The following is a 115,343-nucleotide window of genomic DNA, read 5'->3' as shown; positions in this document are numbered from 1 at the left end:
ATAATGTGCGCGCATGATAATACTTTTTATAGTAGGGGGGAATGATCAGTATCAGCTTTTGCTTATTCAATCACATGTTTTGTAAATTCAGTTAGATGAATCAATTTCATCATCGTGAGTGAGCCTTTGATTATTGAAATTTATCATTTGTGACCTTGATGCTTTTTTAGCGTTGTAAGTGACTTATTAGATAGTTATTGAGTTTTATTTGATCAGTTGTCGCTGTAAGTGATTGTAATCGAGATATTTTTAAGTTCCCGTCAATTAGCCTTACGTTAACGTAAAGTGTTACCTTGGGCGTTATAAGCTTGTTATTTTTGTATAAAATATAGGGTTTAGTTCATTTCGGTGCTAATTTAGATTGATGTGGAATATACATGCTCAAATAAAGCTATGTTGAGGGGTTGACAACAGGCAGGTAAAAAAGCAATTCTATTATTAATTCAAAACAAATACATAAAAATTAATCGAGTGTCATGATGAAAATCCAGTTCCACGTTGTAGCTACCATTATTACAACCACCACAATTAACATTGTGGGGGCGGGCTGAGTACACCCTAAAGATTTTTACAACAAGCCCGCTTCCCACAAAGAAGCGGGCTTTTTGTTTTCAGACTTAAAAATAATGATTTCAGGAATTAAATTTAACTTAGCGCTAGCGAGTCAAGGGAGTAGAAAATGAAAGTAATGAAATTTGGTGGGACTTCGTTAGCCAATTGGCAGCGTTTTTTGATGGCTGCGGATATCATAGAGCAATCTGCGCAGACAGAGTCAATTGCAACTGTGTTATCTGCTCCTGCGACTGTCACGAATGGATTGCTTGAGCTAGTTGATTTAGCTCAACGTGGTGAAGATTATTCAGCGGTATTGACGCATATTGAAACCGTGTTTAATGGTTTGTTTGAACAAGCTGCTGCTGAGTTAATTTCTCATGAACAAAAACATTTACTAGAAAATAAGTTAGCGAACCAGCTTGATGACTGGAATGACAAGCTAACAGGGATTAAGCTGCTTAATGAGTGTCCAGATCATGTGCAAGCGCAAGTGGTTGTTTCTGGTGAGCGTTTGTCTGCTGCGCTAATGGAACAAGTGATGTTGGCTAAGTCGTTAACCGCAGCACAATTTGATCCAACAAAGCTATTTTTAGCACACGGTAAAGCGTTAGAGTCAGTAGTCGATATCAGTGTCAGTAAGCCACGCTTTGCTGCGCTTCAGCTAGCTGATGCAAGAGTGTGGATCATGCCAGGGTTTACTGCAGCAAATGAACAGGGGAAAACGGTAACTTTAGGCCGCAATGGCTCTGACTATTCTGCTGCTGTGTTAGCTGCCTGTTTAGATGCATCAAGCTGTGAAATTTGGACCGATGTTGATGGCGTATACAATACAGATCCTCGTGTGGTGACGGACGCAAAACTACTTGAACAATTGAGTTATCAAGAAGCGATGGAGTTGTCATATTTTGGCGCTAAAGTACTTCACCCTAAGACTATCGCCCCCATTGCTCAATATCATATACCTTGTTATATCAAAAACAGTTTTAATCCTTCTGCACCAGGTACTTTGGTATCCAATGAGGTTGATAAAACCGGTTTACAAGTTAAGGCCATATCTAACCTTGATAACCAAACCATGTTTAACATTTCAGGCCCAGGCATGAAAGGCATGGTTGGTATGGCTAGCCGTACGCTTGAAGCCATCTCTCGAAGTGGTATTTCTGTCTCATTAATTACTCAAAGTTCATCTGAATACAGTATTAGCTTTTGTGTTAATACTGATGAAGCTGAAAAGGCTAAGCAAGCACTTGAACTTGAATTTGAATTAGAGATTCAATCTGAGTTATTAGAGCCAATTGAATTAAGACAAGACTTAGCTATTGTGTCATTAATTGGCGATGGCATGAAGACTCATAAGGGCGCTGCAGCGAAATTCTTCAGTGCACTGGCAAAGGCAAGCGTGAACATTGTTGCGATTGCACAGGGCTCTTCAGAGCGCTCAATTTCAACGGTAATTCAACAGCGAAAAACAAAACACGCCATTGCAGCTTGTCATCAAGCATTCTTTGATGTGCAGCAATACCTTGATGTGTTTTTAGTCGGTGCAGGTAATGTTGGCGCTGGTTTGTTAGAACAAATCAAACAACAAGCTGCGATGCTTAAAGAGCAACATATTACTATGCGTGTTTGTGGTATTGCCAACTCACGAAAAATGCTACTCAACAGTGATGGGGTTGATTTAGCTAATTGGCAGGCATTACTTGCAGATTGTGATACCCAATATGATTTAACTGAACTCTTTAATTGGGGCAAAGAGCAACAGTTGTTGAACCCTGTATTGGTTGACTGTACTTCAAGTGAACTGGTGTCAGACAGATATGTCGATGCTATGAATGCTGGTTTTCATGTGGTAACCCCTAACAAGAAAGCCAATACGCGTGATTATCAATATTACCAACAGCTTCGTACTACAGCACTATTACAGCGTCGCCAGTTTTTATATGAAACCACCGTAGGAGCAGGGCTCCCAGTTATCGATAATCTGAAAAAGCTCTTATATGCCGGTGATAAACTGCAACGTTTTAACGGTATTTTATCGGGTTCACTCTCTTACATCTTTGGTATGTTAGATGAAGGGATGAGTCTATCTGCTGCAACCTCAATAGCCCGCGAGAAATGCTTTACTGAGCCGGATCCTCGTGAAGATTTAAGCGGTATGGATGTCGCACGTAAAGTGCTGATCTTAGCTCGTGAAGTTGGCATGGAGTTAGAGCTTGAAGACATTAACGTAGAGTCCGTTTTACCTAGCTCATTCGATGATTCAGGTGATATTGACACCTTTATGAGCAACCTACCGAAATTGGACGCTGAAGTGAGCGCCCGTGTAGAAACGGCCAAAGCTGAAGGTAAGGTACTGCGTTATGTTGGTCAGATTGAGTCAGGAAAATGCTATGTCCGTATTGCAGAAGTCGATGCGACAGATCCCCTATACAGCGTCAAAGGTGGCGAGAATGCATTGGCATTTTACAGTCGTTATTATCAACCTATTCCATTTGTACTAAGAGGTTATGGCGCAGGAACAGATGTTACTGCTGCAGGTGCTTTTGCTGACGTGCTTAGAACACTCAACTGGACGCGTGAGGTGGGCTTATGAGCATAACGGTTTATGCGCCAGCCTCTATGGGCAATGTCGGGGTAGGTTATGACTTACTCGGCGCAGCACTCGCGCCAATTGATGGCAGCTTATTGGGTGACAGAGTGATGATTGAGGCTGCAGATTCTGGTGTTCATTATTCGCAAACAGGGCCATGGGCACATAAGTTACCTGAAGACGGTAAGCAAAATATTGTTTATCAATGTGCTGAATTTTTCCTAGAAAAGCTAAATAGCACTCAAGGTGTTGCTATTGGCTTAGAAAAAAACTTACCGGTTGGCAGTGGCTTAGGTTCGAGCGCAAGCTCAGTTGTCGCTGCGCTTTACGCACTCAACGAACATTTTGAACAACCATTTGATGAACAAGCTTTATTACTTCTAATGGGTGAGTTCGAGGGAATGATTTCTGGTAGTGTGCATTTTGATAATGTCGCGCCATGTTACTTGGGCGGTATGCAGTTAATGTTAAATACCCCTAAGCAAGTGTGCGCAACTATCCCAAGTTTTAAGCAGTGGTATTGGGTTGTCGCTTATCCTGGTATTTCATTATCTACCGCTAAAATGCGTGAACTATTACCAAGTCAATATGACAAATCAGTAGCAATTGATTTTGCACGTCATTTAAGTGCATTTGTGCATGCGAGCTATCAGCAAGATGCTGATTTGGCCATTGCAGTGCTTAAAGATGTCATGGCTGAACCTTATCGAGCAGAAGCTATTCCAGGTTACACAGATGCGCGTAGTGAGCTTGAAAAATTAGGCATGTTAACGACTGGCATCTCGGGTAGTGGCCCGACGTTATTCTCTGTGACTGACTCTCTTGAAACAGCCCAAGCTGCTCAAGTGTGGCTTGAGCAACATTATTTATCTGAGGCTGGTGGTTTTGCCCATGTCTGTAAACTGGATGAGTCTGGAACTCGTCGGGTTTAATACTGAATTATTTTATAAAGGCGTTCAAAATGGAATTATATAATTTAAAGCATCCTTCACAAGTCGTGAATTTCAGTGAAGCAGTACAGTTAGGACTAGGTAAAGAGAGAGGGTTATTTTTTCCTAAGTCTATTCCTGTGCTTGAAAATATGGACGAGTTATTGGCTCTCCCTTTTGCTGCACGAAGTAAGCGTATCCTAGGTGCTTGGCTTGCAAGTGAATTGGGGCAAGAAAGTGTAGATAAATTAGTTGAGCATGCGTTTACCTTTGATGCACCTCTAGTCAAAGCTGACGACAATCGTGCTTGTCTTGAGTTATTTCACGGCCCTACGTTAGCTTTTAAAGATTTCGGTGCCCGTTTTATGGCTCAGTGCGTTAATTTACTCGCAGGCGATAATAAGTTAACTATATTAACGGCAACTTCTGGCGATACTGGCGCTGCAGTTGCTGATGCTTTTTACGGTTTAGATGCCGTTCAAGTTGTTGTGATGTATCCCAAGGGTAAAATTAGTGAACTGCAAGAAAAGATGTTCACGACGTTAGGTAAGAATATCCACACTGTCGCTGTGACTTCTGATTTCGATGATTGCCAGACGTTAGTTAAACAAGCTTTTGATGATAGTGACATTCGTGATGGCTTGCATTTGAATTCTGCCAACTCTATTAATATCAGTCGCTTATTAGCGCAAATTTGTTATTACTTCGAAGCTGTTGCGCAAGCTAAACGTCATAGTGATGATGAAGTTGTTATATCAGTACCCAGTGGTAACTTTGGCAACTTAACCGCAGGTCTATTTGCAAAGGCAATGGGGTTACCGGTTAAGCGCTTTATTGCTGCCACTAACTCTAATGACACAGTACCGCGCTATTTAGCCGCAGGCGATTGGGCGCCAAATTCGACTGTAGCCACGATGTCAAACGCGATGGATGTTTCAGAACCATCAAACTGGCCACGTGTTGAGGCCATTTGTAAAGCAATGAATTGGCCCTTATCTTCAATCACAGGTTTAGCATTAACAGAAGCACAAACCTCTGCCGCGTTAGCTGAGTTATATCAATTAGGTTATCAATCAGAACCGCACGCAGCGATTGCAGCCCAAGCCTTATCAAGTGAACTTAAAGCTGGGGAAACCGGAATATTTTTAGGCACCGCACACCCTGCTAAATTTAAAGATGTGGTCGATGTGCAATTAAATATCAATCTGCCTTTACCCCCAGAGCTTGAAGCTGTGGTTGATAAACCTATTTTATCCGCACAAATAGCGGCTGATTTTGAACAACTTAAAACGCACTTATTTAAAACCTTAACTTAAAAAGGCTAAATTTGTGTGTAACTACAAAAGCACTTTTGGGTGCTTTTTTATTTTTAATATTTCTTTTTCTTTGTTTTAAATGGCTTTTTTGAAAAATTTCTATTTTATGATCTTCGTCATAACATCATCAATACCACTAGTGTAGATTGAATATATTCAATGTTTGCTTAATCTTTATACATGAGGGAATGGTGATAATGGATAAGATGATACTGAAAAGGCTTATGAATGATCATAAGCATATTGCTATCTTACTTGATGTATTAGCGAAGAAAAACATCAAACTTTCTGAAGGAGAAGCGGTTAATTTTGCGCTTATCAGAGATGTTGTCGAATATATGCAAGTTTATGCTGAGCATAGTCATCATCCTTTAGAAGACATTACGTATGATTACTTTGTAAAAAAGTTTTCTAGTCCATGTAATACACAATTACACGAAGAGCATAGCCGCCTCGCAGAGTATTCTGGCGCGTTAATGTATAGTTTGAATTTAATCTTATCAGACGTAGTCATTTCAAGAGAAAAACTGGTGACTGACCTGCAGGCTTATGTAGAAATTCAACAAAAGCATATGCAGTATGAAGAAACAGAGTTATTTCCTTTGTTCGCTAAACAACTGAAAGAAGAAGACTGGCTAAAGATTAAGTCACAATGCGATAAACAATTAGTCGAAGATCCGTTATTTAGTGATAATGACGAGACGATATTTGATGAGCTTAGAGAGCATATCTTTCATGCTGATAAAAGTTAATTTAACAATTTCGATACAAAAAGAGCGCCTAAGGCGCTCTTTTTTTACTTCTATAACTGAATAAATATGCAGTTAGTTGTTTATGCCTAAAGTGGCATAGTTTCAAAGTCAAAATCAAAACTTGTATCAATGTCTTGAAGTTCTTTTAGTAGACGCTGCTTGTCCTTTAACGCTTCTATCTCCCGCCATTTACGTTTTTTGTTCGAGCTTTTTGAGCGAGTTGGTCTTTCAACAACTTGGTCTAGCGCACCACCATAGTCTAATCGATCCATGGTAAACCTCCCTTGTTATTATGATGTCTCTATGCAAATAAGTATCATATTTCTTCGCTATAGTGCAATAGTTATGTTTCATTATTGTTAAGGGGGTCTGACGGTTTAATGAAGCTGGACTGGATAAAATAGTGACATCTGCTACCGACTTGTATGAACCACATACAAAAAAGCCAGCTTGCGCTGGCTTTTTTAGTGTTTATATCTGACCTTGTCGATATAAATTAATTAATGCATTACTGGAAGAATCTAGTTCGGAAGCGTCATTTTCAGCGCCAATCCGATCAAGTACATCATTGCCTAGCAACTTACCGAGCTCTACACCCCATTGGTCAAATGAGTTTATTTGCCATATAGCGCCCTGTACGAAGGTTCTGTGCTCATAAAGTGCGATGAGTGAACCTAAGGTGCTCGGAGTCAATTTATCCATTAATAAGGTGTTACTTGGCTTATTGCCCGTCATCACTTTATGTTTAGAGATAAGTGCTTTTTCACTATCAGGTAAATGCTTACCTGATAACTCAGCCAATGCTTCATCAAATGTGCGTCCTTGCATTAATGCTTGAGTTTGCCCAAAACAATTAGAAGCAAGCTGGTTGTGATGCTCGCCTAATGGATTGTGACTTTGCAAAGGCATAATGAAATCAGCTGGAATTAATGCAGTACCTTGATGCAATAATTGATGATAAGCATGTTGACCATTGGTTCCTTCACCGCCCCAAATTACGGGACCTGTGCTGAAGTCAACTTCAGTGCCATCTAACATGACTGATTTACCGTTACTTTCCATATCAAGTTGCTGGAAGTAAGCTGGTAAGCCACGCAAATAGTGATCGTAAGTGAGTACAACATGAGATTGAGCATGATGAAAGTTACCATATAGCACAGACAGCATGCCCATGATCACTGGCATATTTTGCTCAAATGGGGCGTTGGCAAAGTGGTTATCCATCTGGTGGGCACCATCAAGCAGTTGCTTAAAGTTATCCATACCTACTAGTAGTGCGATGGGTAATCCGATTGCAGACCATAATGAATAGCGACCGCCAACCCAATCCCACATAGGGAAAATGTTACTCGCGTCAATACCAAAGTCAGTTGCTTTAACGACATTTGAAGTGACTGCAACAAAGTGCTTGGCTACATCTGCTTGAGAGCCACCATTTGCAAGGAACCAGTCTTTTGCACTCAGAGTGTTGGTTAAAGTCTCTTGTGTGCCAAACGACTTTGAAGACATCACGAACAAAGTTGTTTCGGCATCTAAAAGTTTAAGCTTTTCACATATAGAGCTTGCATCAACATTGGCGACAAAATGACAATTTAGGCCCTTAACCCAATATGGGCGAAGTGCTTGAGAGACAATTTTGGGCCCTAAAAAAGAACCACCAATACCAATACTGACGATATCAGTAATGGTTTTTCCGGTATGTCCTTTCCAGTGACCTTGTTGAACGGATTCAACAAATTGTGTCATTTTGGCTAAGGTCTGTTGCACTTCAGGAACAATATTACAGCCTTCAGCCATAATGACTTGCTCAGGCTTGCTGCGAAGTGCGGTATGCAATACCGCGCGTCCTTCAGTATTATTAATAATATCGCCGTTAAACATTGCTGTAATTTTATCACTTAAGTTTACTTCTTCAGCTAACTTAAACAGCAAGGTAAGGGTTTCATCATTAACGCGGTTTTTAGAGTAATCTAATAGTAAACCGCAGTCTTTAACACTAAGTTGCTCAAACCTTGAAGGGTTTTGAGCAAACAGTTCGCGCATATGTGGTAATGCTGCTGCATTTTGAGATAACTGCTGCCAGGTATTACTCTGCGTTAAATGTGTCATGCAAATCACTCCATTGAATTTGGATTTAGCCAAGTTTCTCGTTTAACATGACCTCTAGTTTTCCTTGGTCAATAGCAAAGTTACGTATACCTTCAGCAAGTTTATCCACTGCCATAGGGTCTTGGTTATACTCCCAGCGGAACTCAGCTTCAGTCAGCGGTGTTGGCGCTGCTTCAACTGAAGTTGCAGTTGTTAGCTTTTGAGTAATCGCTACGTCGCTGTTAGCTAATTCTTCTAGTAATGCAGGGCCAATCGTTAAACGATCGCAACCTGCAAGCTCAATGATCTCGCCGATATTACGGAAGCTTGCGCCCATAACAACAGTGTTATAACCATGACGTTTGTAGTAGTTGTAGATTTCAGTTACTGATACAACACCAGGGTCTGTTTCTGCAGTGTAATCAAGACCTGTGTCTTTTTTGTACCAATCTAAGATACGACCTACAAACGGTGAAATAAGGTAAACACCGGCTTCAGCACAAGCTCGAGCTTGAGCAAAGCTAAATAATAATGTCAGGTTACAGTTGATACCTTCTTGCTCAAGCTGCTTAGCGGCGCAAATGCCTTCCCAGGTTGAAGCAAGCTTAATCAGAATGCGAGATTTATCGATACCCGCTTCTTTATAAAGCTGGATAAGTTTATGTGCTTTTTCAATTGAGCCCGCTTTATCAAATGAAAGACGTGCATCAACTTCTGTTGAGATACGACCAGGAACAATTTTTAAAATTTCTACGCCGATATTGACTGCTAATTTATCGCCTGCATCTTCTACTTGTTGTGCAACATCATTTGACTGAGCTTTAGCCCAAGCAATTGCATCATCAATGAGCGGTGCGTATTCAGGAATTTGTGCAGCTTTTAAAATCAGAGAAGGGTTGGTGGTTGCATCTTCAGGTTGGTAACGTTTAATTGCTTCGATGTCGCCAGTGTCTGCAACGATGGTTGTCAGTGCTTTAAGTTGAGCTAACGTGTTCGCCATGGAAATTTCCCTCTCAAGTAACAAAGTTATTTTGTTCAATGCGGATATTAGATGCGATTTTACTGTATTTTCCAATACAATTTGTAAAAAAATTACATAAAAAATGCCATTCAGAGCGATTTAAAAGTAAAACATGTCATTTAATACCTGAATTTATTGGTAGTAAAGCCAATTTACTAATGTATAAAGCCAATTTAACTTAGTAAATATAAAGAGTTACCATTTTTTATTTGTATGATGAAAGTTTTAAAATAAAAAAGTCGCTGTAAGCAGCGACTTTTTAATCTAGTACCACAGTTCTGTGATTATTTTAGTACAGGGCGTTTCTCTGCACCACTAACAACAGCGTCAATACGACGGTTTTGCTTGTTAGCTTCTGCAGATGTTCCTTCCATTAATGGATTATCCTCACCAAAACCAACAGCTTTTAAACGGCTTGCATCAATGCCATATTTATTAACTAGTGCATCAACAACAGCTTGAGCACGTTGTTCTGATAAGTTCATATTGTAATCAGCGTTACCTACAAGTGAAGCATGACCTTCAATTACAGCTGTAGTATGTTGATTTTCTTTTAAGTATTTCGCGCCTTTCTCAAGACGATCGTATGATTCAGGTTTCAATACTGCAGAATCGTTGTCGAAATATACACCTTCCATGCGTGAAGAAATTGGGGCATCTTCATAGATAGTACATCCTTGCGCATCGACCTTATGAGTCGACGGCGTATCAGGACACATGTCTTTGTCATCAGTAACACCATCATTATCAGAATCGATTGGTGCAGCAACAACTGCTGCTACAGCAACAGGTGCGACAACAGCCGCTGGCTTTTCAGTGCCAAAGCGGTAGCTAAGCTCAAGTCCCCAGTAGTTACTTTCCATATCTAAGGTATTGTACTTGTCGTCATCAAGGTTTTCATAACGACGGTATTTCGCTTGTAACTTTAAGTTTTCAGTAAAGTTATAACCAACACCGACACCCACGTATGGAGCAATACCACTGTCACTGTAGTACTCTGTGTTGTAGTTCTTTTTATTTGAAATTAGGTAGTTCATTGCACCAGCTTCTGCTGATAAACTCCACTTTTCTGCAATTGGCATAAACGCCGCTAAACCTAATGTCATGCCTCTAGCGCCGACATCATTACGTTTATTACTATAATCAGTCCATTCAGCTCGGCCTAGGTCACGGTAGCCAAGCTCAACACCAAAGTAATCATTGAATAAATAACCACCGAAAACATCCCATGCATATGGGTCATCTTCGCCACAAATTTTCATTGTTTTAAGGTCACAGTTAGGCTCGTAGTTATTGATACCTAAACCACCACCAACGTACCACGGCGTTAACTCTTGCTCTGCAACAGCAGCAAAAGGTAACAGTGAGGTGAGTAATACTACTTTTAATGTGTTCTTCATCATGTATAAGTCCATTGTTATGTTACTTCACCAAAACACATGTAAATGAGTTGTTTATGACATGTGCCGCCGACGCTTATGTGGTGTTCCTATTATGTTTTTGTCAGCAGCGTAATTATCGTCGTAAATTCAATGGTTTTCCATAGTAAAAAAGCATAATGTTGTAATTTGTAGTGAATTATATTGCTTGCTTGTTGTGATTGTTGTGCTATGTCAAAATCGTATTCTCTCATTTTTTACTGATATTTTTATTGATTCACATAAATTTGAGGTCTTTAAAAGCAATCACAAAAAAAAGCGCCCTTAGGCGCTTTCGTGAGTTGTTTAAATAGAAATGGGTAGTTAACGGGTCCAAACCCAGTTTTCAATTTCTTTAGGGTCAACACCGTTAGCTTTGATGTAGTTACGGTGTTCAACTAATCGCTGCAGCATGTCTGTGGTGATAGCCACGTGCTGTGTTTCATCTATTACACCTTGTTGGAACAGCTTATAGGCCATATCAATCACTAAATGGTAGCGTGATGTGCCATTACGAACGCCCATATCAAATGGCGTTGTCGTTGAACCTTCTTCTTCATAACCTTTAATTCTGAAACGGCGGCTACCTTTATAATCAAAGACCAATTTCTTAATTGTATTTGGGTAACCATGGTAGTTAAATACTACGCCTTTATCTTCAGTAAAGATTTCGTCCATCATCCAAGGTTTATTTTGGAATGCTCTACTGCCTAAGCCATTACTATTTAATTCGGTAACGCTAACAAAGCGGATCCGCACTCTTGGTAATAGTTCTCGGATGAGTACCAGTGATGCCATACATTCTTGGGTGACGTAATCACCACAACCAGCAAGCACGACATCCGGGTTTTCATCTGAAGCGAAATCCCAAACCATTACACCATCTTCAGTTTGTTTACGTGACTCATCAAGTGACAACCATTGAGGTAAGTCTTTTTTACCTGCGACTAAAATATTCAATTTATCGCGGTCTTCATAAGCACGTTCTGTATAGGTAAGTGTAGTATTACCATCTGCAGGTAAATAAGCAGAGATAATGTCAGGGTGCTTTTCTAACATTGCCCCTAAGAAAGAAGGGTTTTGATGAGAGTAGCCATTGTGATCTTGACGCTCTAGTAATGAAGACAGTACCACATTACAAGAAGGTACAGGTTTACGGAAGTGCACTCCTTGGCTTGCATATACATATTTACAGTATTGGTCTGCCATTGATGAAACGACTTGTGAGAAAGCTTCATAGGTCGGGAACATTGCATGACGACCTGTGACAGTGTAACCATGCATCATCCCAAAGAGTAAGTTCTCTGAGAGTAGCTCAATCACACGACCGTCGCGAGCCATGTCTTGATCCCAGCTCTTGATTGGCCATTGCCAAGCACGATCTGTTTCTTCGAAGACCGCTTGCAACTGGTTAGAGTATGTTTCATCTGGGCTAAAGATACGTAGGTTACGTTGGTCGCGATTTAATTTGAATGCATCACGCATCCATTCACCCATTTTATACATTGAAACACCGCGAGAACCACGAGGCGTCTCAGGGCCATAGCTGAGCTTTTTAAGATCTGGTTGCGCAAGCGCGCGTACAATTTCGCCGCCGTAGCTCAAATGCTGACGGCCACAACAAAGATGTTTAGGTGGGATCAGAGATTGAATGTCTTTATCAAAGGTAATTTCACCTTCAGCGTTGATGTCACACAACTCGTCAAATTTGTAGCTGTCTAACCACTCGTTTAACGCGGTTAAATGACTAGGGTCAGTTGCACATTTATTAACGATAACTTGATGTGACTCGCAGTTGCCTTCAAGTTTTTTGCCGCCATGTTCAGCGGTACCCGTCCAACCTTTGGCTGTACGCATTAAAATCACTGGCCAGCGGGGTTTACATACATCTTCACCATTTCTAGCACGAGTTTGAATGTCATTGATCATCTCGTAAGAAAGGTCCATGGCTTTGGCCATTTGTTCAAATACGTCTTCTTCAAGTTCATCATCAACAATAATAGGATGGTAACCTAAACCACGAAATTCTAAATCCAGTTCTTCATGATCCATGCGACCCATGCGAGTCGGACCAGAGATCTTATAACCATTAATATGGACAATAGGAAGTACAGCACCATTGGTAGCGGGATCGACTAAACGGTTTGCATACCAAGATGCTGCAAGAGGGCCTGTTTCTGATTCGCCATCACCGACGAGACAAGCAGCAATTAAATTAGGGTTATCAAGCACAGCGCCCCAAGCAACTGACAACGAGTAACCTAATTCACCACCTTCAAGTATTTGACCTGGTGCTTCAGGGTTTGCATGAGAAGGGTAGCCGTAAGCAGCAGAGAACTTTTTACAGATGTCTTCGATCCCAGCTTCATTATATGGAATTGTTTCTGGGTAAAAGTGGCTTAATGAACCTTCTACAAACAAGTTTGCCTGAACTGCTGGAAAACCATGACCTGGACCGACAAGATAAATGAAATCTCTTTGATGTTTTACAATAAGTCGATTGACGTTGGCATAGACAAAGTTGATACCAGGGCATGTGCCCCAATGGCCAAGTAGTCGTGGTTTGATGTCTTCGTGTTTCAAATCTCTTTTAAATAATACATTTTGTTTTAGGTAGATTTGAGAAGTAGCGAGGAAATTTGTAGCTCGAACAAATTTCTTTAGCGACGTGATTTCATTTGCATGCGTCATATTGACCTCAATGTGTAAAGTAAAATTCATTTAACCTTTAATGAGAACACTGTATTCTTTAAATCGTTGCAATAATGTGGTCTTTGTCTAAGTTTTTATTAAATGTTTTTATTAAAAAAATGGGCGCAGGTTGATTTAGTGTTAATTCTTTTAAGCTTCAGGACCTAAGAATGTTATTTGTGATGAGGGGAAAGGTGAGTAATTAGATAAATGTGATAAAGATCACCTGACGGTTCAGATCATCTATGCTAGTTTTTTGCTCCGAAAAAATCGGAGATAATGAATTGAGAAAGTTTGCTAGGCATTCGTGCTTAAAAAAAGTAAAGTTAACTCGATCAAATCCTAAATAATAAATAACTAATATTTTCGCTCACTGAAACTCAATCTAGGCAGCTAGCCTGAAAAGGGCTGTTGACATAGACCTTGAGTGTTTTTATTAAAATAATACGATAATTTTATTTTGTCTGAAGCTATAAGCCATTGGGGTAATTAACTACAGGCTGACTTCCTGCAAAATAAAGTTATTCCAAGGAATAAATAAAGCAATGGCAATGTTAGAAACGATTGTGAATTTCATGAACGATTTACTCTGGGGTAAATTGTTAGTTTACGGGCTAGTTGGTGCAGGTTTATTTTTCACTGTGCGTCTTGGCTTTATCCAAATTGCGCATTTTACACACGGCCTCAAGATCCTCGCGATCAGCCGTCGTCCAGGCCGTCATGGTCTATCTTCTTTCCAAGTCTTTTGTACCAGTATGGCTGCCCGTGTCGGTGCCGGTAACATGGCAGGTGTTGCTGTAGCGATTGGTATGGCAGGCCCTGGTGCAGTGTTCTGGATGTGGGCAATTGCCGTGTTGGGTATGGCAACCGCGATGATCGAATCCACTTTAGCGCAGGTTTATAAAGTGAAAGATTCAGACGGACAATACCGTGGCGGTCCTTCTTACTACATGGAGAAGGGCCTAGGTCAACGTTGGATGGGGATTTTGTTCTCAATCTTGTTGATTATCTGTTTTGGTCTTGTCTTCAATGCGGTACAAGCGAATACAATTACTGGCGCAATGACTGCGGTATTTGGCTTTGAACCTGTCTATGTAGGTATTGCCATTGCGTTATTTAGTGGCGTTGTGATTATGGGCGGCCTTAAGAAGGTTGCTAAAGTTTCTGAAGTTATCGTGCCAATTATGGCTGTAGCTTACATTGCTATCGCATTGGTTGTTGTATTAATGAACATTGAGCAATTACCAGCTGTCTTTACATTAGTGATTAAGAGCGCATTTGGCTGGCAAGAAGCAGCTGGTGGCGCGGTTGCCTACAGTATTGCTCAAGCGATGCAAGCGGGTATTGCACGTGGTTTATTCTCAAATGAAGCGGGTATGGGTAGTGCAGCAAATATTGCAGCGAGTGCTTCACCAAATCCAAATCACCCAGCATCGCAAGGTTATATGCAAATGATGGGTGTTTTCTTTGACACTATCGTGATTTGTACTGCAACTGCGGCGATTATTTTATTGTCTGGCGATGCTGCTGGTAGTGGCGATGGTATTGAGATGACAATTAATGCGTTATCTTCTCATGTTGGTGATTGGGGCGGTGCATTCATTGCTTTTGCTATTTTACTATTCTGTTTCACTTCTATTATTGCTAACTACTCTTACGCTGAAACTAACGTAATGTTCCTTTCAGGTAATAAAAAAGGTGCTTTACCGTTATTCCGTTTAGCAGTTTTAGGTATGGTAATGTTTGGTGCTATTGCGAAAATTAATATCGTATGGAACCTAGCTGATGTATCTATGGGCTTAATGGCATTAGTTAACATGATTGCATTGTTACTATTATCAGGACTTGCTGTGCGAGTGATTAATGATTACCGCCAACAGGTTAAAGCGGGTGAAGAGCCGGTGTTTGATACAGACAAGTTCCCTGAACTTGCTGATCAACTTGAAGATGGTATCTGGAAAAATAAGCCAGTTGAATCTGATAAGTAACTAATATTTTCTGAAGAGGGTGCTTAATTTCTGAGTATTCAGTTAACTAAAGTAAAACTCTATTAGAACAATCTAAAAAACCATGCATATATTGCATGGTTTTTTTTATTGAGCCCAGTATCATAGAGAGCATTAAAGTTAAATACTGTATGGCTTAATAGGATAGTTAACGATGTTAGTATTAGTTTCTCCTGCAAAAACATTAGATTTCGAAACCACGGCTAAAACCACGTCATTTACTCAACCCACTTTATTAGATCATAGTCAGCAATTGATTAAGGTTTGTCGTGAGCTTACACCAATGGATATTGCTTCATTAATGAAAGTAAGCGATAAAATAGCAGGCTTAAATGCGGCTAGATTCAGTGAGTGGCAACCTAATTTCACTCTTGAAAATGCAAAACAAGCCATGTTTGCTTTTAGAGGTGATGTGTATACCGGACTTGATGCCGATTCTATGTCGGAACAACAAGTTGAAAAAGCTCAAAACCATCTGCGAATCCTGTCTGGGCTTTATGGATTATTAAAGCCGCTTGATTTGATGCAAGCTTACCGCTTAGAAATGGGCACAAGTTTAACTAACCCTAAAGGCAAAAACCTCTACGCCTTTTGGGGAGACATCATAACAGATGAAATAAATGCTGCTGTTAATGAGCAAGCTGATGACATTATTGTAAATTTAGCATCGAATGAGTACTTTAAAGCGGTTAAACCAAAGCAACTGAAGGCAAGCTTAATTACTCCAGCTTTTAAAGATTGTAAAAATGGTCAATATAAAGTCATTAGCTTTTACGCTAAAAAAGCCCGTGGTTTAATGGCGAGGTATTTGATTGATAATGACATTAACACATTAGCAGGGATCCAGAAGTTTGATGCTGATGGTTATTACTTTAGTGAAGAATTATCTACACCAGCTGCACCTGTGTTTTTACGTGAAGAAAGAACGTAACTTCAACGATCTTGATTAAGTAAATTTATAATTAGCTATGTGTTTTGGGCTAATGTGGTGTTAAACAAAAAGCAGCTAATTAGCTGCTTTTTGTTTGGATGAAATAAAGCTCAGAAGGACTACTTTTTATCATCTTTTTTGGCAAGTGGACGTAAATCTAATTCTGATTGCGCCATGATATAAGCAAATTGTGCATAAGCTGCAACATTTTGAGCTAGCGCCTTAGGATCAATCTTATCTAAGGTATCATTTGGCGTATGGTGATAATCGAAGTAATCAGTACCATCTTGCCTTAGTGATGCCACTGGCACGCCCAGAGAAGGCATCATTGACACATCTGGACCACCAGTTGCTTTATTGTTACCGAGTTTAACGCCATTGACTGTCATCGCGCTGTGTTCTACTTTTACTTGTTCAAATACAGCTGGGTTAACATTAAAGTCGATTTGATAAATCTCGCCTGCGCCAAAATCAGACTCTGCGGCAATATAGTGTTTTGTCAGTTCGTCAGCATGCTGTTTAGCGTAAGCTTTACCACCAACTAGGCCTACTTCTTCAGCAGCGTATAAAACGACTCTGATGGTTCTTGCTGGCTTGTTTGGCAAGTCTTGAATAAGTTTGGCTGCAGCAGTAACAATCGCAACACCAGCGCCATCATCAATTGCGCCTGTGCCTTCATCCCAAGAATCTAAGTGAGCACCAATTAGCACGACTTCATCAGGCTTACTGCTTCCTGTTACCTCTGCAATGACATTGTAAGAAGTCGCGACGCCTAAGTTCTTTGAAGTGAGATTAAGTGACAGTTGAATATTGTCATCTCGTTTTAGCATGGCATTAATCATGTCGGCATCAGGTGCAGACAACGCAGCTGCAGGTATTTTTGCTACGCCGTCTTTATATCGCATCATTCCAGTATGCGCCATGCGGTCATGATCGGTTCCTATTGAGCGAATGACGACAGCAACAGCTCCTTTTTCGGCAGCTGCAACAGCGCCTCGTGAGCGACCTCCTACTGATTTACCGTAACCTTTGCCTGTAATGTGTCTTTCCGTCTTATGATCAATAAAAGCAATTTTACCTTTTACGCTATCTGAATCGGCAGCTTGTAAGTCGGCGAGGGTATCGAAACGCACTATTTGCGCTTGTATCCCTGAGTCAGGTGTCGAGACGCTACCGCCTAATGCACTAATAACCAGTGGTTGCTCAAAAGGAGCGATAATAGAAGCCTTTGCACTGCCACGATACCAAGCGGGTACTTGAACAGATTCTTTATAAACTTTATCAAAACCTAATGATTCTAGTTTGTTCATAGCCCAGTTAACGGCGATGATATCTTTTTCAGAGCCCGCTAATCTAGGGCCAACTTCTACAGTTAATGACTCAACGATGTCATAACTTAATGAAGACGACAGGGCTTTTGTCGCTAGTTGTTGACTAATTTGGTTATTCTTATTGTTCTCTATTACCGTCTCGTTTGTTACTTGTGTATCACTTTGGTTACTTTGACAGCCTGATAATGCTGTCAAAATCATCGCGGCGCAGAGAGTCTTATTGTAGTTTTTCATGAGTTTCCTTCATTTTTATTAGCTAAGTCTCATTTTTAAAAACAATCTACCAAAAAGTGTGCTTCATGTCGCTGCCCTATTTGTTAGGGAAGGCTATATTAGCCATGGAGATGATTGAGGAGAACCAAGCGCGTGATGAATATTGAATTAATGCAACAGCGTGCAGATCATGCTGTAGTAATGCTGAAAGCACTAGCAAATGAACGTCGTCTGTTTATTTTGTGTCATTTGCTTAATGAAGGTGAAATGTGCGTTGGTGAGATGAACAAAAAGCTAGGTCTAAGCCAGTCTGCGTTATCGCAGCATTTAGCTTGGCTAAGAAAAGATAATCTCGTTTGTACACGTAAAGAAGCCCAAACTGTTTTCTATTCACTGAAAAGTGAAGAAGTACGTGAGTTAATCAAAGTATTGGACAACTTATATTGCCACTAGTGGCTCAGTTTAAAATACTCAGATTGAACATACTCAAAGCGTCTTAATTATACTTACGTGATGTAAGTTATGATTAAGGCGTTTTTTTATGCTTAAAATTTATGATGAATAGAGAAACAAAGAGCTTGAATGCAAGGGATGGTAAATTATAGATATAAAAAAACCGACCTAAGTCGGTTTTTTAAAAACTAAATCACAAAATTAAGCAGCGATTGCTTTGATTCTTGTGTTTAGACGTGCCTTTTGACGAGCAGCTTTATTCTTGTGAATAAGGCCTTTAGTCGCCATACGGTCAACAATTGGTTGTGCTTCTGCGAATGCTTCTGTAGCCGCTTTATGGTCACCGCTCTGGATAGCAGCGATAACACGTTTAACGTATGTACGTAACATTGAACGACGACTAGCATTATGCTGACGACGTTTTTCAGATTGAAGCGCGCGCTTCTTTGCAGACTTGCTATTAGCCAAGGTGCAACTCCTAAAACTGGGATTAATACTTTGAGGGCGAGGAATATGCCTGCTTTTATTCATTTTGTCAATGAATATGGCAGAAATATCCTCAAAAAGACAAATAAAACTACCTTGCTCGGTTATCTTCAACCCAACTCGTGTAAGATGTGGCGCATTCTACCAGTTCTTGTATTGCATAAACAGTATTAGAATTGAAAAATTGAGATATATCCACGTTTAATCATTCGTTAGCAAACTGCTATGGAGGGGTGTTTGAGTAAAAAGCTATTAAAATCAGGTGCAATTGTCAGTGTGATGACATTAGTTTCAAGAGTATTAGGCCTGATAAGAGATGTGGTAATTGCAAACTTAATGGGCGCAGGTAGTAGTGCCGATGTGTTTATCTTTGCTAACAAGATCCCTAACTTTTTACGTCGCCTTTTTGCTGAAGGAGCTTTTGCACAGGCATTTGTGCCGGTTCTGACTGAGTATCAACAAAAGAATACCCCAGAAGAAACACGAGAACTTTTAGCTAAAGTCTCAGGAACACTGGGGGGAATAGTCAGTGTTGTGACATTATTAGGTGTGATTGCTTCGCCAATACTTGCCGCACTATTTGCTGGTGGTTGGTTTTATGATTGGCTAAATGATGGGCCGAATGCTGAAAAATTTGAACTTGCAGCATTAATGCTAAAAATTACCTTTCCTTATTTATGGTTTATTACTTTTACAGCATTAGCTGGCTCTATCCTTAATACCAGAGGTAAGTTCGCAGTCTCAGCTTTTACTCCAGTATTTTTAAATATCACCATTATTGTTGCAGCTCTTTATTTTGCGCCTACGATGGAGCAACCTGAGTTAGCGCTAGCATGGGGGGTATTTACTGGTGGCTTAGTGCAGTTTTTATTTCAACTGCCTTTTTTATTGCGTGAAAATGCATTAGTTAAACCTTCTTGGGGCTGGAACCATCCTGGGGTGGTAAAAATTAGAACCTTGATGATCCCAGCTTTATTTGGCGTTTCGGTTTCTCAAATAAACTTGTTATTTGATACCTTTATAGCCTCATTTTTAATGACGGGATCCATAAGTTGGTTATATTACTCAGACAGATTACTTGAATTTCCACTAGGGTTGTTTGGTATTGCCATTGCGACGGTCATTCTGCCAGCATTATCAAAAAAGCATGTTGATGCCAAAGGAAGCGATTTTAGTGACACCATGGACTGGGGGGTTAGAGCCATTTTATTACTTGGCGCCCCTGCGATGCTTGGGTTAATTATTTTAGCTCAGCCAATGTTAATGGTGTTATTTATGCGAGGCGCATTTTCTGTCACAGATGTAGAGATGGCATCATATAGTTTGGTTGCATACGGTTGTGGTTTGTTGAGCTTTATGATGATTAAGGTTTTAGCGCCAGGTTACTTCTCTCGTCAAGATACGAAAACACCGGTTAAATACGGCATTATCGCCATGATAAGTAATATGATATTCAATATTATTTTTGCCATTCCTTTTGGCTATGTTGGTCTTGCTATTGCCACCTCTATGTCAGCCTTACTTAATGCAAGTCTTCTATATCGTGGATTACATATCGCTGGGGTGTACAAATTTAGCCGCGCGACATTAGTGTTTTTCTTCAAAGTGGTTATCGCTACGGCGATTATGGCACTACTGCTGCTATACACATTACCTGCTCAGTCTATATGGTTAGATATGTCGATGATGGTGAAGGTACTAACCTTAGTTAAATTGATCGCTTCGGGTGCAGGTGTTTATTTATTAAGCTTAGTATTGATGGGGCTGAGACCTTGGAAGATGAAACGTCAATCATGAATGCTGATTATCGAATCTATCTAGTATATAATCAGCCGATTTACAGTAGCAGTTAATTGGCGTAATGGAACTAATTCGCGGTATACACAATATTTTACCTTCGCATCATGGATGCGTGCTCACTATTGGTAACTTTGATGGTGTGCATCGTGGTCATGCGCAAGTGCTTAATAACTTAGTTAATAAAGCAAAACACTTTCAATTACCTGCAGTGGTTATGACGTTTGAACCTCAACCTCAAGAGCTATTTCGTCAACAAGATGCCCCAGCAAGAATTAGTTTATTGCGTGACAAGATTAGTTTGCTTGATGAGCTGAATATTGATCGATTGCTTTGTGTTAATTTTAATAGTCATTTTGCCAATCAACCGGCTGAGCAGTTTATTGAAGATTTGCTGGTTAAAAAGCTTGGGGTGAAATACTTAGTTGTTGGTGATGATTTTTGCTTTGGTAAAAACAGATCTGGCACCTTTGAGATGTTGCTTGAAGCGGGTAAAAAGTTCGGCTTTACGGTTGTGAGTACTCAGAGTTTTATTCTAGGCTCTATTAGAGTAAGTTCTACAGCAGTGAGGGAGCAACTTGCTTTAGGTAATCTAGAGCAAGCAAGACGATTATTAGGTCACCCCTTTGTATTAACTGGCCGTGTTGCACACGGACAAAAGTTAGGCAGAACCATAGGTTTTCCTACTGCAAATATTGCCCTAAAGCGAAAGGTTTCACCTGTTCGTGGTGTGTTTGCGGTGAAAATGTATTGGGATGACAGCGATATTTATGAAGGCGTTGCCAATGTAGGTTTTAGACCTACGGTTGATGGGCAAGTCTGTCAGTTAGAAGTCCACTTATTTGATTTCAACGGCGACTTATATAGTAAGCGTGTTGAAGTTGAACTTGTGGCTAAAATCCGTGATGAACATCCGTTCGAGTCACTGGAAGCACTAAAAAAACAAATTTTGAATGATGCAAATGAAGCAAAAGCTTTGTTTGGCAATGATGCAGGCTGAAATAAATCAGCCCAATTAATGGTATAGGATCAATGACCGACTATAAATCTACGTTGAATTTGCCGGAAACAGATTTTCCGATGCGCGGTAATCTGGCTAATCGTGAGCCAGAAATGTTAAACCGTTGGACTCAAAACGAACTTTATCAAAAGATCCGTGATAGTCGTATTGGACGCAAACCATTCATTTTACATGATGGCCCTCCATACGCGAATGGCAATATCCATATCGGTCACTCAGTAAATAAAATTTTAAAAGACATCATCATTAAATCTAAAACGATGGCAGGTTTTGACGCGCCATATGTTCCAGGTTGGGATTGTCATGGTCTACCTATCGAACTGATGGTAGAAAAGAAAGTCGGCAAACCTGGTCAGAAAATTTCTGCAGCAGAGTTCCGTGCTGAATGTCGTAAGTATGCAGCTAAACAAGTTGATGGTCAGCGAGATGACTTTATTCGTTTAGGTGTCTTAGGAGATTGGCATAATCCATATCTAACAATGGATTACAGCACAGAAGCGAACATTGTTCGTTCATTATCTAAAGTCATCGATAGTGGCCATTTACACAAAGGTGTAAAGCCTGTTCATTGGTGTACTGATTGTGGTTCAGCCCTTGCTGAAGCAGAAGTAGAATACGAAGACAAAACATCGCCAGCGATTGATGTTGCATTCAATGCTGTAGATTCTGCTGCAGTTGCTGCAAAATTTGCTGTTGAAGGTTATACCCCAACAATTTCAGCTGTTATTTGGACCACGACGCCTTGGACTATTCCAGCTAACCGCGCGTTATGTCTAAGCCCTGAGCTTGATTACAGCCTTGTTGAGTTTGTAAAAGAAGGCGTAACTAAAACTCTGATTTTAGCTGAAGTGTTAGTTGAGTCTTGTATGACTCGATTTGAAGCTGAAAGTCATACTGTTATCGGTACAGTTAAAGGCGCAGAACTTGAGCTGCTTCGTTTTAACCATCCTTTATCAGCATTTGATGTGCCAGCTATTTTAGGTGATCACGTAACAACTGAAGCAGGTACTGGTGTTGTTCATACAGCTCCTGGCCATGGTCAAGACGATTACATTGTTGGTCAAAAATACGGTTTGGAAGTTGCCAATCCAGTTGGTGACAACGGTGTATATAAAGCTGATACAGAGTTTTTTGCTGGTCAACATGTATTTAAAGCAAACAAAAGCGTAGTTGAACTTTTAGAAGAAAAAGGTCAACTATTACATCATGTGGCTTACCGTCATAGCTACCCGCATTGCTGGCGCCATAAAACACCAATTATTTTCCGTGCTACGCCGCAGTGGTTTATCTCAATGGATAACCATGGCTTACGTAAGCAAGCATTAGGCGAAATTGAGCAAACTCAATGGATCCCAGATTGGGGTCAAAGCCGTATTGAGAAAATGGTTGAGAACCGTCCTGATTGGTGTATTTCACGCCAACGTACTTGGGGCGTACCGATCACATTATTAGTTAATCGTGAAACGGATGAGTTGCATCCAGACAGCGTGGCTATTATGGAACGTGTTGCACATCGCATTGAACAAGAAGGCATCCAAGCTTGGTGGGATCTTGAAATCAGTGAGTTGATTGGCGATGAAGCTGAGCAATACCGCAAAGTGACTGATACGTTAGACGTTTGGTATGACTCTGGTTCAACGTTCTCATCAGTTGTTGCATCACGTCCTGAATTTAACGGACATGACATTGATTTATACCTTGAAGGTAGCGATCAGCATCGTGGTTGGTTCATGTCATCGTTGATGATTTCAACTGCTATGAATGGTAAAGCCCCCTATAAACAAGTATTAACCCATGGTTTTACTGTTGATGGTAAAGGCCGCAAGATGTCGAAATCAGTTGGTAACGTCATTGCACCTTTGCAAGTTATCAACAAGCTGGGTGCTGATATCTTACGTTTATGGGTCGCTGCTACTGATTACAGTGGTGAGATGACGGTTTCTGATGAAATCCTAAATCGTAGTGCTGATTCATACCGACGTATTCGTAACACTGCTCGTTTCTTATTAGCTAACTTAAATGGCTTTAATCCAGAAACAGACATGATTGCGACTGAAGATATGGTATCGCTTGACCGTTGGGTTGTGCGCCGCGCGGCCGCGCTTCAAAGTGAAATTATTGAAGCGTATGAGCAATATAACTTCCATTCAGTAACGCAGAAATTAATGCAATTCTGTTCAGTTGAGTTAGGCAGCTTCTACTTAGATATCATTAAAGACCGTCAATACACAGCGAAACAAGATGGTCATGCTCGTCGTAGCTGTCAATCAGCGCTTTACCATATTGCCGAGGCGATGGTTCGCTGGATTGCACCAATCTTAAGCTTTACTGCCGATGAAATCTGGAAGTTGTTACCAGGCGAGCGCACTGAGTTTGTGTTCACTGAAGAATGGTATCAAGGTCTTGAGTCTGTCACGTTAGAAGGTGACTTAAGTGATGATTACTGGCAGCAGTTGCTTACAATTCGTAATGAAGTGAACAAAGTACTTGAACAAGCACGTCGTGATAAGCGAATTGGTGGTTCATTAGAAGCTGAAATCACTTTATTTGCTGATGCAGATTTAGTATCGCAACTTGCCAAAGTTGCTGATGAGTTACGCTTTGTATTGCTTACATCTAAAACAGCTGTTGAAACGTTAGACGCCGCGCCAGCTGACGCAATAGAAACCGAACTAAACTCACTGAAATTAATAGTTAATAAAAGTGACGCACAGAAGTGTGCTCGTTGCTGGCACTACAGTGAAGACGTAGGAACAATCGAAGCTCATCCAACGCTATGTGGTCGTTGTGTAACCAACATTGAAGGCGATGGTGAACATCGTGACTTTGCTTAAGGACTAATAATGCCTCTTACTTGGAAAGAAAGTGGCATTCGTTGGTATTGGGTAGCTGTATTGGTATTTTTTGCCGATCAGCTATCTAAGCAATGGGTGTTAGCAAACTTTGAGCTGTCTGAATCCATACAGCTTTTACCATTTTTCAATTTTACCTATGTTCGAAACTATGGTGCTGCATTTAGCTTTTTAAGCGAAGCGGGTGGTTGGCAGCGTTGGTTCTTTGCCATTATTGCAATTGGTTTTAGTACGCTTCTGACTATTTGGTTACGTAAGCAGTCATCTTCGTTATGGCGTACGAATTTAGCCTATACCCTGATCATTGGTGGTGCTATTGGTAATTTGGTTGATCGTTTAATGCATGGTTATGTTGTCGATTTTATTGATTTCTATTGGAACACTAGCCATTACCCAGCGTTCAATATTGCAGATGCAGGTATTTTTATCGGTGCAGTATTGATAATTTGGGAATCGTTTAAGCCAGAAGAGCCAGTAAAAGAAAGTTAGGGAGAATTACTTTGTCAGAACAACAAGCCTCATTTCGTTCAATTTTGTGTCATATGAATATCATTTTAGAAGATGGTTCGACAGCTGACAGCACTAAGTCATCAGGTAAGCCTGCAAGATTTAATGTTGGTGATGGTAGCTTAAGCCCAGCATTTGAAGCAGAGATAAATACTTTGCAACTAGGTGATAAACATAATTTCACCTTGGAGCCAGTAGATGCATTTGGTGAGTCCAACCCTGATGCTATTCATCATATGGATAGAAGCCGTTTCCCTGCGGATATGGAGCTTGAACCAGGTGTAATCGTCAGTTTTGGCGGCCCAGGTGGAAGCGAAATCCCTGGCATGGTCAGAGAGATTGCCGGTGATTCAATTACTGTAGATTTAAATCATCCACTAGCAGGTCAGAAAGTGACTTTCGAACTTGATGTGGTAGAGGTACTTTAAGATGCTTAAAGTTGATCCGACGTCTCCTGAACTTAATATATTGCTTGCTAATCCAAGAGGATTTTGTGCTGGTGTAGACCGTGCAATTAGTATTGTTGAGCGCGCATTAGAGTTATTTGAACCGCCGATTTATGTTCGTCATGAAGTCGTCCATAATCGTTACGTGGTTGAAAACCTCAAAGATCGCGGTGCAATATTTGTCGATGAACTTGATGAAGTACCTGATAACTGTATTGTTATTTTCAGTGCTCATGGTGTTTCTCAAGCTGTTAGGCAAGAAGCCAAAAGTCGTGGACTAAAAGTGTTTGATGCAACTTGTCCTTTAGTGACCAAAGTTCATCTTCAAGTGACTCGTGCAAGTCGTAAAGGGATTGAGTGTATTTTGATTGGTCACGAAGGTCATCCGGAAGTTGAAGGCACCATGGGTCAGTATGACAATGCTGAAGGTGGTGTTTATTTAGTTGAATCGCCTGAAAGTGTTGCTCAGTTAAAAGTTAATAACCCTGATAACTTGTGCTTTGTCACGCAAACCACGCTTTCTGTTGATGACACATTAGATATTATCGAAGCATTAAAGGCTAAGTTCCCGTCAATTGAAGGGCCGCGTAAAGATGATATTTGCTACGCAACACAGAATCGTCAAGATGCTGTGAGAACGATGTCATCTGATGCTGATTTATTCATTGTTGTAGGCTCAAAGAACAGTTCTAACTCAAATCGATTACGAGAATTGGCAGAAAAAACGGGCACTAAAGCCTATTTAGTAGATACCGCTGCTGATGTTGATGAAGCATGGTTTACTGGTGTCGTTAAGGTTGCAGTGACTGCGGGCGCTTCTGCCCCCGAAGTGCTTGTTCAGCAAGTAGTGGATGCTATTGCCAAATTTGAACCTTCAGTTATTACAGAAGTTGAAGGTCGTAAAGAAGACACTGTTTTTGCAGTGCCTGCTGAATTAAGATAATCCTGCAACTTTTTATCTAAATTTCATATCGTTACTAAAGCCGTAAACCCTCTGGGTTTGCGGTTTTTTTATGCCTACAACTATTGGACTATTTCTTAGGCTATACTGTAAAGATCGCTAAAATTAATCATTAACTAATATTTAGTATACAATAAGTGACCTTTTTGTTTACATCTTGCTCGACTATTAATATGCAGTATAGTATTTTGTATCTAAGTTTAGGATTTTAAACAAATATTTTTAATTGTCATGTCAAAGATATGGCAATCGATGGAGGTTTGACACATATGTCAGCTAAAAGGAATGGATTTTCCTTAATTGAAGTCATGGTTTCGTTAGTCATTTTAACTGTAGGGCTGGTGGGTATTTTTAACCTACATATTGTTGCTAAACGTGGTAGTTACGAGTCTTTTCAGCAAACTCAAGCTTCGTATTACGCCAACGATATTATAAATAGAATGAGAATGAACCGTAGCGAGCTTATCAATTATCAAGGTACTTACTCGGGCATTTCATCTGCACCTGCAAAGTCGTGCGATGTCAATGTTGGTGGTAATAGTATTTGCACAAGTGTTGAGACGAGAGTTTGGGATCTCTATCAATGGGAAAGGATGTTTCAAGGGGACAATGAAAAGTCTTCAGGAACCAACGTTGGGGGGCTTGACACTTCTGTCGCTTGTATTGATGTTAGCGGGCGCGATGTAACTGTAGTTGTTACATGGCGTGGAGTAAGAGCATCATCCGATGGTTTGTCAGAAGCTGGTACTTTTGCGAAAAGTTGTGGTTCTTCAAGTGATAGGCGTCGAGCTTTAGTTCTTGAAACGGCAATTATATAGGGAAAAATAATGCCAAAAAAGCTGAAAATACAGGCTGGTTTGTCGCTTGTTGAATTAATGGTAACGATGTTGATCAGTTTATTTCTAACTGTTGGCATTTTTACCATGTTTAACATGTCCTCAAGTAATGTTACTTCTACGAGCCAATTTAATCAATTACAAGAAAATGGGCGGATAGCATTATCCATTATTGAACGAGACATGAGTCAATTAGGTTTTACTGCAGATATAACAGGCACTGATTTAAACTTTGGTGTGAATACAAGAGTTTCTGCAACAGCTGTAGCAAATGATTGTATTGGGGCTGGAGCTAATAACGCTAGTTTCCCAAATAATCAACCAGCTCATTTTAGAAGACTTTGGGGATATGAAGTTGGTGTTAGTGCTGAGAGCTTAGCTTGCATTACACCTAAATCCAATACTGATGTAGTTCAACTTAAGCGATTAGTTGGCCCATCTGTATTAGCCGCAAGCATGAATGCTACTCGTTATTATGCTGCTGCGACTTCAAATGAAATAGAATTCTTCAACGGTAATGTAGCCCCACCATCTTTACTAAATAGTCGAATCTGGGAATATCAACATCATGTGTATTACATAGAAACAGATGGTGATATACCAATATTAAAACGCCGAACACTTTCGATTGCAAATGGTATGAATAACGATGAGCAATTGGTAGAAGGCATTGATAATATGAGAGTTATGTATGGGTTTGATAGTAATGGTGATGATACTGCTGATAGTTACATGCCTGCACAAAATGTTACCACATTAATGTGGGATAACGCTTTCTTTCAAAGGCTTGTATCGTTAAGAGTATATTTGTTAGTTCGTACGGCTAATGAAGACAAGAAATATACTAATGACGTGACATATCAATTAGGTGATAAAACAGTTGGACCTTTAAATGATAATTATCGTCGGAAAGTGGTTTCAACAACTGTAGTTTTAGAAAACCCAGTTCTAATACGCAATTAATTTTCCGTATTAATAACAAAAATTAACTTGATATGAAGGGCTATTGAGGCTGAGTGTCAATTTTTTAGGTGAAAAAATGCAAAACTCAATAAAAAAGCAGCAGGGAGTAGTACTATTTTTTTCATTAATAGTGCTTGTAATCATGACTGTGATTGGTGTTGCTCTAGCTGTCAATTCAACCCAGTCGCTAAGGATGTCTGGCGCTGGTTCTGAGCGAATTGAAGCTATGGTTTCTGCACAAGGGGGTCAAGAGAAAATGATTGCAGATAATAGTGGAGCGACAATGGCTAATATGGTTGCCGAGACAGTTATGAATGATGCAGCTTTGGGGGTTGTCAATACAGTTACTCCTATGACCGTAGGGGTCGGTGATGATGATTGTCAACGTTCACCTAAAGCAAATTCTGCCAATATGATTAAATGTAAAAGGCTTGAAGTGTCTAGCTCAGCAAATTTTGGCCGCAGTAATTTAGGCCGAGTAACCATTGTTTTAGGTTTTGAACAAGAAGTGTTGTCAGGGAGTTAACCATGATGAAATTTATATTAAGTACATTATTTTTCGCTGTAATTTGCATTTGTGCAAATAGCTTTGCTGATGACACAGAGTTATATGTCTTTGAATCTACTGCGCGTTCAGGTTCAAGACCTCAAGTATTAATTATTTTTGATACTTCAGGCAGTATGGGGACCAACTTTACAACAGATGAACCTTATGAGCGAGGTGATGAAAATGTCAGCGATAACGGGTCTTTATTAACTTCGACTAAGCTATTCTTTACCCGAAGCAGTACAGATATTCCCACTGCGTCAAGTGAACAATATTTTTTACATGGGGTAAATGGCTGTGATGTTGGTGAACAATATTTAGAAGATTACGGCATGTTTACTGGATATATTCGTGAACATAAATACATTGGGGAAAATGGAACTTGGTCAGAGTTGCCGCTAACTGATGGCTCAGGGATTCAACAGGTAGATTGTTATGAAGATATCGCAGAAGGGGTTTATTATAACAACAATACTAACTTTTTAGGCTTCCCTGTTGATGGTCTTGGGACTAGTGCAGATCCAATTAGATATACAGCAGCAGACAACAGTTCAAGTGAGACGGAACTAGAGGCGGCTATTGAAAAAGCCAAGTTAACAAATTTTGGTATTGGGCAACCGATTACACTATATACCGAGAAATATATAAATTGGTATCACAGTACTAAAACTCAAAAAAGCTATTCTAGAATGGATATTGCTCAACGCGTTATTGAGGATACGATCGTTACAACGCCAGGAGTTGATTTTGGATTATCAGTTTTTAATAGAAATGACTCTGATGGCACAAGAAGTGGTGGTCGTATTGTTTATGGTATTTCTCAGACAACAGAAGAGAACAAGGGGACATTGCTTTCGACGATTGGTGATTTAAATGCCAATGGGTACACGCCACTTTGTGAAAACCTATATGAGGCATATAGATATTTTGCAGGTAAGAGTGTTTACTATGGTAATGATGACCCTAATAGAACCCCACTTCGGGATACGAGCGAAACAGTCGAAAAAAATGGTAGTTATGTTTCGCCATTTGTTGGAAAACAATGCCAAGACAAAGCTTATGTGATTTATGTAACAGATGGTGAACCAACTCGTGATAACAATGCCGATGATAAAGTTTTAGCACTTAGTGGAGTTACCACTGCTGATAAATATAGTGGTAATTATCTACCTGCGTTAGCTGGTTGGATTAGCGATAATGATGTAAATACCAATTTAGACGGTACGCAAACAATCAATACTTATACTATTGGTTTTAGTTCTGGTGCAGCAAGTGCAGCTCCGATTCTTAAAGAAACAGCATTAAGAGGAAACGGTGCTTATTATTCAGCAGCTGATGCGCAAAAACTTCAAGAAGCTTTACAGGCAATTTTCTCTAATATTCTAGAGACAAATTCTAGTTTTACCTCTCCTTCTATTTCAAGTAACAACTTTGATAGAACGCAAACACTTGACTCTGTTTATTACGCAATGTTTTTACCGAATAAGGGGCCTCGCTGGTTCGGTAATCTAAAAAAATTCAAAGTGACAGGTTCTGGAGATGTAGTTGATCAAGATGGAAACAATGCCATTGGAGAAGATGGGAACCTAAAAGCTTCAGCGTGTTCTTATTGGACTGCTAAATCCGTTTGTGAAGCCACTAGTGGTGGTGGTGATGGTAATGATGTTGCAATAGGTGGTGCGGCTTTAATGCTGCAAAATACATCTAGTAGAACTTTATACGGAAATTTTGGTTCGGGTGGCGGACTTGAAGCATTCTCTAAATCAAACGCGAGTAATAGCCCAGGTATATCAGGTGATAATGAACTTGCATTATTTATGGGAGTTGACGAGTCTGAGCTAACTAAATTATTTGACTGGGCTGCGGGTATTGATGTTGATGATGAAAATACTAATAGCTCTAGTTCTGACATTCGTCCAGATATTATGGGTGATCCATTACACTCTAAACCATTAGCTATTAACTATGGCACAGATGGTTCTCCAGATGTAAGGGTATTGGTTGGTACCAATCAAGGCTTTTTACATATGTTCAAAGATAAAGGTGATGAAGTAGAAGAAACTTGGGCATTTATGCCTCAAGAGTTACTTCCAAACCTAAGAGAGCTCAGAGCAAACGTGCCTACAGGAGTTCATTCTGTTTATGGTATGGATAGTTCTCCTGTTGCTCATGTAAAAAGGACCGCAAGTGGAGCTGTTGAAAAAGCATGGCTATATGTTGGAATGCGTCGAGGAGGAAAATCTTATTATGCCCTTGATATCACGAATCCTGATTCACCGACATTTATGTGGAAAGTAGATCCTGATTCTCAAGGTATGTCTGAAATGGGCCAATCTTGGTCAGAGCCCGTTATTACTTATATCCCAGGTTTCCCTTCAGGGAATACTTCAGCTGATACAGCATCACCTGTTGTTATCATTGGTGGAGGGTACAATCCTTCAACTAAGGATGGCGATGGGGTTGGATCTGATGATACTAATGGTCGTAGTGTTTATGTTTTAAATGCAGAAACAGGAGCATTAGTACATCACTTTGGTAGTGAGGCTGGTACAAATAAAACCAAGCTCGATGGAATCGTTGATAGTATCCCAAATAGCATAGCCGTCCTAGATAGTAATAACGACAGATTAGCCGATAGACTATATGCGACAGATACAGGTGCTAATATTTGGAGAATGGATTTACCAGGTGGCTCACCAGATGATTCTACTACCCCATGGACTGCCCATAAATTTGCCAGTTTAGGTGGGTCTTCACAAAGTAATGATAGACGTTTCTTCGCTGAGCCAGCAGTAGCACAAACAGTGTTTACTAATATTTCAGATGTTACAGTTAGTACTCCTGATGGTTCTAGTACAATTCGTTCTTATCAAAATGTTCCATATGATGCAGTTACAGTTGGAACAGGGCATCGACCTCACCCACTAGATACCTCTCGTGCAGATAAGTTTTTTGTTGTACAAGACAGAAACGTTGTCACTAAATCATTTACTGGCGCTACAGGTAGTGAGATACCTGATGTATTAGATTTGTCTAACTTGTACGATGTAACTAGTGCCGCTCCTTCTACTGAGGATGATAATGTTGCATTTGGTAAAAAACGAGGTTGGTATTACAGTTTTGGTGGAGCTGGTGAAAAAAGCCTTTCTGCATCAACAATTGTCCAAGGGAGAGTATTTTTTACTTCTTACTTACCAGGTGAAGCGACATCGTCTAATCAATGTTTAGTCTCTGGTAAAGGCCGTTTGTACGGCTTTGATCTTCATAAAGGGACTCGCTCTTACACAAAAGAGTATTTAGAGATGGGTGATAGAGTTCCTGATACTCCTCAGCTTGTTGTTCCACCGAATGGCGATGGCGAAAGTTATATGTACCTTATTGGTATCGGCGCTGCGGGAGATGAAATGGAAAAGGCTGATGATCCTAGTGATGATGGCTGTGCACAAGGTGATGATAAATGTATCGGTGGCGGTTTAGGTGTGAATAAAATTTATTACCATATAGATGAGTAGATTGATGAGAAATGAAAATGGTTTTACATTAATAGAACTTATGATTGCTGTGATTATTATTGGCATCTTATCTTCTATTGCTTACCCAAGTTATACCCAGTTTGTGGCTAAAGGAGCTAGGGCCGATGGTTTAGCGGGTTTAATGGATGTTGCCAACAGGCAAGAACAATTCTATTTAGATAACCGTAAATATACGACTGACATGACGAAGCTAGGATTAAATGCAGACCCTTGGGTTGTCGACAATACGTATTATTCGATTGATGCAGTCGTTGTAAACAATACTGATTTCACTTTAACGGCATCTGCAAAAGGTACCCAAGTGACACGTGATCCTAATTGTGTCTCAATAACATTGAATGCTACGGGCATTAAGTTGCCAGAGGAGTGTTGGAAATGATTCGGTTAATTATTGGTATTTTCTTTACTTTATATTGCTTTTCTCTTGTTGCTGAGGAACAAGAACAGACAAGCACTTATAAATGTTTTATAGAGACAAGCTATGGAAATGACATAGCTATGTTTACTTGGTTTGCAAGTCAGAAAGTTGAAGCACAAGCTTCAATATTGACTCTAGAAGTGAGTACTGTTTCAGGCAAGCGTGCAGTAGTTAGAGGCGTTGAACAGTGTGTAATGACTAGTGAAATGTTTAAATCCAAACAAGCTCGTAAAATGGATGAAGAAATAAGTAGTTATTAAAGTTAGTTAGTCTAATTATTGATAAAAAACCTTCCTACATTATAAGGTGGGAAGGTTTTTATTATAAATACGTAGAGTAAAATCTGTATTGGTTTATAAAAAATACATCTGAATTAGAAATAACCCTTTGAATTGTTACTTATTGGCAGGTAACAGCAGTTTCTATATTTGAAATGCGCCCTGAAACACCAATGGTAATTCCCCTAGAATCCGCATGTGTTTTCTTTCCAGGGCAATATATAATATTACCCGTTTGACTAAGGTTCATTAAACCATCCGCATTAAATGTGTATCGGCTTAATGATGAAGAAATAAAGTCATCACTATTAAACCCTTCAACACTTCTAAGCACAGTATCTTGAATTCCATTGGTACTATCTAATGAACCTAATGTACCGTTATCGATGAATATACTGAATCCTTGGGTCCAATCTGAATCGCAACTCGTACCATTAAAAGGGCATACTGACACTCTGCTGCCGTAGCTAACAGCCTGACTGCGAGCAAATTGCATGCTCGAATTGATCTTACTGATATTACTATTAGCACGTTGGCCTTCATAAAGAGAAACTAACGATGGAACACCTACAGTTAACAGAATAGCTGCAACAGCCACAGTTACCATTAATTCAACAAGTGTAAATCCTTTCAAATCATGCTTCATTTTTTATTATCCTTGGTAATGTTATATCAGTATAACCAAGAGAATAAATAAAATCAGCGAATTGTTAACAGATGTGGACGGTTGTAATTACTTGCAGCTGATATTATTTTTAGTCGAATAACGTACTCTACCTGCTTGATTGACAATTATAGCTTTTGAGTACGGGCTATCGATAGTCTCTGGGCAGTATGTCAAGGTTCCGTTTGTGCCTGATGCTAAGCCATCGGGCTGATATCTAACGGCAAGTCTATTATATTGAATGATGTCTTCTTCATGAAACTGACTTACTTCAAGCATGATGACATCATTGGTATTTACTTGGTTAGTTTTACCTGAATCAATAAACACTGAAAACCCGCTATTCCAATCATCTCCGCATTTATTATTAAGTATGGGGCATACCGTCACCCTTGTTCCGTATGTTATGGCAATATTTCTAGCAAATTGCATAGCTTGTTGTATGGTTTGAAGGTTACTTTCAACTCTAAGTTGCTGCTGTAGGGATTTAAAGGAGGGGAGTGCAATAACTGATAGTAAACTGAATATAGTTAATGTGATCATTAGCTCAACTAAGTTAAATCCAAAGCTCTGGCGATTGTTTATCATATTTTCATCCTTGATATATGGAGGTACCGCATCCTGCAGTATCGGGATTAACTATAGTTCGAAATTTGATGTTTAACTGAAAATTATAATCATAAAATAAATCTAATATCCGGCTGTAACTTAGTGTTCTTTCAAGTAGTATTAATAAAATTATAAATTTTGATAAAAACTCTAAAAGTTACATTGTCTTAAATGATTAGCTTTGAGAATAATTAGGAGTGAGTTGATGAAAAAAGTAGAAGCCATTATTAAGCCCTTTAAATTAGATGATGTGCGTGAGTCACTTGCGGAAATAGGCATTACTGGTATGACAGTATCGGAAGTTAAAGGTTTTGGTCGCCAGAAGGGTCATACAGAGCTATACCGTGGTGCGGAATATATGGTCGACTTTCTTCCTAAAGTTAAAATTGAATTAGTGATCCAAGATGAGCAATTAGATCAGGCGATTGAAGTGATTGTCGATACCGCACGAACAGGTAAGATTGGTGATGGTAAGATTTTTGTCACTGATGTTGAGCGTGTTATTCGTATCCGTACTGGTGAAGAGAACGAAGAAGCGGTTTAATTTGCTTTTAGAATTTATTTAACGATAAAAAAAGCCTCTAACAGATAATCTGTAGAGGCTTTTTTAATCTGGATATTACAGCATGATTTAACCAAGCTTAACGCATCGATGATGAATCTCGAATCACAGGCTCTGGTGTAAATACCATCGACTTCTTATCCACTGTTTCTTTACTATTTGCGATCAGAAGTTCGGTGGCAACTTTTGCAATTTTCACGTTAGGTTGATGTACTGTCGTCAATTTAGGCCAGGTTTGACGTGAAAATGGACTGTCCTCAAAACCTACAATTGACAGGTCCTTTGGGATATCTAGCCCGGCTAATCTTGCTGCAAATAATGCTCCTGCCGCGATTTCATCGTTACAAGCAACAAGCGCAGTTGGCCGTTTAGGTAAATTAATAAGCCTGTTTGCACCTTCAACCCCTGATTCAAATGAATATTGCCCATCTAAAACCCAGTCGTTAACTACTGATAACTGATTTAGTCTTAATGCATCTTTAAAACCAGTTAAACGTTCTTTAGTTGATTCATGGTGCTGATCACCACTTAAAAAGCCAATATCAGAATGCCCCATGTCGATAAGGTGTTGAGTAATTTCTAATGCACCATGTTTATCATTGACGAGTACAGTAAGCCCGTTTTCTGCATCAGTGCTTTCGCCTGCAATAATTCTTACATAATTAGCATCTATTTCATCAAGTGCTGCAAGTATCTTCGGGTCTTCAGACATCGGCGGAGTTAGCACTAGTCCAGATAAACGTGAATGTTTAACCATTTTAGTGAGCTCATCACAAATATCTGGAGACTTGGCATCACAAGGGTGGATCAACAACTCGTAGCCTTTATCCTGGCAGGCTGACAGTATGCCATTTTGCATATCAATAACGTAATAAGCATTGGGGTTATCATAAATGAAACCAATAACATATGACTTGGTACTGGCTAAGTTTCTGGCTGCTAAATTAGGTTGATAATTAAGTTCGCTAATTGCTGCGTTAACTTTATCTACAGTAGTTTGTCTCACTGAGGATTCTTTATTGGTCACCCGTGAAACTGTTTTTATCGACACACCAGCATGTTTGGCGACGTCATTGATGGTTACTTTCATTATTATTTTGCTCTTTGATTCAGGCTATTAACTTAGCAGATATTTATCTGTGTTTGATGACATTTATCCCCCAATAATTGTTATCAAAGCATCTATCAGATGAAATAAAGCAAGTTCAATTACCTCTAATAGTGCTTATTTTTATTGAAATTGGCAATCTTCAATTGTCTTGCTGGTTGGATGAGTCCTTGAATTAAAATAAATGTAGCAAAAATGATACAAGATATTACTTCTTGTAAGGTATTGCTTTTGTTGGGTTTGATAGTTAGTGTTGTTTGGTTTTCGATTGTTTTCTGACTAAAAAAAACACGCCAAAGTTATTTTCTTGTGGCAAGCCTGTTAATTATTGTGTAATGTTTGCTCTAGACATGACAGCGTTGTCATTCCGGATGGAATGGTTATGTATCCAAAAACGATAATAAAGTTATGGAAGGGAAATGAAGATGCGACCTATTAATTTTAAGAAAAATGTTTTAGCAACTAACATTGCTATTTTACTTGGCAGTATGGTTTCAGTAGGAGCATTAGCTGCTGATGCTGAAACAGCAGAAGAAAACATTGAGAAAATTGAAGTAAAAGGCATGCGTGCCTCGATGAAGGCTTCAGTTAACGAAAAACGTTTTTCAAACTCTGTAGTTGATGCTGTAACAGCTGAAGATATCGGTAAATTTCCTGATGGTGACGTGGGTGAGTCATTAGGACGTATACCTGGTGTAGCTGTAAGTCGTCAGTTTGGTCAGGGACAAGGTGTTTCGATTCGTGGTGCTTCAAGCAGCCTAACTCGTACATTATTAAACGGCCATTCAGTTGCTTCAACAGGTTGGTTTGACCAACAGTCAATCGACAGAAGCTTTAACTACAGTTTACTACCATCAGAAATGGTTGGTGGAATTGAAGTTTACAAATCGTCTCAGGCTGATTTACCTGAAGGCGGTATCGGTGGCACAGTCATCGTTAAAACACGTAAACCATTAGATTTAGATGCTAACTCAGTATTCTTTAGCGCAAAAGGTGATTACGGGACAATTTCTGAAGAAACTGATCCTGAATTATCAGGCTTATATAGCTGGAAAAACGAGAATGAAAACTTCGGTTTTCTAATCTCAGCAGCGGGTTCAGAAACAACATATCAACGTAACGGTATTGAATCATTAGTTGGTTGGGGTGATATTGTTCCTACTACATTTGAGCAAGACCGTGAACGAACTGCGATTAACGGTGCGCTTCAATATAGTCCGACAGATAACTTAAACTTTGGTCTAGATTTCATGAGTCTGGATATGCAAGCAAATAATGCCAATACCTCGTTATTTGTTATGTTCCCAGATGATAAAGATGAAGCATGTGAACAACGTAATTCGTTAGGAACTTGTACTTTTTATCGCCGTGATGGCAATGGCGCAAACCCAGGTTGGGCACAAACTTGGGCTCGTCAAGCAAGTATGGATTCAAATACTTACGACTTCAATTTCGATTACGAAAATGAAAGTTTTAAAGTTGAAGGCCGTGTGGGTAATACCAAGTCTGAAGGTGGTACTGAATTAACTTCTAACTATGGTTTTTGGTTAGGTACAGCTGCTGATTACGCTGGTACTTACGATGCAACTGGTGAAGTGATTAAAATTGATGTCGCTAATAAAAACTTCACAGCAGATGATTTTGGTGGTCAATTGTCACCTGCAGGTTGGGCGCTTAAGAAGCAACCAAACTCAGATGAAGAAACTTATGCTCAAGTAGATTTTACCATTCCTACTGATTTAGGCGCTATCACTGCAATTAAAACCGGTGTTCGTTACGCAGACCATGATGTCACTCAGGAAACACTACCAGCAATCGTTAATGCTGATATAGCGGCAAAAGATGCTTCAGCTTATTACAGTGGTCAAATTTCATCGGGCGCAGGTTATACTTTACCTAAGCCAGATATGGATGCCATGTTACGTGATGCCAAAGCTGCTATTGGTGGTTTTTCTAAAGAAGGACCAGTTTATAAGTCAGGTTACGGCACGATTAATGAAGAAAACCTTTCTTTATATTTAATGGCTAATTTTGAGTCTGACGGTATCCGCGGTAACTTCGGTTTACGTTATATTTCAACGGACGCAACATCAGATTACTTTGCTCTTCAAGATGATGGTTCATATGCTGATAATTTAAGTACTGCTGATGCAAGCTACAGTGACGTATTACCAAGTGTAAACATTGCTTTTGATGTGGCTCCTGATGTCATTATCCGCTCTTCAGCATCGCAAGTTATCTCACGACCTAATTACGCAGATATGTTTTCTTCGTCAGCGCTTGTAGGTTATGCAGATGGTACTGCAGGAAATGAAGTTGTTAATACTGGTAACATTGCACTTGAGCCATTTAAAGCGACTCAAGCTGATTTAGGTGTTGAATGGTACTTTAGCCCAGATGGTTTAATGGGTGTATCTTACTTTATTAAAGATGTTAGCTCGTTTGTTACTTCTTCACAGACATTAGATGAAAGCATTGGCATTACGGATCCTGATTCAGGTGAAGATAGCTGGACTGTATCGAGTAAGAAAAACGGAACAGGTGGTCAAATCCAAGGTATCGAGTTACAAATCCAAGATGGTTTTGATAACGGCTTTGGTTACTCAGCTAACTACACTTTTGCAGATTCAGATGCAGCAGCTGAAAACTACCCTGATGAAGTTAGCGTATTCTCTGACTCTTCAAAGCATACAGTTAACTTAGTCGGTTACTACGAGATGGAAGACTTTTCAGCTCGTGTTGCTTATAACTGGCGCAGCGAATACATGATGCGTGAATTACCAGGTTTCTACGGTAACCGCGAACATCAAGATTTTGGAACACTTGATTTAAGTGCAAACTACAACATCACTGAATACTTAGGTATATCATTTGAAGTCGTTAACTTACTTGAAGAAGACAGTGTTCAATTAGGTGTTGCACCTGATGATGCTGAAGTTAAACCTGAGCTTAAAGGCGGATACCCAGCTTGGAGTTTCGAAGGCGAAGCTCGTTACAAAGTGGGCTTGAACCTACGTTTCTAAATATTATTTAGTCTCGTAAATTTGATAAAAAGCCTAGCAAATTGCTAGGCTTTTTATTTTAATAACAAAAATAATAATAAAATATGAGGTCGATATGGAAGTACAGCACATTGTCATAATTGGTGGTGGAACAGCTGGATGGCTAGCGGCAAATCATATCGGAAAAGCTGCACAGTTACTTCCAAATGTGAAAGTGACATTAATTGAGTCTCCCGATATTCCAACTATCGGTGTCGGTGAAGGAACAGTACCTGCTATTAAGCAGTCACTACAAAGCTTTGGTATTCGAGAAACGGACTTTATTCGTGATTGTGATGTCAGTTTTAAGCAATCTATTAAGTTTTGTAATTGGTTAGACAAGCATAAACATGGCGTGGGTAACAGCTACCACCACCTATTTGATGTTCCCAGTCCTCTTGGTACTGACTTAACTGATTACTGGCTTAATCAAGCATCAGAGCAAGCCTTTTCTCAAGCTGTATCACCGCAACACTATATTTGCGAGTCACTCAAAGCACCTAAATTAATTACTACGCCAGAATACAGTGGCAAAGTGAGTTATGCCTATCATCTTAATGCTGCCAAGTTCGCCAAATTACTCGCTGGCAATGCGACTACAAAATTTGGTGTAAAACATTTGCATGCAAACGTTCTCGATGCGGATATCGATCAGCAGGGTAACTTAACGCAATTGAAAACTGATAAATTCGGCGATTTGAAATTTGATTTCTATATTGATTGCAGCGGTTTCGAATCGATTCTGTTAGCTAAGAAACTTAAGGTTCCTTTTGTTGATAAATCGAAACAATTATTTGTTAATAAGGCGATAGTGGCACAAGTGCCAATAACAACAGAGGATGCTATTCCGCCTTACACCATCGCCACAGCACATCAGGCGGGTTGGATTTGGGATATTGCATTACCAGAGCGACGTGGAACAGGGTTTGTTTATTCAGATAATCATATGTCATCAGCGGAAGCTGAAAAGAAGTTCGATCGTTATTTAGGTGGCAAGTTAGCCAATCTAGAGTCCCGTGAAATCCCAATGAAAGTAGGTTACCGAGAGCAGTTTTGGTTTAAAAACTGTGTAGCGCTTGGTCTTGCTCAAGGTTTTTTAGAGCCCATTGAAGCGACATCTATTTTACTAACAGACTTTGCAGCAGGTTATTTAGCTAAGCGCTTGCCGCAAACCATGGGGCAAATGCCGAGTTTATCAGCGCGATTTAACGACACCATGACTTATGCATGGGAACGAGTTGTTGAATTTGCCAAACTGCATTATTGCATTTCGGACAGAACTGATTCTGATTTCTGGATTGATAACCGACATCCGGATTCTATCCCTGAAGCGTTGAAGCAAAAAATGATGTTATGGCAAGACTATAGCCCAATAACTGATGATTTGTTTTCTCGCTTTGAAGTGTTCAATATCGATAATTATTTGTATGTACTTTATGGAATGAAATACCAAACTCAATCATCTCAACTCGATCGCCTCTATTGCAACACTGCTAAACAGCAAGTGGCTCGAATTCAGCAGATTGGCCAATCTTTAGCTGCTGAATTACCTGAGCATCGGGCGCTATTAAATAAAATTAATCAGTTTGGCTTGAAAACAATCTAAACAACCCCAATAAATCTATATAGCTGGTGGTACTTTATTTCTCTATACGGTAACGTTAGCAGCAGATTAAATGATAATGAGCTTTATTGCGTATTGACTTACTGAAAGTTGATAAGGCGTCATTTAAAAATTTTGGGATTTATATTTTAATCTACAAGCGAAAGTTAAAGCTAAAATTTTAAACAAAAAGGGACCTGAATCCCGAATTTTTTATGTAAATCATTATTGATTAGAAGCGCCTGAAGGAGCCAAGATGTCTAACCAAATTACGTTACTTGAACACGCAAAACACGGTGATTTAAAAATCACTCCATCAAGCTACAAACATGTTGAAGATCAGCATATTGTTCCAGTAACTTTGCACGAAATTGGTCGTGCAGCCACTGAATACCCAATTGTATTCGTTAAAAATAGTGACAATGGCGAGTTTCAAGCTGTTGCAATGCTAGGTCTTAAACCTGGTCAAAACTTAAGTGTTAAAGATGGTAAGTGGCAAGGTCTTTATATTCCTGCTGTTGTTCGTGACTACCCACTTGGCCTTGTACTTAATCCAGATATCAAAGATAAAGTTTGGATCGGTATCCGTGAAGAAGCTGCTGAAGTCAGTAAAACTGAAGGCCAAGCATTATTCGAAGGCGAGAAAGAAACTGAATACTTAGAAAGCCGTAAAAAAGCGTTAATTGCGCATTTTGAGCAAGACCAAGCTAGCCGTAATATCTTAGGTTTCTTAGCTGAAAAAGAATTACTCACCACACAAACGTTGACAGTAGATGTTGCTGGTGAAAAGCGTAATATCAATGGTTTATACCTAATTGATGAAGCTAAGCTGAATGAGCTTTCTGATGAAGATTATTTAGAACTTAGAAAGCGCGGTTTACTAGGTCCTATCTATGGCCACCTATCATCGCTAAATCAAGTTAATCGTTTAGCTCGCACTGAGATTATGTCTAAGGCTTAATCTTTGCGCATCAAAGAAGGCATTGTGAACTACTTATTAATAGTAGTTAGCAATGCCTTTTTTATTGACTGACTTTTCATCTGCAATATTAAACAACCTTAGCACTCGTAAAGTTTCATACATTTCAGTTTATTTTAATAAATTAACCCCCCTTAAGTCTCTGTTTTAATTTGTATAAAATACTTATTGTTAAATAACTGTAGCTATTTATTAAAAAAGTGTAGAAATCTAAAATTTATTTCTGTAGATTACTAATGACAGCGTTGTCATCGCTTGTGTGATTCGTTGTTTTAAGGTCCACATGGGTAAGGAAGAGGTCTTTTGTCCATGTTTTAATTGTATTTCGGTCGGGCGAGGTACAATTATTTTTATACTTTTAGTCTCTCCCCAGAAACGAGTATAAGCTGGGTTCATCCTATGGTTCCCAGCTATTTTTTTATCTTTTTTATAATAAACAGCCTTATATCAGCCTGTTATTTGATAAAACTAGATATTGATTAAAAGTATTATGTGTAGACCTAATTCAATTGTGCTTAAAATTATTACGCTTAAAGCCACTAGGCTTAATGCTATTAGATTTACGCTTAAAGTTTTAGTATTAAAGCCATTATGCTTAAGGCTCACCGAGCTGTTGGCTTTAGACATAACCAGGGATAACTGAGGAATTTATGAATAAGACTATCATTGCATCAGCTTTATTATTGTCATTAGGGGTGGTTGGTTGTCAGCATTCATCTTCAGATAAATCCTCACAAGTTAAGCCTGATGTGCAAACTGCATCAATAGCAAGTGCTGTTAATCATAGTTGGACTCAAGCAGCACTTAATGAGTTTGCACAAAAGCTTGATGTTACTTATCGCATGGTGAGTAATGTGCCAGATGAAGCTTGTTCAGAAGCGCAAAAAGATCAACGCTGCTTTATCGCTGAAATCGACTTTACTAGCACTGACAATATTAACGATACCAATTGGTCAATATTTTATAGCCAAATGCGTCCCGTTCAGGATGTGTTAACCCCAGAGTTTGCAATTACTCGAGTGCAGGGGGATCTACATCAAATATCCCCTACAGATCAGTTTACTGGCTTCAAAGCTGGGGAGACTAAAACCCTTGGTTTTAGAGGCGAGTTATGGCAATTATCTGAAACGGATCCAATGCCAAACTATTACATTGTGGTTGAGGGGTTAACGCCAGCAATCATAACGAGTACACAAGTTTCAATTGATGCTGAAACAGGCATGGAGCAAAGACCTTACGTTGAAGCTTTTACAGATGCCAAGAGGCAGTATCGCCGCACTGATAAAGATCAATTAGTGTGGGCAAAAGCTGAAGTGTTATTTGAAACAAACCAGCAGGTTTCTCTGAACAATCAAGTGATTGACAACCGTATTATACCAACACCAGCATCTGTAAATGTAACCTCGACAGATAAACCTGTGGATTTAGCCCAAGGCATTAACGTTTTATATAATCAGGTTAAGCCAAGCTCTGTTGCTGCGGCATTAAATCGACTATCGCGCTTAGGTGTTAATGCGAGTGACTCAGGTATTAAGTTATCCTTAAATACGGTCAATGATATCAATGTACCTGAGAGCTATCAGTTAGCTGTCGCAAAAGATGAGATTGTGATTAGCGCATCAGATGAAGCTGGATTCTCATACGGCATCGCATCAATCGCTGCGTTAATCACACCTGATGACTTAAGTCTTAACACCTTAGAAATTAAAGATAGTCCTCGTTATGATTTTCGTGGCATGCACGTAGATGTCGCACGAAACTTCCATAGCAAACAAATGATCTTAGATTTAATCGATCAAATGGCGGCCTATAAACTCAATAAGCTGCATTTGCATATGGCTGATGATGAAGGCTGGAGATTAGAGATTGACGGACTACCAGAACTAACAGATATAGGCAGTAAGCGCTGCCACGATTTAACTGAAACAACATGCTTGATCCCACAGTTAGGCAGTGGCCCATTTGCAGATAGTAAAGTTAACGGCTTTTATTCTAAAGCTGACTATATCGAAATACTCCAATATGCTACGGCTCGTCAGGTAGAAGTGATCCCATCAATGGATATGCCTGGGCATTCACGCGCTGCGATAAAATCAATGGAAGCACGCTATCGTAAATTGATGGCGGCAGGGAACGAAGCTGCGGCAAACGAATATTTACTCTCAGACGCTAACGATAAAACGGTGTATTCATCAGTGCAATATTACAGTGACAACACTTTAAATGTTTGCATGGAGTCAACGTTCCACTTTGTTGATAAAGTGATCCGCGAGATCGCTAAATTGCACCAACAAGCCAATCATCCTTTGCATCGTTATCACATTGGCGCAGATGAAACCGCTGGTGCTTGGAAGCAATCACCCCAGTGCCTTACGTTTGTTGCCAATAACGATAAAGGTGTGACGTCAGTTGATGACTTAGGAGCCTACTTTATCGAACGCTTATCTAATTCATTAGCAGCTAAAGGAATCGAACCAGCGGGCTGGAGTGATGGCATGAGCCATACTAATCCAGCGAACATGCCAGCTAAAAGCCAAAGTAATATCTGGGATGTTATCTCCCATGATGGCTACAGACTAGCGCACAAACAGGCAAATCTCGGTTGGGATGCCGTCCTTTCAACCCCAGAAGTACTGTACTTTGATTTCCCTTATGAAGCGGACCCTAAAGAACACGGTTATTACTGGGCAGGCCGAGCTCAAAATAGTCAAAAGATTTTCAACTTTATGCCAGACAACTTGCCCGCAAATGCTGAACAGTGGCAAGACATTGAAGGTAACCCATTTACTGCAGATGACACCGTTAAGAAAGATGAGACAGGTAAAGTGATATCGGGTCCACTACAGCAAGGGAAAGGCTTTAGCGGTATTCAAGGTCAACTGTGGAGTGAAACTGTTCGAAGTGATGATGTTGCAGAATACATGATCTATCCAAGAGTCTTAATGCTTGCTGAGAAAGCTTGGCATCAAGCTGATTGGGAAGTGCCTTATCAATATTCAGGTGTTGTTTATGATGCTAATTCAGGCTTCTTTACTGCAGAACTACGGGCAAAACAACAACAGCAATGGAATGAATTAGCAAACACGCTCGGGCAAAAAGAATTCGCTAAACTCGACAAAGCCAACATTGCTTATCGACTACCGACAGTGGGCGCTAAAGTGATTGATGGAAAGCTGCACACCAATATTGCTTTTCCAGGCTTACAGATTGAATATCGAGACCAAAGAGGCGTCTGGACTCTGTTCAAGCAACCCGTTGAAGTGACTGGTGAGGTTGAGGTTCGCACAATATCACCAGATGGCAACAGAAAAGGTAGAAGTTTGAGTTTATCTAATAGCTAGATAAATACCAACCTACACTTGCATACCGATTACATAAGGCGTTAAACAGATTGTTAACGCCTTTTTTATGTCTTTAATATGAGTAAATCACTCATTTTTATATTTTTATTATAATGAGATTGTTATTTGTAAACAGTCGCTTAGCTTGTTATATAGCATCATTGTAGTTTCATTGTTAAAAAACAAATGACAACGCTGTCATTTGTGGTGTAACATTAAGTTAACTTATTCAGGAAGCCAGCCGTATCGTGGGTATTTTCGAATACTGTTGTTTATTTAGCGTTTGAATAACGCTGCTTAACACGGCTTAAATAGAAGAGATAAGAGGGATGTCATGGGCGTTAACTTGCAAACTGAATCACAGCTTTTTATTGGCATCGATGGTGGTGGTAGTAAATGCCGCGCAACAATATTTTGTCCTCAAAGAGGTGTGATAGGAACTGGTGTCGCTGGTAGAGCTAATCCATTACATGGCTTAGAGCAAACCTTCGAATCTATTCTTGCTTCTACTCAACTGGCCATTTCTGATGCCAAACTTAACCCTGATGCTGTTAGCACGCTAGTTGCTGGTCTTGGCTTAGCAGGGGTTAACGTGCCGCGTTTATATGACCTTGTTAACCAATGGCAGCATCCTTTTGCCAAAATGTATCTGACAACAGATTTACATACTGCCTGTATCGGTGCCCATGAAGGCAACGATGGTGCGGTAATTATCACTGGCACAGGCTCTTGCGGTTATGCACATGTTGGTAACCAAAATCTATTAATTGGCGGCCATGGTTTTGCTTTAGGAGACAAGGGGAGTGGAGCGTGGTTAGGCCAACAAGCTGCCGAGCACGTGCTATTAAACCTTGATGGCTTTGCCGAAGACACTCAATTAACTCAGCCTCTTTTAGCTCACTTTAATGTAACTGATGCAATGGGACTGGTTGAGAATCTTGCAGGCCAGTCTTCAAGTACCTATGCCCAATTAGCTCGCATTGTATTACAACAGGCAGAGCAAGGTGATGCAGTTGCCATTTCAATTGTTAAACAAGGCGCAAAATACATTAGCAACATGGCTCGCAAGCTTTTTGCATTGCAACCAACACGCTTTTCAATGATAGGTGGCCTAGCTGAACCTTTAGCTGTCTGGCTTGATAAAGATGTTGTCGCTAGGGTTGAGCTTGCTATTTCACCGCCAGAAATCGGCGCAATACTTTTTGCGCGTCAAGAATTTGCAGCTCAACAACATAACCGCGAAGTGTCTTAATACCAAGTGCAGACCGCTAACCAATCGCGGTGAATCACTAAAACTTTGCGAAAAACTTATGCGCCAGACTTAAGCAAAAACTTATACGACAAACTTAAGCGACAAACTTAATCATCATATTTAAACATCTGTAGGCTGCACCATTGCACCTTACTCACAATCATTAATAGGGTTAAACCGATGACAGATACAATTATGGAGCTAGAAGCTCGCTCTGCACCACAAAAAATTGCTGATCAACTTGCTGCTAATGCTGGCTTAACGAAAGAACTTGGTGAAAAACTACGTGCTTTCAAACCTAAATTTGTGATGATAGTGGGTCGTGGTTCATCAGATCATGCAGGTGTATTTGCTAAGTATTTGTTTGAGATTGAAGTGGGTATTCCTACTTTTGCCGCGGCGCCGTCAGTTGCCAGTGTATATGGTAAGTCATTACAGCTTGAAGGCGGACTCGTCATTGTTATCTCTCAGTCAGGCCGTAGCCCTGACATTTTAGCCCAAGCAAGAATGGCTAAAAATGCAGGCGCATTTTGCGTGGCTCTTGTGAATGATGAAACAGCACCGATTAAAGATATTGTCGATGTTGTACTGCCACTGCGTGCAGGTGAAGAAAAAGCGGTAGCAGCAACTAAAAGCTATTTAGCGACGTTATCTGCCATTGTTCAATTAACAGCTGAATGGACTCAAAGCGAGTCATTAGCTGCTGCAGTTGATTCAATGCCATCTGCACTTCAAACGGCTGTTGATTCAGCGCCTCAGTTAACACCAGAATCATTAGAGGGTGTGAATAATTTAGTGGTACTCGGCCGTGGATTAGGTTATGCCGTGACAAAAGAAATTGCACTTAAAATGAAAGAAGTTTGCTCTATTCATGCCGAATCTTTCAGTAGTGCTGAGTTTTTACATGGACCAGTGACACTGGTTGAGAAGAAACTTGCGATTGTCGATGCTTGCATCAACGATGAATCTTACGAAAGCCATATTGAGCAGATTGAAAATGTGTCTCAGCGCGGCGCAGACTTAGTGCATTTAAATCAAACCTCAAAAGATATTCATCCACGTGTTGCTCCATTAGCATTATTGCAACGCTTTTACATTGATGTTGCTGCTGTAGCAGTTGCACGAGGTATTGACCCAGATCAGCCTGAAGGGCTTAAAAAAGTCACTCAAACCCTGTAAATTAAATTTTCACTGTACTGTACTGTACTGGACTGTACTGGACTGTACTGTACTGTACTGTACTGTACTGTACTGGACTGTCCTGTACTGAGCTGAACCAAACTTAAGTATAAGAACGTTAGGTTTAGCAACGTTAGGTTTAACAAAGTTAATAAGTGCCCTAAAGAGACACACTATGAAGCAAACTCTGATTGTAGATAAATATTTTGATGGCGAACTGTTTCAGCCAAGAGCTGCGATAACCGTTGAAAACGGTGTCATTTCAGCAATTAATCACATTGCAGATACCGGTCTAGATTTACAGTTAGTGGATGAATACGCTTTAGAGAATGTGACTCATTTACAGGGTAAATTGGTACCAGGATTTGTTGATGTGCAAGTAAATGGCGGCGGCGGGGCACTGTTTAATGCTCAGCCTACGCTAGATTGCATTAAAACGATCGGTGCGGCCCATTCCAAGTTCGGCACCACAGGCTTTTTACCGACACTTATTACAGATAAAGTTGAAGTCATGGCAAAAGCGGCGGATGCAGTTGCTGAAGCGATTGCATCAAAAACTGTCGGCGTATTAGGGATTCACTTTGAAGGACCGCATTTAAGTGTGCCGAAAAAGGGGGTTCATCCTCAATCGTTCATTCGAACCATTTCTGATGAAGAGTTAGCGATTTTTGCTCGCAAAGATTTAGGTATTAAAGTGGTGACTTTAGCCCCTGAAAATGTGTCTGCTGAGGTGATAAAAACCTTAGTCTCACATGATGTTAAAGTGTGTTTAGGTCATTCAAATGCCGATTACGATACGGTTGTAGCGGCACTAGAAGCTGGAGCTGACGGCTTTACTCATTTATTTAATGCAATGTCTGGTTTCGGTTCAAGAGAGCCAGGCATGGTGGGCGCGGCGTTAGAAAGCGAACATGCGTGGTGTGGTTTAATTGTCGATGGTCACCATGTCCACAGCGCGACAGCGAAAGTAGCAATTAACGCTAAACCGCAAGGAAAAGTCATGCTGGTCACAGACGCTATGCCGCCGGTCGGCATGGATGATAATGCCAGTTTTGAACTATTTGGCACTGAGGTCATTAGACAAGGCGATAGGCTTAATGCAAAGTCAGGTGAACTGGCTGGTTGTGTGTTAGATATGGTGGGAGCAGTTAATAACAGTGTCAGTATGCTAGGTTTATCTCATGAAGAAGCACTTAGAATGGCATCACTTTATCCTGCTCAATACCTTAATAAAACAGAACTAGGCAAAATTGCTGTTGGTCAGCAAGCCGACTTTGTTCTGCTTAATTCGCAACAGACAGTGAGTCAAACTTACATCAAGGGTGAGCTGATTTATAGCGACGTTGCTTACACAGAATCTAACGCTCAAGGTGTTTAAGATGCCTAGCCCACTCACATCGCAACCTTTAACTAATGTTCAAGAAGGCCAAGACGTAAGCGCAAACACAAAAGCCAGTAAGCCGTCTAAACCGCGTCTTATGTCACTTGATGCTCTTCGTGGTTTTGACATGTTTTGGATTTTAGGTGGTGAAGGCTTATTTGCTGCATTACTCGTGTTAACGGGCTGGAGTGGATGGCAATGGTTTGATGGCCAAATGCACCACAGCCAATGGCATGGTTTTACTTTTTATGATGTTATATTCCCTTTATTTATCTTCTTATCTGGTGTCGCTTTAGGCTTATCTCCTAAAAGGTTAGACAAGTTACCACTTTCACAACGTACCCCCATATATCGCCATGCGTTTAAACGCCTTGGTTTATTGATTTTATTAGGCGTTCTTTATAACCATGGTTGGGGCACTGGCGCGCCTGTAGATCCTGAGCAGGTCCGATACGCAAGCGTGTTAGCACGTATTGGTTTCGCTTGGTTTATTGGTGCAATGCTTGTGTGGCACACAAGTTTACGAACTCAAATCATTAGCGCATTCGCCATTTTAATTGGTTATGGCTTATTGCAATTATTCATGCCGTTTCCTAACGGTCAAGCTGGCCAGTTTACTCAATCGGGGAGTATAAACGCATATATTGATACCTTATTCCTTCCAGGTATTTCCTATCAAAATCGAGCATTAGATCCTGAAGGTATTCTTTCGACACTCCCTGCTGTGGTTAATGGTTTAATTGGCGTCTTTGTCGGACAGTATCTCGTAAAACAGCAGCAAGCATTGAACAAATTGTCTGGCGAATGGGTAAAAGTCATAACCCTATTGCTCGTTGGTGCATTATTAATTGGTTTAGGTTGGTTAGTTGATATGATCATTCCAGTTAATAAAGACTTATGGACTAGCAGCTTTGTTTTGGTGACGTCTGGCTGGAGCATGGTATTTTTAGCGATTTTCTACGGCATCGTGGATGTCTTAAAGTGGCAAAAATGGTCGTTGGTATTTGTAGTGATTGGCACGAATGCCATTATCATCTATCTCGCATCTAGTTTAATGAACTGGCAGTATTTTGCTCAAAGTCTATTTGGTGGTGTAGTCAATGCCGCACCAGCTAGTTGGCAACAATTACTCTCAGTGTTGAGTTTACTCGCTGTGCAATGGTTAGCCTTGTTATGGCTATATCAACGTAAGATATTTATTAGAATTTAAGAGCGACTGAAGTTATCTGCTTTAGTGGCGATTTAAGTGCTTGGCTTGTTTAGTAATTTCTCAAGCCTGATTTTCACTTGTTATGGTTCTACCAGTTAAAGGAATGACAGCGTTGTCTTTGTGGTGTTTATGTTTTAACATGAATTGCATATTTGCTATGAAATGAGTTAACAATTCGGCATCATAGCAATGCTAAAACCTCAATAACAATAAGACACATATGGGGCGGTAACGAGCGGTTATTGCCAGATATTAATGACAATAAGAAGCAGGTTTATGGAAACTACAATGAATAACAGCCAGCAAAAAAGCAGTGTACTGCCGATGGCGATTGTCGCCATTCTCTTTTTCGTACTCGGGTTTGCCACTTGGCTAAACGGCTCATTGATGCCGTACCTTAAACAGATTTTACAACTCACCCCATTTCAAGCTTCACTGATCTTATTTTCCTTCTATATTGCCGTGACCTTTACTGCACTGCCATCTGCATGGGTTATACGTAAAGTGGGCTATAAATCTGGCATGGCCTTAGGCATGGGGATCATGATGATCGCTGGCTTATTGTTTATTCCAGCCGCTAAAACTCAGATATTTCCATTGTTCTTATTAGCGCAATTAGTCATGGGGACTGGGCAGACTTTATTACAAACTGCGGTTAATCCTTATGTAGTTCGCTTAGGCCCAGAAGAGTCAGCTGCAGCGCGTGTGAGTGTGATGGGGATTTTAAATAAAGGTGCTGGTGTTATTGCGCCAATGGTATTTACAGCTTTGATTCTAGATAGCTTTAAAGACCGTGTTGGCACGACCTTAACTCAAATACAGATTGATGAAATGGCCAATAGTTTAATCCTTCCTTACTTAGGGATGGCGATATTCATTGGTGTATTAGCGTTTGCAGTGAAAAAATCACCTTTGCCAGAATTGGAGCAAGAAGCAGAGGAAGGTTCAGAGAAAGGGCAAATTAAAGAGGCCTTAGCTCGTCCTAACTTGGCTTTAGGTGTGGTTGCATTATTTGTATACGTTGCTGTCGAAGTGATTGCTGGTGATACCATTGGCACCTACGCGTTAACCTTAGGCGTTGAAAATTACGGGGTAATGACCTCATACACTATGGTGTGTATGGTGATAGGTTACACGCTGGGTATTATCTGTATTCCTCGATTTATATCACAGCCTAATGCGTTACTGATTAGCGCAATACTAGGCGTAATATTATCATTAGGTATTGTGTTTGGTGACAGTGAATCTTTTACTATTGCTAATATAATATTAGTGCCGTTTGGTGGAGCTGAACTACCAGATACATTACTGCTTATTGCATTTTTAGGTCTAGCGAATGCTATCGTGTGGCCAGCAGTATGGCCTTTAGCACTCTCAGGTATGGGTAAGTTAACCAGTACCGGTTCTGCGCTACTGATTATGGGTATTGCTGGTGGCGCTTTTGGACCTGTGTTTTGGGGGCTAACAAGCTCTGCTACTTCTCTTGGTATGCAAGGCGGCTACTTAGTGATGATCCCATGTTACTTATTCATTTTATTCTATGCCGTCAAAGGTCATAAGATGACGAGCTGGAAATAAGACATTTGATAGTGATAAACGTGACAGTTCTAGTCCTGAAGTGATAAGTCAGGTCATCTAAATCAAGTTTATTTTATCCAATAAAAAGCCACTCGATTGAGTGGCTTTGTTGATTATTAATCATCATTTATTGATGATGTGATTAATCGACATTAGTGATTAGCAGGTTGCTCTAACTTCTCCATCACTTGCTTCAAGCTGAAGCTTGCCGCTTTTTGTCTTGGAGGGTATTCCTTAAATGTTTCAAGGAAAGTAGCAACATAAGCCTGCGCTGGTACTAACAAATATGCACGGTCAATCAACCAATCATAATAAGTGTTAGAGGTACGGTCAGCTGTTTCGTATGGGTCCATACGCAGGTTAAATATTTTAGGAAGACGTAACTCAACAAAAGGTTCTGCCCAGATTTGAAGCGTACCTGTTACTCGCTGCTCTAAGAATACTGCTTTCCAGTTCTTATAACGTAGTGCAGCCAAGTCGCCATCATCAGTAAAGTAGAAAATTTCTTCACGTGGGCCCGCTTTCTCTTTACCTGTTAAGTAAGGTAGGAAGTTATAACCATCAAGATGGTTTTTAAACTTTTTACCATTTGCGCTGTAACCTTTCAGGAGTTTATCTTTAATTTTAGTATCACCAGCCGCAGCTGCGAATGTTGGCAGCCAATCCATGTGATGCATGATTTCGTTGGATACACTACCTGGTTCAATATTCCCTGGCCATCTCACCATAGCAGGAACACGGAAAGCGCCTTCCCAACTGGTATTTTTTTCACTTCTAAATGGCGTTAAACCTGCATCTGGCCAAGTGTTCATATGCGGGCCATTATCAGTTGAGTAAAACACAATAGTGTTATCTTTAATGCCTAAGTCATCTACTTTTTTCAGCAGCTCACCAACATGGTTATCATGTTCAACCATACCGTCAGCATAGTTGCTTAAGCTACTAGAGCCTTGTAACTCAGGTTTGATGTGAGTGCGGAAATGCATACGAGTTGCATTCCACCAGACAAAGAAAGGCTTCTTAGATTTTACGCTTTTTTCCATAAAATCAAGGGCTGCTGAGACGGTTTCGTCATCAATGGTTTCCATTCTTTTTTTACTTAGTGGGCCAGTATCTTCAATTTTACCGTCAGCTGTAGATTTGATAACGCCACGTGGACCGAACTTTTTCAAAAACTCAGGATCTTTTGGGTAATCGACATTCTCAGGTTCTTCTTCAGCATTTAGATGGTACAAGTTACCTAAAAATTCATCAAAGCCATGCGCTGTAGGTAAAAACTCATCCTTATCTCCAAGGTGGTTTTTACCAAATTGACCAGTGGCATAACCAAGAGGTTTCAATACTTCAGCGATAGTCGCGTCTTCAGCTTGTAGGCCGATATCAGCACCCGGAAGTCCAACTTTACTTAAACCTGTTCTAAAAACACTTTGGCCAGTGATAAAGGTTGAGCGCCCTGCAGTACATGATTGCTCACCGTAGTAATCGGTAAACATCAGTCCTTCTTTAGCAATACTATCAATGTTAGGTGTTTTATAGCCCATCAAACCAAACGTATAAGCACTGACATTGGCTTGGCCAATATCATCACCCCATATAACTAATATATTTGGCTTACTGGCTGCAGCAGCGCTTGCTGAAAGCATACCTATAGTAACTGCAGTAGTTACTCCTAGGAACTTCTTGATTCTAACCATGTTAATTTCCCTATATGACTTGAAGATTGAAGTAGTACATAAACAACACTAAGTATTAACGTAACAGCTAAATTAGATATTCAACAAGTAGTAATAAGTGTTGTTTACATAAATATAGTGTAAATATGAATAAATATTTCACTGATGCGATAGTGTGGCTAAAGCAAGACTAGTTAGTCACCAATACAGGTTGATGACAGATTTAGATCACTATTAAAACAGAATGAGGGAAGGTGAGTTGTTTGCCAAGGTGCTTACTTAATTGCTTAGGCGTTGATTTGAATTATGTATGAGTGAGTTGTGAGACAAATTTTAGACACAAAAAAGCCACTCTATTGAGTGGCTGTTTTGTATATGGTGCCGGCACCAAGAGTCGAACTCGGGACCTACTGATTACAAGTCAGTTGCTCTACCAACTGAGCTATGCCGGCTTATCTTTTTAACAGTGACAACACTATTAAATAAATTGTGGTGCCCGAACCCGGAATCGAACCAGGGACACGAGGATTTTCAATCCTCTGCTCTACCGACTGAGCTATTCGGGCAACTAAACTAAAGCGTTAGTTATCTACTTCAAACTGACAATATACTTGGTGGTTAACACCTGTCTCGTTTGGAGTGCGCACATACTATAGTCATGGTTCTCATCGTGCAAGTGCTTTTTAGCACTTTTGAACCAATCAGCGCTTAAGCGGCGATATAATATGCAAGCTAGCGATGAAATGTCTCTTTGGGGAGCTTACGTGGTAAAAATAGAAGCATGAAGGCTACAGAGAACAGGTAGTTTGTTACTCGGCTAATGATGACCTAGAGGCAATACCATATGTTAACTAATATTGAAGCGGTTTTTTTTGAAGTGCTTATTCAGAGCCAGTATATGAGTATGCATTAATTAGCTAACTTGACTTGAGTGTTGAATAAAGAAAATGAGATAAGTGCTTTAGAGTTTTTATCTAAAAACAGATACAAAAAAGCCACTCTATTGAGTGGCTGTTCTGTATATGGTGCCGGCACCAAGAGTCGAACTCGGGACCTACTGATTACAAGTCAGTTGCTCTACCAACTGAGCTATGCCGGCTTATTTTTTTAACAGTGATAACACTATTAATTAAATGATGGTGCCCGAACCCGGAATCGAACCAGGGACACGAGGATTTTCAATCCTCTGCTCTACCGACTGAGCTATTCGGGCAACTAAACTAAGCGTTAGTTAACTACTTCAAACTAGCTGCTAACTCACTTGTTAGTGGCTGTGTCGTTTGGAGTGCGCACATATTATAGGGATGGATTTAAACACGCAAGTGGTTTTTTAAAACTTTTTAATTGTTCGCTTAGTTAGTATCCAAAATGGTGCTTTTTTGATGGTTTTTACATAGAGGTTGAATCATTTCTTTCAACTCTAGTTCACTCTTCAGTTTGCGGTGGGGGTGACTATTTAGATGTTATGACAAAAGCATTTGGTTTCCATAAGCAAATCCTTTCGAAAAAATAGGATGTTTTAGGTTCTATTTTGCGATTTTATTTTAGGGTTAAAGCTATAAGATAAACATCATCGAAATACAGAGGGACACGCTCGATGTTAGCAAATACTAAAAATGGCTATGGTTTAGTGACTATCATTATTCATTGGTTAAGTGCCTTAGCCATCATAGGTTTATTTGGCCTAGGTTTTTGGATGGTGGATCTGACTTATTACAGTAGTTGGTATAAAACAGCTCCCGATATTCACAAAAGTGTCGGTATTCTGCTACTGGGGTTAACCTTGCTAAGGGTTTTATGGCGCTTCTTTTCTGTTAAACCTCAACCTGAACAATCTCATAAGGCTTGGGAACAGGTTGCAGCTAAGTGGGCTCATCGAGTGTTGTACGCTTTAATGCTGTTAATAATGGTAAGCGGCTTTTTAATTTCAACTGCAGATGGCAGAGGTATTTTGGTGTTTGATTGGTTTGAAGTGCCTTCATTAGGCAACTTTATTTCTAACCAAGAAGATATTGCTGGGCTAGTTCATGAGTATTTGGCTTATAGCTTAATTGCACTCGTTATCATCCATGCAGCTGGCGCGATTAAACACCAGCTTAAGGATAAAGACGGTACGTTAAGCAAAATGATTAAACCGATTCGAAAATAATTTAGCTCGGTTTGTTAGCTCAGGATAATCAGTCAGCTCGGTATATTCAGTTCGGTATATAGAGCTCGGTAAATAAAGCTCAGTAAATAAAGTATTGGCAGTCATTGCGACTCAATATTTGATACACGATTAACTGAGTTTGATTTTATTTAGACAGACAACAGACTTTTATCAACAGATTTTATCAATACATTTTATCTACTAAAGATTTATATAAGGGAATAGCAAAATGAAAAAGCAACTTATTGGCACACTAATCGGTTCAGCACTTTTAATGCCACTGACAGCGAATGCTGCAGACTATGTTATTGATACTCAGGGAGCTCACGCTTCTATCCAATTTAAAGTCAATCATCTGGGTTATAGCTTTGTAGCTGGCCGTTTTAATGATTTTGGTGGTGATTTTAGCTATGACGCAGCGAACATAGCTGGTTCAGCTATTAACGTGACTATTAATACGACCAGTGTTGACTCTAACCATGCAGAAAGAGATAAGCATTTACGTGGCAGTGATTTTTTAAATACAGGTAAATTTCCACAGGCTGAATTTGCATCTACCAGTGTCGAAGATAAAGGTAATGGTCAACTTGTGCTGAATGGTAATTTAACCTTAAACGGTGTGACTAAACCGATTGCCATTGATGCAGCATTTATTGGCGAAGGCAAAGACCCATGGGGTGGATACCGTGCAGGTTTTGCTGGGACAACTGAATTTGCGATGAAAGACTTTGGCATAAAAATGGACTTAGGGCCAGCGTCTGCCAATGTGACTTTAGATCTTATTGTTGAAGGTATAAAGCAATAAATTTGATGTTGTTGCCAGAAGTCGAACGCTAACTGGTTATATAATAATGCCGCTTAACTTTATCCAAAACAGTAAAGCAATAGCGGCATTTTTGTGTCTTTATAGGTATTTAAATCACCATATAATAGCTATTTAATCAGTTTGATTTTACCGAATACATCTGCATTTTTATAACCTCGATTCATATCGCCATCAACCGCTTTTATAGGGTGCGAACCGATAAAATTCTCTCTTTGCTTTGAACCATCATTGTCACAATAAGCGAGCATGAACCCCATAACTTTACCGGCAGAAAGCGTAATAGGTGACGCTTGGTTATGTGCAAAAGCATCTAAACTATCATCATAGCTGTCAGGAAAGATGTGAATAGCCATCTCCCAGTATATTCTTTTAGGATTAATAGGATCACGAGTCCAAACTGTTTCGATATGTTCATTAAAGGTCATAGCTTGTTTAAGAGTAGAGAAATCCGCAACTTGTCGGTCTAACGCCACGTGATATGCAAACGCATTGTGGTTAAATTGATGCTCTCCACCTGATGCATCTTCATCTAAAAATACCTCAACAGTATCATCATCCCAATATAGAACAGTTGGATCAGCAGTTTGATCGAACAGTACGTCATCAATAATTTCTGCGAGTAAAAACAACTTATCTTCACGCCAGAGTAATTTGTATTGGCCACTGAAATCATCTGCAGAAATAGCAGGGCCGATAATCATTTGATCAATGGGGTGCCATTTAGCTTGCTGCCAGTCTGATTCGCTAGGGATGCCATCAAGAGTGATGTCACTATTGGCTCTATTAACCTCAATGATTTGATGGCTGTGTTCTTGATGCAATGTTTCAGTTGATAACTCGGCTGCAGCAACGGATAGTGTGCTAAAAAAAGGGCTTATAATTAATGCTAGGGCTACAGCGCTATGGTTAACAGCGCTATGGTTAAATTTAACTCGGTTAAACATGCCTAAGCTAGCTGTCGTCAGGTCATGATTTTGTTTATTGGGGATACGATAACGATTACTAAACCATTCCATAGTTTTCTTGCTCCGAATTTGCATCTTATACTTTGTGATAAGTGTACTTGTGTTTAAAAATAACGTCACAGGCAGTCTATTCTATATGGTATTCGAATAAATAGATTAGATAATGCTAAAAGATAACAAATTCCAAAAGTGTTATCTAATCTATTGTTTTTAAATCGTTAAATAATATCTATGCTCAGTTAATTAACAGAGGGTGCCAATGGGAGAGCAACCTCAATGCAATAATTTTGCTTTGGCTTTATCGCTAATATAAATTCGCCCTGTTGATTGATATGAAGTGGAATCCCATCAACTAACACTTGCTGCTCTGAGATATGCTCTTCACGTTTTACATTGAGTTTAATTGTTGATTGTCTAAACAGACGAGTGACCTCTAACTTGTCCCAAGCGCTCGGTAACTGAGGTTGAATTTTAAGACCGTCTTTAATCCCTTTTAAGCCAATTAATTGCTCGATGACGATTCGATAAATCCATGCAACGGTGCCAGTATTAAATAATTGGCTGGATTTACCTGCATCTTCAGGGTATTGAAAGTAAGCGCCGCGATAATAATTAGGGATAAATACAGGCAGTTGACCTCGGGCGAGGGTATCGCTATCTGAGCTAGGATTAATCATGGTATTTAATAGCTCAAAAGCTGTGTCGGTTTCACCTCTCTCAAACAAAGCAAAAATATAAAATGCGCCAGCATGATTATAAACTGAGCCATTTTCGCCGGTACCAGGGAATTTTTGCGTAAGCCTACCGACTTCTTCATGCATATGGGTATAACTTGGCGCCAGCATCATCATTCCAAAGGGGGTTTGCAATTGTTGCTTGATTTGAGCCTGCATTAATGGCCATTGTTGCTCTGTGATGGCGCCAGAAAGCATGGAAAAACTTTGCGGGTTTAAATAGATTCGCCCTTCAGTATTTGCGCTGACACCGAAACAGTTGCCTGCATCGGTAATGCCTCGCGCAAACCATTCACCATCCCAGCAATGTTGGTTTACATCCTGATTTAAAGTATTGGCTTGTTGTTGCCATTTATCTGCTTGCGCATTTTCCCCAATAGCCACACTGACATCGGCCCATAACTTCATACTGTAGGCGCTTGCAAGGCTTAACCAGCTAGAAACACCGATGCCTTTATAGCCAACCATATTCATCGGATCGCACCAATCACCTTGGTTAATATAATTCAGGCCTCTGCTATCTCTTTGTGACCATAAATAATCTAGGGCAAGGTTTATGTGTTCCAGCACGCTCACGCTATATTGATTATCTGAAAAGGGGATGTCTTGGTTAAGAAAGTCGTAATCACCAGTTTCATTTAAATAGGCTTCAATACAAATTACCAGCCAAACGCAATGATCTGTATGTGGGATTTGATTGATATACTTAAGCTCTGAATCTGCATTTAACAAAACACCATCGGGCATTTCACCATTTTTATGTTGTTGTGACAGGGCTTTTATAAAGGCACTTTTGGTTTTATCAGGGCTGATATACATCATCCCCATCGCATCTTGTAAGTAATTCCTAGTTTGGGGATCGGTGCTAAGGCGGTTGACATCACCATGATAAAAAACTTGCCTTGGCAGCCAATGATTAATGAAATTATCAAGTGCATTATTTGGGCTGCTAATTTCAAGTTTATTATCAGAAGTGGCAATATACTGCTGATATTTTTGTTTTGCCTTATTCAGTTTTTGTTCTGAACTGAGATACTTTTGTTTGAGCTGCTTAGCTTCCTTAGCATCTTTAACTGGGGCAAAGATAAAGTTAAATTGCGATGACTCTTCAGAGCTTAAGCTTTGCGTAAACTGCATTATGGCTGCAGGAGTTTGATAATGGGCAGGCTTAGAGGCTAAATGTTCATGTTTTATAGCATCAGGATTATTCAATCCGCCTTCACCTTCAAAAATGACTTGTCGAGTCTCGTAACTGGTTGGGTTTCTATCACTGATAAAAACCGTGGTGTCCTTAAAGTCTTTTTGAGCAGGGTATTGTTCAACTTTTTGATAAGGCGTGACTGATTCACACAAAATGCTAGTAAGCGTGTCATCAAATCTTGCAGATTGATTCATCCAGGACATATAGCCGACAGGGAAATAACTGTAGATGCTTAAATCTCGAATACTATCAGCATGATTGGTGACGCTAAGTTGCCAAAGTTCGGCAGTATCTTCTGCAGTTAACGATAAGCTCAGGTGGCAAGTTAGATTTAAATGCTCCACTTTCCAACTAATTTTATGTTTATCGACGATAAACTCAAACTTACTGTGCGCTTGTTTTACTGGGGCATAAGGGACTGAAAATATCTCACCCGTTTGATTATCCTTTATGTAAAAAAAGCGCCCCGGATGGTGGCTAAAATAGGCGTGCTCAGGCTGCATAAATGTCTTGGCTTCAAGGGCGGGGCCATGAGCGTATTTAGCAGGTTCTGGCTGCATAAATTGAGCAACGGCATAACCTCGACAATTCATTTGAATCATCATGTTTTCATTCCACAGAAACCCAGATGCATTTGGCATGCAGGTTGGGCTATGTAGACTGACAGCGCCATTTTGTTGGTTGTAAGTGATCACTATCTTAGTCCTGCACTGCTGTGTTGTTAGTGTTGTTAGTGTTTGTAGTGTCGACTTGTTTCGAGTCAGGTGAATATAAGCTTTGGTTAATATCATGCATTGTTTGTTCATCTAAGCTGTAATGCTTTACTACCCAAACCGCTAATACTGCAAATGCCGCAGGGATCAGAGTATTAAGCAATAATATGCCCATAAGCGAATCTGGCGATTGTTGCTGATTGGCCACATACCCCATTGAAGATAAAAGCCAGCCAATCATGGCGCCTGCAAAAGCGCCGCCCAGTTTTTGTGAGAATGCCGCAGCAGAGAAAATCATTGCAGTGGCGCGGCGGCCATTCTTGTATTGCGAATAATCTGCGGTATCAGCGTACATTGAAAATACCAAAGGGGACTTAGGTCCTAAGCAAAAACCAATCAAGGCCTGCATGATAAACATCAAGGTTAAATTTTGTGGTGGGATTAAGTAAAAACCTGCAGACAAAACAGCCACCAGGCTCATTAAGCCAATCAGTAAACTGCGCTTATCAAAGTAGCGACTCAGTAACGGCGTTGAAGCTGCACCGATAGCTAGCGAAATCATATATACCGCAGTGAAAGTACCAATTAAGTCCTCTCGGCCAACATAATACTTAAAGTAGAACGTACCCGTACTCGCCCGCAGTGTGATGGTGAACATGATGATTAAGGCGAGTGAAAATAAGATAAGCCAGGGTTTGTTGTTCGTTAAATCCATGATGTCTTGTTTGATACTGGTTTGCTGATTTTTTGGCGGCGCAATGCGTTCTTTGGTGGCAAAAAAAGTCAGCGTAAATAACACTGCTGAGATAATGCCATAGCAGCCCATAGTCATTTGCCAGCCTAAAGCTTCATTGCCATTTCCAAGTAGATTAACCAGTTCTGGTGTCATATAAGCGACTAATGTGCCGCCCGAAAAAGCACCGATAAATCTAAAGCTAGTTAAGGTCGTGCGCTCTTGACTATCGGATGTTACTACACCAAGCAAAGCACCATAAGGCACATTAATAAAGGTATAGGCAAGCATCATAAATATATATGTGCCGTACGCCCAAATGAGTTTTCCATCATCGCCTAAATCAGGGACAGTGAAGGTAAGTACCCCTGCTGCCGCTATGGGTAATATGCCGAGCAAAAGATAAGGCCTGAACTTGCCGAAACGTGTGGATGTTCTATCAGCTAAAGCGCCCATTAATGGATCTGAAACAGCATCTATTATGCGAGTCACTAACATCATGGTACCGACGGCAGCAGCAGAAATACCGAAAACGTCGGTATAAAAAATAAATAGAAATACATCGAAAACACGCCAATAAAAGTTAGATGCCACATCCCCAAGGGCATAACCGACTTTTTCTTTGAGTGATAACTTTTCAGATTGAGGTGTCACAGGTGATATTTTAGGGTCTTGAGCCATTGTTATTATTACCTTGGTTGATTCCATCCAAATTTGGTATTTATGGCAACTTTACAGCTAACTGATTTTTAATGCTTTTTATATTTAACAATTAGTGTAAGCGCTTACATTGTTGTTAGAATGTAAATGATTAATCATTTTTTGACCAGTATTAATTTATTCAAGATTGAATTTAAAGCAGCTTTATTGGACATTAAAAGTCAATTTTTGCTGAGCGATGTCACAAAAGGAGTTGCTAATAAAGAGGATGGAAAAGCTGCAAATTCAATATTAAGAATGTTGCAAGGAAGGGACAGTTAGCTTGGAAAAGTAAACACTAGCTTGGTATAAACACTAGCTTGGTATAAGCACTAGCTCGTATAAACTGTAGCTCGTATAAACTGTAGCTCGTATAAATAATAGCTTGGTATAAGTAAGGGCTTGTATAAGATAGTAGCTTGTAAAAATAACAGCTTGGCGTAATAAACCTCTGAGTTTTAAAATGCCCGACAAATTGTTTTATCGGGCATTAAGTTGTGACTAATAGAAAAGCAGTATTTTGTTATTTCAGCATTTCTTGCACTCGAATGACCTGAGCGCGATAACCTGTTGCAAACATATCGTGGCTGTTAATGTTTATTCGCACAGCGGGTTCGGTTTCACCGTATCTATGTTCAACTAAAATAGATTGGACTTTACCTGTGGTGTCGTCCATTTTTAAGTTGCCATATCCGCCCCCTAATCCAAACAGGCCGGCCGAGGCAAAATAGCTCATCATACTGTCTTTATCTTCTTGATACTTAACGATTGAAGTCACAGGTGAGTAACCACTATAACCTAGCTCAGTTTTGCCATATTCCCATACTTGTTCAACGGTGAGTTTTTGCTCATCGATTTTGTATTCTACTGAGCGAGAATATTTTTCATTGGCAAACATTGGTTGACCAAGGTGGCGACCGTCACCGTTATCAAATACGGTTAGAGTTCCTTTTTGCGGTACTCTATAGGCTGTGTGTGAGGTGTAAGAAAAATCAAAGTTAGTGCCTCTACATTGGCCTTTTTCATTACAGTTTAATGCTTTGCCTTTACTGTCTACAGGGGTCAGTAGTTTATCGGTAAACTTTTCAGACCAGCCTTTTGATGGGCTTAATATCCATTTGATTTGCTTGTCACGACCTATTTTAATAACGGCTGATTGATGACGTGAACTGATAATAATACTGTCGTCAGTGGGATCGTAATCCACGGAGTTTACGTGGATCCAATTACGGCCGGTTTCGACACCATGAATATCGCCATAGGGTGCATTTTGTAAATCTTCAAGTGTAGTCTGATGCCCAGCTTGTGAGGCATTAATATTTAAACACACAGCGCCAGCATCAAGAGATAACAATGCATCGTCTCGCATTGGATCAAGAATACTGTTCAAGTCCCAGTAATCGACGAGTTTACCTGTGCTATCAACTTCAATAATTTGATCGCGAATAGTGTTTACTAACTTACCGTCAGGACGGCGGTAGTCTTTGGCTGCAGCGCGAATAAAGATATTTCCGTTAGCACCTTCAATTCCTTCGTGCGATGCATCAATAAAGTTACCGGGTAAGCTATGTTCAGAAATCATTCTGCCCATCAAAGACATCTTTTTCCAACCTTGGCCTTGAACCCAAACCATGTTGCCATCTTCGGTAACATTCATTCCCATAGCGTAACCGGCATTTTCAAAGCTTTTTGAATCGTGAGTTGTGTATGGGTTTAAATACCAGCGGATATCGCCAGCAGTATCGATAATAAAGAAGCCAGGCTTGCCATCCCAAGAAAAGGCGCCAGGAGCATCTGGATTGTTATGAGCTAATTGGCCTGTTTTGCCATCAGGGTTAGTCCAGTTGACGAAATATAGTCGGTCTTTAAAGTCTGCATCGACATGCTCAACTTCAACCAGAGGGGCTTTAGCCCATTGGCTTTCTGAAAAACCCATATCAATATCTGGTGTGAGCATCTGATAGTCATGGCTATGCTGTTTACCGTTTTGAGTCCAGTTAACTGTAAAGTGGTTCATCAGGGCAGGGTACAAGCCAAATATGGGTACGCCACCTTCATTCATCACACGCATGTCATCAACTTGGTAGTGAATACTTACACCCGTGTCATCTTTTGCATGAACTGTCACTTCTACATCTGAAATCGTGTGACCATTTAGGGTAACTAAAGCAGTTAGCGGTGCATTTTCATATGGGTTATGCACGAGATAACCTAAAGGCGCATCAGGAACGGGTATTGGCTTCATCCCAAGTGGATCAGCAGTCACATTTGTGATTGAAAAGCTCAGGCTGATGGCAAGTAGCGAATAAATAAGTGGCTTCATTATCAATAATCTCATTTGAAACAATTGTGCTTGAGTATACTGATTAATGTTTTTTATTAATGTCTTATCGCTAACAAAGGACTGACAATATTTACTATTTTCAAGAAAGGTCACGAATATGAAATTTCTGTTTTGAATCGGGAACTTTTGACTATTAAACGAAAATAATCGTCGGTCTTCTTTAGGTGGGAACCGTTAACCAATGTATCTTGCTGGATACGAAAATAGCTCGTCATCATATCATCGTCTAGTGAGCGACAGGTTTGATAGATGAATCGAGCTATTTTAGAAAGTCTTTAGCGCAATTTTATATAGCCTTAAGCGCTATTATAAAGAGTCTTAAGCGCTATTCTTGATGATTTTTAAAGCTAGATTATTCGTCTTCAGCAGGTGGAACATAACCTTCAATTTCGACGTCTTTACCTTCAAATAAAAAGTTTGCCATTTGCTCTTCAAGAAATTTACGGTCATCAACATTCATCATGTTGAGTTTGTTTTCATTGATTAACATGGTTTGTTTTTTCTGCCAAAGTCCCCATGCTTCTTTACTGATAGAGTCAAAAATTCGCTTGCCAACTTCTCCTGGGTACAATTGAAAATCTAAACCTGGAGCTTCTTTATTTAAATATGCGCAATTAACATTACGAGCCATGATGTTTCCTTAACGGGATCCCTTAGATAGGATCTGCTGCTGAAAGTGCGACTAAGTTAGATAAGATCCGCTCGGTTGCTGCGGCTAATCCGACTTTAGCTGGATGATGTATGTTATACCAGAGACTCTGGTTTTGTTCCATTACACTGGATTCAAATTCTGTTAAATCTTGTGTTGATTCAAGTTCAATCACAATGGGTTGAATATCTAAATGGAAATGGCTAAATGTATGCCTAAAGCCTGCAAGCCATTCTGAATCTGTATGGGTGATGTTTTTGCCCGTAAACTTGATTGATACGTGCTCATGTAATTCAGCTTCTGTTTCAAATTGAGGGAAGCACCATAGCCCGCCCCAAATGCCCGCTGGTGGACGTTTGTTTAAAATGACTTGGCCATCTTTTTTTATCACTAGCATCCAGGCTGATTTAGCGGGAATTGTCTTTTTAGGCTTTTTACCAGGAAACTCACTCTGCCTGCCAGCTAATTGCGCTTTACAATCAATGGCAACAGGGCATGCATCACAGCGAGGTTTGCTGCGGGTGCAAACGGCAGAGCCGATATCCATCATGGCCTGATTAAACTTACGTACATCTGTTTTAGGCGTCAGTGAATCGGTTAAGGTCCATAACTTTTGCTCAACAGCTTTCTGCCCTGGCCAGCCTTCAATCGCGCCATGTCTTGCAAGCACTCGCTTAACATTACCATCTAAAATTGAGTGATGTTGTCCAAGGGAAAGTGACAGAATTGCCCCAGCAGTTGAGCGTCCTATACCTGATAGCGCAATAACTTCATCTAAAGATTCAGGGAACTGACCATTATGCTGATCGCATATCGCTTTCGCAGCTTTATGTAAGTTTCTCGCACGCGCGTAGTACCCAAGACCTGTCCAATGATGCAAAACATCATCTTCGCTAGCTTTGGCTAAATCACTAATTGACGGGAAACTGTCCATGAACTTTTCATAGTATGGAATCACAGTCGCAACTTGAGTTTGTTGCAGCATGATCTCTGAAATCCATACTCTATATGGGGTTTTATTGATTTGCCAAGGAAGCGTTTTACGCCCGTGAACATCGTACCAAGCAACAATTCGCTCAGAAAAGGAGTTAACTTTATTCATTGGCGCAGTGTATATGGCGACGTTTTGATAAACAAGTTAGATACGGTTTTGATAATGGAAAAGCTAAAAACGATAAGTGGCTGTTAAATGGTCTGTGAAGGTTTAAATGTGCCTAGTCCCTGAGGTATCTTGACTCATGCAGCTAAACTTCTGTAAAAAACGCAATATAAGCAAAATAATCTCCGCCTCAAAGGGGATTAACTACTTTAGTCATGACGATTTTGCGATATACTTACTGACTATTTTATGAATTTGAAGTTAAACATTGGGTCACTTAATAAAAGTACCTAATTGATGAGGCAGAAATGAGCGACGTTACTACCGCTGAATATAACGAAGATGGTAAATATCTTCGTAAGATTAGAAGTTTTGTTTTGAGAGAAGGGCGCCTAACCAAAGGCCAAGCTCAAGCAATTGAATCACACTGGCCAGCAATGGGGTTAGATTACACTCCAGAGCCAATTAATCTTACTGAAGTATTTAACCGTGAAGCTGATACCGTTTTAGAAATTGGTTTTGGCATGGGTGCTTCTTTAGTTGAAATGGCGCAAGCTGCTCCTGAACTGAATTATATTGGTATAGAAGTTCACAAACCTGGCGTTGGTGCTTGTCTTGTTGATGCGGGTAAAGCTGAAGTGACTAACCTTCGTGTTTATCATCATGATGCGATGGAAGTGCTTGAAAACAGTATTGCTGACGGGTCATTGAGCCGAGTACAGTTATTCTTTCCTGATCCATGGCATAAAAAACGTCACCACAAACGTCGTATTGTTCAAGCTGAATTTGCTGCGCTTATTCGCCGTAAACTTAAAATTGGCGGTGTTTTCCATATGGCAACAGACTGGGAAAACTACAGTGAGCATATGCTAGAAGTGATGACAGCAGCTGAAGGTTATAAAAATCAATCTGAGACTAATACAGTCGTTGAACGTCCTGAACATCGCCCATTAACAAAATTTGAAGCTCGTGGTCACCGTTTAGGCCATGGCGTTTGGGATTTAATGTTTGAAAAAGTCAGCTAAATTTATTAAAACATAAGCTTAGCTTCTGAATTAATATAATAATTTATAATCGTACAACACTAACTAGGATAAAAACATGGCTAAGAATCGTAATCGCCGTCTACGTAAAAAGCTTCGCGTTGATGAGTTCCAAGAACTTGGTTTTGATATCAATTGGACATTCGATGACGCTATTTCAGAAGCGGATATTGATAAAGCCGTTGATGAGTTTATCGATGAAGTTATTTTACCGCGTGAGCTAGGCTTCCACGGTGGCGGACACAAAATGTGGGAAGGTATTATTGCCACTCAGCAAATCGGCAAATGTACCGAAGAAGATGTTGCAGCTGTAAAAGCCTTTTGGGAAGCGAAGAAAGTACCTCAACTTGAAGTCAGTGCGTTATACGACATCTGGTGGGGCTAATTAAGCCAATGCCTGAGCAAATTTTGCTTGAACAAGTGGTCGACAAAGTTCGGCCACTTATTGGTTCTGGAAAGGTAGCAAATTACATTCCTGCTTTGGGGAGTGTTGATCCTAATAAAATTGCGATTGCTGTAACGACTGCTGATGGACAAACCATTGGAGCAGGCGATTACCTTGAGCCGTTTTCAATTCAAAGTATTTCTAAAGTCTTTAGTTTGACGCTGGCACTTAGCTTATACACCGAAGATGAAATTTGGATCAGAGTAGGCAAAGAGCCATCTGGTCAATCTTTTAATTCACTGGTCCAAGTTGAGTTAGAGCGCGGGATCCCTCGTAATCCCTTTATCAATGCAGGCGCATTAGTGATTGCAGACTTAATTCAAGCCAGACAAAGCGCACCCAAGCACCGTATGCTTGAAGAAGTCAGAAAACTCAGTGGCAATTCACACATTTGTTTTGATAAAAATGTCGCCAACTCAGAATTTAAATTTAGTGCTAGAAATGCCTCTATTGCCTACTTGATGAAATCATTTGGTAATTTTGATGGTAATGTCGATACGGTATTAAAAAACTATTTTCATTATTGCTCACTTAAAATGAATTGTGCTGATTTGTCTAAAGCCATGTTCTATTTGGCTAATCGCGGCAAGACACTTCAAAATGAACAACTTGTTACCCCTGTACAAACAAGGCAGCTGAATGCGTTGTTAGCAACATCTGGTTTGTATGATGGTGCGGGTGAATTTGCTTATCGCGTTGGTATGCCGGGTAAAAGTGGTGTTGGTGGCGGAATTATTGCTGTTATTCCTGGTGATATGTCTATTTGTGTTTGGTCTCCAGAGTTAGACCAAAACGGAAATTCATTGGCGGGTACGCGTATGCTGGAGCACTTATCACAGGCTTTGGGGCGTTCAATCTTTTAGTGCTTTGATTTCATTTTTACTGCTATTGCTCCGCTCCTTCTGTTTATTTTTAGTGAAAATTAGCAAAGAGTGAAAAACACCACTTTGTTGGTTATTTCACTTATTGTCGGTTAACTTCATAATTCCTTTCTTTGTCTATAACGTCGCCTAGTTCACTTTAATCTTTGAAAATAAAGGTTTTTTAAATGTTGGCATGGGCTGTGCTTTATCTAATTTAAGTTTAATCGTAATAAACGGTTTAATTATCAAATTTGAAAATTCAGTCTACAACTTAATGACTGTGTTTTATTTACAGCAAGGGAAGAGCTAATGAAAACTCAAACTAATTTCACCAACGGATTAATTAAAGGTCTTGCTTTATCAGGTCTTATTTTTACTGCCGGAGCAATCACGCCTGCTATGGCAAAGCTGTCACTAGATGACGAGCAATGTAATGTCACTCTTAACTATGATGTGACTGTCGAACCTAAGAAGCTGTTAATCAGCGAAAAGGGCGAAGAGCTATATCGAGTTGAAATGGGTGAGCTTTATGTCGAAGGTAGCAAGATAGATTTAGATAATAAGCAACGCAACTTATTAACCAATTACTCAGAAGAGTTATCTCAACAAGTTCCTGAAATTATCGATTTAGTGAATGAAGTTGTAATACTAGCAACGGATGCTGTGAGCCTAGCACTTACGCCAATTTTTGGTGATGCAACAGGCGCCAAATTAGATGAGCTGTTAGCAGGCATTCAAACTCGTATTGATGAAGCGGCCTATCAACAAGGTGACAAGTTTTATTTAGGCGCTACGGAATCTTCAATTGAAGAAGCATTTAATGAAGATTTTGAACAAGAAATGGAAGCCATGATTAAGAATTCAATGGGTAGCTTTATGATGGCTTTAGGCGCCGAAATGATGTCATCTGAAGGTGGAAGTTTTGAAGAGAAAATGGAAGCATTTTCTACCAAAATGGAAAGAGTAGGTGAAGACATTGAATTGCAAATAGCAGATCAGTCTGAGGCTATTGAAGCGAAAGCTGAAAAGATTTGTGCTGACTTTGAAGAGCTTATGGTGCTTGAATCTGAAGTTCGTCAATCGATTCCTGAACTTGCTTCATACCAACTTGCAACATTGGATAATACCCAATACGAATAAGTTTACTTGAGTGTTAATTGGTTGAATTGAATTTTATATATAAGTATCAGTATTTGATTTAACTAATAGGTAATTGATTAGGTTGTTCACCGCTAGCGCAATTTGATGTGACTTATTTGATTATCTTGATTGTTCAATTTCTAGCATTGTCAAAATGCACCTGACCTTCCCCTGCATTCATATGCAGGGGCTTTTTCGTTTAAAAAGCCTTTAAAATGTTAATTCAACTACACTTCTGTTGAAGATATGATTTGTTCTGATAAAAAAATTGTATATTATAAATATAGAGCCATATGTAATTTTTTTGGTATACTCCATAAATTAAAAGACTGCATCGCTAATCCTATTAACTTATTGTTTTAGTTTTGATTGGCTATACAGGATAACGGACTATCACAATTTAATTTCTTTTTTGGTCAATCGTGCATATATTTTTGCACTGCTATATCGGTTAAATCTTGTTCGGTATTGTTTCGGATAAGTTACAGTGATTGGCATTCCAAAAACTATTTTTAATGTCGTAAACAGCTTAAGGCGACTCCCATGTTAGAACTGTTAGAACCTATTGCTATTTTTACTCATGTTGCCCGCGCTGGTAGTTTCAGTGCCGCAGCCAGAAGATTGAGTATATCTAAGTCGAAAGTAAGTACTCAGGTTGCTGATCTTGAACATAAACTTGGGGTTCAACTGATTCAACGTACTACACGTAGTCTGAGTCTGACAGAAGCAGGTAACTTGCTTTATATTCAAGGTGAAGAGTTGCTTCGTGATGCTGAACAAGCTGTCGCAAGTGTACATAATTTAAATGATGCGACCCGTGGTGTATTGAAAGTGGGTATTTCTCAATCTTTCGGTACCATGCACATCATTCCGGCTTTACCTGAGTTTATGGCTAAACACCCTGAGCTTGAGTTACAAGTCAGCTTACTTGATCACAAGGTTGATGTAGTCAGCGAAGGCTTAGATTTATTATTAACTATGTCAGAGCAATTACCTTTAGGTATGGTTGCTCGTCCATTGATGAAGTGTCAGTTCTTACTTGCAGCATCGCCAGAGTACATCGCTCAAAATGGCACCATTTCTCGTCCTGAACAGCTGGTTGATCATAACTGTCTTGTATATCAAGGTGAGTGGCATGAACACAGCATGTGGCAGTTCAAGAAAGGTGATGATTACTGCGAAATCGGTGTGTCAGGTAACTTCCGTGTAGACAATGCACCAGCACTTAAATCAGCAGCGGTTAGCGGGTTAGGTATTGCATATTTAGCAAGTTACTTATTGGAAGATGAGATTGAACAAGGCACTTTAGTACCATTGTTACCAGATTGGCAGTTAACGAATAACTTGCCTCTACAAGCCGTTTATCCACGCCGTAAGCATCTTGCACCTAAGGTGAGCTCATTCATCGACTTCATTAAAGGCCATATTGGTAGTACTCCATACTGGGACACTAAATATGACCATTTATACAAATTGCGTAAATAATTACCAGTTTAAGTCGTCAATGACGTAAGAATATATGGAAACATTGTTCAAAATTTAAAACAAAACCGCACCTTTAAGTGCGGTTTTTTTATTTGTTCAATTTAAACAATGGTTTAATTGTTTGTGATTAAAAATTGTCCAGCAAGGTTTTGTCTTTAAATTAAAACAATTTCATTCTCGCATCTTGAACTATGTTCTGAAATCAATACAATAGATTTCAGTTGATTCGGAATGGTTTGAGTCACGCATCTTGTTGAGAAATGACCCCTTTTCGACTTTTTGTGCAAATCAGCAACTTCGCAAATTTTGAATCACTGCTGGCAACGGTTTTAAAACTAGAACAATGCCGGCTTTGAAACCATCATCCTAGTTTATATTGGTTTACCCCAGACATAGTGCTGGGGTTATTTTTGCCTGAAATTCACTCAACCGCTTTTTTGTTCCTGCTTGCTTATTCGCTTCAGTCGTTTCTTATTGTCATTGCTTATTGTCATTTCTTATTAATAGCGTATTAGTCAAAATAAAATTTAGGCATAAAAAAACCACTGAGCTCAGTGGTTTTTTGTTTTTATAAGGGGGGTTATGCAGCGTTAGTGGCTTTAACCCAGTCATTGACCTTCGTTTCTAGAATATCTAGCGGCAAAGGACCATTCTCAAGAATGAGAGTGTGGAATTGACGAATATCGAATTTGTTACCTAACTGCTTCTTCGCATTCTCACGTAGCTCTAAAATCTTAATCATTCCCACTTTGTAAGCAGTTGCTTGACCTGGCATGACGATATGACGTTCAACCATTTTCACTGCATCAGACTCTGCGTTTGGCGTATTATCAACATAGTACTGAATACCTTGCTCACGGGTCCATTTTTCTGAATGGATACCAGTGTCTACCACTAGACGACATGCGCGCCAAAGTTCCATTGCTAAGCGGCCGAAGTCAGAGTATGGGTCGGCATATAAGCCCATCTCTTTAGGGAAGTATTCAGTGTATAAGCCCCAACCTTCAATATAGGCAGTATAACCGCCGTACTTTCTGAACTTAGGAATACCTTCTAGTTCTTGTGCAATAGCAATTTGCATATGATGTCCTGGAATACCTTCATGGTAAGCTAATGCTTCCATTTGGTAAGTCGGCATCGCTTTCATATCATATAGATTAGCGTAGTAGGTACCAGGTTGTGATCCATCTGGTGCAGGTTGATTGTAAAACGCTTTACCCGCTGATTTTTCACGGAAGGCTTCGACTTGTTTTACTACTAATTTAGCTTTTGGTTTGATATTGAATACTTCGTCTAAACGAGACTCCATGTTATCAATTAATGCTTTGGCTTCTGACATGTAACGGCTCTTGCCTTCATCAGTTGCTGGGTAGTAGAACTGGTCGTCATCACGCATAAATGCCATGAATTCTTGTAAGTCACCATCAAATTTAACTGTCTTCATGATTTCGCGCATTTCGTCATGAATACGGGCAACTTCAGATAAACCTAACTGATGAATTGTTTCTGAGCTCATGTCTGTTGTAGTGACACGGCTTAAACGTAAATTGAAAAAGTCATCACCTTCAGGCAGTTTCCAAACACCATCACGAGTATCGGCTTTTTTCTCAAGTTCATTAAGATAAGCGATAAGATCGGTATAGGCTGGTTGAACACTGTCAACGAGGGCTTTTTTAGCTGCAGCAAGTAATTCATCTTTTTTAGCTTGAGGCGCATCTAAGGCAGTAACCTTTTTGTTGATGTCAGCCCACAGAGTGCTCTTTTCTTCAGTGTCGCTAAAAGGAGCGCCAGTAATAATATTTTCACTGTCTGAAATGACATATGGGAAAACAAACTTAGGTGCGATTACGCCTTTATCAGCACGAAGCTTTAAAGCATCAACTAACTGCTTACTAGCATGCTTAACGCCATTTAAACGACTGATATAAGCTTCAGCATCGCTAACGCTTGATACTTGGTGTTGATTAATCAAGAATGTCGCGATAAAAGTATGGCTGCCGTACATTTGGTTAACTGGATAGGTATGGTAACGCCATTTATCATCAGCAATGTCTTGTTCTAACCCTTGTTTCATTAGGTTAAAACTTAATGCAGTTTGAACATCAAGTTTACTGACATCAATTGATTCGAGTTGTTTAAGGTGTTTTTTAGTACGCTCTAATGCTTCATCATCAGCTTTATCACTGAAATCACCCCATTTGTCGTAATCAGTTTTAATACGCATGTAGGTTTGTGAGATAGGGCTAGCCATAACATTTTCCATGAAAATGTTTTCAAATAATTCATTGGCTTTTTCTGATTCCGTTGTGGCTTTTTTAGTGGTTTCAGTTGCGCTTTTAACTGCATGGTTGTCCGTTCCATGGGCCAAAGCAGAGGTAGATAATAAGCTAGATAATGCAACGGCTATTATTGTCGTTTTAGTTTTTAGTAGCATAGTGGGTTTCCGTAAACGAGGGATAGAAGTAAGCGTTTATTAATATTGATTGATATCCTAATAGAGCAAAGCGAAAAAGGGTAAAGTGAAATGTTAGCAATTGTGTATTAAATGTTGCTTAAAGCTTGCGGTTTATTAGATTCAGTATTGCTGCGAGCATTAAAAAGCCACCGACTTGGTTCAAGTGGTGGCTATTAGGCACTATTTGCTGAACTTATACTGTAATGAGTTTTTAAATGAATTACCCAATGAGTTACTGACTGAATTAATCTATAAATTGCGATAATAAGTCATTGACGAACATGTGGCCTTTAGATGTTAACTGCCAATGGTTCTCTGATTCAGTTAATAAGCCTCTTGAGATAGATTTATTTATTCCATCAGTAAGCACATCTGCAGATAAACCGGTGCGTTGCTCAAACTCAACTTTAGGGATCGGCGTCATCAGTCGCAACCTGTTCATCAAATATTCAAGCGCTCTATCTTCTGGGAGTACTTCTGAGGTTTCAAAAGTGTAGTCTTCAGTATTTAAGTAGCCCTTAGGGTGTTTGATTTTTACAGTACGGGTAATCACATCTTTTTCAGGTTGGGTGATTTTACCGTGAGCGCCACAGCCAATGCCAAGGTAGTCACCAAACTGCCAGTAATTTAAATTATGACGGCATTGAAACCCTGGTTTGGCATAAGCCGAGATTTCATATTGTTGGTAACCTAATGCCGCAAGTTTCTTTTGGCCTTGTTCATAAATGTGCCAAAGGTTTTCATCGTCAGGGAGTTGTGGCGGTTTTGAGTGAAAAAGCGTATTGGGTTCAATAGTGAGTTGATACCAAGAAAGGTGAGGTGGCATTAACTCTGCTGCAGTATCAATATCCGCCATTGCCTCATCAAAGCTTTGATTTGGTAGGCCATGCATGAGATCAAGGTTAAAACTGTTATAGCCTGATTTTGATGCAGTATTAGCAGCAGTGACAGCTTCGTTTTCATCATGAATGCGGCCAAGTAAATTGAGCTTATCTTTAGAAAAACTTTGTACGCCAATAGATAAACGCGTTACGCCTGCTGCTTGATAGGCGGCAAAATCATCATGCTCTAAAGTGCCAGGGTTGGCCTCCATGGTGATTTCAATATCATCTTCAAAACCAATAGCTTTTCTAGCGCCGTCAAGAATGACCTTTATTTGTTTGGCATCAAACAATGAAGGCGTACCACCACCAATAAAAATGCTGTGCAGCTTACGGTTTTGAACATAACCTAAGTCATTGTGTAAATCTTGCAGTAAGGCTTCGACATATTGAGCTTGAGGTAATTCACCTTGCTGACCATGGGAGTTAAAATCGCAATAAGGGCACTTTTGCACACACCAAGGTATATGAATATAAAGGCTAAGTGGTGGTAGGGTTAACATAATGCTTAGATGATCCCTTTAGCTTTAAGTGCATCAGCCAATAAATTCAATGCTAAACCACGGTGGCTTAGTTGATTTTTTTGTTCACTACTTAGCTCTGCCGCTGAGCAATCAAAACCTTCAGGAATGAAAACAGGATCATAGCCATGACCTTGCTCGCCTTGAGGTACAGTGCCGATTTTTCCTTCCCAAGCTGCTTGGCAAACAATCGGGGTTGGATCTTTAGCATGACGCATATAAACCAATACACATTGGAAACGTGCATTACGCTCGGTTTGGCCTTCGAGTGCATTGAGTAATTTTAGGTATCTGTCTTTTTCTGTCGCATCTTCTCCGCCATATCGAGCAGAGTATATTCCTGGAGCTCCTTGAAGCGCATCAACTTCTAAACCTGAATCATCCGCAATGGCTGCTTTTCCGGTTATTTCTGCTGCGTGTCTTGCTTTGATGATGGCATTTTCAATAAAGGTTGTTCCTGTTTCAGCCACTTCAGGTACATTGAATTGGTTTTGTGGCAATACTTGGATATTAAATTGTGACAACATTTGGTCAAATTCTTTAAGTTTACCTTTGTTACCGCTGGCTAAAACAATTTGCTGCATGGGAATACCTTAGTGGATGGAAAATGGTACTTGAAAATTTGGCTAATGATACCTAAGCGTTTAGCTGATAGATAGCTCAAAAGATGATAATAGGTGATGGTTTATGGACTGATAAAAATAAAGCCAATCATACTAGAATTGGCTTTGTAGAATGTTTTTGCTGCACGTTTCTGATTATTCAACGTAAAATTTTTGCTTAAATTTAAGTGCTGTATTGAGTTTATTCCCATGCTTAATGGCAATGTTGAAATTGATTTCTTGGTCGTCACGGTATGGTACTTGGGCAATATAATAAATGGCTTTGCCCTCACGGATTTCTTTAAAATCTAATGTAATTCTTGCATCAAGTAAGTTGTTCGCCACACCTGAGATTTCAATTGCTACAGGCGGGTTACCCTCTTTACTGGTATCTAATACTGCAATATTTACGATGCCATTATAATTGCTTCGTTCAATACCGTAGGTTTTTGCAATACTTGGGGTGATAAATGTGCTGCTTAATGCCATGTAATGGATATCAAAGTTACCTACTTGCTGTTTTTGTTCTGCTTGGGCGGTATTTGATAGTCCGAGTGACAGGCCTAAAACAACCAATAAACTTAAAATGATAGTGCGAAACATAATCGTGATCCTTGATCGACTCTTGCAAGAGGTGATTCACTAATGGAGTGTAGACCTAAGTATAGAGAATTTTAATCAAACTCACCTTATTTTCATACAAAACTAAGTAAGTTTAATGAGTAAACTTTGAATTTATTGCTTTACAGTAAGTGAGATAATTCAATAGGAATTTGTTTAGGCATGGATATTTGGACTTGTTTATGCCGACCTTGAAGGCCTTTTAAGATTACGACATCCGCTTTAGGAACTTTGAAGGCTTTAGCTAAATATTTAATCAAATGGCTATTGGCTTTACCGTCGATTGGCGGTGCAGTAATAGCAATTTTTAACTCATCGCCATGCAGACCGATGATCTTATCTCGACTGCTTAGGCTGAATATAAAGATTCAGCAACAAATCGTTCTGTTGCTGAATGATTGCACTCATTATGGTTAATCCCAGTTTGAAGGGTTAAACCGCATTCCAAAACGGAATATATTGCGCGAATAAAATATTGATAAAGTTCATCGCAATTAATACCAGCATGACTGATAAATCAAGTCCGCCCATTGGAGGAAGGATTTTACGAACAGGACGTAAAAACGGCTCTGTTAATTGGTCCATCACCATCACAATCGGATTATGTCCTTGATTAAACCAGCTTAGTAATGCGCGGATAATTAATACCCAGAACAGTAAAACACCTGCTTCTTTAATCACCGAAACTAAAGATAAAATCAGTAATGATACCGCATCGATTTTTAAATCAACCAGTAAAGATAAGGTCAAAAACTTCACCAAGACCACAATAAGTGCAAGTACGATTGATGCTGTATCAATGACACCAATGGAAGGTAAAACACGGCGCATAGGTGCAATAATAGGTTGAGTCGCTTTTACGATAAATTGACTAAATGGATTATAAAAGTCAGCTCTAGCAAGTTGAAGCCAAAAACGTAAAATTACCACCATAAGGTAAAGGTCAAAAACCGTGGTAACGAGAAATTGCATTGCATTCATTATTAAGTGCCTTGTTTGGTTGGTGCGTATAACATGTCATTAATAGTGACAGTGTCGCTGAATCCGTATAATTTTAAAATGTTTTTGCCATTTCTTCTGCTCGTTTTATGCAGTTCGTCATTGCTTGGTCAACTAACCCACGTAAATCGCCTTCTTCAAGCGTCTCAACTGCGCGAGCAGTCGTGCCACCTTTAGACATAACATTGGTGCGTAACTTCTCTAATGATAGCTGAGGGTTTTGCACGACCATTTGCGCAGCACCTAATGCAGCTTGTTGAGCTAAAGCTCGAGCCGTTTGCTCATCAAGCCCTGTTTTAATGCCGTGTTGGATCATCGACTCAATAAACAAGAAAAAATATGCAGGTGAGCTGCCAGCTAACGCGATAACTTGATTAAGCTCATCTTCAGTTTTTACCCAAACAACTTCGCCACCGGTTTTCATTAAGGTTTCACAAATTTGTTTATGCTCAGCTGAGATTGAGTCGTCAGCAAATAATCCAGTCATGCCAACACCAATTTGGGTTGGTGTATTTGGCATAGTGCGAATAAGTTTAATTGGTTGCTTAAAGTAATCTTGATAACGCGCCGCAGGAATGCCTGCAGCGATAGTAACTAATAACTTATTGGATAAATCTAAATGACTTAGTTGCTCACACACCATTTGCATTAACTGCGGTTTTACGCTGAGTACTATCACATCTGCATCATCCGCAGCTGCAACATTGTCGTGAGAAACTTGAATACCAAAATCTGCTTTTAGCGCATCTAACTTGCCGACACTTGGGTTCGTTGCGTGAACTTTATCAGCAGGGTATCCGTTGGTCACTAAACCGCTAATGATAGCTCGCGGCATGTTGCCCGCACCGATAAAACATACTTTTGCTTGAGTCATAAGGTTAAATCACTTTTAATTTTATGTACTCGTTGAGTACGTGTAGGAGTCTTATATTTGGGCTTTCATGGCTCATTACAAGGCTGTCATTATAAATTATCCTTCATGAATAACAGCTTAAAAACATAGCCATCACTTGATAAAAGTGTGTACTTACATTTAAAGCTGACTTTTTAATTAGACGTTTCAAATCTATTAGTCGCTTCAAAATTATTAGTCACTTCAAAACTTAAGCTCTTGACCCAAATATCGCAGTGCCAATTCTGACCATGGTTGAACCGTGTTCAATAGCGATAGTTAAGTCGCTGCTCATGCCCATCGAAAGAGTGTCTACACTAAGGTATTGTTGTTTAAGTTCAAGATATAAGTTTTCAAGTTGAGCAAATTCTTGCCTTTGCAAGTTTACATCTTCAGTTGCTGTTGGAATTGCCATTAAGCCGCGCAAAGTAAGATGAGGTAACTTATCAATTATTTGTGCAAGATGATTAACCTCTTCAGAACTAACGCCAGATTTACTGGCTTCATTACTGACATTAACTTGGATACACACTTGCAGTGGTAATTTGTCATCAGGTCGTTGCTCATTAAGCCGTGTAGCAATTTTCTCGCGACTTAAGGTATGCATCCAATCAAAATGCTCAGCAATAATGCGTGACTTATTGGATTGCAGCGGGCCAATAAAATGCCATTCAATATCTGGGTGGCTTTGACTTAAGGCGATGACTTTTTCTTCGCCTTCTTGGACGTAGTTTTCACCAAAGCATCGCTGACCAGCCTCGTATGCCGCAATGATATCTTCAATGGGTTTAGTTTTACTTACCGCAAGAAGAGTGACTTCTTCACTGTTACGTGAACAATTTTGCGCCGCTTGAGCGATTTGGCTCTGGGCGATTGATATTCGGTCTGCTATTGTTGTCATATTGTTTTTATTTGTTTAAATGGATGTCATTGACCATGGAAATAACTGAGTTACTTGCCTTTAGTGTAAAGCACAATGCCTCGGATCTACACCTTTCAGCAGGCGTATCGCCAATGATCCGTGTAGATGGTGAAGTCAGAAAAATTAATTTACCTGCATTAGATCATCAAGCCGTGCACGGTTTAGTGTATGACATCATGAATGATAAACAACGTAAGGACTTTGAAGAACATTTAGAAATCGATTTCTCGTTTGAAGTACCTAACCTTGCGCGTTTTCGTGTGAATGCATTTAACCAATCTCGTGGTGCTGGTGCAGTGTTCCGTACCATTCCAAGTGAAATTTTATCATTAGAGCAACTTGGTGCTCCAGAAATCTTTAAGAAAATATCAAGTTTCCCCCGTGGCCTTGTATTGGTAACAGGCCCTACAGGTTCAGGTAAGTCGACCACGCTAGCGGCAATGGTTGATTATATTAACAATGAACGCCATGATCACATTTTGACCATCGAAGACCCAATAGAATTCGTACATCAAAACAAACAGTGTTTGGTTAACCAGCGTGAAGTCCATAAACACACTCATGGTTTTGATGCTGCTTTGCGTTCAGCACTTCGTGAAGATCCCGATGTAATTCTTGTGGGTGAGATGCGTGACCTTGAAACCATTCGATTAGCAATGACCGCAGCAGAAACCGGTCACTTAGTGTTTGGCACTTTGCATACCACCTCAGCGGCAAAAACCGTTGACCGTATTGTCGATGTATTCCCAGCCGGTGAAAAAGATATGGTACGAACCATGTTATCTGAATCACTTCAGGCAGTAATTTCACAAACTCTGATTAAGAAAGTGGGCGGAGGTCGAGTCGCTGCACATGAAATTATGATGGGGACACCGGCGATTCGTAACTTGATCCGTGAAGATAAAGTCGCACAAATGTACTCAGCAATTCAAACGGGTATGTCACATGGCATGCAAACCCTTGAGCAGTGTTTACAAAATTTAGTGAATCGCGGTTTAATTACCCGTGATGATGCAATGTCTAAGAGCTCGAATAAACAAGCTAACTTTTAAGGGTTAATTGAATGGATGTACGTCCTTTTTTAAAGGTCATGGTTGACCGAAAAGCCTCTGATTTATTTGTGACCGCGGGATTCCCGCCAAGTGCAAAAATTGATGGTGAGCTAAGACCGCTTTCTGAAACCAGTTTTAACCCAGAGCAGTCTTTGGATTTTGTTGAGTCTTTAATGACTGATGTGCAAAAACAAGAGTTTCATGACTCGCGTGAATGTAACTTTGCATTTGCAGCAAAAGATTTAGGTCGATTTCGTGTCAGTGCTTTTTGGCAACGTGAGTCTCCTGGCTGTGTTATGCGCCGCATTGAGACAAAAATACCTGAAGTTGATGATTTAAAGCTGCCACCAATCTTAAAAGACTTAGTCATGAGTAAACGTGGCTTGATTATTATGGTTGGTGGTACAGGTACTGGTAAGTCAACTTCATTGGCATCATTAGTGGGTTATCGAAATGCTCATGCTCGCGGCCACATTTTGACAATTGAAGACCCTGTAGAATTTGTTCACGACCATAGAAAAAGTATTATTACTCAACGTGAAGTTGGTATTGATACTGATTCTTTTGACGCTGCACTTAAAAGCTCACTGCGTCAGGCGCCAGATGTTATTTTGATTGGTGAGATCCGAACTCAAGAAACCATGGAGTTTGCGCTGGCGTTTGCTGAGACAGGTCACTTATGTATGGCAACCTTGCACGCCAACAATGCTAACCAAGCGTTAGATCGTATTATGCATTTGGTGCCAGAAAGTAAGCATAATCAATTACTGTTTGACTTATCGCTTAATTTACGTGGCATTGTAGCTCAGCAGCTTGTGGCTAAGTCTGATGGTTCAGGGCGTCGTGCAGCAATTGAAGTTTTGATTAACACCCCTCGTATTGCAAGTTTGATTGCGAAAAATGAGCTGCATTTACTTAAAGAAACCATGAGTAAATCTCGTGAGCAAGGAATGCAAACCTTTGACCAAGCCTTGCTGGATTTATATTTAGAAAAAGAAATCAGCTATGCAGATGCATTACACCATGCTGATTCTCCAAATGATTTACGCTTGATGATTAAACTGCAAACTAATGAAACAAGTGGTTCAGGCTTGATGGATGGCGTGACTTTAGATTTAGGTTAAATTGAGTCTTGACTAAAATTAGTCATATTAAGACTAGAATTAGCCTTAGTGAGATTAAGACCAGATAGTGAATAGCAGTATATAAAAACCAAAGTGGGTTCACTTTGGTTTTTTTATGGCTGTAACTTATATAGCTTTAACATTACTGTCTAGAAGCTGTGCCTAGAAGCTGTACTAGAAGCTGTACTAGAAGCTGTACTAGAAGCTGTGACTAGAAGATAAGGCTGGAAGTATTGAAGTGATTATTTACACTATCGATGATCTGCTTTTATAAGAACAACGTATAATCGATTATATGATTATGATTCGCAAAGTGATTGCTTTGCACATATGAACTTAAGCCGATACCCAAATTATTGGATAACAATCAAAGGGAACATTATGAAAAAGCTTCTATTAACCTCTAGCTTACTTGCTTTAACGAGCTCTTTTTTAGCACCTAGCGTATTTGCAAATAGCTGTCCTGATTATCTAAATGTAGAAGCCAGAAAATTACATTCTGATGAAGTCGTTGACTTGTGTGAGGTGACTAACGGTAAACCGGTATTGATTGTTAACACAGCTAGTAATTGCGGCTTTACGCCTCAGTTTGAAGCGTTAGAAGCACTGCATAAAGAATATGAAGATGACCTAGTGGTGATTGGTTTTCCATCTGATGATTTCTTTCAAGAAGAAGATGATGAAGCAAAAACTGCTGATGTTTGTTTCGTCAATTACGGCGTGACCTTTACTATGGTGTCAACATCAGCGGTTAGAGGAAGTGATGTTAACTCTGTATTCGCTTATTTGGGTGACAAGACAGCAGCACCTAAATGGAACTTTTACAAATACTTAGTCAGTGCAGATGGCGAAAGTGTGCAGCAATTCAACTCTCGAGTAAAACCGGATAGCGAAGAACTGAAAAAAGCGATAGAGTCAGTGCTATAAATTTTGCATCGTGAATAAAACTAATTATTTACAATCTAGCTATTTAGTGAGCAATACAAGCCTTGCACTTTAAATCAGTAATGATGAGAGCGAGTTATAATAATAGTGACTAATAATACTCACTAATAACAACTAGTAATAGTAACTAGCAATAGTAACTAATAACTAGTTTTGAGCATGCGACAGACTTTAGCATCTGAGTGAGTTTAATCGCTCACCCTGTGATGGAATTTTTCGGAGACAGTTTTGTATAAATTTTCTGGTTTAAGTAAAGAAGACGGCCACAAGTCACGCGGTAAAACTGGCGTGTTATTAATGAATTTAGGCACACCCGATGAACCTACACCATCAGCGGTTAGAAGGTATTTAGCTGAGTTTTTAGCTGATCCTCGTGTTGTAGAAATCCCCAAGCTAGTTTGGATGTGTATTCTGCACGGTATTATTTTACGTGTTCGTCCTGCAAAATCTGCAGCTTTATACAAAGAAGTGTGGGCTGAAGATGGTTCCCCTTTGATGGATATAAGTCTTAAACAACAAGGTAAATTAGCAAAGTTATTTGCTGATAATGATGTTGATGCATCGGTGCACTTATCAATGCGTTATGGTAATCCTTCAACGCCTTCTGTACTTCAAAAAATGCATAAAGATGGCATTGATAGAATCGTTGTTTTACCGCTTTATCCTCAATATGCTGCTCCTACAACAGCATCAGCATTTGACGCGATTGCAAAAGAGCTATGTAAGTGGCGCTATATTCCGGCACTGCACTTTATCAATACCTATCATGACGACCCAACCTTTATTGATGCGCTAGCTGAATCAATACAAGCGGATTTTGACCAGAATGGTAAACCTGAAAAACTGGTGTTGTCTTACCACGGCATGCCAGAACGTAATTTACATTTAGGCGATCCATATTATTGTTTTTGTGTAAAAACAACTCGTTTAGTGGTTGAAAAACTAGGTTTAGATGAAAAAGAATATGTGATGACGTTCCAGTCGCGCTTTGGCAAAGCTAAATGGTTGCAGCCATATACCGATGCGACAATGGAAGCATTACCAAAAGAAGGTGTGAATGACATTGCTGTCGTATGCCCAGCATTTAGCGCTGACTGCCTAGAAACACTTGAAGAGATTAAAGGTGAAAACCGAGAAGTGTTTGAACAAGCAGGTGGTAAGAAATTCCGTTATATCGAATGTTTAAATGATAATGATGCCCACATCAATATGATGGCAAATTTGGTTAAGCCTTACCTTTAAGTTTCTGAAGCCAAACATCTTAGGTTTTTTATTTAAAGCTTTGTATTTAAAGCTTTGTATCTAAAACTTTGTATTTAAAGCTTTATATCTAAAAGCTTGTATCTAAAGTCTAATATCTTAAATTAAAAAGGAGCCTAAATGGCTCCTTTTTTGTATTGAAATTTCTAGCTAAATTTTTTAATCGGCAAATTGATTTTCAAAGTAGCTCTCAATAATCAGTACAGCAGATACAGCATCCACTTGACCTTTTGTAAGCTTTTTGTAGCCGCCGAGCTCAAAAAGACGCGCTTTAGCATCAGTAGTAGTGAGCCTTTCATCCTGTGTCGCGACCTTTACTCCAAAGCGACCACTAATGCGGTTAGCAAACTTTCTCGCGCGCTGAGTCATCTCTTGCTCAGTGCCATCCATATTAAGCGGAAGGCCAACGACGACTAGATCAGGTTGCCATTCCTTAATGATTGCTTCAATGTCATCCCAGTTTGGAATGCCATCATTGGCTTTAATTGCAGAAACTGGCGCTGCGCTGGCTGTTACTTCTTGACCTACAGCCACTCCAATACTTTTAGTTCCAAAATCAAACCCTAAAACGGTTTTTGATTGCATATTTTTGCCTTTAAAAAAACCAGCTGATTAAAACCTAAATGACTGGCATAGAGAAATGTGGGATGCGAATGCATTGCAAGTCGCTAAAAAATAAAATGAGCAAGTAACTAAAATAAGTAACTAAAATGAGTAAATAAATAAGTAAATTACTAAAGGTTAAACAACACGTTTTAAACGTTATGAGTGGCCAACTTGAGAAGATATTTGCCAAATATCAAACCCTAACTTTTTCGTCGCCTCAGTCCATAGTTGCTCAACATCCTGACCGAAGAGTAACTCAGAAGTGGCAGGTATAGTTAACCATGTATTATCAGCTAGTTCTTGTTCAAGTTGATCTTTACTCCAGCCAGAGTAGCCAAGGGCAACGACAAATTGTTTTGGTGACGCTTTGGTTCCAAGTGAGTTTAGCACATCACGTGAAGTGGTTAACATACAAAAGTCACTGATTGACTCACTATTAACCCATTGCTCTTGTGGCGTATGTAGCACAAAGCCTCTATCTGTATCAACAGGTCCACCGAGTAAAACTGGACCTTCGAGATCCAAACTCAGTTCAGACTCATTAGTTAAGCCAATTTGATCCAGTAATTCATCAATAACAATATTGGTAGGGCGGTTAATCATCACACCCATTGCGCCTTTATCATTATGCTCGCAAATATAGATGACAGAGCGCTCGAAGAAAGTATCTTCTAATGAGGGCATAGCAATTAATAGATGACCTTGTAAGCTATCCATAAAAAATCCTTGTGCATATACGTAAGTTGGATGCTGTTCTAAGCAAGGTATACGTCCGATAAATCAATTGAGCGCAATATTAACCGCCAGCCAGCTTGACGGTGTAGTTTTGCTTTTCTAATAACGCTTTAATTTTATCACGGTCATCTGTTTGAACTTCAATATCAAAATCTTTGACAGTGCCGCCACAACCACACTGTTTTTTGAGTTTTTGGGCTAAAGCCTTAAGTTCTTTTGGTGCCAAACCCAAACCTTTTATAACACTGACCCCTTTTCCTTTACGGCCTTTACTGTCTTTATGGATCCTGACAATACCATCACCTTCAGGGGGAGAAGCCTCAACTTTGGGTTGTTCAATTTTACCGCCATCAGTGCTGTAAACTAAGGAAATATTTGGATCAATTCTCATAAAGTAACAAAAGTAAGAAAGTGTTAGTAATAGTTTAGCAAACTAAATGATGCTGCTAAAGAGAACGGTTCAGTAACTTTGAAATGATTTAGGATAAGATATATAAAACTCAATGAGTTATGTTTATTTTCTGAGGTACTCGTATTAAGCTTTCTGTAAATAACCAGAACTAGACACATTTTGTTTATATAATCAGTTGATGATTAAGGTTTACCTAGGTAAGCTAATTATTAATCAGAATATAATCATTAAATAGTAAATGAAAACAACTTGTTTGCTTGTTGCCATTTGGAGTTAATATGAAAAAGCTTTTCGTTGCTGCCGCCGTTTTAGCATTAAGTGCTTGTAGTACACTGAAGACCAGTAGTGACTACGATCCTGCCGTTTCATTTGATCAATACAAAAGCTTTGCTTGGGTAGAAAAGAAAAATGAAGATAGCACCTACCATCTCGATGGTTTAATGGACCAACGAGTGAGAGAAGCCGTTAATTCACAACTCACTCAAAAAGGTTTGTCAAAAGTCGAAGTAGAGCAAGCTGATTTACTGGTTAACTACCTGACCAAGGTCAATAAAAAGATTAATGTAGATACGTTTAATACCAATTACGGTTATTACCCATACTATGGCCGTCGTGGCTGGGGTGGTGCAGGTATGAACACTCAAACTACGGTTCGTGAGTACGAAGTAGGTACGTTGATTGTAGATTTAGTTGATAAGAAAACCGGCAACCTTGTATGGCGTGGCAGTGTAGCTGACACTATTCGTGATCAAAACACACCAGAAGAGCGCGTAGAAATCATCAATCATGCCATTGGTGAAGTGATGATGAACTTCCCGCCGAAGCCTGAAGTGAAATAAACCGTTTGTTACATCTTTTTTGGAAATGTTTTTAGTTAAATAGACTTGATGCTTTTAAAGATGTTTTATAAATGTTGCAACGGTGAGCCAGCTCATAAAGAGTTGGCTTTTTTATTGGAAAATTTTTTCTAATTTGTGAGTATTACATCAATTTTTATGATGCAAAGAGCGTTAGAGATATTTTGTGTATTAAATCTCATCAATTGATAAGCATAAACACTAAAAGCCATTTCTTTACACTTTCACCTTTGCTAAAATTACGAGTCTGGTGATAAAGGAAGTCACCATTGGATTATAAAAGAGTAGTTAAAGATGAAATCATGGTATCTGTTATATTGTAAGCCTCGTAACGAATTACGAGCACAACAAAATTTAGCCATGCAACAGATTGAAAGCTACTTACCTATCATTCAAGAAGAGAAAATATCTCAAGGAAAAACAAAGCTAGTTGAAGTTCCGCTATTCCCTTGTTATTTATTCATTTATTTTGACCCTACAGAAGTGAGTGTTAGCCGCATTCATTCAACTCGCGGTGCATCAAGAATAATTGGTTGTCGTGAAGATATGACTCCAATTGATGACAGGATCATACAAGGGATAAAAAATCGAGTTCAGCAGCATAAGCCTGAAATTGATAAAGGATTGCAAAGCGGGGATAAAGTGAAATTCACTGAAGGTCCTTTCGTTGATTTAGAAGCCATTTTCGAAGAAAAAAATGCAGAAAAACGCTGTTTTGTGTTGTTTAACATAATGGGACAGCAAAAAAGAATGTGTGTGGATAATACTAGCGTTGTAAAAATATAAAGCTTGGTAAGAAATTGCCCATAAATTTTGTGAGACATCAGCCATTGTTGCGGGACTGGTAAATACTATGACAGTTGCTGATGAATAGAAGCTAGATAATCAAGCTAAACAAATTCAGTTTCACATTAAAAATGCTTCATCAAATAAGCTATAGTACATCGCAAAATTGAGAGAACTTACTAAATGTGACTAATACTTAATGGTCATTTTTAGTAAGTTGTTTAATTAAAAAATGAATGCCGACTGTTCGGCGGGCAATATAGAAGCCGCAATCTATGGGCGGTAGCGTGCCTGAAAGGCATTGAATGAATAGTTTCATTCATTAAGCTACAAGCCGAAGGGAGTCCCGACCACCACGCGGATCGGTAGCGTGCCTGAAAGGCATTGAATGAATAGTTTCATTCATTAAGCTATAAGCCAAAGGAAGCCCTGACCGCCACGCGGAACGGTAGCATGCCTGAAAGGCATTGAATGAACAGTTTCATTTATTAAGTCAAATTCTTATGAAGTTAACCCGTAAGCCATTACTTGGAGATTTAAAGGTGTTTCAAAAAACGAAAAGTTTAGCCATTGCAGCAATGAGTGCTGTAATACTAATCAGTTTACCAGTGCAAGCTGTTACTCCCTCTCCTCAAATGATCGAGCAGTTCAAGTCATTACCAGCTTCTGAACAACAACGCTTAGCAAAGCAATACGGAGTTGATCTTACTCAGCTTAATGGTAGCAGCAGCGCTAACACTCCCATAGAAACACCACAAATTGTTAATGAAAGAAAAGATACCAATGAGGTTGTTGATCAATCAACTGATGATGAACTAAATCAAGAAACTAAAACAGAAGATCAAATAAAAGATCTTCAAGATGAAAAAAAACAGCAACTAAAACGTTTTGGATATGATCTTTTTGCTGGAGAACCAACGACGTTCGCACCTGTTTCTGATGCTCCTGTACCTGCAGAATATAAAGTTGGCCCTGGTGACACTATCAATGTGCAGCTATACGGAAAGGAGAGCAATCAGTACTCATTAACTGTAGGGCGTGATGGTGCAATCCAGTTTCCAAATTTAGGACCTATTTCTTTAGTCGGATTGTCTTTTAGCGAAGTTAAAAAGCTATTGAATGCCAAAATTAATGAAACCATGATTGGCATTAATGCCAGCATTTCAATGGGTGAATTGCGTTCGATTAGAATTTTTATAGCAGGCGACTCATATAAGCCGGGTTCTTACACGGTTTCTAGTCTATCTACTATTACACAAGCACTATTCGTATCTGGTGGCGTTAATGAGATTGGCTCTTTACGAAACATTCAAGTTAAACGAAATGGTAAAACTATTGGTTCGTTAGATTTGTATGACCTACTTTTGCGCGGCGATGCATCTGGTGATTTAAGACTACAATCTGGAGATGTTGTATTCATTCCTTCCTCTGTTGCAAATGTCAGTGTGATGGGAGAAGTTAGACGCCCTGCGATCTACGAGCTTAAAAATAATGAAACAATGGCTGATGTATTGCGCATGGCCAGTGGTTTAAATCCTGGAGCATACCCAAGAGCAAGTACGGTTGAGCGATACAGTAAGCAGGCTCAAAAAACCGTTTTAAGTGTCGATTTAACCACTGATTCTGGTTTAAATATCCCCGTTAAAAATGGTGATTTATTAAATGTAAGATCAGCAAGCTCACGAGTTGACAACGTAATCACTATTGCGGGTGCAGTAATCAGAGCAGGCAAATATCAGTGGACATCAGGAATAAGTATTTCTGACCTTTTACCCTCTATGTGGGGCGATTTGACCATTGAAGCAGATTTAGATTATAGCTTGTTGATCAGAGAGATTAATAAACGTGGTGATATTGAAGTGCACCGAATCTCATTAAGTAAAGCGATTAATCAAAAAGATTCTCAGCATGATTTAGTCTTACAACCAAGAGATACATTACTTGTTTTTGATTACGCTGATAGAGAAAAATTACTTGAGCCTGTACTTGAAAAAATAAAAACACAAAGCCGATATGGTGATGTTGCTAGAATAGTTGATATTAACGGAAATGTTCGCTTTCCTGGTCAATACCCTTTAACCGTGAATGCAGACATTCAAGAGCTATTAATTGCTGCAGGCGGCCTTGAAGAGGGCGCTTATACCTTAGCAGCAGAGTTAACGAGACAAAACGTTTCTGAAACTAGCGGTGTATCGATTGAACATATACAGCTGAGTTTAGATGAGGTTTCTAATAACGTAACTAGTTCTAATATTGCATTACAGAGCCGCGATATTTTAACTGTGCGTACACTCCCAGATTGGCAAGAAACTCGTTGGGTTGATATTAAAGGAGAAGTTAAGTTTCCTGGTACGTACAGTATTCAACGTGGAGAGTCATTAAAAGATGTCATAGCTCGAGCTGGCGGTTTAACCGATGATGCAGCACCAAGAAGTGCAGTCTTTTTACGAGAGTCGATTAAAGAAAAAGAACAAAGAGAACTGCAAATGCTGTCAAATGATTTGCGTCGTGAAATTGCAGCTAAAGCCTTAACTAAAGACGGTGGAGTGTTAAATTATAATGATGCTCAGCTCATGCTTAAAGAACTTGAGAATGTTGAAGTAGTTGGTCGTCTTGTCGTTGATATTACTGCTATCCAACTCGGAATCGAAGACGCTGATTTAGATTTAGAGTCTGCTGATAAACTTTATATTCCAGCTAAAAATCAGACCGTATCAGTTATGGGGCAAGTGCAGCACCCGAGTACTCATAGATACAAAAAAGGCATTACCTTTAGCCAATATATGGAACTTGCTGGCGGCCCACGTAAACGAGCTGATGATGGTAGAACATACATTATTAAAGCTGACGGTTCGGTTGATATGCCATCGAGTAATTTTTGGTTTGGTGCTAATGCTGAAATTGAAGCTGGTGACACAATTATCGTTCCACTTGATACTGAATATAAAGATAACTTAACGCTTTGGACTCAGGTGACAACGATTATCTACAATAGTGCGATTGCTGTTGCGACCATATCAACCCTGTAGAAAAGATTTGGCTTCTGATTACCAATAGTCTTGAGTAAGTGCTGTTGCTTAACTGCACTTACTTTTCTTTAAAAGTTAATAATGAGACAAGCGTTAAATGTCAAATGATATAGAAACATATAAACAAGATGCTCAGTTTTCTCAAAACACTAATGATGACGAAATTGATTTAAGAGAACTGTTTGCCGTTATTTGGCAAGGGAAATGGTTAATTATTGCTGTAACTGCTGTCTTTGCAGTTGGCTCTGTTTTATTTGCTTTAAGTCAGCCAAATACCTATAAATCAGAGGCATTGTTATCTCCAGCAGATTCAGAGCAAAGTGGCGGCTTATCAGCGCTCGCTGGTCAGTTTGGCGGCCTTGCTAGTATGGCGGGGATAAATTTAGGCGGCGGTGGCGGTGTTGATAAAACACAAATGGCTATCGAAGTGGCTAAATCTCGTCAATTCACTAGCGAGTTTATTCAAAAACATAAAATTCTCGCTGATTTGATGGCCGCAGAAAAGTGGAACATGGAAGCGGATTCTATATCATATGCCCCAGAATTATATGATGCTCAAAATCAAGAATGGGTGAGGAAAGTTGAGGCACCATTTAAACCTGAGCCATCAATGCAAGAGGCATTTAAAGAATTTAGTCAGTTAATATCAATAAGTACTGATAAAGAAACTGGCATGGTTAAAGTTGCTGTTGAGCATTTATCACCTACAGTTGCCCAGCAATGGGTCACATGGTTAATTGAAGATATTAATTTAGAGATGAAGCAACGAGATGTTGCCGAAGCTCAGCGCAGCACGGAATTTTTACAGAACCAAATTGCACAAACAAACGTGGCCGATATCCGTACTATTCTATATCAGTTAATCGAAGAGCAAACTAAAACTATTATGTTTGCTGAAGTGCGTGATGAATATGTATTTAAGACCATTGATCCAGCATTAGTGCCAGAAGAAAAAGCTGGCCCTAAACGAGCCTTGATTTGTGTATTAGGCACAATGTTAGGCGGCATGTTAGCGGTAATGATTGTTTTAATCAGGCATTTCGTTAGAAAAGAAGATTAAACAAAGAAAAGAAAAAAGAAAAAAAAGAGCCTATTGGGACTGTTTTAAGAAAAACAGTGAAACCGATGCTTTACAAGGGATAGCGGCGATACCGCTGTCTCAAAATGAATAAAAAGTGTCTCAGCTTGGTTTTAAAGGCTGAGAAAGAAAAGTGTAACTCTTCAGTATTTATCACTCAAAGATAACCATTTCTTGTGGTTAAATTCATCGATTTTGGTAGTAAAAAATGAAAATTCTTGTCACCGGTGGTGCAGGCTTTATTGGCTCTGCGGTAGTTCGTCATATTATCAAAAACACTCAAGATAGCGTTATTAATGTTGATAAATTAACTTACGCAGGCAATCTAGAATCATTAATTAGCATTGAAAATGACGCGCGTTATTCATTTGAGCAAGTTGATATTTGTGATGCTGTAGAACTTGAACGTATATTTAAAGAGCACAAACCTGACGCGGTGATGCATCTGGCGGCAGAGTCTCATGTAGATCGATCAATCACTGGTCCATCCGACTTCATTCAAACCAATATACTTGGCACTTATACCCTGCTTGAAGCCACTCGTGCATATTGGAACGAATTATCAGATGAAGCTAAAAAAGCATTTCGTTTTCATCATATCTCTACTGATGAAGTATATGGCGACTTACCTCATCCTGACGAGGTTCAAAGTGCAGATGAATTAACCTTATTCACTGAAACAACCCCATACGCGCCAAGTAGCCCTTATTCTGCGTCTAAAGCATCAAGTGACCATTTAGTACGTTCTTGGTTACGTACCTATGGTTTACCAACTATCGTCACCAACTGCTCTAATAACTACGGTCCATACCACTTCCCAGAAAAGCTGATCCCATTGGTTATTCTAAATGCGCTAGAAGGTAAGGATTTGCCTATTTATGGTAAAGGTGATCAAATTCGCGATTGGTTATATGTCGAAGATCACGCGCGTGCATTATATAAAGTGGTCACTGTAGGTAAAATTGGCGAAACCTATAATATTGGTGGTCACAATGAAAAGCAGAATATTGAAGTAGTCAAGACGATATGTTCTATTTTAGACGCATTAGTACCTAAAGATTCGGCTTATGCCGAGCAAATTACATATGTGACCGATAGACCAGGTCATGATCGCCGCTATGCAATCGATGCTACAAAAATGAGCAAAGAGCTAAATTGGGATCCTGAAGAAACTTTTGAAACCGGATTACGTAAAACTATCGAGTGGTATTTAAGTAATGAAACTTGGTGTAAGCATGTTCAAGATGGTAGTTATCAAAGAGAGCGTTTAGGCATTAATGCTTAATTAGTTATTTTATTTTAAGTATGTCTACCATATAAGAGTTGAGGATTTATGAAAGGTATTATTTTAGCAGGTGGTTCAGGCACTCGTTTATACCCATTAACACGCGGCGTGTCAAAACAGTTGTTACCTATCTATGATAAACCAATGGTTTTTTACCCTATTTCAACTTTGATGCTAGCAGGCATTAAAGATATCTTAATTATCACCACTCCAGAAGATAATGCCGGCTTTAGACGGTTATTGGGAGATGGTTCTGATTTTGGTATTAACCTTGAGTATGCCATTCAACCAAGCCCAGATGGATTAGCACAAGCTTTTATTATTGGTGAAGAGTTTATTGGTGATGACAGCGTTTGTTTAGTGCTTGGCGACAATATTTTCTATGGTCAGTCTTTTTCAAAAACATTAAAAAATGCAGCTTCGCGTGAGTCTGGAGCCACTGTGTTTGGCTACCAAGTTAAAGACCCTGAGCGTTTCGGGGTGGTTGAATTTGATGCTGATATGAAAGCTATATCGATTGAAGAGAAGCCTGATATACCAAAATCAAACTATGCTGTTACTGGTCTTTATTTTTACGACAATCGTGTCGTTGAAATGGCAAAGCAAGTCAAACCTTCTCATCGTGGTGAGCTTGAAATTACCACTCTAAATGAAATGTACCTTCATGATGGGATATTGAACGTTGAGTTATTAGGTCGTGGTTTTGCGTGGTTAGATACTGGCACTCATGAAAGCCTTCATGAAGCCTCTTCTTTTGTCCAAACCATTGAGAATGTTCAAGGCCTAAAAGTGGCATGCTTGGAAGAAATTGCATGGCGTAATGGCTGGTTGAGTGATGAGCAAGTGTTGACACTAGCAAAACCGATGATGAAGAATGAATACGGCCAATATTTGTCTCGTTTAGTAAATGAACATAAGAAAAAGGCAGCAAGCTAATGCGTGTATTGATCACAGGAAGCCATGGGCAAGTCGGTAACTGCCTTACTGAGCGTCTAAGCAATATTCAAAATACAACTGTACTCGCTGTCGATAGAAATGATCTTGACATTACCGATCAAGATGCAGTAAAAGCAGCCGTTGCTGAGTTTCAACCAAACATCATCATTAATGCCGCAGCACATACCGAGGTTGATAAAGCAGAAGAGGAAGTTGAACTCTCTTATGCAATAAATCGTTATGGACCCAAATTTCTAGCACAAGCTGCACATGATGTAGGAGCAGCAATACTCCATATATCGACAGATTATGTGTTCGAAGGTAATAAAGTGGGTGAGTATGTTGAAAGCGACAATACCAATCCACAAGGTGTGTATGGCGAAAGTAAGCTAGCTGGCGAGGTAGCTGTAGCAGAAGCGTGCGATAAACACGTAATTCTTCGCACAGCCTGGGTGTTTGGAGAAAACGGCAATAACTTTGTAAAAACCATGCTGCGTTTAGGCGCAACTCGGCACGCACTTAATATTGTCGGAGATCAGTATGGTGGGCCTACTTATGCTGGGGATATTGCAGAAGCATTAATTCAAATTGCTAAGCGTATAACTCAAGGCGATTCTATTCAATATGGTGTTTACCATTTTTCGGGATTACCGCATGTTAGCTGGTTCCAGTTTGCTGAGTCTATCTTTGATACCGCAGTTAAACAGGGCCTGATCAACAAAAAGCCGATTTTGACTAGCATTACGACCGAGCAATACCCTACACCAGCAAAGCGTCCAAGTAACTCTTGTTTAAGTACAGAAAAAATCAACAATGCATTTTCTATTGAAGCAAGTAATTGGAAAGTAGCATTGAAAAATATTCAAGCATATACAGGATAAGAGCATGAAAGTTATAGATACCCGTATTCCTGATGTTAAAATTATAGAGCCTAGTGTATACGGTGATGAGCGCGGCTTTTTTATGGAAACCTGGAATAAAAAGCAATTTGAAGAATTAGTAACAGGTAAACCAACCCAATTTGTACAAGATAATCACTCTAAGTCAAAGAAAGGGATCTTGCGGGGCTTACATTATCAAACTGAAAATACTCAAGGAAAACTAGTACGTGTAGTTTCTGGAGAAGTTTTTGATGTGGCAGTTGATATTAGAAAGGGCTCTCCGACGTGCGGTCAATGGGTTGGGGAATATCTTTCTGCAGATAATAAACGTCAACTATGGGTGCCTGAAGGTTTTGCGCATGGATTCTATGTCACCAGTGATGAAGCTGAGTTCGTTTATAAATGTACTGATTACTATAAGCCGGACAGTGAAATTAGTATCATTTGGAATGATATAGTCATAAATATAGATTGGCCTATTAATAATATTCCTATTATTTTATCAAATAAAGATGAAAACGCTATGAGTTTCCAAGAATATACAAATAAAAATGATTAACTTACTTAAAGGAAGCTCCTATTTCGCTTTGTCTAGCTACATAGTCGTTATCTTTTCGGCATTAGTTACAATTGTAAATGGTAAAATTCTTACTGCAGAAGATTTTGGTCTGATAGCCATTTCTATGTTGTTTACTAGTATGTTGGAGTCATTAAAACAGTTAGGGTTTAAGGAGTATTTAATATCTCAAAGTATTCTGCCTAACCAAAATTTGCAAGAGCAAGTTGCTTGGACTCTCGATTTTATTAAAGGTATTGTACTTTGTATAATTAGTTTGGTTTCAATACCATATTTAGTCTCAGCATACAATGAACCTAGACTCGAGCTAATGATTGTAATAATCTCGGTTTCTTTTATTTTTGAGTCCATAGCCAGCCCAAAATTATATTTAGCTAGAAAGAATTTAGAATATAAAGTTACAGTTAAAATAAGTTTTTTTTCAAGTCTTATATATTGTATTTCTTCTATTTTACTTGTTCTTCATTTTAAAAGTTATTTGGGGGTAATATATGGCCTATTAATTAGAAGTTTAGCTTCGAGTTTTCTGTCTTATTTTTTTTATAGTGTAAAACCAAATTTTACATTTAATAAAGATGTTGCACTAAAACAGTTTAGGTATGGTAAATGGATTTTAGCTAGTGGTATTGTTTTCTATTTTACAAATAGATTTGATAATTTAGTTTTATCTATTAATGTTAGCTTGGAGGAACTGGGATATTATGGATTTGCTTACTCAGTAGTTAATGGTGTATTAGGTGGTCCAATTAAATCAATTAATAGTGCGCTGTTTCCAATTCTTTCGAAAGGAGGGCATGGTTTACGAAAAAAACAAGTTGTTGCTTGTCTTTTTTTAGTGGGAATAATTCTGGCTATATTAATGTATTACACCTTGCCCTTCATTGTTGTAGAATTTATTGGTGCTAAATGGGATAGTTCCACTAGTATTATATCTATACTAGCTATTGCATTCTGTGTTAATGGTATTAAAGTGGATGGGTACTTTTTGGCCAATAAAAAACCCAATTATAAGTTTATTGTTGAAGTGGTTAGGGGGGCCGTAATTATTTTTCTCTGTATACCAATGGTTAATCAATATGGTGGCATAGGTGCCGCATGGTCCCTATTAATAGCTAATATCTTTTCACTGTTTGTTTGGTTATATATGATTAGGACACTTGATGAAATTAATATGGAATAAACTAATTCTGCCACTATATTACACTACTAAATTATGTTTAAGATATAAAGATCCTAGATTTATTACCAGTTGTGTTATATCGAGGAACTTACCTTTAACAACAAAAATACCGCACCCAATTGGAATTGTAGTTGGCAAAAGTAATGGGGTTTGTATTGGTGAGAATTGTACAATAATGCAAAATGTTACAATAGGTATAAAAACCTTAGGTGACTTAAAGGGACCTACGATTAGTAATAATGTTTTTATAGGTGTAAATGCAGTTATTGTAGGGGATATCTGTATTGGAGAAGGCGCTAAAATTGGTGCTGGAACATTTGTTGATTTTAACGTACCTGCGAATGCATTGGTTGTTAATGAGAAGAGTTTGATTAAATATGCTAAATGAACCCAAAGTAACTTATATCGTTAATACATTTAATCGAGAAATTAAGCTATATAATGCCATTGATAGTATTTATAAACAAAATTACTCAAATCTGAGCATTGTAGTCGTAGATGATTGTTCAATTAAAGATCTATCTGAGGTGATTAAGTTTAAATATCCTAATATTGAATATATTAGGAATAAACAAAATTTTGGGTTAGCACGGTCAAGGCAAATAGCATTAGAGAATACTACTTCTGAATTTGTCGCATTTCTTGATGATGATGATATTCTTATTGATACTGATAAAACTCGAAGACATGTTGCAAAGTTAAACGAGGTAGAAAACATTGCTGTGGTCTGTTCTACAGTATATGAAGTTAGTGAAGGGAGTAGAATAAAAAAAGATATTGCTTGGCCTGATGATGTTAAAAACCATTTAATGAAAATGAATGGAATTATATATCCATCGACATCTACCTGCAGAAAAAGCCTTTTATTAAAATCTGGTGGATTTGATTTTAATTTTAGAAGAGGAATTGATAGTGACCTCTATCGAAGGATATTGTTGGCTGGATATGATATAGAGTTTGATCATGAACCTACAATTGATTATTTAGTTGTAGCCAATGATAAAATAACTGACAATAACTCAATGAATGGTTTGATCAAAAATCTTGAAAGTAATGCTATGACTTTATATAAATATAAAGGGTATTACTTAATGAATTTTGAAGCGTTATACAGAAGAGTTAGGAATGTTTTGTCAGGTTGTTTTAAGATTGTTCGTCTTTATTTAAAGAGGTTAATAAGTGAAAGAGGTATTAATTAGTGTTTGTATCAATACTTATAATAGAAGCGAGTTATTGGTTAAGTGTGTAACATCGGTTTTGTCTCAGTCTATTTCATCATTTGAAATTTTAATAATTGATGACTGTTCTACTGATAATACTCAAGAAAAAATAGCTGCAATTAAAGATAATAGAATAAAATATTTTAGAAACTCTACTAATAAAGGATTGGTGTTTGGTAGAAATTATGCTATAGAAATGGCAGAAGGACAATTCTTTAGTTTTATTGATGATGATGATATCTGGAATCATAATTATTTACAAAGAATGCTATCCCTCTATAATGATGAACATGTAGATACTATTTATTGTTCACAAAAACTAGAATTACCAATTACGTCGTTTACTTCAAATCTTAAAGAATTAATGTTAGCTGGATTTACTCCTCCAGTAGGAGCGCAGTTTTATAAAACTGTCGATATAAGAACCGTTGGAGGATATGATTCAAGAATAGAAAGTGGTGTTGATCATGATTTATGGTTTTCTTTTGCTTTATGCGATTTCAGCGTTATTTGGTTGAATGAGTGTTTGGTTGAAGAAAATACTGATCCTAGTTGTTTAAGAATGACGACTCAGTTCGAATCAAGAATAATTAAAACTAAAAAATCTATTTCTATTTGGAAGTCAAAATGCAGTAAGGTATTTCCAGAGGGATTTTGGCAATCTCTAGAGGAAAATTATATATTAAGAGCTGGCACTAAACATGTTAAATATTGTATAAAAAATAAAAAAATTATGTTGTTGGTAAAGATTTTATCAAAGACACCAATTAAATTACTCCTTAAAGATATCTTTCGCAAACGAATAAATAGGTTTTTTTATATCTTTGCTGGATATTTTCATAGATGTGTGAAAAAAGGTTGATTTTATGAAAGTAACTGTCATTGAGTTGACTACACCAAACCATTCTTCAATGCTTTATAATTGGGTTGATATCTGTTTTAAGAATAATTGGAAATGTAATCTAATTTACTCTGAAGATGTTGAAAGAAATATTATAAAAACAAATGTTAAGTCAGCGAATACCTGTTGTGTAAACAGTTTTTTTTCACTTCTTGGTCACTTAAAATTAATTGTAAGTTCTGATGTTATAGTTTTTAATACGGTTCAAGCTAAGTTCTTCACTTTTTGTCTTTTATCTTTGTTACCGAATAAAACTATACTTTCTATACATAATGTAAATTCTTGGTTACAACCTTTTAATAAAGCAACTGAACATATTTCATATTCTGGTAAGTTTAGATTTGTTGCTAAGATTTTTCTGTTGAAGCGATTTTTGGTTAAATTGATTAGAAAATTTATCTTGTTTAATGTTGATTATTTATTAGTCAATAGTGACAATATGAGAAAATATATTGCAACGAATTATGAAATGACTAAACCTGTTTTAGTGGTACCATTTTCAATGGTTCATAAACCTGTAAGTTTAACAAAGAAACTAGAAAAAACATCGTTCAATATTGTTTATCCAGGTGTCGTTAACTCAAATAAAAAAGACTATAAATATTTTATTGAATTGGCAAAGCGAAACGAATCTCTGAATTTCATTCTTTTAGGGAAAATTGACCGTAATGACCCAATTTATGTTGATGTAAAGAAGGTCAGAAATATTCAATTTTTTGAAAGTTATATAAAGACAACAGTCTTTGACGATATAATGACTGATGCTGATGTTATTTTTTCCTATGTTAATGTGAACTATAGGGGGGAAGTGTATGGCGGAAGTAAAGACTCAGGGATTAGTTATTTAATGGCTGAATACGGGATACCTTTAATAGTCAATCAAGAGTTTGAAAATTTAATTGATTTAAATAAAGGTACTTTGTATTATCAAAGATTTCAAGATTTATTAGATGTTTTTGAAGTGGTGAAGGGCTCAGAAAAATATTCCGCTTTAACAAGTAATATAGTAAAAGGTAGAGATGCTTTGGGAATTTCCATTGTTGCAAAGAGGTTATCTATTTCATTAGGTGAGAAATAAATGCTTGTTTATTTCGCAGCCATTTCTTGGTGCCTAATTATTTCTTATAATTGCGATAAGATAAGTAATTCAATTAAGTTTATATCATTGATTCCTTTTGTATTCTTCAGTGCGTACCGTGGTAATTCTGGTTCAGATACTGAAAATTATTATACGAGATTTCAATTTATCGAAAAAAACTTCGATAATTTTTTAAACTTTTTTAATGAACCAGGGTTACCTTTAATAATGAAAGGGGTTCATTTTGTCGGTGGTGATTACGAAAGTTTCGCTTTTGTATATGCGATAATTTTTGTTTTACTTTATTTTACCATTTGCTGTAGATTCAAAGAGTATAAAGTTTTTTTACTGACGGTTGGTGTGGTTTTTTTTATTGATGGACTTACAAATACTTTAAGAGTATCCATGTGTTATTTGTTTTTTATAATAGCTACTACTTCTAATAAAACAAAACATCCCTTATATTTTGTTTCTTTTTTATTTCATGTCTCTAGTTTGATAATGATATTACTTCGTTTTTACTTGAGCAAAATAAAACTTAAAATTTCACCTAAAATGATAGTTTATATTTTGTTAGGCGCTATTTTGTTTTTTGTTTTTATCTATGGTCAAAGTTTTATTTTAGAAAATATACCAAGATTAAACGACAAAATGGATGCTTATTCAGAGTTGAAAACGCGAAGTTTTTTTAGTGGGCTCTCGGATATTTATATTATATTTTGCTTATCTGCTGTGGCTAGTTTTTATAATAGAGATAGTTACAAACAAATGGCAATTGATTTTCTAATTATATTATGCATTTGCATTGGGTTGTTTATAGCAACTTCAATATCAATGGGTGTGCTAAGGTTAATTAAAATATGTGTTTTAACCTTATGTTTATTGCCCCCGTTGACTAAACCGAAACGAAATATACCAAAGTTTGTTTTATTTGTTATTCTTGTTCCATATTTAGTTAATTTCTTTTTAGTTGTCAGTTCTGGTAATCCTTATGGTAAGCCATTTATTTAAAGGTAAAACATGCAAAAAATAATTTTTATTTGTCATTACTTTCCACCTGAAACAAATGTCGGAGTAAGGCGAGTTTTATTTTGGGCGAATTATTATACAAATCTTGGATTGGATGTAACTATTATTACACCAAAAAGAAATATTGATAATGGGAATCTTTCTGTTGTAGATTCAAAAGTCAAGGTTGTTCATTTTGATTTCCTGTCAGCCAATGATGTTTTATTTGAAAATGAAATTGATGAAGATAATGTAGATACCCAAGAATTTAATTCTAACTTTATTAGAACATTGATGGTTCGTTTTAAAAGGAAGGTTGTCAACCCAATATTTGGTCAGTTATTAGATAATAGATTGCCAAATATATTGTTTAATTGCATTTCAGTTTTTTTTGACCGATACAAATTTGTTTTTTCAGATGTAGCTATAAATAAATCAACAGTTATTATAAGCACAGCACCACCTTGGCCATCTCACTTATTATCAGTTGTGCTTTCAAAAAAATATAAAATCCCATTGTATTTAGATTATAGAGATCCATTTTCGAGTAATCACATGTTTTCTTCTTTATTTTCTAAAATTGAGACTGGGATAGATAGATGGTTATGTTCCAATGCTTCAGGTGTTATTACCGTCTCGCATGTTTGGAAAGACTATTATAGTAGGTTTAATTCAAATGTTTTTTTGGCAAGGAACGGGTTTGATGTTGAAATGTTTCGTTTAGACACTGTTTATGATGCTAACAGTGTTTTAAATATGAATTCTAACGTGATAAGTTTAAATTACTTTGGTACTGTAGAACATAAAGAAAGGTTTCCATTAGTTTTATTGGAATTAATTCGAGTTAAGAACTTGAGTGTGGAAATTAACTTTTTTGGAAGTTGCTCTCTTGTTCTTGAGTATGTTAATAAATATCCGGAGTTAAAGTCAAAAGTTTTTTTGAGGGGGGACCTACATTACTCAGACGCCATAAGTTTGATGAAAAAATCTATGATAAATCTAGTCGTAGAAAGTACTGACTCTGAAAACATAATTGCTAATGGCTTAGTTCCAACTAAAATTTATGAATATATGGCTAGTCTTAGACCTATAATTGCCATAGGTAGTAAAAATTCAGAGTTCATCGAGTTACTTAATAAGAGTGGACTATTGCTAAACCATGATTCTTCAGTCGAAAGTTTACTTCGAGTTCTAGATGTAAACTATCTAACTACATTAAATGTTAAACCAAATGTCGAATATATCAAAAAAATGTCTAGACAATTAGTAGCATTAGATGTTTTAGATTTTTTAAGGAGTTAACTGATGCGCTTTAGTGGTTATGGATTTTTTCATGCAATATATTTATCCTTATGCTTAATACTTACGAAAGTTTTTTACCCTAAGGCTAGACTTATTCGATTTCCATTTAGGCTAAGGACTATAGGAGTCTTCAATTACCATAAAGGACTAACAATAGGTTTCAATAATAGAATTGATGTTTATGGTGGCGGTTTGTTAACGATTGGTGAGAATGTTCAAATAAATGATCATTGTCATCTTGCATGTTCACAAAAAATAACAGTTGGTGCTAACTGTTTAATAGCTTCTAGAGTATACATCACAGATCATGATCATGACTTTAGTAATGTACAAGATAAACCCATAGATTGGCCGTTAAAATCACAAGAGGTTATTATCGGCGAGAACACTTGGATAGGTGAGGGGGTCTGCATTTTAAAGGGCGTAATTATCGGTTCAAATTGCGTTGTTGGTGCCAATAGTGTTGTTACTAAATCAATGCCATGTAACTCTGTATTAGCTGGGGTACCAGCAAAAGTAATATCTAAACGATTTATATGAGCATTGCTACGCATTAATATTTGAGATTTAACAAAAGTTTAAATAGACAAAAGAGATTTTATCATATGAAAGTTGCATTAATTACGGGTATTACAGGGCAAGATGGCTCATACCTTGCTGAATTGTTGTTAGAAAAAGGTTACGAAGTTCACGGTATTAAGCGTCGTTCTTCATCGCTTAATACTGAAAGAGTCGATCATATCTACCAAGATAGCCATGAAGAAAATCCGCGTTTCTTTCTGCACTATGGTGATTTAACCGATTCTTCTAACTTAACCCGTATTATTAAAGATGTGCAGCCTGACGAAGTTTATAACTTAGGGGCACAGTCACACGTCGCTGTTTCTTTTGAATGTCCTGAATATACTGCAGATGTTGATGCAATTGGAACTTTGCGATTATTGGAAGCGATTCGCTTTTTAGGCTTGGAAAAGAAAACAAAATTTTATCAAGCTTCGACTTCTGAGTTATATGGTGAAGTTCAAGAAATTCCACAAAAAGAAACAACACCATTTCACCCTCGTTCACCTTATGCAGTCGCTAAAATGTATGCCTACTGGATCGTGGTTAACTACCGTGAATCTTATGGTATGTATGCTTGTAATGGTATTCTATTTAATCATGAGTCACCGCGACGTGGTGAAACCTTTGTAACACGCAAAATCACCCGTGCAATCGCTAATATATCTCAAGGTTTAGAAAAATGCTTATACCTTGGTAATATGGATGCACTGCGTGACTGGGGACATGCTAAAGACTACGTTCGCATGCAGTGGATGATGTTGCAGCAAGAAACTGCTGATGATTTTGTAATCGCAACAGGTAAGCAAATTTCTGTACGTGAATTTGTTTCATTATCTGCAAAAGAAGCTGGTATTAAACTTGAGTTTAGCGGTGAAGGCATTGATGAAATTGCAACTATCACTGCTATTACTGGCGATAATGCACCAGCATTAAAAGTTGGTGATGTAATTGTGCGTGTTGATCCTCGTTACTTCCGTCCTGCTGAAGTCGAAACGCTACTGGGTGACCCTTCGAAAGCAAAAGAAAAACTCGGTTGGGTACCACAAATCACAGTTGAAGAGATGTGTGCTGAAATGGTGGCAAACGATCTTGATAAAGCTAAGCAGCACGCCTTGCTTAAAGCGCATGGTCATAATGTTACAGTGTCAATCGAAAACCAAGGCTAAAGAATAATATTAACCACAGAGAACATTGAGGTTACAGAGAAATACTTAACAATGTTTTGATTTGATACGTAGTCTCTATGTTTTCGGTGGTTGTTACCCGGTTGTAAATAAAAAGGTTTAGACGATGAAGAAAGTTTTTGTTGCGGGGCATCGTGGAATGGTGGGTACTGCGATTGTTCGCCAATTAGAAACGAAAGCGGATGTTGTAGTTGTTGTTCGTAGCCGTTCAGAGTTGGATTTAACTAATCAGCAAGCAGTTCGAGATTTTTTTGAAATCGAAAAAATTGATCAGGTTTACTTAGCCGCCGCAAAAGTAGGCGGGATTGTTGCGAACAATACTTACCCTGCTGAGTTTATATATGAGAACCTGACAATTCAAAATAATATTATTCATGCAGCTCATGCTAATGATGTACAGGACTTGTTGTTTTTAGGCTCATCTTGTATTTACCCAAAACTTGCTGAGCAGCCTATGACGGAAACAGCATTGTTAACTGGTACATTGGAAGAAACCAATGAGCCCTACGCGATAGCAAAGATTGCCGGTATTAAGATGTGCGAGTCTTTTAATCGTCAGTATGGCCGTAATTATCGCTCTGTGATGCCCACTAACTTATATGGTGAAAATGATAATTTTCATCCACAAAATTCGCATGTAATACCCGCGCTTATTCGCCGCTTCCATGAAGCAAAACTAACTAATCAACCTAAAGTTATTGCTTGGGGAACGGGCAAACCGATGCGTGAATTCTTGCATGTTGATGATATGGCTGCAGCCTCTATTTATGTAATGAACTTAGACCAAGCAATCTATGAAGCGAATACAGAACCTATGTTAAGTCATATTAATGTTGGAACCGGCGTTGATTGTACGATTCGTGAGTTAGTTGAAACCGTGGCTAATGTTGTCGGCTTTACAGGCGAGATTGAATTTGATGTCACTAAACCAGATGGTGCCCCTCGTAAACTCATGAACGTAGACCGTTTAAAGGCGTTAGGCTGGAGTCATTCAGTATCGTTAAAAGATGGTTTAGTGTCTACTTATGAATGGTTCTTAGCTAATCAAGATAATTTTCGTAAGTAACGAGGAATTAAGTATATGTACCCAGTCGGTGTTAGCCGATGGGTACTTATAAGGCCGATATGTCACATTTACCGCTAGACGTCTTTAAACAAGTCGTTCAAAATACGCCACTTGTATCTATCGATTTAATCATTAAGAATAATGCAGGGCAAGTCTTACTTGGAAAACGTAACAACCGTCCAGCGCAAGGTTATTGGTTCGTGCCCGGTGGTCGTATTGTTAAAGATGAAACCTTCAATAATGCATTCTCTCGTTTAACACAGGTTGAGATTGGTAAAGCCTATAGCTTAAGTAATTCCACCTTCTTAGGCCCTTATGAGCATTTATATAGTGACAACTTATCAGGTGAAGACTTTACCACTCATTATGTGGTTTTGGCTTACCTAATAACGTTTAATGGTGATTTATCGAATTTGCCAGAAGAGCAGCATAACGGTTATCGGTGGTGGGACGTAAAAACGCTTCTTACTTCGAATAACGTACATGATAATACGAAGGCATACTTCTTGTCTTCGTCCAGTCTAACCCTATAATCAATCAACTCTAGGATGCATGATGCTACTTAGCAAAGATGTATTAGCTTCATCGGGTGTAAAGTTTGGCACTAGTGGTGCGCGTGGACTGGTAACTCAGTTTTCTAACGATGTATGTGCAGCTTTTGTGCATGCATTTATTACAGGTATTCAATCACAATTTACTTTTGGTAGTGTTGCTATTGCCATTGATAATCGTCCAAGTAGCCCTTCAATGGCAAGGGCTTGTATTGCTGCTATTAAGCAACTTGGACTCACTCCAGTTTATTACGGTGTCATCCCTACACCTGCACTTGCTTATCGTGCCATGGAAGATGATATCCCATGCATTATGGTAACGGGCAGTCATATTCCTTTTGACCGTAATGGATTGAAGTTTTATCGCCCTGATGGCGAGATCACGAAAGCTGATGAAGTGGCTATTGTCGAGTCGCCAGCAGTATTTAAATCGATTACCGAACTCCCAGTTTTAGAGGCAAATGAGTACGCAAAAAAAAGCTACGTAGAGCGTTATACTTCGTTATTTGATGCTAACTTGCTTACGGGGAAAAAAATTGGCATCTACGAGCATTCAAGTGCTGGTCGTGATTTATATGCGGATTTGTTTTTGAGTTTAGGTGCTGAAGTTATTGCGCTAGAGCGCAGTGATGAGTTTGTGCCTATCGATACTGAAGCCGTATCAATTGAAGATGTCGCGAAAGCAAAAGCATGGTCAAAACAATACGGGTTTGATGCTATTTTTTCGACAGATGGCGATGGTGATCGTCCATTAGTGGCTGATGAGTATGGTAATTGGCTGCGTGGCGATATTTTAGGGTTATTATGTGCAAATGCATTAAAGATTGATGCATTGGCTGTACCGGTAAGCTGTAATACAGCGATTGAAAAAAGCGCAGCATTCAAACAAGTGACTCGAACAAGAATTGGATCTCCTTATGTGATAGCTGAGTTTGAAAAGTTGACTACTCAGTTTGATGGCGTAGCGGGTTTTGAAGCTAATGGCGGCTTCTTGCTAGGCAGTGATGTAAAAGTGGCTGGTAGTACTTTGAAAGCCTTACCAACCCGTGATGCATTACTGCCATTTTTCATGTTATTAAGTGCTGCACAAAATACTACAATTACACAATTAGTGGATAAGTTACCAAAGCGTTTTACTTATAGTGACCGTAGACAAAACTTTGCAACTGAAACAAGCCAAAAAATCTTATCTGAAGCAGCGGAGCAACCACAGGTTTTATTAACTAAGTTAGGCATAAATGAATCCATAGTATCAATAGATGTGACGGATGGGCTACGTATTACGCTAAGTAATGATGATGTTTTACATCTACGCCCATCTGGTAATGCGCCAGAGCTTCGTTGTTATGCGGAATCGAGTAGACTAGAAGTGGCACAACAGTTAGTGGCTCAAGTACTTAATAACATAATCAAATAAATACAAAGCAGTATTCCAATATAAATAGATTTTAAAGAGGTTTTAAAGTGATTATTCCCGTTATTATGGCTGGCGGTAATGGCACACGCATGTGGCCATTATCACGCAGCATGTACCCAAAACAGTTTTTATCGCTAGTAAGCGACACTGAGACCATGCTTCAAAGCACGTTGTTGCGCTTAATTGGTGTGAAAACTGCTGCGCCAATGTTAATTTGTAATGAAGAACATCGTTTTATTGCCGCAGAACAAATTCGTGCGTTAGGTATGGACAACAGCGGCATTATTTTAGAACCATTTGGTCGCAATACTGCCCCAGCGATTGCCCTTGCCGCTTTTCAAGCACAAATAATAGATGAAAATGCAAATTTATTGATATTGGCCGCAGATCATGTTATTCAAAATAATGATGCATTTGTCAAAGCTATCACAGAGGCAAAAAAAGTCTCAGAAAGTGGCGGCGTAGCAACATTTGGTATTGTACCTACTGCACCTGAAACTGGTTATGGTTATATACATGCAGGTACTAAACAACAGCACGGTTACGCAGTTGAACAGTTCGTTGAAAAACCAGATTTGGCAACCGCAGAAACTTATGTAAATAGTGGTGACTATTACTGGAACAGTGGCATGTTCATGGTCAAAGCTAGCCGTTACCTAGAATTATTGGGTAAGTACCAGCCTGATATGCTAATAGCTTGCCAAGCATCCATTGCAAACCCGAGATTAGACTTCGACTTTATTCGACTCAACAATGAAGCGTTTGCTGCTTGCCCTGACGAATCTGTAGATTATGCGGTGATGGAGCCATTATCAAGAAATGAACCTGGCTGTATTTCAGTTATTCCGCTAGATGCAGGTTGGAGTGATGTTGGTTCATGGTCATCATTGTGGGAAGTGTCAAAAAAAGACGAGAATGGTAACGTTGCCCATGGTGATGTGATGGTTAAACAGGCTAATAACAACCATATTCACTCAGGATACAAACTGGTCTCACTACTTGGTGTGGATGACTTGGTTGTTATCGATACCAAAGATGCGTTACTCGTTGCGCGTAAAGACAGTGTTCAAGACGTTAAGCAGATTGTTAACCAAATTAAAGCTGATGGTCGAACTGAGCATAAACTAGCTCGTGAAGTATATCGCCCATGGGGTAAGTACGACTCTATAGATAAAGGTGACCGTTTTCAAGTAAAACGAATTACTGTTAAACCTGGTGAGAAGGTCTCAATTCAGATGCATCATCATCGTGCTGAACATTGGATTGTTGTTAAAGGTACGGCGCTTATTACCATTGATGGAAAAGGTAAGCTTTATTCAGAAAATGAATCTGCATATATCCCAATTACCGCAACTCATTGCATGGCGAATCCAGGTAAAATTAATTTAGAAATTATTGAAGTTCAAACGGGTGGTTATTTAGGTGAAGATGATATTGTTCGGTTTGAGGATAAATATGGTCGCGTAAATGATTAATGGTGAAGCTGCCATGCAGGTGGTTATAATATTTTTTAGACATGTATAGTTTATATGTTTGGTAGTGTTGGTTGGTCTTTTTACTGTTCTGAGAACTGTTAAGTATGAGTAAATTTTTTATTTCGATCGTTAGTCATGGTCATGAAGATTTGTTGGTTAATAACGCGGAACTAATAAAAATATCTAAGATTAACAACGTGCATGTTGTTATTAAGGATAATTTAAAGGTTGAACGTTTAGCTTGTTATTGTGATTTTAATGGACTCGATTACCTTGTCGATGAGCATGAGCTTGGGTTTGGTGAAAATAACAATTCAGTGTTTGAATATTGTTTTAAACTTGGAATGTCTGACAATGACTGGTTCTTAATTATTAATCCAGATGTTTTCATTGATAAGTTAGAGTTTTTAACGTTAATGGGTAAACTAGGTTCTAGTAAATTTAAACTTCATACGATTGACCTTTATAAAGATGTTCAATATCTAATCCCTGATAATTCACTGCGTTATTTCCCCAAATGGTCTAGTTTATTAAATATGCTGATAAATAAACCAGTTACGAATGTGTATGACAAAAACAGTTTAAGCGAGTGGTCTCAAGTTGAATGGGCAAGTGGTGCTTTTTTAATTTTTAAAGTTGAATTGTTTAGAGCTCTATCTGGTTTTGATAAAAAATATTTTATGTATTATGAAGATGTAGATATATGTTACCGGGCAAATGTTGAACAATCTGAGAAAGTGTCATTCATTAAAACAGTTAGAGCCCAACATTATGGTGCTTTTAAAAATAGGAAGGTGTTTTCTCAGCATTTTAGATGGTACTTTTCGAGTTTACTTAAGTTTCTAATAGGAAGAAGATATTGAATATCTTATTAACAGGTGCTACTGGTTTTATTGGGAGTGCCATTCTTAATAAGTTAGATGACATTGTAGAGTATAATGTAACTTTATTACAACGGAATAAGATTGGCTCTAAGCATAAAAGTATAATCAATTGTATCTCTGGTAACTCTGACTTTGGCTTTAAATTTTCAGAAATTGATGTGGTATTACATTGCGCTGCTCGTGTACATGTTATGAATGATGAGTCGGCTGATCCTCTAAATGTATATCGAGAAGTTAACACAGCAGGAACGATGAACCTTGCACGACAGGCATTAGATGCTGGTGTTAAGCGTTTTATTTTTGTCAGTTCAATTAAAGTGAATGGTGAATCTACCCAAATTGGTCATCCTTTTAGATCAAGTGATACTAGGAGGCCAAAAGATTTTTACGGTCAATCTAAATCAGAAGCAGAAGAACAATTATTGCAGTTTGGTGCAGAATCTGGTTTAGAGGTTGTGATTATCCGTCCAACTCTTGTTTATGGGCCAGGTGTCAAAGCAAATTTTGCCTCACTACTGAAGCTTGTCTCAAAAGGTGTTCCGCTTCCGTTTGGCTGTATTACTGAGAATAAACGTAGTTTGGTATCTGTTAATAATTTAGTAGATCTTATTGTAACTTGTATTGTTCATTCAAAGGCAGTCAATCAGGTTTTCTTGGTATCTGACGATAATGATGTTTCAACAGCCACAATGGTGAATAATATGTCAAAAGCATTAGGTAAGACTAATAGATTGCTGCCTGTTCCTTTATGGTGTTTTCGTTGGGGTGGCAAGTTGACAGGCAAGATTGATGTGATTGATCGTTTGTTGGGTTCGTTACAAGTAGATATTACGCATACAAAGGAAACACTAGGTTGGTCACCACCACAAACAATTGAACAAGGCTTTAAGGAAACTGCAGATTATTTTCTTCTCAATAAACATAAATAGAGTATTTAATATGATCCGTCTTTTAGATTTTTTTGCTGCATTCTTTGGCTTGTTGATTTTATGGCCAGTCCTGCTTGTTGTTACTATCATAGGCCTGTTTGATACGGGAGCTCCAATTTTTATTCAAACTCGTGTGGGGAAAAATAAAAAGGCTTTTAGTTTAATTAAGTTTCGTACCATGTCTGTTAATACCAAGTCAGTGGCCAGTCATTTAATGACCAATGCTTCAATCACTCCGCTAGGTAGTTTTTTACGTAAAACTAAAATTGATGAACTACCACAGTTGATTAACGTACTAAAAGGCGAAATGAGTTTAGTCGGGCCGCGTCCTAATTTATTTAATCAAGAAGAGTTAATCAAAGAGCGCGATGCATTAGGCATTTATGATGCCTTACCTGGTGTGACTGGTTTAGCTCAAGTGCAAAATATTGACATGTCAACGCCAGAGTTATTAGCAAAAACTGATAAACAGATGATTGATGCCTTGAATATTAAGAATTACTTCAAGTACATCATAATGACGGTCACAGGGAGTGGTAGTGGAGATGCGGTAAGATAATAATGATTATTCTCTTATAAAATATTTATTTAGCGTGATTGATGTCTAATTGATCCGCAGTTTGTTTTTGTTTTAAGTGTGTCTAATTAAAGTATATTCGACAGTTGTTGAGTTTTAGAAAATTATGGATGTAAGTATGAAAATTGCTATTGCCGGTACAGGTTATGTTGGTCTATCTAACGCGATGTTACTTTCTCAAAATAATGATGTTTTTGCTATTGATATTATCGAAGAAAAAGTCAACATGCTTAATAATCGTATTTCTCCGATTGTTGATGATGAGATTACAGAGTTTCTAACTAATGGAAAGTTGTCATTTGTTGCAACGTTAGACAAGAAGCTAGCCTATATGGATGCTGAATATGTGATAATTGCAACACCAACAGATTATGATGCTGAAACAAATTATTTTAATACATCATCTGTAGAAGCGGTAATAAAAGATGTGATGGCAATTAATCCCACTGCTGTGATGGTGATTAAGTCCACTGTACCTGTTGGTTATACTGCACGTATTAAAGAACAACTTGGGTGTGATAATTTAATGTTTTCTCCTGAATTTTTACGTGAAGGCAGAGCTCTGTTCGACAATTTACATCCATCACGCATTATTGTTGGTGAACGGAGTGAAAGAGCTGAAGTATTTGCTAATCTTTTAGTTGAAGGTGCAGCAAAAGAAAATATCGATGTTCTGTTTACTGATTCTACAGAAGCGGAAGCTGTAAAGTTATTTTCGAATACATATCTCGCCCTTCGTGTTTCATATTTTAATGAGCTAGATACCTATGCCGAGAGTCACGATTTAGATGCTCGCCAAATAATTGAAGGTGTCGGTTTAGATCCACGAATAGGCTCCCATTACAATAACCCTTCATTTGGTTATGGTGGCTATTGCTTACCTAAAGATACTAAGCAACTGCGTGCTAACTATGCAGATGTTCCAAACAGTATTATTGGTGCAATTGTAGATGCTAATACAACTCGGAAAGACTTTATTGCTAGCAGTATCCTAAAACGTAATCCAAATCGTGTTGGTATTTATCGTTTGATCATGAAGTCAGGTTCTGATAATTTCCGAGCATCTAGTATCCAAGGTATTATGAAGCGCTTAAAAGCTAAGGGAATTGAAGTTGTAGTGTATGAACCAGTGTTAGATCAAGATGAATTCTTCCATTCAAAAGTAATTAAAAGTTTGGAAGAATTTAAATCGTCTTGTGACGTGATTGTATCAAACCGAATGGTTGATGAAATACGCGATGTAAGCACTAAAGTGTATACCCGTGATCTTTTTGGTTCAGATTAGTAGCTTGAAAAAAGCAATGAGAAGTTTATGAAATACTTAGTCACTGGCGCTGCAGGTTTTATAGGTAGTGCTGTAGTTGAAAAGTTAACCTCAGCTGGTCATGAAATTATTGGTGTTGATAATATTAATGATTACTATGATGTTAATTTAAAACTTGCGCGTTTAAAGCGTATTGAAAATGAAAAATTCCTCTTAATCAAGCTGGATATTGCTGATAGAGATGCCGTTAAACACTTATTCGAAACGGAGAAGTTTGATCGCGTCATTCATTTAGCGGCACAAGCAGGTGTGAGGTATTCGATTGAGAATCCTCATGCCTATGCTGATTCGAATTTAGTTGGGCATTTGAATATTTTAGAAGGCTGCCGAAACACAAATGTCCAACATCTCGTTTATGCTTCATCTAGTTCGGTATATGGCCTGAATAGTAAAACACCGTTTTCTACGTCAGATAGCGTTGATCATCCTGTTTCGCTTTATGCTGCTACTAAAAAGTCTAATGAGTTAATGGCACATAGCTATTCTCATCTCTACGATATACCTACAACCGGTTTACGTTTCTTTACCGTATACGGTAGTTGGGGACGACCTGATATGGCCCCGTTTATCTTTACTAAAAAGACCCTTGATGGCGAAATTATTGACATCAATAATAATGGTGACATGTGGCGTGATTTTACTCACGTCGATGACATCGTTGAAGGTGTGGTTCGTATTGCTGATGTAATACCAAGTCGGGATAAATCTTGGACTGTTGAAAATGGTTCACCAGCGACCAGCTCTGCTCCATATTCAGTTTATAACATAGGCCATGGTTCGCCGATTAACTTAATGGGCTTTGTCAAAGCTATTGAGGATGAATTGGGTATTGAAGCCAAGAAAAACTTTAGAGAGATGCAGCCTGGTGATGTGTATCAAACTTATGCTGATGTAGCTGATTTATTTGAAGCTACGGGTTATAAACCTAGAGTTGGTGTAAAAGAAGGTGTTGCTGAGTTTGTAAAATGGTACCGCGACTTTTATAACAAATAGTTATATCTATCTATTATGATTTTAGCGCTAGAGTATTGATTTACTTAAACTAGCGCTAATTTTTTCTGTCTCATTATCAAAAAAGTCGATAAAAATGTGTCTCATCGGTTTTTTGTTCACATTTATTCCTACAATTCCAGAGTAGTGCACAAGTTAAGATTTTTCTTCGTGTTCTTTCATGCTCTCACATATAATATCCTAAGCTAGTTGTACGCATTACTCATATTACCCTGTAAATGGTATAGTGGTGAGGCGTTCGTATTTAAAGAAGTAATACACTATGATTTTTAAGTTGATGGAGCGGAAAATGGATTTTTTGCAAAAGTTGTTTCGTTTAGAGCGTAGTCAAAAACGTTTAGTGAGTATCGCAATTGACACTGTTTTTCTAAGCTTTGCCTTTTGGGCTGCGTTATTAGTCAGAGTTGATGATGTCGGTGTGTTGCTTAATGGGCATTACTGGGCTTTGGTTGCTACAAGTATTCCTTTCAGCATTTTAGCGTTCGCCAAGCTTGGTTTGTACCGCGCGGTATTGCGTTATATGAGCTTACAAGCAATAACGGCTATTTTACTTGGTATTGTCGCGTCAACTGTCACTTTAGTGTTCGTCTCTTATTTTACTGAAGCGCATCTGCCTCGCACTGTTCCTATCATATATGCCATGTTCGCTTTGGTGTTTGTAGGGGGAACGCGTGCACTTGTTCGTTCTTTAGTTGGCTCAGGTATTAAACGTCACGGTGAGCCAGTGATTATTTATGGTGCAGGGGTCAGTGGTCGTCAATTACTGAACTCTTTAGTGCTTAGCCATGAATATTATCCTTACGCTTTCGTCGATGATGATGAAGCGCTACATGGCAGTGTAATCCAAGGTGTTCACGTTCATTCACCCTCAATCATACGTAAACTCATCACTCAAAAAGCAGCAACCAAAGTGTTGCTTGCAATACCCAGTGCAACCAGAGCCAAACGTAAAGACATTCTTAATCGTTTAGAGTCGCTATCTACTCAGGTGTTAACCATTCCTGCAATGGCCGATCTGGTAAGTGGTAATAAACTTTATAGTGATATTAAAGAAGTTGAAATTGATGATTTATTAGGGCGTGATTCGGTCGCGCCTAGACAAGATTTATTAACTGCCAATATTACCGATAAAGTGGTTATGGTGACTGGTGCTGGCGGCTCTATCGGCTCAGAATTATGTCGTCAAATTTTAAAAAAATCACCAAAAAAATTAGTGTTATTCGAACTGTCTGAATATTCGCTTTATGCCATTGAAAGAGAGCTATCTGCTACTGCAAAAGAGCTTGGGCTTAATGTGCGCATTTTGCCAATGATGGGGTCGGTTCAGCGTGAAAATCGTGTTCAAGCGATTATGGAATCTTTTGGCGTTCAGACTGTATACCACGCCGCAGCTTATAAGCATGTGCCACTGGTTGAGCACAATGTTGTTGAAGGTGTACGCAATAACGTTTTTGGCACACTGTATACAGCCAGAGCGGCTATTGCTGCAAAAGTTGAAACCTTTGTTTTAGTTTCAACAGATAAAGCGGTACGACCAACTAACGTTATGGGCACAACCAAGCGTATGGCAGAGCTTGTGTTACAAGCTTTTTCAAAAGAGGATCATCAAACTCGCTTTTGTATGGTGCGATTTGGTAATGTTTTAGGCTCATCAGGCTCTGTAGTACCGCTATTTAGAACGCAAATTGCTAATGGCGGGCCAGTAACTGTAACTCACCCAGAAATCACCCGTTTCTTTATGACCATTCCTGAAGCATCGCAATTGGTTATTCAGGCTGGCGCTATGGGTAAAGGCGGTGATGTGTTTGTATTGGATATGGGTAAATCAGTCAAAATTGTCGATTTAGCCAGTAAAATGATCCGATTAAGTGGTTTTGATGTCCGTGATGAATTAAACCCTGAAGGTGAAATCGCGATTGAATATAGTGGATTACGCCCAGGTGAAAAACTCTATGAAGAGTTACTAATTGGTGATGATGTCACGGGTACTGAGCACGAAAGAATTATGACAGCCAATGAGGTTCATTTGTCATGGGCAGAGTATTCGAAAATTCTTGAGCGTTTAGATACCGCTTGTCATGCTTTTGACCATGCCACAATACGAGACATTTTATTAACCACGCCAACAGGTTTTGCGCCAACGGATGGTATTTGTGATTTGCTTTATCAGCAAACAGAAAAAAACAAACCAGCTGTTCAAAATGTGGTTAATTTAGTCTAGTATATTTTTATCATTATTTTTCAGTCACCTAATTAAATAAGGTTTTTCATGAAAGTTGTTATTCCCGTTGCAGGCCTTGGCACACGTATGCTTCCTGCAACTAAAGCGATTCCAAAAGAAATGCTTCCTATCGTTGACAAGCCGCTTATTCAATATATCGTTAATGAGTGTGTAGCTGCTGGTGTTAAAGAAATTGTACTGGTTACCCATGCCAGTAAAAATGCCATTGAAAACCACTTTGATAAATCTTACGAGCTTGAATCAACGCTTGAAAAACGAGTTAAACGTCAGCTTTTAGAAGAAGTTCAGTCTATCTGCCCTAAAGATGTAACCATCATGCATGTGCGTCAAGGTGAGGCTAAAGGCCTAGGGCATGCAGTGTTGTGTGCTAAACCTTGTATCGGTAATGAACCTTTTGCTGTGGTACTACCTGATGTTATTTTGGATGAATATACAGCAAACCAAAAAACTGAAAACTTAGCTGCGATGATGGCACGTTACCATACTAGCTTTGCTAGCCAAATTATGGTTGCGCCAGTACCAGATAATGAAGTGAATAAATACGGTATTGCAGATTGTAATGGTGATGAAATCGCCCCAGGTGATTCAGCTAAAATCAAAGCTATGGTTGAAAAGCCTGCCATTGGGACTGCTCCATCAAACTTAGCTGTTGTTGGTCGTTATGTGCTATCAGAAAAAATCTGGAATCTATTAGCTAAAACACCAGCGGGCGCGGGTGACGAAATTCAGTTAACAGATGCGATTGATATGCTAATTGAACAAGATACTGTTGAAGCGTTCAATATGACCGGTAAATCACATGATTGCGGCGACAAACTAGGTTACATGAAAGCCTTTGTTGAATATGGCCTGCGCGACAAAAAGCTCGGTGATGATTTTGCTAAAGTAATTAAAACATTGCTCTAGATTAGATTACTTTCGCATTACCAATAAAACCAACTCACAATGAGTTGGTTTTTTGCTTTTAGAGACAAAATTATAAAATGGGGATTTTATTAAAACGTCTACACCTTTAAGAAAAGCCTTCACTTCGCATCAGTGTATCAAATGCATTTCCATCAGTACGTGATGCATTCGCTACATAAGGGGCATATACGTCAAACAATAAGCGAGTATCGCTGTGACCAAGCATTTGAGATATGTACAAGGGATTCTCAAGGGCTGCGATATGAAGCACTGCTGCAGTGTGACGCGTCTCGTAAGCGCGTCTGCGTTTAAGTCCTGCTTTGATTAATGTGGGGTACCATAAAGCTTTACTGACATAATGTGTATCCAGTGGCACACCGGATTTTCCGGTAAACACAAAGTCAGAATAGGGGGCATATCCAGCCTCACTTGAATCTTTAATGCGTTTAAAGGCTTCATAGATGGTATCGCACATCTTTAAGTCTCGGCGTGATTTAGGCGTTTTAACATCACACACTTCACCATTTACCCAGTTCTGGCGGATACGAATTAAGCGGTGTTCAAAATCAATATGCTGCCATTCAAGGCCGTGTATCTCACAGCTGCGTATACCAGTCCAAAATCGGATAATAAAGTAATCCTTCCACTCTTGTGGCACCTTGTCTAAAAACTTGCGCACCTCTTCAATCGTCATTGGGTATGACTCTGCTTTTTCTTCCTTCAGCGCTTTGTAGCGTCTTAAGGGATATTCAAATTTAAATTCTTCTGCGGCCAAGCTAATGATGGCAATAACAGGCCAAAGTAAGAAATTAATACGGCGATTCGATAATTGGCGTGTATCACAGTCTTTCATTATTTCCA

General features: G+C 38.9%; 97 protein-coding genes, 4 tRNA genes and 1 pseudogene (1 of these 102 only partly in view). 69 read left to right on the top strand and 33 right to left on the bottom strand.

The genetic code is table 11. From position 1 onward, the window contains the following. Positions 1 to 679: 679 nt before the first annotated feature. The 4 genes from thrA (at position 680) to AB4153_RS12445 (ending at position 6,142) form a co-directional block, all read left to right on the top strand. Positions 680 to 3,148: a bifunctional aspartate kinase/homoserine dehydrogenase I gene (gene thrA / locus AB4153_RS12460; RefSeq protein WP_102529673.1), complete on the top strand. Its 2,469-nt coding sequence runs from the start codon at positions 680 to 682 to the stop codon at positions 3,146 to 3,148. Further along, entirely contained in the window at positions 3,145 to 4,077 is a 933-nt protein-coding gene (gene thrB / locus AB4153_RS12455; protein ID WP_102529672.1) for a homoserine kinase, read from the top strand. The genes thrA and thrB overlap by 4 nt, the downstream gene beginning before the upstream one ends. Positions 4,078 to 4,106: 29 nt before the next feature. Continuing rightward, the gene (thrC, locus tag AB4153_RS12450) at positions 4,107 to 5,390 is read left to right on the top strand and encodes a threonine synthase (protein ID WP_102529671.1); all 1,284 of its coding nucleotides are present in this window, start codon (positions 4,107 to 4,109) and stop codon (positions 5,388 to 5,390) included. Between the two features lie 209 nt (positions 5,391 to 5,599). Further along, positions 5,600 to 6,142: a hemerythrin domain-containing protein gene (locus AB4153_RS12445; protein ID WP_229368153.1), complete on the top strand. Its 543-nt coding sequence runs from the start codon at positions 5,600 to 5,602 to the stop codon at positions 6,140 to 6,142. A gap of 86 nt (positions 6,143 to 6,228) precedes the next feature. Here AB4153_RS12445 and AB4153_RS12440 read toward each other — a convergent pair whose 3' ends face one another. From AB4153_RS12440 to AB4153_RS12420, 5 genes are all read right to left on the bottom strand, one after another. Continuing rightward, positions 6,229 to 6,414 (bottom strand): DUF3545 family protein, encoded by a 186-nt coding sequence (locus tag AB4153_RS12440; RefSeq protein WP_055025622.1) that lies wholly within the window; start codon positions 6,412 to 6,414, stop codon positions 6,229 to 6,231. Between the two features lie 199 nt (positions 6,415 to 6,613). Next, positions 6,614 to 8,251: a glucose-6-phosphate isomerase gene (gene pgi, locus AB4153_RS12435; protein WP_371997660.1), complete on the bottom strand. Its 1,638-nt coding sequence runs from the start codon at positions 8,249 to 8,251 to the stop codon at positions 6,614 to 6,616. Between the two features lie 25 nt (positions 8,252 to 8,276). Continuing rightward, a complete protein-coding gene (gene tal / locus AB4153_RS12430) occupies positions 8,277 to 9,230 on the bottom strand; it encodes a transaldolase (protein ID WP_229367740.1) in 954 nt (317 codons plus the stop codon). Positions 9,231 to 9,535: 305 nt separating this feature from the next. After that, positions 9,536 to 10,654, bottom strand: a complete 1,119-nt coding sequence (locus AB4153_RS12425; protein ID WP_248954540.1) for an OmpA family protein — start codon at positions 10,652 to 10,654, stop codon at positions 9,536 to 9,538. Positions 10,655 to 10,993: 339 nt separating this feature from the next. Beyond that, positions 10,994 to 13,360 (bottom strand): phosphoketolase family protein, encoded by a 2,367-nt coding sequence (locus AB4153_RS12420; protein WP_102529785.1) that lies wholly within the window; start codon positions 13,358 to 13,360, stop codon positions 10,994 to 10,996. A 551-nt stretch (positions 13,361 to 13,911) separates the two neighbouring features. Between AB4153_RS12420 and AB4153_RS12415 the strand changes: the two genes are divergently transcribed. Beyond that, positions 13,912 to 15,348: a sodium:alanine symporter family protein gene (locus AB4153_RS12415; RefSeq protein ID WP_229368150.1), complete on the top strand. Its 1,437-nt coding sequence runs from the start codon at positions 13,912 to 13,914 to the stop codon at positions 15,346 to 15,348. 172 nt (positions 15,349 to 15,520) lie between these two features. Further along, positions 15,521 to 16,297 (top strand): peroxide stress protein YaaA, encoded by a 777-nt coding sequence (gene yaaA / locus AB4153_RS12410; RefSeq protein ID WP_248954541.1) that lies wholly within the window; start codon positions 15,521 to 15,523, stop codon positions 16,295 to 16,297. A 119-nt stretch (positions 16,298 to 16,416) separates the two neighbouring features. On the opposite strand, the gene AB4153_RS12405 is transcribed toward yaaA, so the two are convergent. Further along, on the bottom strand, positions 16,417 to 17,862 hold the full coding sequence (locus AB4153_RS12405; protein WP_371997657.1) for a M28 family metallopeptidase: 1,446 nt from the start codon (positions 17,860 to 17,862) through the stop codon (positions 16,417 to 16,419). 135 nt (positions 17,863 to 17,997) lie between these two features. Here AB4153_RS12405 and AB4153_RS12400 point away from each other — a divergent pair, with 135 nt between their 5' ends. Beyond that, positions 17,998 to 18,294: a metalloregulator ArsR/SmtB family transcription factor gene (locus AB4153_RS12400; protein WP_102529665.1), complete on the top strand. Its 297-nt coding sequence runs from the start codon at positions 17,998 to 18,000 to the stop codon at positions 18,292 to 18,294. Positions 18,295 to 18,495: 201 nt separating this feature from the next. Here the strand turns inward: AB4153_RS12400 and rpsT are convergent, their stop codons facing one another. Then, entirely contained in the window at positions 18,496 to 18,762 is a 267-nt protein-coding gene (gene rpsT, locus AB4153_RS12395) for a 30S ribosomal protein S20 (RefSeq protein ID WP_102529664.1), read from the bottom strand. A gap of 255 nt (positions 18,763 to 19,017) precedes the next feature. Here rpsT and murJ point away from each other — a divergent pair, with 255 nt between their 5' ends. The 12 genes from murJ (at position 19,018) to AB4153_RS12335 (ending at position 32,921) form a co-directional block, all read left to right on the top strand. Next, a complete protein-coding gene (murJ, locus tag AB4153_RS12390; protein ID WP_371997655.1) occupies positions 19,018 to 20,577 on the top strand; it encodes a murein biosynthesis integral membrane protein MurJ in 1,560 nt (519 codons plus the stop codon). Positions 20,578 to 20,641: 64 nt separating this feature from the next. Then, complete coding sequence (ribF, locus tag AB4153_RS12385; RefSeq protein WP_303512529.1) at positions 20,642 to 21,577, top strand: bifunctional riboflavin kinase/FAD synthetase; 936 nt, start codon at positions 20,642 to 20,644, stop codon at positions 21,575 to 21,577. A gap of 32 nt (positions 21,578 to 21,609) precedes the next feature. Further along, a complete protein-coding gene (gene ileS / locus AB4153_RS12380) occupies positions 21,610 to 24,432 on the top strand; it encodes an isoleucine--tRNA ligase (protein WP_371997653.1) in 2,823 nt (940 codons plus the stop codon). 9 nt (positions 24,433 to 24,441) lie between these two features. Beyond that, the gene (gene lspA, locus AB4153_RS12375) at positions 24,442 to 24,939 is read left to right on the top strand and encodes a signal peptidase II (protein ID WP_248954546.1); all 498 of its coding nucleotides are present in this window, start codon (positions 24,442 to 24,444) and stop codon (positions 24,937 to 24,939) included. An 11-nt stretch (positions 24,940 to 24,950) separates the two neighbouring features. After that, positions 24,951 to 25,385: an FKBP-type peptidyl-prolyl cis-trans isomerase gene (fkpB, locus tag AB4153_RS12370; RefSeq protein WP_371997651.1), complete on the top strand. Its 435-nt coding sequence runs from the start codon at positions 24,951 to 24,953 to the stop codon at positions 25,383 to 25,385. A gap of 1 nt (position 25,386) precedes the next feature. Further along, on the top strand, positions 25,387 to 26,346 hold the full coding sequence (gene ispH / locus AB4153_RS12365) for a 4-hydroxy-3-methylbut-2-enyl diphosphate reductase (protein WP_248954547.1): 960 nt from the start codon (positions 25,387 to 25,389) through the stop codon (positions 26,344 to 26,346). A 287-nt stretch (positions 26,347 to 26,633) separates the two neighbouring features. Then, positions 26,634 to 27,182, top strand: coding sequence for a type IV pilus modification protein PilV (gene pilV / locus AB4153_RS12360; RefSeq protein ID WP_102529658.1), 549 nt, complete (start codon positions 26,634 to 26,636; stop codon positions 27,180 to 27,182). A 9-nt stretch (positions 27,183 to 27,191) separates the two neighbouring features. Further along, positions 27,192 to 28,163: a PilW family protein gene (locus AB4153_RS12355; RefSeq protein WP_102529657.1), complete on the top strand. Its 972-nt coding sequence runs from the start codon at positions 27,192 to 27,194 to the stop codon at positions 28,161 to 28,163. Positions 28,164 to 28,251: 88 nt separating this feature from the next. Beyond that, positions 28,252 to 28,689 (top strand): PilX N-terminal domain-containing pilus assembly protein, encoded by a 438-nt coding sequence (locus AB4153_RS12350; protein ID WP_102529782.1) that lies wholly within the window; start codon positions 28,252 to 28,254, stop codon positions 28,687 to 28,689. A gap of 2 nt (positions 28,690 to 28,691) precedes the next feature. Beyond that, positions 28,692 to 32,222: a pilus assembly protein gene (locus tag AB4153_RS12345; protein ID WP_303512542.1), complete on the top strand. Its 3,531-nt coding sequence runs from the start codon at positions 28,692 to 28,694 to the stop codon at positions 32,220 to 32,222. 4 nt (positions 32,223 to 32,226) lie between these two features. Continuing rightward, on the top strand, positions 32,227 to 32,622 hold the full coding sequence (locus AB4153_RS12340; RefSeq protein WP_303512544.1) for a type IV pilin protein: 396 nt from the start codon (positions 32,227 to 32,229) through the stop codon (positions 32,620 to 32,622). Then, positions 32,619 to 32,921 carry a TapY2 family type IVa secretion system protein gene (locus AB4153_RS12335; protein ID WP_303512546.1) on the top strand — a complete coding sequence of 101 codons (303 nt, stop codon included), beginning with the start codon at positions 32,619 to 32,621 and terminating at the stop codon, positions 32,919 to 32,921. The genes AB4153_RS12340 and AB4153_RS12335 overlap by 4 nt, the downstream gene beginning before the upstream one ends. A gap of 139 nt (positions 32,922 to 33,060) precedes the next feature. Here AB4153_RS12335 and AB4153_RS12330 read toward each other — a convergent pair whose 3' ends face one another. Together AB4153_RS12330 and AB4153_RS12325 are read right to left on the bottom strand one after the other, a co-directional pair. Further along, positions 33,061 to 33,585 carry a GspH/FimT family pseudopilin gene (locus tag AB4153_RS12330; RefSeq protein ID WP_102529653.1) on the bottom strand — a complete coding sequence of 175 codons (525 nt, stop codon included), beginning with the start codon at positions 33,583 to 33,585 and terminating at the stop codon, positions 33,061 to 33,063. A gap of 87 nt (positions 33,586 to 33,672) precedes the next feature. Continuing rightward, entirely contained in the window at positions 33,673 to 34,191 is a 519-nt protein-coding gene (locus AB4153_RS12325) for a GspH/FimT family pseudopilin (RefSeq protein WP_303512551.1), read from the bottom strand. A gap of 226 nt (positions 34,192 to 34,417) precedes the next feature. Here AB4153_RS12325 and AB4153_RS12320 point away from each other — a divergent pair, with 226 nt between their 5' ends. Next, positions 34,418 to 34,756, top strand: coding sequence for a P-II family nitrogen regulator (locus AB4153_RS12320; RefSeq protein ID WP_144210077.1), 339 nt, complete (start codon positions 34,418 to 34,420; stop codon positions 34,754 to 34,756). Positions 34,757 to 34,853: 97 nt separating this feature from the next. On the opposite strand, the gene AB4153_RS12315 is transcribed toward AB4153_RS12320, so the two are convergent. Then, on the bottom strand, positions 34,854 to 35,864 hold the full coding sequence (locus AB4153_RS12315; RefSeq protein WP_303512558.1) for a LacI family DNA-binding transcriptional regulator: 1,011 nt from the start codon (positions 35,862 to 35,864) through the stop codon (positions 34,854 to 34,856). Between the two features lie 443 nt (positions 35,865 to 36,307). On the opposite strand from AB4153_RS12315, the gene AB4153_RS12310 reads away from it, so the two are divergent. From AB4153_RS12310 to nagP, 9 genes are all read left to right on the top strand, one after another. Further along, on the top strand, positions 36,308 to 38,905 hold the full coding sequence (locus AB4153_RS12310; RefSeq protein ID WP_371997647.1) for a TonB-dependent receptor: 2,598 nt from the start codon (positions 36,308 to 36,310) through the stop codon (positions 38,903 to 38,905). A 94-nt stretch (positions 38,906 to 38,999) separates the two neighbouring features. Further along, positions 39,000 to 40,529: a tryptophan halogenase family protein gene (locus AB4153_RS12305; RefSeq protein ID WP_371997645.1), complete on the top strand. Its 1,530-nt coding sequence runs from the start codon at positions 39,000 to 39,002 to the stop codon at positions 40,527 to 40,529. A gap of 253 nt (positions 40,530 to 40,782) precedes the next feature. Then, entirely contained in the window at positions 40,783 to 41,487 is a 705-nt protein-coding gene (locus AB4153_RS12300) for a SapC family protein (RefSeq protein ID WP_248954558.1), read from the top strand. Positions 41,488 to 42,155: 668 nt separating this feature from the next. Then, positions 42,156 to 44,846 carry a family 20 glycosylhydrolase gene (locus AB4153_RS12295; RefSeq protein WP_371997643.1) on the top strand — a complete coding sequence of 897 codons (2,691 nt, stop codon included), beginning with the start codon at positions 42,156 to 42,158 and terminating at the stop codon, positions 44,844 to 44,846. 334 nt (positions 44,847 to 45,180) lie between these two features. Further along, complete coding sequence (gene nagK, locus AB4153_RS12290; protein WP_248954560.1) at positions 45,181 to 46,098, top strand: N-acetylglucosamine kinase; 918 nt, start codon at positions 45,181 to 45,183, stop codon at positions 46,096 to 46,098. A 180-nt stretch (positions 46,099 to 46,278) separates the two neighbouring features. Then, positions 46,279 to 47,277, top strand: coding sequence for a glucosamine-6-phosphate deaminase NagB-II (gene nagB-II, locus AB4153_RS12285; RefSeq protein WP_102528681.1), 999 nt, complete (start codon positions 46,279 to 46,281; stop codon positions 47,275 to 47,277). Positions 47,278 to 47,452: 175 nt separating this feature from the next. Beyond that, entirely contained in the window at positions 47,453 to 48,655 is a 1,203-nt protein-coding gene (gene nagA / locus AB4153_RS12280; RefSeq protein ID WP_102528680.1) for an N-acetylglucosamine-6-phosphate deacetylase, read from the top strand. A 100-nt stretch (positions 48,656 to 48,755) separates the two neighbouring features. Then, the gene (gene nagX / locus AB4153_RS12275; RefSeq protein ID WP_102528687.1) at positions 48,756 to 49,868 is read left to right on the top strand and encodes a transmembrane glucosamine N-acetyltransferase NagX; all 1,113 of its coding nucleotides are present in this window, start codon (positions 48,756 to 48,758) and stop codon (positions 49,866 to 49,868) included. 276 nt (positions 49,869 to 50,144) lie between these two features. Further along, positions 50,145 to 51,446: an N-acetylglucosamine MFS transporter NagP gene (nagP, locus tag AB4153_RS12270; protein WP_102528679.1), complete on the top strand. Its 1,302-nt coding sequence runs from the start codon at positions 50,145 to 50,147 to the stop codon at positions 51,444 to 51,446. A gap of 152 nt (positions 51,447 to 51,598) precedes the next feature. On the opposite strand, the gene AB4153_RS12265 is transcribed toward nagP, so the two are convergent. The 5 genes from AB4153_RS12265 to AB4153_RS12245 form a co-directional block, all read right to left on the bottom strand. After that, complete coding sequence (locus tag AB4153_RS12265; protein ID WP_371997775.1) at positions 51,599 to 53,089, bottom strand: arylsulfatase; 1,491 nt, start codon at positions 53,087 to 53,089, stop codon at positions 51,599 to 51,601. A 406-nt stretch (positions 53,090 to 53,495) separates the two neighbouring features. Further along, a tRNA-Thr gene (locus AB4153_RS12260) sits at positions 53,496 to 53,571 on the bottom strand. Positions 53,572 to 53,609: 38 nt separating this feature from the next. Further along, positions 53,610 to 53,685 (bottom strand) — tRNA-Phe (locus tag AB4153_RS12255). Positions 53,686 to 54,142: 457 nt separating this feature from the next. Next, a tRNA-Thr gene (locus tag AB4153_RS12250) sits at positions 54,143 to 54,218 on the bottom strand. Positions 54,219 to 54,256: 38 nt separating this feature from the next. Then, positions 54,257 to 54,332 (bottom strand) — tRNA-Phe (locus AB4153_RS12245). A 384-nt stretch (positions 54,333 to 54,716) separates the two neighbouring features. On the opposite strand from AB4153_RS12245, the gene AB4153_RS12240 reads away from it, so the two are divergent. Together AB4153_RS12240 and AB4153_RS12235 are read left to right on the top strand one after the other, a co-directional pair. Beyond that, positions 54,717 to 55,268: a cytochrome b gene (locus AB4153_RS12240; RefSeq protein ID WP_371997641.1), complete on the top strand. Its 552-nt coding sequence runs from the start codon at positions 54,717 to 54,719 to the stop codon at positions 55,266 to 55,268. 229 nt (positions 55,269 to 55,497) lie between these two features. Then, on the top strand, positions 55,498 to 56,073 hold the full coding sequence (locus AB4153_RS12235; protein ID WP_248954564.1) for a YceI family protein: 576 nt from the start codon (positions 55,498 to 55,500) through the stop codon (positions 56,071 to 56,073). A 128-nt stretch (positions 56,074 to 56,201) separates the two neighbouring features. Here the strand turns inward: AB4153_RS12235 and AB4153_RS12230 are convergent, their stop codons facing one another. The 3 genes from AB4153_RS12230 to AB4153_RS12220 all read right to left on the bottom strand — a co-directional run bounded on the left by AB4153_RS12230 (position 56,202) and on the right by AB4153_RS12220 (position 61,121). Then, positions 56,202 to 57,110, bottom strand: coding sequence for a sugar-binding protein (locus tag AB4153_RS12230; RefSeq protein ID WP_371997639.1), 909 nt, complete (start codon positions 57,108 to 57,110; stop codon positions 56,202 to 56,204). A 188-nt stretch (positions 57,111 to 57,298) separates the two neighbouring features. Next, positions 57,299 to 59,689 carry a GH36-type glycosyl hydrolase domain-containing protein gene (locus tag AB4153_RS12225; protein ID WP_371997638.1) on the bottom strand — a complete coding sequence of 797 codons (2,391 nt, stop codon included), beginning with the start codon at positions 59,687 to 59,689 and terminating at the stop codon, positions 57,299 to 57,301. A 4-nt stretch (positions 59,690 to 59,693) separates the two neighbouring features. Continuing rightward, positions 59,694 to 61,121: an MFS transporter gene (locus tag AB4153_RS12220; RefSeq protein ID WP_371997637.1), complete on the bottom strand. Its 1,428-nt coding sequence runs from the start codon at positions 61,119 to 61,121 to the stop codon at positions 59,694 to 59,696. 126 nt (positions 61,122 to 61,247) lie between these two features. On the opposite strand from AB4153_RS12220, the gene AB4153_RS12215 reads away from it, so the two are divergent. Beyond that, complete coding sequence (locus AB4153_RS12215; protein WP_371997635.1) at positions 61,248 to 61,421, top strand: hypothetical protein; 174 nt, start codon at positions 61,248 to 61,250, stop codon at positions 61,419 to 61,421. 241 nt (positions 61,422 to 61,662) lie between these two features. On the opposite strand, the gene AB4153_RS12210 is transcribed toward AB4153_RS12215, so the two are convergent. From AB4153_RS12210 to mutY, 3 genes are all read right to left on the bottom strand, one after another. Continuing rightward, positions 61,663 to 63,462, bottom strand: coding sequence for an aryl-sulfate sulfotransferase (locus AB4153_RS12210; protein WP_371997634.1), 1,800 nt, complete (start codon positions 63,460 to 63,462; stop codon positions 61,663 to 61,665). Between the two features lie 373 nt (positions 63,463 to 63,835). After that, entirely contained in the window at positions 63,836 to 64,114 is a 279-nt protein-coding gene (locus AB4153_RS12205) for an oxidative damage protection protein (RefSeq protein WP_371997632.1), read from the bottom strand. A 22-nt stretch (positions 64,115 to 64,136) separates the two neighbouring features. After that, positions 64,137 to 65,234 (bottom strand): A/G-specific adenine glycosylase, encoded by a 1,098-nt coding sequence (gene mutY, locus AB4153_RS12200; RefSeq protein ID WP_371997631.1) that lies wholly within the window; start codon positions 65,232 to 65,234, stop codon positions 64,137 to 64,139. 305 nt (positions 65,235 to 65,539) lie between these two features. On the opposite strand from mutY, the gene trmB reads away from it, so the two are divergent. The 5 genes from trmB to AB4153_RS12175 all read left to right on the top strand — a co-directional run bounded on the left by trmB (position 65,540) and on the right by AB4153_RS12175 (position 70,207). After that, complete coding sequence (trmB, locus tag AB4153_RS12195) at positions 65,540 to 66,256, top strand: tRNA (guanosine(46)-N7)-methyltransferase TrmB (RefSeq protein WP_371997630.1); 717 nt, start codon at positions 65,540 to 65,542, stop codon at positions 66,254 to 66,256. A gap of 76 nt (positions 66,257 to 66,332) precedes the next feature. Continuing rightward, positions 66,333 to 66,659, top strand: coding sequence for a 50S ribosome-binding protein YggL (locus AB4153_RS12190; RefSeq protein WP_102528670.1), 327 nt, complete (start codon positions 66,333 to 66,335; stop codon positions 66,657 to 66,659). A gap of 8 nt (positions 66,660 to 66,667) precedes the next feature. Next, positions 66,668 to 67,582: a glutaminase B gene (gene glsB, locus AB4153_RS12185; RefSeq protein ID WP_371997629.1), complete on the top strand. Its 915-nt coding sequence runs from the start codon at positions 66,668 to 66,670 to the stop codon at positions 67,580 to 67,582. A gap of 309 nt (positions 67,583 to 67,891) precedes the next feature. Further along, entirely contained in the window at positions 67,892 to 68,722 is an 831-nt protein-coding gene (locus AB4153_RS12180; RefSeq protein ID WP_371997628.1) for a YggN family protein, read from the top strand. Positions 68,723 to 69,265: 543 nt separating this feature from the next. After that, on the top strand, positions 69,266 to 70,207 hold the full coding sequence (locus tag AB4153_RS12175; protein WP_102528666.1) for a LysR family transcriptional regulator: 942 nt from the start codon (positions 69,266 to 69,268) through the stop codon (positions 70,205 to 70,207). 580 nt (positions 70,208 to 70,787) lie between these two features. Here AB4153_RS12175 and AB4153_RS12170 read toward each other — a convergent pair. The 8 genes and pseudogenes from AB4153_RS12170 to AB4153_RS12135 all read right to left on the bottom strand — a co-directional run bounded on the left by AB4153_RS12170 (position 70,788) and on the right by AB4153_RS12135 (position 78,079). Further along, positions 70,788 to 72,641 (bottom strand): DUF885 family protein, encoded by a 1,854-nt coding sequence (locus AB4153_RS12170; RefSeq protein WP_371997627.1) that lies wholly within the window; start codon positions 72,639 to 72,641, stop codon positions 70,788 to 70,790. Between the two features lie 265 nt (positions 72,642 to 72,906). Beyond that, positions 72,907 to 74,046 carry a radical SAM family heme chaperone HemW gene (hemW, locus tag AB4153_RS12165; protein WP_371997626.1) on the bottom strand — a complete coding sequence of 380 codons (1,140 nt, stop codon included), beginning with the start codon at positions 74,044 to 74,046 and terminating at the stop codon, positions 72,907 to 72,909. A gap of 5 nt (positions 74,047 to 74,051) precedes the next feature. Further along, positions 74,052 to 74,648, bottom strand: coding sequence for an RdgB/HAM1 family non-canonical purine NTP pyrophosphatase (gene rdgB, locus AB4153_RS12160; protein WP_102528663.1), 597 nt, complete (start codon positions 74,646 to 74,648; stop codon positions 74,052 to 74,054). A 174-nt stretch (positions 74,649 to 74,822) separates the two neighbouring features. After that, a complete protein-coding gene (locus tag AB4153_RS12155) occupies positions 74,823 to 75,269 on the bottom strand; it encodes a DUF4426 domain-containing protein (protein ID WP_102528662.1) in 447 nt (148 codons plus the stop codon). 140 nt (positions 75,270 to 75,409) lie between these two features. Continuing rightward, positions 75,410 to 75,695 (bottom strand): annotated as a pseudogene (yggU, locus tag AB4153_RS12150) (DUF167 family protein YggU). 24 nt (positions 75,696 to 75,719) lie between these two features. Beyond that, positions 75,720 to 76,268, bottom strand: a complete 549-nt coding sequence (locus tag AB4153_RS12145; RefSeq protein ID WP_229367656.1) for a YggT family protein — start codon at positions 76,266 to 76,268, stop codon at positions 75,720 to 75,722. A gap of 73 nt (positions 76,269 to 76,341) precedes the next feature. Next, positions 76,342 to 77,160, bottom strand: a complete 819-nt coding sequence (gene proC, locus AB4153_RS12140; RefSeq protein WP_153914034.1) for a pyrroline-5-carboxylate reductase — start codon at positions 77,158 to 77,160, stop codon at positions 76,342 to 76,344. A 229-nt stretch (positions 77,161 to 77,389) separates the two neighbouring features. Then, positions 77,390 to 78,079 (bottom strand): YggS family pyridoxal phosphate-dependent enzyme, encoded by a 690-nt coding sequence (locus AB4153_RS12135; protein WP_371997624.1) that lies wholly within the window; start codon positions 78,077 to 78,079, stop codon positions 77,390 to 77,392. Between the two features lie 35 nt (positions 78,080 to 78,114). Between AB4153_RS12135 and AB4153_RS12130 the strand changes: the two genes are divergently transcribed. The 4 genes from AB4153_RS12130 to hemH all read left to right on the top strand — a co-directional run bounded on the left by AB4153_RS12130 (position 78,115) and on the right by hemH (position 82,463). Next, a complete protein-coding gene (locus tag AB4153_RS12130; protein ID WP_102528657.1) occupies positions 78,115 to 79,152 on the top strand; it encodes a type IV pilus twitching motility protein PilT in 1,038 nt (345 codons plus the stop codon). An 11-nt stretch (positions 79,153 to 79,163) separates the two neighbouring features. Then, a complete protein-coding gene (locus AB4153_RS12125) occupies positions 79,164 to 80,276 on the top strand; it encodes a PilT/PilU family type 4a pilus ATPase (RefSeq protein ID WP_102528656.1) in 1,113 nt (370 codons plus the stop codon). Positions 80,277 to 80,657: 381 nt separating this feature from the next. Further along, the gene (locus AB4153_RS12120) at positions 80,658 to 81,203 is read left to right on the top strand and encodes a glutathione peroxidase (RefSeq protein ID WP_229367648.1); all 546 of its coding nucleotides are present in this window, start codon (positions 80,658 to 80,660) and stop codon (positions 81,201 to 81,203) included. 246 nt (positions 81,204 to 81,449) lie between these two features. Then, complete coding sequence (hemH, locus tag AB4153_RS12115; RefSeq protein ID WP_371997621.1) at positions 81,450 to 82,463, top strand: ferrochelatase; 1,014 nt, start codon at positions 81,450 to 81,452, stop codon at positions 82,461 to 82,463. Positions 82,464 to 82,640: 177 nt separating this feature from the next. Here hemH and ruvX read toward each other — a convergent pair whose 3' ends face one another. The 3 genes from ruvX to yciH form a co-directional block, all read right to left on the bottom strand. Beyond that, the gene (gene ruvX, locus AB4153_RS12110; protein WP_371997620.1) at positions 82,641 to 83,066 is read right to left on the bottom strand and encodes a Holliday junction resolvase RuvX; all 426 of its coding nucleotides are present in this window, start codon (positions 83,064 to 83,066) and stop codon (positions 82,641 to 82,643) included. Positions 83,067 to 83,243: 177 nt separating this feature from the next. Then, on the bottom strand, positions 83,244 to 83,804 hold the full coding sequence (locus AB4153_RS12105) for a YqgE/AlgH family protein (RefSeq protein ID WP_102528652.1): 561 nt from the start codon (positions 83,802 to 83,804) through the stop codon (positions 83,244 to 83,246). Between the two features lie 79 nt (positions 83,805 to 83,883). Beyond that, positions 83,884 to 84,213 (bottom strand): stress response translation initiation inhibitor YciH, encoded by a 330-nt coding sequence (gene yciH, locus AB4153_RS12100; protein ID WP_102528651.1) that lies wholly within the window; start codon positions 84,211 to 84,213, stop codon positions 83,884 to 83,886. Between the two features lie 299 nt (positions 84,214 to 84,512). Here yciH and AB4153_RS12095 point away from each other — a divergent pair, with 299 nt between their 5' ends. The 28 genes from AB4153_RS12095 to galU all read left to right on the top strand — a co-directional run bounded on the left by AB4153_RS12095 (position 84,513) and on the right by galU (position 114,482). Beyond that, a complete protein-coding gene (locus AB4153_RS12095) occupies positions 84,513 to 85,073 on the top strand; it encodes a DUF4136 domain-containing protein (protein ID WP_371997618.1) in 561 nt (186 codons plus the stop codon). 312 nt (positions 85,074 to 85,385) lie between these two features. Then, a complete protein-coding gene (gene rfaH / locus AB4153_RS12090; RefSeq protein ID WP_371997616.1) occupies positions 85,386 to 85,877 on the top strand; it encodes a transcription/translation regulatory transformer protein RfaH in 492 nt (163 codons plus the stop codon). 542 nt (positions 85,878 to 86,419) lie between these two features. Then, entirely contained in the window at positions 86,420 to 88,906 is a 2,487-nt protein-coding gene (locus tag AB4153_RS12085) for an SLBB domain-containing protein (RefSeq protein WP_408019744.1), read from the top strand. Between the two features lie 97 nt (positions 88,907 to 89,003). Next, a complete protein-coding gene (locus tag AB4153_RS12080; protein WP_371997613.1) occupies positions 89,004 to 89,966 on the top strand; it encodes a Wzz/FepE/Etk N-terminal domain-containing protein in 963 nt (320 codons plus the stop codon). A 226-nt stretch (positions 89,967 to 90,192) separates the two neighbouring features. Continuing rightward, positions 90,193 to 91,269 (top strand): dTDP-glucose 4,6-dehydratase, encoded by a 1,077-nt coding sequence (rfbB, locus tag AB4153_RS12075; protein WP_371997611.1) that lies wholly within the window; start codon positions 90,193 to 90,195, stop codon positions 91,267 to 91,269. A gap of 48 nt (positions 91,270 to 91,317) precedes the next feature. Next, a complete protein-coding gene (rfbA, locus tag AB4153_RS12070) occupies positions 91,318 to 92,205 on the top strand; it encodes a glucose-1-phosphate thymidylyltransferase RfbA (protein WP_371997610.1) in 888 nt (295 codons plus the stop codon). Then, a complete protein-coding gene (rfbD, locus tag AB4153_RS12065; protein WP_371997609.1) occupies positions 92,205 to 93,086 on the top strand; it encodes a dTDP-4-dehydrorhamnose reductase in 882 nt (293 codons plus the stop codon). The genes rfbA and rfbD overlap by 1 nt, the downstream gene beginning before the upstream one ends. Positions 93,087 to 93,090: 4 nt before the next feature. Beyond that, positions 93,091 to 93,645 (top strand): dTDP-4-dehydrorhamnose 3,5-epimerase, encoded by a 555-nt coding sequence (rfbC, locus tag AB4153_RS12060; RefSeq protein WP_371997608.1) that lies wholly within the window; start codon positions 93,091 to 93,093, stop codon positions 93,643 to 93,645. Continuing rightward, complete coding sequence (locus AB4153_RS12055) at positions 93,638 to 94,843, top strand: oligosaccharide flippase family protein (protein WP_371997606.1); 1,206 nt, start codon at positions 93,638 to 93,640, stop codon at positions 94,841 to 94,843. Before rfbC ends, AB4153_RS12055 begins: the two co-directional genes overlap by 8 nt. Further along, positions 94,824 to 95,231 (top strand): hypothetical protein, encoded by a 408-nt coding sequence (locus tag AB4153_RS12050; protein WP_371997604.1) that lies wholly within the window; start codon positions 94,824 to 94,826, stop codon positions 95,229 to 95,231. The genes AB4153_RS12055 and AB4153_RS12050 overlap by 20 nt, the downstream gene beginning before the upstream one ends. Continuing rightward, entirely contained in the window at positions 95,221 to 96,042 is an 822-nt protein-coding gene (locus AB4153_RS12045) for a glycosyltransferase family 2 protein (RefSeq protein ID WP_371997602.1), read from the top strand. The genes AB4153_RS12050 and AB4153_RS12045 overlap by 11 nt, the downstream gene beginning before the upstream one ends. Next, a complete protein-coding gene (locus AB4153_RS12040) occupies positions 96,023 to 96,925 on the top strand; it encodes a glycosyltransferase family 2 protein (protein ID WP_371997601.1) in 903 nt (300 codons plus the stop codon). Before AB4153_RS12045 ends, AB4153_RS12040 begins: the two co-directional genes overlap by 20 nt. A 4-nt stretch (positions 96,926 to 96,929) precedes the next feature. Next, positions 96,930 to 98,042 carry a hypothetical protein gene (locus tag AB4153_RS12035; RefSeq protein WP_371997600.1) on the top strand — a complete coding sequence of 371 codons (1,113 nt, stop codon included), beginning with the start codon at positions 96,930 to 96,932 and terminating at the stop codon, positions 98,040 to 98,042. Continuing rightward, positions 98,043 to 99,053, top strand: a complete 1,011-nt coding sequence (locus tag AB4153_RS12030; protein WP_371997599.1) for an EpsG family protein — start codon at positions 98,043 to 98,045, stop codon at positions 99,051 to 99,053. It begins immediately after the preceding gene. A 9-nt stretch (positions 99,054 to 99,062) separates the two neighbouring features. Next, positions 99,063 to 100,352, top strand: a complete 1,290-nt coding sequence (locus tag AB4153_RS12025) for a hypothetical protein (RefSeq protein ID WP_371997598.1) — start codon at positions 99,063 to 99,065, stop codon at positions 100,350 to 100,352. Positions 100,353 to 100,355: 3 nt separating this feature from the next. Beyond that, entirely contained in the window at positions 100,356 to 100,892 is a 537-nt protein-coding gene (locus tag AB4153_RS12020) for a DapH/DapD/GlmU-related protein (protein ID WP_371997596.1), read from the top strand. Between the two features lie 65 nt (positions 100,893 to 100,957). After that, positions 100,958 to 102,082, top strand: coding sequence for a GDP-mannose 4,6-dehydratase (gene gmd / locus AB4153_RS12015; RefSeq protein WP_371997595.1), 1,125 nt, complete (start codon positions 100,958 to 100,960; stop codon positions 102,080 to 102,082). A 124-nt stretch (positions 102,083 to 102,206) separates the two neighbouring features. Next, positions 102,207 to 103,166: a GDP-L-fucose synthase family protein gene (locus tag AB4153_RS12010; RefSeq protein ID WP_371997594.1), complete on the top strand. Its 960-nt coding sequence runs from the start codon at positions 102,207 to 102,209 to the stop codon at positions 103,164 to 103,166. A gap of 38 nt (positions 103,167 to 103,204) precedes the next feature. Next, positions 103,205 to 103,699, top strand: coding sequence for a GDP-mannose mannosyl hydrolase (locus AB4153_RS12005; protein WP_371997593.1), 495 nt, complete (start codon positions 103,205 to 103,207; stop codon positions 103,697 to 103,699). 22 nt (positions 103,700 to 103,721) lie between these two features. After that, positions 103,722 to 105,134, top strand: a complete 1,413-nt coding sequence (locus AB4153_RS12000) for a phosphomannomutase (protein WP_371997592.1) — start codon at positions 103,722 to 103,724, stop codon at positions 105,132 to 105,134. Between the two features lie 47 nt (positions 105,135 to 105,181). After that, positions 105,182 to 106,609 (top strand): mannose-1-phosphate guanylyltransferase/mannose-6-phosphate isomerase, encoded by a 1,428-nt coding sequence (locus AB4153_RS11995; protein WP_371997590.1) that lies wholly within the window; start codon positions 105,182 to 105,184, stop codon positions 106,607 to 106,609. Positions 106,610 to 106,713: 104 nt separating this feature from the next. Next, positions 106,714 to 107,472, top strand: a complete 759-nt coding sequence (locus AB4153_RS11990) for a glycosyltransferase family 2 protein (protein ID WP_371997588.1) — start codon at positions 106,714 to 106,716, stop codon at positions 107,470 to 107,472. Beyond that, a complete protein-coding gene (locus AB4153_RS11985) occupies positions 107,469 to 108,422 on the top strand; it encodes a UDP-glucose 4-epimerase family protein (RefSeq protein ID WP_371997587.1) in 954 nt (317 codons plus the stop codon). Before AB4153_RS11990 ends, AB4153_RS11985 begins: the two co-directional genes overlap by 4 nt. A 10-nt stretch (positions 108,423 to 108,432) precedes the next feature. After that, a complete protein-coding gene (locus AB4153_RS11980; RefSeq protein ID WP_371997585.1) occupies positions 108,433 to 108,981 on the top strand; it encodes a sugar transferase in 549 nt (182 codons plus the stop codon). Positions 108,982 to 109,117: 136 nt separating this feature from the next. After that, positions 109,118 to 110,284, top strand: a complete 1,167-nt coding sequence (locus AB4153_RS11975) for a nucleotide sugar dehydrogenase (protein WP_371997584.1) — start codon at positions 109,118 to 109,120, stop codon at positions 110,282 to 110,284. 27 nt (positions 110,285 to 110,311) lie between these two features. After that, positions 110,312 to 111,316 carry an NAD-dependent epimerase gene (locus tag AB4153_RS11970; RefSeq protein ID WP_371997583.1) on the top strand — a complete coding sequence of 335 codons (1,005 nt, stop codon included), beginning with the start codon at positions 110,312 to 110,314 and terminating at the stop codon, positions 111,314 to 111,316. 307 nt (positions 111,317 to 111,623) lie between these two features. Beyond that, positions 111,624 to 113,555 carry a polysaccharide biosynthesis protein gene (locus tag AB4153_RS11965; RefSeq protein WP_371997582.1) on the top strand — a complete coding sequence of 644 codons (1,932 nt, stop codon included), beginning with the start codon at positions 111,624 to 111,626 and terminating at the stop codon, positions 113,553 to 113,555. Positions 113,556 to 113,603: 48 nt separating this feature from the next. Further along, positions 113,604 to 114,482, top strand: coding sequence for a UTP--glucose-1-phosphate uridylyltransferase GalU (gene galU, locus AB4153_RS11960; RefSeq protein WP_055023151.1), 879 nt, complete (start codon positions 113,604 to 113,606; stop codon positions 114,480 to 114,482). Between the two features lie 106 nt (positions 114,483 to 114,588). On the opposite strand, the gene AB4153_RS11955 is transcribed toward galU, so the two are convergent. Further along, positions 114,589 to 115,343, bottom strand: partial view of an Arm DNA-binding domain-containing protein gene (locus AB4153_RS11955; RefSeq protein WP_371997581.1) — the 3' portion only. 424 nt of this gene lie beyond the right edge of the window; the window shows 755 of its 1,179 coding nt (coding positions 425-1,179); its start codon lies off the right edge, out of view; the stop codon is at positions 114,589 to 114,591.

The sequence above is a fragment of the Shewanella sp. 10N.286.52.E4 genome, assembly GCF_041468785.1.
In the GTDB taxonomy this organism is placed as follows: Bacteria; Pseudomonadota; Gammaproteobacteria; order Enterobacterales; family Shewanellaceae; genus Shewanella; species Shewanella electrodiphila.
The sequence above is the reverse complement of the archived record's forward strand: the minus strand, read 5'-3'. Positions and strand labels throughout refer to the sequence as shown.

What these genes read in the sequence shown, in the direction of transcription:
- thrA (WP_102529673.1), top strand. Translation starts at nt 680, where the DNA reads ATGAAAGTAATGAAATTTGGTGGGACTTCGTTAGCCAATTGGCAGCGT.
- thrB (WP_102529672.1), top strand. Translation starts at nt 3,145, where the DNA reads ATGAGCATAACGGTTTATGCGCCAGCCTCTATGGGCAATGTCGGGGTA.
- thrC (WP_102529671.1), top strand. Translation starts at nt 4,107, where the DNA reads ATGGAATTATATAATTTAAAGCATCCTTCACAAGTCGTGAATTTCAGT.
- AB4153_RS12440 (WP_055025622.1), bottom strand. Translation starts at nt 6,414, where the DNA reads ATGGATCGATTAGACTATGGTGGTGCGCTAGACCAAGTTGTTGAAAGA.
- pgi (WP_371997660.1), bottom strand. Translation starts at nt 8,251, where the DNA reads ATGACACATTTAACGCAGAGTAATACCTGGCAGCAGTTATCTCAAAAT.
- tal (WP_229367740.1), bottom strand. Translation starts at nt 9,230, where the DNA reads ATGGCGAACACGTTAGCTCAACTTAAAGCACTGACAACCATCGTTGCA.
- AB4153_RS12425 (WP_248954540.1), bottom strand. Translation starts at nt 10,654, where the DNA reads ATGATGAAGAACACATTAAAAGTAGTATTACTCACCTCACTGTTACCT.
- AB4153_RS12420 (WP_102529785.1), bottom strand. Translation starts at nt 13,360, where the DNA reads ATGACGCATGCAAATGAAATCACGTCGCTAAAGAAATTTGTTCGAGCT.
- AB4153_RS12415 (WP_229368150.1), top strand. Translation starts at nt 13,912, where the DNA reads ATGTTAGAAACGATTGTGAATTTCATGAACGATTTACTCTGGGGTAAA.
- yaaA (WP_248954541.1), top strand. Translation starts at nt 15,521, where the DNA reads ATGTTAGTATTAGTTTCTCCTGCAAAAACATTAGATTTCGAAACCACG.
- AB4153_RS12405 (WP_371997657.1), bottom strand. Translation starts at nt 17,862, where the DNA reads ATGAAAAACTACAATAAGACTCTCTGCGCCGCGATGATTTTGACAGCA.
- AB4153_RS12400 (WP_102529665.1), top strand. Translation starts at nt 17,998, where the DNA reads ATGAATATTGAATTAATGCAACAGCGTGCAGATCATGCTGTAGTAATG.
- ribF (WP_303512529.1), top strand. Translation starts at nt 20,642, where the DNA reads ATGGAACTAATTCGCGGTATACACAATATTTTACCTTCGCATCATGGA.
- ileS (WP_371997653.1), top strand. Translation starts at nt 21,610, where the DNA reads ATGACCGACTATAAATCTACGTTGAATTTGCCGGAAACAGATTTTCCG.
- lspA (WP_248954546.1), top strand. Translation starts at nt 24,442, where the DNA reads ATGCCTCTTACTTGGAAAGAAAGTGGCATTCGTTGGTATTGGGTAGCT.
- ispH (WP_248954547.1), top strand. Translation starts at nt 25,387, where the DNA reads ATGCTTAAAGTTGATCCGACGTCTCCTGAACTTAATATATTGCTTGCT.
- pilV (WP_102529658.1), top strand. Translation starts at nt 26,634, where the DNA reads ATGTCAGCTAAAAGGAATGGATTTTCCTTAATTGAAGTCATGGTTTCG.
- AB4153_RS12355 (WP_102529657.1), top strand. Translation starts at nt 27,192, where the DNA reads ATGCCAAAAAAGCTGAAAATACAGGCTGGTTTGTCGCTTGTTGAATTA.
- AB4153_RS12345 (WP_303512542.1), top strand. Translation starts at nt 28,692, where the DNA reads ATGATGAAATTTATATTAAGTACATTATTTTTCGCTGTAATTTGCATT.
- AB4153_RS12340 (WP_303512544.1), top strand. Translation starts at nt 32,227, where the DNA reads ATGAGAAATGAAAATGGTTTTACATTAATAGAACTTATGATTGCTGTG.
- AB4153_RS12335 (WP_303512546.1), top strand. Translation starts at nt 32,619, where the DNA reads ATGATTCGGTTAATTATTGGTATTTTCTTTACTTTATATTGCTTTTCT.
- AB4153_RS12330 (WP_102529653.1), bottom strand. Translation starts at nt 33,585, where the DNA reads ATGAAGCATGATTTGAAAGGATTTACACTTGTTGAATTAATGGTAACT.
- AB4153_RS12325 (WP_303512551.1), bottom strand. Translation starts at nt 34,191, where the DNA reads ATGATAAACAATCGCCAGAGCTTTGGATTTAACTTAGTTGAGCTAATG.
- AB4153_RS12320 (WP_144210077.1), top strand. Translation starts at nt 34,418, where the DNA reads ATGAAAAAAGTAGAAGCCATTATTAAGCCCTTTAAATTAGATGATGTG.
- AB4153_RS12315 (WP_303512558.1), bottom strand. Translation starts at nt 35,864, where the DNA reads ATGAAAGTAACCATCAATGACGTCGCCAAACATGCTGGTGTGTCGATA.
- AB4153_RS12310 (WP_371997647.1), top strand. Translation starts at nt 36,308, where the DNA reads ATGCGACCTATTAATTTTAAGAAAAATGTTTTAGCAACTAACATTGCT.
- AB4153_RS12305 (WP_371997645.1), top strand. Translation starts at nt 39,000, where the DNA reads ATGGAAGTACAGCACATTGTCATAATTGGTGGTGGAACAGCTGGATGG.
- AB4153_RS12300 (WP_248954558.1), top strand. Translation starts at nt 40,783, where the DNA reads ATGTCTAACCAAATTACGTTACTTGAACACGCAAAACACGGTGATTTA.
- AB4153_RS12295 (WP_371997643.1), top strand. Translation starts at nt 42,156, where the DNA reads ATGAATAAGACTATCATTGCATCAGCTTTATTATTGTCATTAGGGGTG.
- nagK (WP_248954560.1), top strand. Translation starts at nt 45,181, where the DNA reads ATGGGCGTTAACTTGCAAACTGAATCACAGCTTTTTATTGGCATCGAT.
- nagB-II (WP_102528681.1), top strand. Translation starts at nt 46,279, where the DNA reads ATGACAGATACAATTATGGAGCTAGAAGCTCGCTCTGCACCACAAAAA.
- nagA (WP_102528680.1), top strand. Translation starts at nt 47,453, where the DNA reads ATGAAGCAAACTCTGATTGTAGATAAATATTTTGATGGCGAACTGTTT.
- nagX (WP_102528687.1), top strand. Translation starts at nt 48,756, where the DNA reads ATGTCACTTGATGCTCTTCGTGGTTTTGACATGTTTTGGATTTTAGGT.
- nagP (WP_102528679.1), top strand. Translation starts at nt 50,145, where the DNA reads ATGGAAACTACAATGAATAACAGCCAGCAAAAAAGCAGTGTACTGCCG.
- AB4153_RS12265 (WP_371997775.1), bottom strand. Translation starts at nt 53,089, where the DNA reads ATGCTTTCAGCAAGCGCTGCTGCAGCCAGTAAGCCAAATATATTAGTT.
- AB4153_RS12240 (WP_371997641.1), top strand. Translation starts at nt 54,717, where the DNA reads ATGTTAGCAAATACTAAAAATGGCTATGGTTTAGTGACTATCATTATT.
- AB4153_RS12235 (WP_248954564.1), top strand. Translation starts at nt 55,498, where the DNA reads ATGAAAAAGCAACTTATTGGCACACTAATCGGTTCAGCACTTTTAATG.
- AB4153_RS12230 (WP_371997639.1), bottom strand. Translation starts at nt 57,110, where the DNA reads ATGGAATGGTTTAGTAATCGTTATCGTATCCCCAATAAACAAAATCAT.
- AB4153_RS12220 (WP_371997637.1), bottom strand. Translation starts at nt 61,121, where the DNA reads ATGGCTCAAGACCCTAAAATATCACCTGTGACACCTCAATCTGAAAAG.
- AB4153_RS12215 (WP_371997635.1), top strand. Translation starts at nt 61,248, where the DNA reads ATGATTAATCATTTTTTGACCAGTATTAATTTATTCAAGATTGAATTT.
- AB4153_RS12210 (WP_371997634.1), bottom strand. Translation starts at nt 63,462, where the DNA reads ATGAAGCCACTTATTTATTCGCTACTTGCCATCAGCCTGAGCTTTTCA.
- AB4153_RS12205 (WP_371997632.1), bottom strand. Translation starts at nt 64,114, where the DNA reads ATGGCTCGTAATGTTAATTGCGCATATTTAAATAAAGAAGCTCCAGGT.
- mutY (WP_371997631.1), bottom strand. Translation starts at nt 65,234, where the DNA reads ATGAATAAAGTTAACTCCTTTTCTGAGCGAATTGTTGCTTGGTACGAT.
- trmB (WP_371997630.1), top strand. Translation starts at nt 65,540, where the DNA reads ATGAGCGACGTTACTACCGCTGAATATAACGAAGATGGTAAATATCTT.
- AB4153_RS12190 (WP_102528670.1), top strand. Translation starts at nt 66,333, where the DNA reads ATGGCTAAGAATCGTAATCGCCGTCTACGTAAAAAGCTTCGCGTTGAT.
- glsB (WP_371997629.1), top strand. Translation starts at nt 66,668, where the DNA reads ATGCCTGAGCAAATTTTGCTTGAACAAGTGGTCGACAAAGTTCGGCCA.
- AB4153_RS12180 (WP_371997628.1), top strand. Translation starts at nt 67,892, where the DNA reads ATGAAAACTCAAACTAATTTCACCAACGGATTAATTAAAGGTCTTGCT.
- AB4153_RS12175 (WP_102528666.1), top strand. Translation starts at nt 69,266, where the DNA reads ATGTTAGAACTGTTAGAACCTATTGCTATTTTTACTCATGTTGCCCGC.
- AB4153_RS12170 (WP_371997627.1), bottom strand. Translation starts at nt 72,641, where the DNA reads ATGCTACTAAAAACTAAAACGACAATAATAGCCGTTGCATTATCTAGC.
- hemW (WP_371997626.1), bottom strand. Translation starts at nt 74,046, where the DNA reads ATGTTAACCCTACCACCACTTAGCCTTTATATTCATATACCTTGGTGT.
- rdgB (WP_102528663.1), bottom strand. Translation starts at nt 74,648, where the DNA reads ATGCAGCAAATTGTTTTAGCCAGCGGTAACAAAGGTAAACTTAAAGAA.
- AB4153_RS12155 (WP_102528662.1), bottom strand. Translation starts at nt 75,269, where the DNA reads ATGTTTCGCACTATCATTTTAAGTTTATTGGTTGTTTTAGGCCTGTCA.
- AB4153_RS12145 (WP_229367656.1), bottom strand. Translation starts at nt 76,268, where the DNA reads ATGAATGCAATGCAATTTCTCGTTACCACGGTTTTTGACCTTTACCTT.
- proC (WP_153914034.1), bottom strand. Translation starts at nt 77,160, where the DNA reads ATGACTCAAGCAAAAGTATGTTTTATCGGTGCGGGCAACATGCCGCGA.
- AB4153_RS12135 (WP_371997624.1), bottom strand. Translation starts at nt 78,079, where the DNA reads ATGACAACAATAGCAGACCGAATATCAATCGCCCAGAGCCAAATCGCT.
- AB4153_RS12130 (WP_102528657.1), top strand. Translation starts at nt 78,115, where the DNA reads ATGGAAATAACTGAGTTACTTGCCTTTAGTGTAAAGCACAATGCCTCG.
- AB4153_RS12125 (WP_102528656.1), top strand. Translation starts at nt 79,164, where the DNA reads ATGGATGTACGTCCTTTTTTAAAGGTCATGGTTGACCGAAAAGCCTCT.
- AB4153_RS12120 (WP_229367648.1), top strand. Translation starts at nt 80,658, where the DNA reads ATGAAAAAGCTTCTATTAACCTCTAGCTTACTTGCTTTAACGAGCTCT.
- ruvX (WP_371997620.1), bottom strand. Translation starts at nt 83,066, where the DNA reads ATGCAATCAAAAACCGTTTTAGGGTTTGATTTTGGAACTAAAAGTATT.
- AB4153_RS12105 (WP_102528652.1), bottom strand. Translation starts at nt 83,804, where the DNA reads ATGGATAGCTTACAAGGTCATCTATTAATTGCTATGCCCTCATTAGAA.
- yciH (WP_102528651.1), bottom strand. Translation starts at nt 84,213, where the DNA reads ATGAGAATTGATCCAAATATTTCCTTAGTTTACAGCACTGATGGCGGT.
- AB4153_RS12095 (WP_371997618.1), top strand. Translation starts at nt 84,513, where the DNA reads ATGAAAAAGCTTTTCGTTGCTGCCGCCGTTTTAGCATTAAGTGCTTGT.
- rfaH (WP_371997616.1), top strand. Translation starts at nt 85,386, where the DNA reads ATGAAATCATGGTATCTGTTATATTGTAAGCCTCGTAACGAATTACGA.
- AB4153_RS12080 (WP_371997613.1), top strand. Translation starts at nt 89,004, where the DNA reads ATGTCAAATGATATAGAAACATATAAACAAGATGCTCAGTTTTCTCAA.
- rfbB (WP_371997611.1), top strand. Translation starts at nt 90,193, where the DNA reads ATGAAAATTCTTGTCACCGGTGGTGCAGGCTTTATTGGCTCTGCGGTA.
- rfbA (WP_371997610.1), top strand. Translation starts at nt 91,318, where the DNA reads ATGAAAGGTATTATTTTAGCAGGTGGTTCAGGCACTCGTTTATACCCA.
- rfbD (WP_371997609.1), top strand. Translation starts at nt 92,205, where the DNA reads ATGCGTGTATTGATCACAGGAAGCCATGGGCAAGTCGGTAACTGCCTT.
- rfbC (WP_371997608.1), top strand. Translation starts at nt 93,091, where the DNA reads ATGAAAGTTATAGATACCCGTATTCCTGATGTTAAAATTATAGAGCCT.
- AB4153_RS12055 (WP_371997606.1), top strand. Translation starts at nt 93,638, where the DNA reads ATGATTAACTTACTTAAAGGAAGCTCCTATTTCGCTTTGTCTAGCTAC.
- AB4153_RS12050 (WP_371997604.1), top strand. Translation starts at nt 94,824, where the DNA reads ATGAAATTAATATGGAATAAACTAATTCTGCCACTATATTACACTACT.
- AB4153_RS12045 (WP_371997602.1), top strand. Translation starts at nt 95,221, where the DNA reads ATGCTAAATGAACCCAAAGTAACTTATATCGTTAATACATTTAATCGA.
- AB4153_RS12035 (WP_371997600.1), top strand. Translation starts at nt 96,930, where the DNA reads ATGAAAGTAACTGTCATTGAGTTGACTACACCAAACCATTCTTCAATG.
- AB4153_RS12030 (WP_371997599.1), top strand. Translation starts at nt 98,043, where the DNA reads ATGCTTGTTTATTTCGCAGCCATTTCTTGGTGCCTAATTATTTCTTAT.
- AB4153_RS12025 (WP_371997598.1), top strand. Translation starts at nt 99,063, where the DNA reads ATGCAAAAAATAATTTTTATTTGTCATTACTTTCCACCTGAAACAAAT.
- AB4153_RS12020 (WP_371997596.1), top strand. Translation starts at nt 100,356, where the DNA reads ATGCGCTTTAGTGGTTATGGATTTTTTCATGCAATATATTTATCCTTA.
- gmd (WP_371997595.1), top strand. Translation starts at nt 100,958, where the DNA reads ATGAAAGTTGCATTAATTACGGGTATTACAGGGCAAGATGGCTCATAC.
- AB4153_RS12010 (WP_371997594.1), top strand. Translation starts at nt 102,207, where the DNA reads ATGAAGAAAGTTTTTGTTGCGGGGCATCGTGGAATGGTGGGTACTGCG.
- AB4153_RS12005 (WP_371997593.1), top strand. Translation starts at nt 103,205, where the DNA reads ATGGGTACTTATAAGGCCGATATGTCACATTTACCGCTAGACGTCTTT.
- AB4153_RS12000 (WP_371997592.1), top strand. Translation starts at nt 103,722, where the DNA reads ATGCTACTTAGCAAAGATGTATTAGCTTCATCGGGTGTAAAGTTTGGC.
- AB4153_RS11990 (WP_371997588.1), top strand. Translation starts at nt 106,714, where the DNA reads ATGAGTAAATTTTTTATTTCGATCGTTAGTCATGGTCATGAAGATTTG.
- AB4153_RS11980 (WP_371997585.1), top strand. Translation starts at nt 108,433, where the DNA reads ATGATCCGTCTTTTAGATTTTTTTGCTGCATTCTTTGGCTTGTTGATT.
- AB4153_RS11975 (WP_371997584.1), top strand. Translation starts at nt 109,118, where the DNA reads ATGAAAATTGCTATTGCCGGTACAGGTTATGTTGGTCTATCTAACGCG.
- AB4153_RS11970 (WP_371997583.1), top strand. Translation starts at nt 110,312, where the DNA reads ATGAAATACTTAGTCACTGGCGCTGCAGGTTTTATAGGTAGTGCTGTA.
- AB4153_RS11965 (WP_371997582.1), top strand. Translation starts at nt 111,624, where the DNA reads ATGGATTTTTTGCAAAAGTTGTTTCGTTTAGAGCGTAGTCAAAAACGT.
- galU (WP_055023151.1), top strand. Translation starts at nt 113,604, where the DNA reads ATGAAAGTTGTTATTCCCGTTGCAGGCCTTGGCACACGTATGCTTCCT.